116 protein-coding genes, 2 tRNA genes and 1 pseudogene (1 of these 119 cut by a window edge) are annotated in these 113,261 nt (G+C 36.9%); 64 read left to right on the top strand and 55 right to left on the bottom strand.

Annotation, left to right across the window (positions count from 1 at the left end; all coding sequences use genetic code 11):
* On the bottom strand, positions 1-726 hold the 5' portion of the coding sequence (gene thiL, locus ASG31_RS02715; protein ID WP_056027636.1) for a thiamine-phosphate kinase. Its footprint begins 339 nt before the window's first position; 726 of the gene's 1,065 nt are visible here — the first part of the coding sequence; its start codon is at positions 724-726; its stop codon lies off the left edge, out of view.
* 85 nt (positions 727-811) lie between these two features.
* Positions 812-1,306: an acyl-CoA thioesterase gene (locus ASG31_RS02710; protein WP_056027634.1), complete on the bottom strand. Its 495-nt coding sequence runs from the start codon at positions 1,304-1,306 to the stop codon at positions 812-814.
* A 284-nt stretch (positions 1,307-1,590) separates the two neighbouring features.
* On the opposite strand from ASG31_RS02710, the gene ASG31_RS02705 reads away from it, so the two are divergent.
* The 4 genes from ASG31_RS02705 to ASG31_RS02690 are packed head-to-tail and all read left to right on the top strand — an operon-like array spanning position 1,591 to position 4,781.
* The gene (locus tag ASG31_RS02705; protein ID WP_056027633.1) at positions 1,591-2,796 is read left to right on the top strand and encodes an NAD(P)/FAD-dependent oxidoreductase; all 1,206 of its coding nucleotides are present in this window, start codon (positions 1,591-1,593) and stop codon (positions 2,794-2,796) included.
* Between the two features lie 6 nt (positions 2,797-2,802).
* Positions 2,803-3,216, top strand: coding sequence for a hypothetical protein (locus ASG31_RS02700; protein ID WP_056027631.1), 414 nt, complete (start codon positions 2,803-2,805; stop codon positions 3,214-3,216).
* Between the two features lie 12 nt (positions 3,217-3,228).
* Entirely contained in the window at positions 3,229-3,867 is a 639-nt protein-coding gene (locus tag ASG31_RS02695; protein ID WP_056027629.1) for a DUF2306 domain-containing protein, read from the top strand.
* Entirely contained in the window at positions 3,864-4,781 is a 918-nt protein-coding gene (locus ASG31_RS02690; RefSeq protein ID WP_056027627.1) for a YARHG domain-containing protein, read from the top strand. Before ASG31_RS02695 ends, ASG31_RS02690 begins: the two co-directional genes overlap by 4 nt.
* A 249-nt stretch (positions 4,782-5,030) precedes the next feature.
* Here the strand turns inward: ASG31_RS02690 and ASG31_RS02685 are convergent, their stop codons facing one another.
* Entirely contained in the window at positions 5,031-5,417 is a 387-nt protein-coding gene (locus ASG31_RS02685) for a DUF2809 domain-containing protein (protein WP_056028057.1), read from the bottom strand.
* 148 nt (positions 5,418-5,565) lie between these two features.
* On the opposite strand from ASG31_RS02685, the gene ASG31_RS02680 reads away from it, so the two are divergent.
* The 4 genes from ASG31_RS02680 to ASG31_RS02670 all read left to right on the top strand — a co-directional run bounded on the left by ASG31_RS02680 (position 5,566) and on the right by ASG31_RS02670 (position 7,314).
* A complete protein-coding gene (locus ASG31_RS02680; RefSeq protein WP_056027625.1) occupies positions 5,566-6,033 on the top strand; it encodes a hypothetical protein in 468 nt (155 codons plus the stop codon).
* 92 nt (positions 6,034-6,125) lie between these two features.
* Complete coding sequence (locus ASG31_RS02675; RefSeq protein ID WP_056027622.1) at positions 6,126-6,845, top strand: hypothetical protein; 720 nt, start codon at positions 6,126-6,128, stop codon at positions 6,843-6,845.
* Between the two features lie 22 nt (positions 6,846-6,867).
* Positions 6,868-7,020 (top strand): hypothetical protein, encoded by a 153-nt coding sequence (locus ASG31_RS18490; RefSeq protein ID WP_157844430.1) that lies wholly within the window; start codon positions 6,868-6,870, stop codon positions 7,018-7,020.
* Positions 7,021-7,314, top strand: coding sequence for an energy transducer TonB (locus ASG31_RS02670; RefSeq protein ID WP_056027620.1), 294 nt, complete (start codon positions 7,021-7,023; stop codon positions 7,312-7,314).
* Positions 7,315-7,399: 85 nt separating this feature from the next.
* On the opposite strand, the gene mutS is transcribed toward ASG31_RS02670, so the two are convergent.
* Together mutS and ASG31_RS02660 are read right to left on the bottom strand one after the other, a co-directional pair.
* Positions 7,400-9,988 (bottom strand): DNA mismatch repair protein MutS, encoded by a 2,589-nt coding sequence (mutS, locus tag ASG31_RS02665; protein ID WP_056027618.1) that lies wholly within the window; start codon positions 9,986-9,988, stop codon positions 7,400-7,402.
* Between the two features lie 198 nt (positions 9,989-10,186).
* A complete protein-coding gene (locus ASG31_RS02660) occupies positions 10,187-10,480 on the bottom strand; it encodes a hypothetical protein (protein WP_231433706.1) in 294 nt (97 codons plus the stop codon).
* A gap of 180 nt (positions 10,481-10,660) precedes the next feature.
* On the opposite strand from ASG31_RS02660, the gene ASG31_RS02655 reads away from it, so the two are divergent.
* The 11 genes from ASG31_RS02655 to ASG31_RS02605 all read left to right on the top strand — a co-directional run bounded on the left by ASG31_RS02655 (position 10,661) and on the right by ASG31_RS02605 (position 19,596).
* Positions 10,661-11,542: a bestrophin family protein gene (locus ASG31_RS02655; RefSeq protein WP_056027614.1), complete on the top strand. Its 882-nt coding sequence runs from the start codon at positions 10,661-10,663 to the stop codon at positions 11,540-11,542.
* Positions 11,543-11,677: 135 nt separating this feature from the next.
* Positions 11,678-12,205 (top strand): RNA methyltransferase, encoded by a 528-nt coding sequence (locus ASG31_RS02650; protein ID WP_056027612.1) that lies wholly within the window; start codon positions 11,678-11,680, stop codon positions 12,203-12,205.
* 45 nt (positions 12,206-12,250) lie between these two features.
* A complete protein-coding gene (locus tag ASG31_RS02645) occupies positions 12,251-12,685 on the top strand; it encodes a hypothetical protein (RefSeq protein WP_056027610.1) in 435 nt (144 codons plus the stop codon).
* Between the two features lie 252 nt (positions 12,686-12,937).
* A complete protein-coding gene (locus ASG31_RS02640; RefSeq protein ID WP_056027608.1) occupies positions 12,938-13,588 on the top strand; it encodes a CBS domain-containing protein in 651 nt (216 codons plus the stop codon).
* Between the two features lies 1 nt (position 13,589).
* On the top strand, positions 13,590-14,456 hold the full coding sequence (locus ASG31_RS02635; protein WP_056028055.1) for an NAD kinase: 867 nt from the start codon (positions 13,590-13,592) through the stop codon (positions 14,454-14,456).
* 70 nt (positions 14,457-14,526) lie between these two features.
* Positions 14,527-15,597: a class II fructose-bisphosphate aldolase gene (gene fbaA, locus ASG31_RS02630; protein WP_056027606.1), complete on the top strand. Its 1,071-nt coding sequence runs from the start codon at positions 14,527-14,529 to the stop codon at positions 15,595-15,597.
* 85 nt (positions 15,598-15,682) lie between these two features.
* Positions 15,683-16,537, top strand: coding sequence for an acetyl-CoA carboxylase, carboxyltransferase subunit beta (gene accD / locus ASG31_RS02625; RefSeq protein ID WP_056027604.1), 855 nt, complete (start codon positions 15,683-15,685; stop codon positions 16,535-16,537).
* A gap of 144 nt (positions 16,538-16,681) precedes the next feature.
* Positions 16,682-17,194 carry a DUF6973 domain-containing protein gene (locus ASG31_RS02620; RefSeq protein ID WP_056027602.1) on the top strand — a complete coding sequence of 171 codons (513 nt, stop codon included), beginning with the start codon at positions 16,682-16,684 and terminating at the stop codon, positions 17,192-17,194.
* Positions 17,195-17,248: 54 nt separating this feature from the next.
* A complete protein-coding gene (locus tag ASG31_RS02615; protein ID WP_056027600.1) occupies positions 17,249-18,652 on the top strand; it encodes a nucleoside recognition domain-containing protein in 1,404 nt (467 codons plus the stop codon).
* Positions 18,653-19,201, top strand: coding sequence for a hypothetical protein (locus ASG31_RS02610; protein ID WP_056027598.1), 549 nt, complete (start codon positions 18,653-18,655; stop codon positions 19,199-19,201).
* 8 nt (positions 19,202-19,209) lie between these two features.
* Positions 19,210-19,596, top strand: coding sequence for a hypothetical protein (locus ASG31_RS02605; RefSeq protein WP_056027595.1), 387 nt, complete (start codon positions 19,210-19,212; stop codon positions 19,594-19,596).
* A 93-nt stretch (positions 19,597-19,689) separates the two neighbouring features.
* On the opposite strand, the gene ASG31_RS02600 is transcribed toward ASG31_RS02605, so the two are convergent.
* From ASG31_RS02600 to ASG31_RS02585, 4 genes are all read right to left on the bottom strand, one after another.
* Positions 19,690-20,562 carry a hypothetical protein gene (locus tag ASG31_RS02600; protein ID WP_056027593.1) on the bottom strand — a complete coding sequence of 291 codons (873 nt, stop codon included), beginning with the start codon at positions 20,560-20,562 and terminating at the stop codon, positions 19,690-19,692.
* Between the two features lie 111 nt (positions 20,563-20,673).
* Positions 20,674-21,072, bottom strand: coding sequence for an ExbD/TolR family protein (locus ASG31_RS02595; RefSeq protein ID WP_056027591.1), 399 nt, complete (start codon positions 21,070-21,072; stop codon positions 20,674-20,676).
* A gap of 9 nt (positions 21,073-21,081) precedes the next feature.
* Positions 21,082-21,786: a MotA/TolQ/ExbB proton channel family protein gene (locus ASG31_RS02590; protein WP_056027589.1), complete on the bottom strand. Its 705-nt coding sequence runs from the start codon at positions 21,784-21,786 to the stop codon at positions 21,082-21,084.
* Positions 21,787-21,944: 158 nt separating this feature from the next.
* The gene (locus tag ASG31_RS02585; protein ID WP_056027587.1) at positions 21,945-22,406 is read right to left on the bottom strand and encodes a hypothetical protein; all 462 of its coding nucleotides are present in this window, start codon (positions 22,404-22,406) and stop codon (positions 21,945-21,947) included.
* Between the two features lie 163 nt (positions 22,407-22,569).
* Here ASG31_RS02585 and ASG31_RS02580 point away from each other — a divergent pair, with 163 nt between their 5' ends.
* From ASG31_RS02580 to ASG31_RS02570, 3 genes are all read left to right on the top strand, one after another.
* Entirely contained in the window at positions 22,570-24,366 is a 1,797-nt protein-coding gene (locus tag ASG31_RS02580) for a DUF885 domain-containing protein (RefSeq protein WP_056027585.1), read from the top strand.
* Between the two features lie 163 nt (positions 24,367-24,529).
* A complete protein-coding gene (locus ASG31_RS02575) occupies positions 24,530-24,919 on the top strand; it encodes a DUF1398 domain-containing protein (protein WP_056027583.1) in 390 nt (129 codons plus the stop codon).
* Between the two features lie 9 nt (positions 24,920-24,928).
* Positions 24,929-25,489 carry a hypothetical protein gene (locus ASG31_RS02570; RefSeq protein ID WP_056027581.1) on the top strand — a complete coding sequence of 187 codons (561 nt, stop codon included), beginning with the start codon at positions 24,929-24,931 and terminating at the stop codon, positions 25,487-25,489.
* Between the two features lie 59 nt (positions 25,490-25,548).
* On the opposite strand, the gene pepT is transcribed toward ASG31_RS02570, so the two are convergent.
* Positions 25,549-26,796 (bottom strand): peptidase T, encoded by a 1,248-nt coding sequence (pepT, locus tag ASG31_RS02565; RefSeq protein WP_056027579.1) that lies wholly within the window; start codon positions 26,794-26,796, stop codon positions 25,549-25,551.
* Between the two features lie 133 nt (positions 26,797-26,929).
* Positions 26,930-27,148 (bottom strand): hypothetical protein, encoded by a 219-nt coding sequence (locus tag ASG31_RS02560; RefSeq protein WP_056027577.1) that lies wholly within the window; start codon positions 27,146-27,148, stop codon positions 26,930-26,932.
* Between the two features lie 320 nt (positions 27,149-27,468).
* Here ASG31_RS02560 and ASG31_RS02555 point away from each other — a divergent pair, with 320 nt between their 5' ends.
* From ASG31_RS02555 to ASG31_RS02545, 3 genes are read left to right on the top strand one after another with little or no spacing between them, the layout of a single operon-like run.
* On the top strand, positions 27,469-28,317 hold the full coding sequence (locus tag ASG31_RS02555; protein ID WP_056027575.1) for a hydroxymethylglutaryl-CoA lyase: 849 nt from the start codon (positions 27,469-27,471) through the stop codon (positions 28,315-28,317).
* A gap of 3 nt (positions 28,318-28,320) precedes the next feature.
* Positions 28,321-29,349, top strand: a complete 1,029-nt coding sequence (locus ASG31_RS02550) for a tetratricopeptide repeat protein (protein WP_056027573.1) — start codon at positions 28,321-28,323, stop codon at positions 29,347-29,349.
* A gap of 5 nt (positions 29,350-29,354) precedes the next feature.
* Positions 29,355-29,756, top strand: a complete 402-nt coding sequence (locus ASG31_RS02545; protein ID WP_056027571.1) for an OsmC family protein — start codon at positions 29,355-29,357, stop codon at positions 29,754-29,756.
* 230 nt (positions 29,757-29,986) lie between these two features.
* Here the strand turns inward: ASG31_RS02545 and bcp are convergent, their stop codons facing one another.
* The gene (bcp, locus tag ASG31_RS02540; protein WP_056027569.1) at positions 29,987-30,439 is read right to left on the bottom strand and encodes a thioredoxin-dependent thiol peroxidase; all 453 of its coding nucleotides are present in this window, start codon (positions 30,437-30,439) and stop codon (positions 29,987-29,989) included.
* Between the two features lie 32 nt (positions 30,440-30,471).
* On the opposite strand from bcp, the gene ASG31_RS02535 reads away from it, so the two are divergent.
* A complete protein-coding gene (locus tag ASG31_RS02535; RefSeq protein ID WP_056027566.1) occupies positions 30,472-31,092 on the top strand; it encodes an endonuclease III domain-containing protein in 621 nt (206 codons plus the stop codon).
* 18 nt (positions 31,093-31,110) lie between these two features.
* Here ASG31_RS02535 and ASG31_RS02530 read toward each other — a convergent pair whose 3' ends face one another.
* Positions 31,111-31,638, bottom strand: a complete 528-nt coding sequence (locus tag ASG31_RS02530) for a hypothetical protein (RefSeq protein ID WP_056027564.1) — start codon at positions 31,636-31,638, stop codon at positions 31,111-31,113.
* A 227-nt stretch (positions 31,639-31,865) separates the two neighbouring features.
* On the opposite strand from ASG31_RS02530, the gene mnmA reads away from it, so the two are divergent.
* The gene (mnmA, locus tag ASG31_RS02525) at positions 31,866-33,053 is read left to right on the top strand and encodes a tRNA 2-thiouridine(34) synthase MnmA (protein ID WP_056027563.1); all 1,188 of its coding nucleotides are present in this window, start codon (positions 31,866-31,868) and stop codon (positions 33,051-33,053) included.
* A gap of 150 nt (positions 33,054-33,203) precedes the next feature.
* On the opposite strand, the gene ASG31_RS02520 is transcribed toward mnmA, so the two are convergent.
* The gene (locus tag ASG31_RS02520; protein ID WP_231433707.1) at positions 33,204-33,554 is read right to left on the bottom strand and encodes a hypothetical protein; all 351 of its coding nucleotides are present in this window, start codon (positions 33,552-33,554) and stop codon (positions 33,204-33,206) included.
* A gap of 18 nt (positions 33,555-33,572) precedes the next feature.
* Positions 33,573-34,325, bottom strand: coding sequence for a glycine-rich domain-containing protein (locus ASG31_RS02515; RefSeq protein ID WP_056027559.1), 753 nt, complete (start codon positions 34,323-34,325; stop codon positions 33,573-33,575).
* Between the two features lie 114 nt (positions 34,326-34,439).
* Here ASG31_RS02515 and ASG31_RS02510 point away from each other — a divergent pair, with 114 nt between their 5' ends.
* Positions 34,440-35,336, top strand: coding sequence for a hypothetical protein (locus tag ASG31_RS02510; RefSeq protein WP_056027557.1), 897 nt, complete (start codon positions 34,440-34,442; stop codon positions 35,334-35,336).
* Positions 35,337-35,405: 69 nt separating this feature from the next.
* Here the strand turns inward: ASG31_RS02510 and ASG31_RS02505 are convergent, their stop codons facing one another.
* The 8 genes from ASG31_RS02505 to ASG31_RS02470 all read right to left on the bottom strand — a co-directional run bounded on the left by ASG31_RS02505 (position 35,406) and on the right by ASG31_RS02470 (position 42,132).
* On the bottom strand, positions 35,406-36,149 hold the full coding sequence (locus tag ASG31_RS02505) for a LytR/AlgR family response regulator transcription factor (RefSeq protein WP_056027555.1): 744 nt from the start codon (positions 36,147-36,149) through the stop codon (positions 35,406-35,408).
* 54 nt (positions 36,150-36,203) lie between these two features.
* Entirely contained in the window at positions 36,204-36,479 is a 276-nt protein-coding gene (locus ASG31_RS02500; RefSeq protein ID WP_056027554.1) for a 2TM domain-containing protein, read from the bottom strand.
* Positions 36,480-36,512: 33 nt separating this feature from the next.
* On the bottom strand, positions 36,513-36,809 hold the full coding sequence (locus ASG31_RS02495; protein WP_056027552.1) for a 2TM domain-containing protein: 297 nt from the start codon (positions 36,807-36,809) through the stop codon (positions 36,513-36,515).
* Positions 36,810-36,979: 170 nt separating this feature from the next.
* Complete coding sequence (locus ASG31_RS02490; protein WP_056027550.1) at positions 36,980-37,546, bottom strand: methyltransferase family protein; 567 nt, start codon at positions 37,544-37,546, stop codon at positions 36,980-36,982.
* Positions 37,533-37,847 (bottom strand): 2TM domain-containing protein, encoded by a 315-nt coding sequence (locus tag ASG31_RS02485; protein WP_056027549.1) that lies wholly within the window; start codon positions 37,845-37,847, stop codon positions 37,533-37,535. The genes ASG31_RS02490 and ASG31_RS02485 overlap by 14 nt, the downstream gene beginning before the upstream one ends.
* The gene (locus tag ASG31_RS02480) at positions 37,834-39,165 is read right to left on the bottom strand and encodes a 2TM domain-containing protein (protein WP_056027547.1); all 1,332 of its coding nucleotides are present in this window, start codon (positions 39,163-39,165) and stop codon (positions 37,834-37,836) included. Before ASG31_RS02480 ends, ASG31_RS02485 begins: the two co-directional genes overlap by 14 nt.
* A 46-nt stretch (positions 39,166-39,211) precedes the next feature.
* Positions 39,212-39,862 carry a hypothetical protein gene (locus ASG31_RS02475; RefSeq protein WP_056027545.1) on the bottom strand — a complete coding sequence of 217 codons (651 nt, stop codon included), beginning with the start codon at positions 39,860-39,862 and terminating at the stop codon, positions 39,212-39,214.
* 38 nt (positions 39,863-39,900) lie between these two features.
* Positions 39,901-42,132 carry a TonB-dependent receptor gene (locus ASG31_RS02470; RefSeq protein WP_056027543.1) on the bottom strand — a complete coding sequence of 744 codons (2,232 nt, stop codon included), beginning with the start codon at positions 42,130-42,132 and terminating at the stop codon, positions 39,901-39,903.
* A 168-nt stretch (positions 42,133-42,300) separates the two neighbouring features.
* On the opposite strand from ASG31_RS02470, the gene ASG31_RS02465 reads away from it, so the two are divergent.
* Complete coding sequence (locus tag ASG31_RS02465) at positions 42,301-42,804, top strand: superoxide dismutase family protein (protein WP_056027541.1); 504 nt, start codon at positions 42,301-42,303, stop codon at positions 42,802-42,804.
* A 146-nt stretch (positions 42,805-42,950) separates the two neighbouring features.
* On the opposite strand, the gene msrA is transcribed toward ASG31_RS02465, so the two are convergent.
* The 8 genes from msrA to ASG31_RS02425 form a co-directional block, all read right to left on the bottom strand.
* The gene (gene msrA, locus ASG31_RS02460) at positions 42,951-43,502 is read right to left on the bottom strand and encodes a peptide-methionine (S)-S-oxide reductase MsrA (protein WP_056027539.1); all 552 of its coding nucleotides are present in this window, start codon (positions 43,500-43,502) and stop codon (positions 42,951-42,953) included.
* A 503-nt stretch (positions 43,503-44,005) separates the two neighbouring features.
* Positions 44,006-44,971, bottom strand: coding sequence for an ROK family protein (locus tag ASG31_RS02455; protein WP_056027537.1), 966 nt, complete (start codon positions 44,969-44,971; stop codon positions 44,006-44,008).
* An 82-nt stretch (positions 44,972-45,053) separates the two neighbouring features.
* Complete coding sequence (locus ASG31_RS02450) at positions 45,054-46,262, bottom strand: PepSY-associated TM helix domain-containing protein (protein ID WP_056027535.1); 1,209 nt, start codon at positions 46,260-46,262, stop codon at positions 45,054-45,056.
* A gap of 63 nt (positions 46,263-46,325) precedes the next feature.
* Positions 46,326-48,500: a TonB-dependent siderophore receptor gene (locus ASG31_RS02445; RefSeq protein ID WP_056027533.1), complete on the bottom strand. Its 2,175-nt coding sequence runs from the start codon at positions 48,498-48,500 to the stop codon at positions 46,326-46,328.
* Between the two features lie 155 nt (positions 48,501-48,655).
* The gene (secA, locus tag ASG31_RS02440) at positions 48,656-51,730 is read right to left on the bottom strand and encodes a preprotein translocase subunit SecA (RefSeq protein ID WP_056027531.1); all 3,075 of its coding nucleotides are present in this window, start codon (positions 51,728-51,730) and stop codon (positions 48,656-48,658) included.
* An 89-nt stretch (positions 51,731-51,819) separates the two neighbouring features.
* Positions 51,820-52,041: a DUF2795 domain-containing protein gene (locus ASG31_RS02435; protein WP_034709134.1), complete on the bottom strand. Its 222-nt coding sequence runs from the start codon at positions 52,039-52,041 to the stop codon at positions 51,820-51,822.
* Positions 52,042-52,158: 117 nt separating this feature from the next.
* Positions 52,159-53,196: a GDP-mannose 4,6-dehydratase gene (locus ASG31_RS02430; protein ID WP_056028053.1), complete on the bottom strand. Its 1,038-nt coding sequence runs from the start codon at positions 53,194-53,196 to the stop codon at positions 52,159-52,161.
* 14 nt (positions 53,197-53,210) lie between these two features.
* Positions 53,211-54,368, bottom strand: a complete 1,158-nt coding sequence (locus ASG31_RS02425) for a hypothetical protein (protein WP_056027529.1) — start codon at positions 54,366-54,368, stop codon at positions 53,211-53,213.
* 81 nt (positions 54,369-54,449) lie between these two features.
* Between ASG31_RS02425 and ASG31_RS02420 the strand changes: the two genes are divergently transcribed.
* Together ASG31_RS02420 and ASG31_RS02415 are read left to right on the top strand one after the other, a co-directional pair.
* A complete protein-coding gene (locus ASG31_RS02420; RefSeq protein ID WP_056027527.1) occupies positions 54,450-55,244 on the top strand; it encodes a DUF2797 domain-containing protein in 795 nt (264 codons plus the stop codon).
* 84 nt (positions 55,245-55,328) lie between these two features.
* Positions 55,329-57,938 (top strand): hypothetical protein, encoded by a 2,610-nt coding sequence (locus ASG31_RS02415; RefSeq protein ID WP_056027525.1) that lies wholly within the window; start codon positions 55,329-55,331, stop codon positions 57,936-57,938.
* A 28-nt stretch (positions 57,939-57,966) separates the two neighbouring features.
* Here ASG31_RS02415 and ASG31_RS02410 read toward each other — a convergent pair whose 3' ends face one another.
* Positions 57,967-58,320 (bottom strand): hypothetical protein, encoded by a 354-nt coding sequence (locus tag ASG31_RS02410; protein WP_056027522.1) that lies wholly within the window; start codon positions 58,318-58,320, stop codon positions 57,967-57,969.
* Between the two features lie 140 nt (positions 58,321-58,460).
* Between ASG31_RS02410 and ASG31_RS02405 the strand changes: the two genes are divergently transcribed.
* The 3 genes from ASG31_RS02405 (at position 58,461) to ASG31_RS02395 (ending at position 60,516) form a co-directional block, all read left to right on the top strand.
* Complete coding sequence (locus ASG31_RS02405) at positions 58,461-58,652, top strand: hypothetical protein (protein ID WP_056027521.1); 192 nt, start codon at positions 58,461-58,463, stop codon at positions 58,650-58,652.
* A 147-nt stretch (positions 58,653-58,799) separates the two neighbouring features.
* Positions 58,800-59,843 carry a PA0069 family radical SAM protein gene (locus tag ASG31_RS02400; RefSeq protein ID WP_056027519.1) on the top strand — a complete coding sequence of 348 codons (1,044 nt, stop codon included), beginning with the start codon at positions 58,800-58,802 and terminating at the stop codon, positions 59,841-59,843.
* A gap of 70 nt (positions 59,844-59,913) precedes the next feature.
* Complete coding sequence (locus ASG31_RS02395; RefSeq protein WP_056027516.1) at positions 59,914-60,516, top strand: Uma2 family endonuclease; 603 nt, start codon at positions 59,914-59,916, stop codon at positions 60,514-60,516.
* Positions 60,517-60,561: 45 nt separating this feature from the next.
* On the opposite strand, the gene ASG31_RS02390 is transcribed toward ASG31_RS02395, so the two are convergent.
* Both ASG31_RS02390 and ASG31_RS02385 read right to left on the bottom strand, forming a co-directional pair.
* Entirely contained in the window at positions 60,562-61,512 is a 951-nt protein-coding gene (locus tag ASG31_RS02390) for an isopenicillin N synthase family dioxygenase (RefSeq protein WP_056027514.1), read from the bottom strand.
* A gap of 76 nt (positions 61,513-61,588) precedes the next feature.
* On the bottom strand, positions 61,589-62,401 hold the full coding sequence (locus tag ASG31_RS02385; RefSeq protein WP_056027512.1) for a M50 family metallopeptidase: 813 nt from the start codon (positions 62,399-62,401) through the stop codon (positions 61,589-61,591).
* 91 nt (positions 62,402-62,492) lie between these two features.
* On the opposite strand from ASG31_RS02385, the gene menD reads away from it, so the two are divergent.
* From menD to ASG31_RS02360, 5 genes are all read left to right on the top strand, one after another.
* Positions 62,493-64,160 (top strand): 2-succinyl-5-enolpyruvyl-6-hydroxy-3-cyclohexene-1-carboxylic-acid synthase, encoded by a 1,668-nt coding sequence (gene menD / locus ASG31_RS02380; protein WP_056027510.1) that lies wholly within the window; start codon positions 62,493-62,495, stop codon positions 64,158-64,160.
* Between the two features lie 148 nt (positions 64,161-64,308).
* Complete coding sequence (locus tag ASG31_RS02375; RefSeq protein ID WP_056027508.1) at positions 64,309-64,890, top strand: tRNA-(ms[2]io[6]A)-hydroxylase; 582 nt, start codon at positions 64,309-64,311, stop codon at positions 64,888-64,890.
* Positions 64,891-64,902: 12 nt separating this feature from the next.
* Positions 64,903-65,520 (top strand): DUF502 domain-containing protein, encoded by a 618-nt coding sequence (locus ASG31_RS02370; protein ID WP_056027505.1) that lies wholly within the window; start codon positions 64,903-64,905, stop codon positions 65,518-65,520.
* 188 nt (positions 65,521-65,708) lie between these two features.
* Positions 65,709-66,794, top strand: a complete 1,086-nt coding sequence (locus tag ASG31_RS02365; protein ID WP_056027503.1) for an FAD-dependent oxidoreductase — start codon at positions 65,709-65,711, stop codon at positions 66,792-66,794.
* Between the two features lie 3 nt (positions 66,795-66,797).
* A complete protein-coding gene (locus ASG31_RS02360; protein WP_056027501.1) occupies positions 66,798-67,955 on the top strand; it encodes a pyridoxal phosphate-dependent aminotransferase in 1,158 nt (385 codons plus the stop codon).
* A 59-nt stretch (positions 67,956-68,014) separates the two neighbouring features.
* Here the strand turns inward: ASG31_RS02360 and ASG31_RS02355 are convergent, their stop codons facing one another.
* Positions 68,015-69,214 (bottom strand): PQQ-dependent sugar dehydrogenase, encoded by a 1,200-nt coding sequence (locus ASG31_RS02355; protein ID WP_056027499.1) that lies wholly within the window; start codon positions 69,212-69,214, stop codon positions 68,015-68,017.
* Positions 69,215-69,323: 109 nt separating this feature from the next.
* Between ASG31_RS02355 and ASG31_RS02350 the strand changes: the two genes are divergently transcribed.
* The 4 genes from ASG31_RS02350 to uvrB all read left to right on the top strand — a co-directional run bounded on the left by ASG31_RS02350 (position 69,324) and on the right by uvrB (position 74,089).
* Positions 69,324-69,695, top strand: a complete 372-nt coding sequence (locus ASG31_RS02350; RefSeq protein WP_056027498.1) for a BlaI/MecI/CopY family transcriptional regulator — start codon at positions 69,324-69,326, stop codon at positions 69,693-69,695.
* 2 nt (positions 69,696-69,697) lie between these two features.
* Entirely contained in the window at positions 69,698-71,542 is a 1,845-nt protein-coding gene (locus ASG31_RS02345; protein WP_056027496.1) for a M56 family metallopeptidase, read from the top strand.
* 7 nt (positions 71,543-71,549) lie between these two features.
* The gene (locus tag ASG31_RS02340; RefSeq protein WP_056027494.1) at positions 71,550-71,975 is read left to right on the top strand and encodes a hypothetical protein; all 426 of its coding nucleotides are present in this window, start codon (positions 71,550-71,552) and stop codon (positions 71,973-71,975) included.
* Between the two features lie 122 nt (positions 71,976-72,097).
* Positions 72,098-74,089, top strand: a complete 1,992-nt coding sequence (uvrB, locus tag ASG31_RS02335) for an excinuclease ABC subunit UvrB (protein WP_056027492.1) — start codon at positions 72,098-72,100, stop codon at positions 74,087-74,089.
* On the opposite strand, the gene ASG31_RS02330 is transcribed toward uvrB, so the two are convergent.
* Genes ASG31_RS02330 through ASG31_RS02305 form a run of 6 tightly spaced genes read right to left on the bottom strand, consistent with a single transcriptional unit; the run spans position 74,086 to position 78,815 of the window.
* A complete protein-coding gene (locus tag ASG31_RS02330; protein WP_056027490.1) occupies positions 74,086-74,850 on the bottom strand; it encodes a lipopolysaccharide kinase InaA family protein in 765 nt (254 codons plus the stop codon). The genes uvrB and ASG31_RS02330 overlap by 4 nt on opposite strands.
* A 24-nt stretch (positions 74,851-74,874) precedes the next feature.
* Positions 74,875-75,912: a glycosyltransferase family 9 protein gene (locus tag ASG31_RS02325; RefSeq protein WP_056027488.1), complete on the bottom strand. Its 1,038-nt coding sequence runs from the start codon at positions 75,910-75,912 to the stop codon at positions 74,875-74,877.
* A gap of 54 nt (positions 75,913-75,966) precedes the next feature.
* The gene (locus ASG31_RS02320) at positions 75,967-76,176 is read right to left on the bottom strand and encodes a DUF3820 family protein (protein ID WP_056028051.1); all 210 of its coding nucleotides are present in this window, start codon (positions 76,174-76,176) and stop codon (positions 75,967-75,969) included.
* 9 nt (positions 76,177-76,185) lie between these two features.
* Positions 76,186-77,271, bottom strand: coding sequence for an AI-2E family transporter (locus tag ASG31_RS02315; RefSeq protein ID WP_056027486.1), 1,086 nt, complete (start codon positions 77,269-77,271; stop codon positions 76,186-76,188).
* A 15-nt stretch (positions 77,272-77,286) separates the two neighbouring features.
* The gene (locus tag ASG31_RS02310; RefSeq protein WP_056027484.1) at positions 77,287-78,009 is read right to left on the bottom strand and encodes a hypothetical protein; all 723 of its coding nucleotides are present in this window, start codon (positions 78,007-78,009) and stop codon (positions 77,287-77,289) included.
* A gap of 53 nt (positions 78,010-78,062) precedes the next feature.
* Positions 78,063-78,815 carry a hypothetical protein gene (locus ASG31_RS02305; RefSeq protein ID WP_056027482.1) on the bottom strand — a complete coding sequence of 251 codons (753 nt, stop codon included), beginning with the start codon at positions 78,813-78,815 and terminating at the stop codon, positions 78,063-78,065.
* 81 nt (positions 78,816-78,896) lie between these two features.
* On the opposite strand from ASG31_RS02305, the gene ASG31_RS02300 reads away from it, so the two are divergent.
* Positions 78,897-79,841: an aminodeoxychorismate synthase component I gene (locus ASG31_RS02300; RefSeq protein WP_231433708.1), complete on the top strand. Its 945-nt coding sequence runs from the start codon at positions 78,897-78,899 to the stop codon at positions 79,839-79,841.
* A complete protein-coding gene (locus ASG31_RS02295) occupies positions 79,825-80,451 on the top strand; it encodes an aminotransferase class IV (RefSeq protein ID WP_056027480.1) in 627 nt (208 codons plus the stop codon). Before ASG31_RS02300 ends, ASG31_RS02295 begins: the two co-directional genes overlap by 17 nt.
* A gap of 12 nt (positions 80,452-80,463) precedes the next feature.
* Here ASG31_RS02295 and ASG31_RS02290 read toward each other — a convergent pair whose 3' ends face one another.
* Positions 80,464-81,555, bottom strand: coding sequence for an acyltransferase family protein (locus ASG31_RS02290; protein WP_056027478.1), 1,092 nt, complete (start codon positions 81,553-81,555; stop codon positions 80,464-80,466).
* Between the two features lie 232 nt (positions 81,556-81,787).
* Between ASG31_RS02290 and rplU the strand changes: the two are divergent.
* Together rplU and rpmA are read left to right on the top strand one after the other, a co-directional pair.
* Positions 81,788-82,138: pseudogene (gene rplU / locus ASG31_RS02285) on the top strand (50S ribosomal protein L21); the annotation flags it as partial.
* Positions 82,139-82,190: 52 nt separating this feature from the next.
* A complete protein-coding gene (rpmA, locus tag ASG31_RS02280) occupies positions 82,191-82,448 on the top strand; it encodes a 50S ribosomal protein L27 (protein ID WP_034677604.1) in 258 nt (85 codons plus the stop codon).
* A 413-nt stretch (positions 82,449-82,861) separates the two neighbouring features.
* On the opposite strand, the gene ASG31_RS02275 is transcribed toward rpmA, so the two are convergent.
* From ASG31_RS02275 to ASG31_RS02255, 6 genes are all read right to left on the bottom strand, one after another.
* Positions 82,862-85,381 carry a DUF5686 family protein gene (locus ASG31_RS02275; RefSeq protein ID WP_231433709.1) on the bottom strand — a complete coding sequence of 840 codons (2,520 nt, stop codon included), beginning with the start codon at positions 85,379-85,381 and terminating at the stop codon, positions 82,862-82,864.
* Positions 85,382-85,930: 549 nt separating this feature from the next.
* Positions 85,931-86,004: transfer RNA gene (locus ASG31_RS02270), tRNA-Asn, on the bottom strand.
* A gap of 210 nt (positions 86,005-86,214) precedes the next feature.
* The gene (locus ASG31_RS18140) at positions 86,215-86,541 is read right to left on the bottom strand and encodes a GIY-YIG nuclease family protein (protein WP_082504415.1); all 327 of its coding nucleotides are present in this window, start codon (positions 86,539-86,541) and stop codon (positions 86,215-86,217) included.
* Positions 86,542-86,560: 19 nt separating this feature from the next.
* A tRNA-Asn gene (locus tag ASG31_RS02265) sits at positions 86,561-86,634 on the bottom strand.
* 80 nt (positions 86,635-86,714) lie between these two features.
* The gene (rseP, locus tag ASG31_RS02260; protein ID WP_056027474.1) at positions 86,715-88,193 is read right to left on the bottom strand and encodes an RIP metalloprotease RseP; all 1,479 of its coding nucleotides are present in this window, start codon (positions 88,191-88,193) and stop codon (positions 86,715-86,717) included.
* Positions 88,194-88,296: 103 nt separating this feature from the next.
* Positions 88,297-88,737 (bottom strand): DUF6646 family protein, encoded by a 441-nt coding sequence (locus ASG31_RS02255; protein ID WP_056027472.1) that lies wholly within the window; start codon positions 88,735-88,737, stop codon positions 88,297-88,299.
* A 181-nt stretch (positions 88,738-88,918) separates the two neighbouring features.
* Between ASG31_RS02255 and ASG31_RS02250 the strand changes: the two genes are divergently transcribed.
* Positions 88,919-89,671, top strand: coding sequence for a nitrilase-related carbon-nitrogen hydrolase (locus ASG31_RS02250; RefSeq protein WP_056028044.1), 753 nt, complete (start codon positions 88,919-88,921; stop codon positions 89,669-89,671).
* A gap of 180 nt (positions 89,672-89,851) precedes the next feature.
* Here the strand turns inward: ASG31_RS02250 and ASG31_RS02245 are convergent, their stop codons facing one another.
* The 3 genes from ASG31_RS02245 to ASG31_RS02235 are packed head-to-tail and all read right to left on the bottom strand — an operon-like array spanning position 89,852 to position 91,925.
* Positions 89,852-90,151 carry a thioredoxin family protein gene (locus ASG31_RS02245; protein WP_056027470.1) on the bottom strand — a complete coding sequence of 100 codons (300 nt, stop codon included), beginning with the start codon at positions 90,149-90,151 and terminating at the stop codon, positions 89,852-89,854.
* Positions 90,152-90,157: 6 nt separating this feature from the next.
* A complete protein-coding gene (locus tag ASG31_RS02240; RefSeq protein ID WP_157844429.1) occupies positions 90,158-90,463 on the bottom strand; it encodes a rhodanese-like domain-containing protein in 306 nt (101 codons plus the stop codon).
* A 52-nt stretch (positions 90,464-90,515) separates the two neighbouring features.
* Entirely contained in the window at positions 90,516-91,925 is a 1,410-nt protein-coding gene (locus ASG31_RS02235; RefSeq protein ID WP_056027466.1) for an MBL fold metallo-hydrolase, read from the bottom strand.
* Positions 91,926-92,213: 288 nt separating this feature from the next.
* On the opposite strand from ASG31_RS02235, the gene ASG31_RS02230 reads away from it, so the two are divergent.
* From ASG31_RS02230 to ASG31_RS02160, 15 genes are all read left to right on the top strand, one after another.
* Complete coding sequence (locus tag ASG31_RS02230) at positions 92,214-93,740, top strand: helicase HerA-like domain-containing protein (protein ID WP_056027463.1); 1,527 nt, start codon at positions 92,214-92,216, stop codon at positions 93,738-93,740.
* 102 nt (positions 93,741-93,842) lie between these two features.
* Complete coding sequence (locus tag ASG31_RS02225; RefSeq protein WP_056027461.1) at positions 93,843-95,066, top strand: PolC-type DNA polymerase III; 1,224 nt, start codon at positions 93,843-93,845, stop codon at positions 95,064-95,066.
* Between the two features lie 257 nt (positions 95,067-95,323).
* Positions 95,324-96,523 (top strand): diaminopimelate decarboxylase, encoded by a 1,200-nt coding sequence (lysA, locus tag ASG31_RS02220; protein WP_056028042.1) that lies wholly within the window; start codon positions 95,324-95,326, stop codon positions 96,521-96,523.
* Positions 96,524-96,589: 66 nt separating this feature from the next.
* Positions 96,590-97,300: an energy transducer TonB gene (locus ASG31_RS02215; protein ID WP_056027459.1), complete on the top strand. Its 711-nt coding sequence runs from the start codon at positions 96,590-96,592 to the stop codon at positions 97,298-97,300.
* 325 nt (positions 97,301-97,625) lie between these two features.
* A complete protein-coding gene (locus ASG31_RS02210; RefSeq protein ID WP_056027457.1) occupies positions 97,626-99,359 on the top strand; it encodes a thiamine pyrophosphate-dependent enzyme in 1,734 nt (577 codons plus the stop codon).
* Positions 99,359-100,600 (top strand): MFS transporter, encoded by a 1,242-nt coding sequence (locus ASG31_RS02205; RefSeq protein WP_056027455.1) that lies wholly within the window; start codon positions 99,359-99,361, stop codon positions 100,598-100,600. The genes ASG31_RS02210 and ASG31_RS02205 overlap by 1 nt, the downstream gene beginning before the upstream one ends.
* 45 nt (positions 100,601-100,645) lie before the next feature.
* Positions 100,646-101,134: a hypothetical protein gene (locus ASG31_RS02200; protein WP_056027454.1), complete on the top strand. Its 489-nt coding sequence runs from the start codon at positions 100,646-100,648 to the stop codon at positions 101,132-101,134.
* A 132-nt stretch (positions 101,135-101,266) separates the two neighbouring features.
* Positions 101,267-101,995, top strand: coding sequence for a hypothetical protein (locus tag ASG31_RS02195; RefSeq protein ID WP_131725484.1), 729 nt, complete (start codon positions 101,267-101,269; stop codon positions 101,993-101,995).
* Between the two features lie 158 nt (positions 101,996-102,153).
* Entirely contained in the window at positions 102,154-103,587 is a 1,434-nt protein-coding gene (gene miaB / locus ASG31_RS02190; RefSeq protein ID WP_056027450.1) for a tRNA (N6-isopentenyl adenosine(37)-C2)-methylthiotransferase MiaB, read from the top strand.
* 176 nt (positions 103,588-103,763) lie between these two features.
* Positions 103,764-104,861 carry a YhcG family protein gene (locus ASG31_RS02185; protein ID WP_056027448.1) on the top strand — a complete coding sequence of 366 codons (1,098 nt, stop codon included), beginning with the start codon at positions 103,764-103,766 and terminating at the stop codon, positions 104,859-104,861.
* Between the two features lie 8 nt (positions 104,862-104,869).
* Entirely contained in the window at positions 104,870-105,283 is a 414-nt protein-coding gene (locus ASG31_RS02180; protein WP_056027446.1) for a hypothetical protein, read from the top strand.
* A gap of 81 nt (positions 105,284-105,364) precedes the next feature.
* Positions 105,365-106,660 carry a sigma-54 interaction domain-containing protein gene (locus ASG31_RS02175; RefSeq protein WP_056027444.1) on the top strand — a complete coding sequence of 432 codons (1,296 nt, stop codon included), beginning with the start codon at positions 105,365-105,367 and terminating at the stop codon, positions 106,658-106,660.
* 14 nt (positions 106,661-106,674) lie between these two features.
* Positions 106,675-107,364, top strand: a complete 690-nt coding sequence (locus ASG31_RS02170; protein WP_056027443.1) for a hypothetical protein — start codon at positions 106,675-106,677, stop codon at positions 107,362-107,364.
* Between the two features lie 11 nt (positions 107,365-107,375).
* Entirely contained in the window at positions 107,376-107,897 is a 522-nt protein-coding gene (locus tag ASG31_RS02165; protein ID WP_082504413.1) for an LptE family protein, read from the top strand.
* Between the two features lies 1 nt (position 107,898).
* On the top strand, positions 107,899-110,049 hold the full coding sequence (locus ASG31_RS02160; RefSeq protein ID WP_056027439.1) for a hypothetical protein: 2,151 nt from the start codon (positions 107,899-107,901) through the stop codon (positions 110,047-110,049).
* A 35-nt stretch (positions 110,050-110,084) separates the two neighbouring features.
* Here ASG31_RS02160 and ASG31_RS02155 read toward each other — a convergent pair whose 3' ends face one another.
* The 4 genes from ASG31_RS02155 to ASG31_RS02140 form a co-directional block, all read right to left on the bottom strand.
* Positions 110,085-110,696: a DUF4126 domain-containing protein gene (locus ASG31_RS02155; RefSeq protein WP_056027437.1), complete on the bottom strand. Its 612-nt coding sequence runs from the start codon at positions 110,694-110,696 to the stop codon at positions 110,085-110,087.
* Between the two features lie 71 nt (positions 110,697-110,767).
* On the bottom strand, positions 110,768-111,142 hold the full coding sequence (rnpA, locus tag ASG31_RS02150) for a ribonuclease P protein component (RefSeq protein WP_056027436.1): 375 nt from the start codon (positions 111,140-111,142) through the stop codon (positions 110,768-110,770).
* Complete coding sequence (locus ASG31_RS02145; protein WP_056027435.1) at positions 111,129-111,875, bottom strand: ThiF family adenylyltransferase; 747 nt, start codon at positions 111,873-111,875, stop codon at positions 111,129-111,131. Before ASG31_RS02145 ends, rnpA begins: the two co-directional genes overlap by 14 nt.
* Complete coding sequence (locus tag ASG31_RS02140; RefSeq protein WP_056027433.1) at positions 111,868-112,494, bottom strand: TatD family hydrolase; 627 nt, start codon at positions 112,492-112,494, stop codon at positions 111,868-111,870. The genes ASG31_RS02145 and ASG31_RS02140 overlap by 8 nt, the downstream gene beginning before the upstream one ends.
* Before the next feature lie 93 nt (positions 112,495-112,587).
* Between ASG31_RS02140 and ASG31_RS02135 the strand changes: the two genes are divergently transcribed.
* A complete protein-coding gene (locus tag ASG31_RS02135) occupies positions 112,588-113,217 on the top strand; it encodes a TetR/AcrR family transcriptional regulator (protein WP_056027431.1) in 630 nt (209 codons plus the stop codon).
* Positions 113,218-113,261: the final 44 nt, after the last annotated feature.

The following is a 113,261-nucleotide window of genomic DNA, read 5'->3' as shown; positions in this document are numbered from 1 at the left end:
CCCATCAGAAACATCAATCATAGAAGTTGGTTTGATGTCAAGCTGTTTCAAAGTAGCTTTCACATCAGTTCGTGCTTCAGGCTTCAGCTGTCTTTCCAAAATATAATCAAATCCGTCCATTTCAGGCTGCATATTAGGATCAGCAAGGAAAACGGCATGCTCTCTTTCCAGAATCTGAAGTCCCATGTAAGCGCCTCCCAAATCCCCACTTACTACCAAAAGATCATTAGGTTTTGCTCCACTTCTTTTAACAATATTTTCTTCATTTTCAATACCTACAGCCGTAATGCTCATGATTAAACCAGCGTTGGAACTCGTTGTATCTCCGCCAATTAAGTCAACTTTATAATGATTACACGCCGCCTGAATTCCGGAATACAATTCTTCCAGAGCTTCTACCGGAAAACGGTTTGAAACAGCTAATGAAACCAAAATCTGCGCAGGTGTTGCATTCATTGCAGCAATGTCGCTCAGGTTGACAACAACAGCTTTATAACCCAAATGTTTTAACGGAACATATCCAAGATTAAAATGTACTCCTTCCGCCAAAACATCAGTCGTTAAGACCACTTTTTTACCGTGTGGATTGATCACGGCAGCATCATCACCAACGCCGAGTTCCGTAGAATCGTTGACGATCGGGAAAAACTGTGTAAGGTGTTTTATCAACCCAAATTCTCCTAACTTGGAAATGGGCGTTAATTCTGGTTCTTTATCTTCAAACATATCTTTTTATATAATTGATGGTTGATTATTGATAAATGATTTTGAAAACGTTCTACAGTATCAATCATTATTTATCAACGATCATTTATTTATTAAAAATTGCGGGGTCAATATTCTCCGGACGGAAAGGTAGCTTTTTGAAATCTTCTTTCGTCATCAAAATGGTGTCCGAGGTTTTGTATTTATTCATCGCTTCAACTACATCGTCCGGTGGAGTTGTCATTTTTCTGAGCATCGTGTCGATCCAGACTCCGGTGGCTTCTGAGGTTGCACAGTGTGAACCGTCAGGAAGATAAAATTTGTGTACAAAACGGTAAATCGCCGCGTCTTCCGCACATCCGTCGATTTCAAGACTTACAATCACTTTTTGATCGGCAAAAATTTCTTTGAAGAAAGAAAATCTTTCGTGCATGATCACAGGACCAATTCCCCAACGGCTCATTTGGGTAACACCCATTTTTTCTTTTTTCATAAAAGCCATTCTCGTTTGCGCGCAATACTGTACGTAAGATGAGTTAGCAAGGTGTTTATTGGCGTCAAGATCGCTCCAGCGAACTTCAAAAGTATGATAGAAAGTCATTTAAATTTATTTTAAACCACAAAAGTCACAAAGATTAACATCACATAGAGCTAAAATTCAGCTCATAAAAGTTCAAAAAAGGATTGTGCCCGAGCAGTTGATTTATTGTCACAAAATTACTCAAATAAGATGGTTTATAAAAATTGTAGTTTTGCAGAAATAATCCTTTACATAAAGCTTTTAAATTTTTTTGAGAAAACAGAATAAGAAGAACCTTTTTTTGACCTTTTAAAAAAATTAAAAAAACAAATAGCTTTTTTGACTTTTGTGGTCAATTCAAAACTATGAAGCAAATAATCATTATCGGAGGTGGTGCGGCAGGCTTTTTCTGCGCAGCCAATCTTGACGGAAGCAAATATAAAATCACGATTCTAGAGCAGAATTCTGATGTTCTTCAGAAAGTTAAAATCTCGGGCGGTGGTCGCTGCAACGTTACCCATGCCTGTTTTGATCCAAAAGAACTGGTTCAGTTTTATCCACGTGGCAACAAAGAATTGCTGAGTGTTTTCACCAAATTTCAGCCCGGTGATACGATGGATTGGTTTGAAAAACGAAGTATTCCATTAAAGATAGAAAATGACAACCGTGTTTTTCCGGAAAGCAATTCTTCGCAGACAATTATCAACAGTTTTTTAAATGAAATCCAGAAGAAAAATGTAGAGGTAAAAACAAAATGTTCCGTTAAGGAAATTGAAAAGCTGAATGAAAAATATTTGGTTAAAACCAGTTTAGGAGATTTTGAAGCCGATTTTGTGGTGTATTCTACCGGAAGTTCGCCGAAATCTTTAAAGATGATTGAGAATTTAGGGCATAAAATTATTGATCTTGTTCCGTCACTGTTTACTTTTAATATCAAAGATGATTTATTGAAAGACCTTTTGGGAACGAGTTTCGAAATGGCAGAAACTTCAATTCCAAAGCTGAAAACCGAAGAAAGCGGACCACTTTTAATTACACACTGGGGACTCTCGGGGCCAGCGATTTTGAAGATTTCCGCGTGGGAAGCTATCAATCTGGCAAAAGTGAAATATAATTTCGAAATTGAGGTGAATTTTATTTCAAAAGATCTTGATGAGGCAGAGGAATTATTTCTTAATTTTAAACAATCCAATCCGAAGAAAACAATCGGCTCATCAAAAATTTTTGAGGTAACAAACCGTTTCTGGCAGAGAATTCTGGAAGTTTCAAATGTAAATGTTAACAAACAGGTTGCACAAATTTCAGGAAAAGAAATGCAGACTATTATTGACAATTTATGTAAAAAGAAATTCAACGTGACAGGAAAATCCACTTTCAAAGACGAGTTTGTAACCGCCGGAGGTGTTGATTTAAAGGAAATTAACTTTAAAAATATGTCTTCAAAGATTTTGCCTAATTTCTATATCGCCGGAGAAGTTTTAAATATCGACGCCGTGACGGGAGGATTTAATTTTCAGGCGTGCTGGAGTGAAGCATGGCTGATTTCTCATGATTTAAATAATTTAAACTAAAATATTATGATGAACAAAACATGGCAACTTTTATCAATTTTAATGTTTTCATTAGCTTTCTCCCAAGAATCTCAGGTTTCAAAGCCTGAACGGATACTTTCGAAAGACAGCATTTATAAAACAACAGATCAACCTGCCGAATTTCCTGGAGGAATTGGGAAATTTCGTCAGGCATTTGCGCAAAATTTCGATGCAACTGCTTTAAACGGAAAAGGTGAGGTGAATTGCGAACTTACCTTTGTAATTTTAGAGAATGGGAAAGTGGATAATGTAAAGGCTGTTGGAGAAGATGCTGTTTTTAACAGTGAGACGAGAAGGGCTTTTTTGTCGTTAAAAAATACAAAATGGATTCCTGCAAAAATAAATAACGTAGACGTAAAATCTCAATATAAAATGCCTTTAAATATGAGATTTGAGTAGATCTGACCCAAGATGCTTTCCCTTAAAAAAAACATCCCAATCTTTACAAAAACCCTTCTCATCGTCGGTTTTGCATATTTCTTTTGGCTCATGCTGAAAATCACTTTAGAATATGTTCCCCTTAAAACTGATGTAAGTTTCCTGATGATCAAACAGACCGAAGTGGAAGGAAGACCTGAATATCTCTGGTTTTTCTACACTCATGTTTATACCAGCATTTTTGTTTTACTGGCAGGGTTTTTAGCCATTATCAGAATAGATTTCGGCTTAAAAAACTTTCACAGGAACGCCGGAAAAATTTATATTTTTCTGATTCTCTTCCTTGCGGCACCTTCCGGAATTTACATGGGTATTTTTGCCAATGGTGATTTTTTTGCCAAAACATCATTTGTTATTCTGGGCTGTCTGTGGTGGTTTACCACTTGTAAAGCTTATCAGTTAGCCCGACAGAAAAAATTTAAAGAACATAAACAGTGGATGTGGCGGAGTTTTGCCCTTTCAATTTCTGCGCTTACTTTAAGGATCTGGAAAGTAATTATTGTATATTTATTTCACCCAGACCCAATGGATGTTTACGAAGTTGTAGCATGGCTCGGCTGGGTTCCGAATATTATTTTAATCGAATATTTAATCAGAAAAAAACAGATATGAAAATTTTAAAATTATCGCTTCTTGCCTTTTCAGTTGCCATTTTGGTGAGTTGTAAAAAAGAAAAAGAAGCAACAGAAAAACCTAACGACAGTGTTTCAGAAAAGAAAGATTCTGTGGTAATTCCTGAAATTCATAAGGAACTTTATGGCATTTACACAGGCGATTTTTTTGGCAAAGGGAAAATCTTCGACAGCGAAACTCAGGAATCTTATGAAGGGACAGATTATAAAAAGCTGTCGCTGAAAATCAACAGAATTACCAAGGATTCTGTGTACGGGCAAAGCATTGTGAACGGGAACCAAAGGCCTTTCAGAGGTGTTTTCAATGAAGCTGGAAATTCATTTATACTTGATGAGCCGGGCGATGATAAATCCGATGGAAGGTTTGAAATAAAAATCTATAAAGATTCAATGTCGGGAAGCTGGGCGGCATACAAAAAGACGGGCGTAAATATTCCTGTGAAAAATCTAAAGCTGGCAAAGAAAGAATTTGTCTATAATCCCAATTTTATGCTTAATGAAGATTCTGATCTCATCGATTGGGAAAATCCACGGAATTTCAAGGAAAAATATACCGATGATGATGGTAAAACCGAATCCTACACCACTTCAAAAAACAGATTTGCCTCTGATGCCGTTTTCAAAATAAATGCTTCAAAGCAGAAGCTTGCTGAGAAAGATTTGAAAAATCTCAGAAAACTTGATATGGAAATCATTAAAAATGCAGTTTTCGCAAGACACGGTTATGCTTTCAAAAAACCTACCTACAGATACTTTTTTGAGCAGACAGACTGGTATATTCCGGTTTCAAACAATGTGGATAATCAGCTTTCGAAAATGGAAAAAGAAAATGTAACCCTTCTGAACCGCTTCATCAAATATGCCGAAGACAAATATGATCAGTTTGGAAGATAATTGTTTTCAAATCAGATTTTTAAATAAATAAAATCTTTATTCATGGGGAAATTGGGCGATTTTGCAATTTTACTTTTTTTACCGATAGTTATACTTTTTTCAGATATTTTTAGGATTTATCATCACATCAGTTTGGAAAATAAAGGTAATAGAAGACGATTAAGTAAAGAAATATTTAATCTTCTGGCTTTATGGTCTTGTAGGATCCATTGTTGTGGGTGGTGTTTTGATGCTTATGATAACGGTTTTTCAGAATCTCATGGTATTTCTGTTCAGGTAAACCGGAACAAAAAGAAGCAGACATCCGATTGCATAACACAAAATATCAATCCAGGAGAATGAGTTTCCGACGACAATATACATCAGGCTTCCTTTTTGGAAACCTAATTTTTCGGCGATATTAAAATACTGTGCAAACTCTACAATACAGGAAAAAATGAAAATTCCGGATATCAGTCTGATGCTGTTTATTTTTAGAAAAGTTCTTACAAAAGTGTAGAGCAGCATTACCACAATCACATCGCCAAGGTAGGCTCTTATGAAGAAATTGTTTTTAAACACTGTAGCAATTAAAACTTCAATGCCAAAAAGGAGCAGGGTAAGCAAAAGATACTTGAGACTAAATTTAATTTTCATTTCATGTTTATCTACTGCAAACATAAATTATTTGGCAAAATAAAGCCAATTTTGTTGACGGAAATTTCACCAAATATTGGATTAGGCACTTTTTTTGATACTTAAGCGTTATTCTTAAATATTTTAATTTCACACAAAAGTTTTTTGAATGAAAAAATTAATGATGATGGCGATGCTGGCTTCTGTACCCGTGATGATGAGCGCACAGGCTAAGCCAAAAACCGATGCTGAAGTAAAGCCGCAAGGGGCAAAATCTGTAGAAGAACTGCCAGATTATGCAGAGCTTTCAAAAAAGCTGGATTTGAAAGATGTAGTGACAACAGCAGACCAGGAACCGGAATATCCTGGTGGTAAAAAGGCTTATCTCTACAAAGTCTCAGAAAATATGCCGATTATTGACATCAAAAATAAAGAGCAGTTCAGCACTACCATTTACGTGATTGTAGAAAAAGACGGCTACGTACGGAAATACGCTGCCATCAGCAAAAACAAAAAACACGCAGCAGCAGGCGAAGAAGCCGTAAGAAAGGTTTTCGAGCGCTGGAAACCTGCCAAAACAGGGGGTAAACCGGTACGTTATATTTTCTATATTCCCATTGGTTTGAGAAAATGGTAAACTATATATTAAAATCTAATTCGGCTTAAAAATTTTTTAGGCCGATTTTTTTATTGCTGTTTCGAGAATGATTATTTTAGTCTTTTAGAAAAATGAAAAATATTTTACTTTTTTGCACCCTTATCGTTTTCGGATTTACCTGTGGACAGGAAAAAATATTTGGAAACGGAGATCCATTTGAGCAGGCCGATGTGGTGCCTCAATATATAGGAAAATCAAGTTTTAAGAAAGACTTATTTGATAACATAAATTTTTCAAAACTGGCTTCAGACAGAGATTATTTTACTAATGTTGAATTTATCATAGAAAAAGACGGAAGCATGTCTGCCATAAAATCCTCAGGTGATGATAAAGGTTTTAATGCTGAGGTGCTGCGCGCCTTTAAAACCATAAACATCAAATGGAAAGCCGCCGAAAACGAAGGTAAACTGGTAGGATATCATGTAGCAACTTCTGTTTCAAAATCTGTTGTTCCAAGAGGAACTGGTAACCCTGAAAAACTGTTTGGCAGAAAAAAGATGGATACGAAAAAACTGTATCAGACCGTAGAACAGCTGCCTTATTATCCAAAAGGACTGGAAAGTTTTAAGAAACTGATTTTAAATGAGGGAGGGGTTTTTATTGAAGGCTATACTTTTACTGCAGATTTTATCATAGAAACAGACGGCACTTTATCTGATGTGAAAATTTATGGTGATGACCAACGCAAAAATGAAGCGATCAAAGAAGCCGTACAAAAACAGTCGGTAAAATGGTTTCCGGCAAAGGTGGAAGGTCAGAACGTAAGATTCAGATTTCCGGTAAAATTTTAATAATTTTGAAAAACGATTAAAAATGAAAACGATATTTTTTATATTAAGTCTCTCAATCAGCTCTTTTGCTTTCGCGCAGAATACCCCTGATTACAGCCTTGCTGTTCCACCACCATCAACGTCCACGCCACATCTGAAAGCAGACGTAACAAAAATCTACGACAGACCGGATTAAATGCCTGTGTATCCTGGCGGAATAGCGGCTTTCGAAACTCAGATTAAAGAAAATGCTGACATCGAAACTTTTAAAACAGAAGGTGGTGAGAATCTTTTTAAAAGCATTATTTCATTTACCGTTGAAAGAGATGGCAGCATTACGGGTGTAAAAGCTGCGGGTGCAAATGAAGATTTCAACAGAGAGGTGTACAGAGCAACCAGAAGTATCAAAACCAAATGGAAAGCAGGTCAGTATAAAGGTCAAAATGTGAGAAGCAGGGTGCAGATCCCATTGACAATAAGTGTAAAGTAAGTGTGATTTTTGGAAGCTTTATCAATAAAATATTATAATGAGTTGCTATTAATGACTTTCTGACTCTCAAACACTCCAGCTCCAACTACTTTCCAATCATTTTCTTAATAGAATTCAGCTTCATCAAAGCCTCGATGGGTGTCAAAGTATTGATATCAATTTTCGTGAGTTCTTCCCTGATGTTTTCCAGAACCGGATCATCAAGCTGGAAAAAAGAAAGCTGCATGTTTTCTTCGGTCACCCTTTTTACACCTTCTGACGAACTGCCCTGCGAACGGCTTGCTTCAAGGGTTTTCAGGATTTCATTAGCCCGGTTCACTACTTTTGATGGCATTCCTGCGAGTTTCGCCACGTGAATACCAAAGCTGTGCTCACTTCCGCCCTGAACCAGTTTTCTCAAAAAGATAATATTTCCTTTATTTTCCTGAATGGAAACATGGAAATTTTTAACCCGTTCGAAATTCACAGTCATCTCATTCAACTCATGATAATGCGTTGCAAATAAAGTCTTTGCCTGCGTTGGATGTTGATGCAGATATTCCGCAATCGCCCACGCAATGGAAACCCCGTCATAAGTGGAAGTTCCACGACCGATTTCATCCAGTAAAATCAAACTTCGGTCGGAAATATTATTTAAAATATAGGCCGCTTCATTCATTTCCACCATAAAAGTTGATTCTCCGGCAGAAATATTGTCGCTCGCTCCCACTCTTGTGAAGATTTTATCTAAAACTCCGATTTCAGCGTGTTTTGCAGGAACAAAACTTCCGATTTGTGCCATCAGACAGACAATTGCGGTCTGACGGAGAATCGCCGATTTACCCGCCATGTTGGGGCCGGTTACCATGATAATCTGCTGGGAATCTTTATCTAAAAAGATGTCGTTCGGAATGTATTTTTCGCCCAAAGGAAGGGCATTTTCGATAATGGGATGTCTGGCTTCCTTTAAATCAATTTTAAATCCGTCATTCAAAACAGGTTTGGTATAACTTTCAGAAACCGCCAGTTCAGATAGGCCAACAGCAACATCAAGCTGGGCAATGATATTTGAATTTTCCTGAATTCTGTCTATGTAAATCATCGTATCCGAACACACTTTCCGGTACAGCTGATTTTCCAGAACGCTGATTTTTTCTTCAGCACCAAGAATCTGGCTTTCGTATTCTTTCAGTTCTTCAGTAATGTATCGTTCAGCGTTCACAAGCGTTTGCTTTCTGATCCAGTCACTTGGAACTTTATCTTTATGCGTATTTCTTACTTCAATAAAATATCCGAAAACATTATTAAAATCAATTTTAAGGCTTGTAATTCCTGTTCGCTCTACTTCGCGGTGACACATTTCATCCAGAAAACCTCGTCCTTTATTCTGTAAACCTCTTAAATGGTCCAGTTCTTCGGAAATATTTTTTTTGATCACATTTCCTTTGGCGAGATTTACAGGAAGTTCTTCATTCAGATAATTTTCAAGCAATTGAATCAAATCATCCAGAGAATTTAAAGGTTCCAGCCAAGCCAAAACATCTGCGTGAGGATGAAGCAATCTTTTGATTTTCTGAATATTAATCAAACTCTGACGCAGGTAGCCCATTTCTTTTGGGCAGATCTTTTCTGCCGCCAGTTTTCCCATCAATCGGTCTAAATCTGAGATCGCTTTTAATAATTCTGAAATTTCATATTTCAGTTGATCATTTTCGTTTAAAAAATCAATCAACGAAAGTCGACGGCCAATTTCTTCAACAGATTTTAAAGGCAGAATAATTCTTCTTCTCAATAATCTCCCGCCCATTGGTGTGGAAGTTTTATCAATAATATCCAGCAAAGATTTTCCTTTCGGATTGCTTGGATAAACGATTTCCAGATTTCTCAGCGTAAAATGATCCATCATCAGATAATCTTCCTGCGGAATAATCTGAATTTTGGTAATGTGCGCCAGTAATTTATGATGCGTATCTTCAACCAGATAAGCGAAAATCGCTCCTGCAGCGGTAATTGCCAAAGGCAAACCTTCAACTCCAAAACCTTTTAACGAATTGGTTCTGAATTGATTCGTGAGTTTTTCGTAGGCAAAGTTATATTGATACGCCCAATCTTCTAATTTAAAAACATTTCTGTTTTTTAATTGTTCAGGAATCTGTACGCTTCGTTGATAAATGATTTCACTCGGATCAAATGTATTGATGATGTGTAAAATCTTATCTAAATTTCCTTCACTCACCAAAAACTCTCCGGTGGAAACATCGACCAAAGCGATTCCGTATTTTTCTTTTTCTTTGTGAAGAGAAAGCAGGAAATTATTCTTTTTTGAAGTCAGAACCTGATCGTTAAACGTCACTCCGGGCGTTACCAATTCTGTTACGCCACGTTTCACAATTCCTTTTACGGTTTTCGGGTCTTCCAATTGGTCGCAGATTGCCACGCGAATTCCTGCTCTGACCAATTTAGGCAAATAAGAATCCACCGAATGATGCGGAAAACCGGCCAATTCGATATGACCGTCGCCGTTGGCTCTTTTCGTCAAAACAATTCCTAAAATTTGAGAAGTTCTCACGGCATCCTGTCCGAAAGTTTCGTAAAAATCACCCACTCTGAAAAGCAGCAGCGCATCAGGATATTTCGCCTTGATGGTGTTGTACTGCGTCATTAACGGGGTCTCTTTCTTCGTCGCCTTTGCCATTGAGATTTACTTAAATTTGGGATGGTAAAAATAGGAATAAAAAAAGAAGGAGGGAAATGGTGATTTTGGTTTCCCACAGATCATGCAGATCATGATGAGTGATGGAGAATAAAATTAAATATATTCACAGTTTTTCTATGTATTTTCTTTAAAAATAATACATAAATCCGAAACGGAATTATTTATGAATGCTGCAGGCTATTCATTACAGCGAAGGGTGTCGAAATCTACATTTAATTGAGTAGAACCATAATCATCAAATGGAATCCATTTGTAATTTTTAAGTACATAAGCGTTTCCTTTATCCAGTTCTACCCATTCATCAATCCCTTTTGCTGCATTTTTTAAATCTTTTTTTGCAGTAAGACCTAAAGGTGCTGCGTAATTTCTGTTTTTTGTTATGTATCTACACTTTTCAGTTGAAATTAATGCATTGATTTCACTTTGCAAAATAGACTTTGATTTTGTGAGTGTTGGAAGTGTCTTATACATTTTCATAGGTGTGTAAGAACTCTGGCAGCTGAAAAAAGAAATTGAAAATGTGAAAAATAAACTAACGTAAAGTGATTTCATCTTGTTGATTGTTTTTTTTTGACTAAAAATAAAAGCATAACCGAAATTGTAATCTATCCAAAATTATAAAAATTTATCTTTGCACAAGACACACGGCCCATGAGAGTTTACAACACCAAAAATTTCCTGAAAATCCTGATCAGCTTACATAAAAGTGATACGCTGAAAATTTTGTTTCCCACAATGGTTCTGATGGCGGTATACTCTTACGGAATTCAGTATCTGGAAGTGGAATATCTGCATTTGACAGCAAAATCAAAAGTAAGCAACGTAGGTTTGATTCATTCTTTATTAGGATTTGTATTGTCTCTGCTTTTGGTTTTCAGAACAAATACGGCGTATGACAGATGGTGGGAAGGAAGAAAACTTTGGGGAAAACTCGTGAACGATACCAGAAATTTTGCCATCAAAATCAACATTATTCTTACGGAAGACAGAGAATCTGCTGACCAGATTTCAAAATATCTCAAGTTTTTTCCGCATCTTCTGGCAAAACATCTGTCTCAGGAATCTACGAGGCTGGCTTTGGATGAGGATTATTCGGAAATCAAAAGTTCATTAAGAAATCATGGACCCAATGATCTGATAATTCAGCTGACTGAAAAATTATATCAACTTAAAAAAGAAGGGAAAATTTCTGATATTGAAATGTTGTATTTAGACACTCAGATTTCCGGTTTTTTGGATGTCTGTGGCGGTTGTGAAAGAATTAAAAACACACCAATCCCTTATTCTTACTCGTCATTTATTAAGAAATTCATCATTTTGTATGTTTTGGCTCTGCCGATTGCGTACGTGATCAATCTCGGATTATTTATGATTCCGCTGACGGTTTTTGTATATTACGTATTGATGAGTCTGGAATTAATCGCTGAGGAAATCGAAGATCCTTTTAATAATGATGAAAATGATATTCCGATGGAGACGATTGCGCAGAATATTGAGAGAAACGTGCATCAGATCATGGGCTTGCAAAAGTAAATGAATCTGCGGTATACGTGCGAGAATTATTGCTCACAGATCGCACAGGTTTTCAGAATTAAAATTTGAAATAGAATTTAAAATCCATTCAGAAAGAAGAATTCGTAAATACTAATAAGAAATAAACAGATTATTTTGGTCAATAAATTAAAACTGGAAGAACTCAACAGAATTGATGTAGAAACTTTTAAAAAGGTTGATAAAATTCCGTTGGTGGTGGTTTTGGATAATATCAGAAGTATGCATAATGTGGGTGCAACTTTCAGAACGGCAGATGCGTTTTTGGTTCAGAAAATTATTTTATGCGGAATAACTCCTCAGCCGCCGCACCGCGAAATCCACAAAGCGGCTTTGGGTGCAACCGAGAGCGTTGATTGGTCACATGAAGCAGATATTAATGTTACAATTAGTGATTTAAAAAGTCAGGGTTTTGAAGTGGTAGGAATAGAGCAGACCACCAACAGCACGATGATTACTGATTTTACCATTGATAAAACAAAAAAGTACGCCGTTATTTTAGGAAATGAAGTAGAAGGAATCAGCGATGAAGCGCTTCAGAATATTGATTCTTTCATTGAAATTCCGCAACTCGGGACAAAACATTCTTTAAATGTAAGTGTCTGTGGCGGGATCGTGATGTGGGAGTTTGCGAAAGTATTTTAAACCTGTTTTGAGTAAATTAATTTAATCAAGGATAATTTTCATTAAATGAAAAATGCAATAACCATTTTCATTATACTTCTTTTTTTCGTAAGTTTTAGTTCTGCACAAAACAGAACGCCAACTTTATACAAAGGAAGTATTGATGGGAAAATGCCCGTAACGATGTTTATTATCAGTGAGGACAATGAGTGTACAGCAGATTTGCATTATACCGCGATGTATAAATATGATAAATTGAGCAATTGGCTGCAACTTGACGTTACAGAGAATCATACCAATCAATTTGCAATGGTAGAATATCGGTTTACCGGGGTTTTGATTTTGACAAAAGAGGGTAAAAATTTCAACGGATTATGGGTAAGCCCAGATGGAAAAAGGCAGTTTAAAGCCGTTTTCAGAGAGGTTACCATGACAAAAACTGAAAAAGAAAATTATGAAAACAAAATGGATCAGCTCAATTACGAGAATCATGATTGCTGAAAAGCTAATGTAAACTGTTTTGGGACAGACTTTTGAGCCGGGAGTTTAAAAATGATCTAAAAATAAAAAAAACTGCAATTGCCTAAAAGACAGTGCAGTTTGAAATAAATCTAATAAAAAGTAAAAATGAAAGGCGGCAAAGATACGGTTTAAATTTTTACACGCAAATTTTTAATTCACTTTTTTTTATTCCAGCAAAAAAAAACGTGATAAAAGCGAAAGTTTTTATTTTTAATTTTATAAATTAGCACAATGTTTATCAAGGACTACGTCTCAAAAGATTTTCCCTGTTTTTACCTTACCGATTCTGTTGAGTCGGCGAGAGAGATGATAGAAGATTTTGGATACACGCACATTTTCATCAAAAAATCACATCATTTCTACGGAGCTATCGCTAAAGAATTTCTTTACGAAGAAGAAGGTACCTTAAAAAACCTCGAACATCAGATCGAGCGCTTTGCGATTCTGGAAGACAATAATATCATGGACAGCATCAGACTGTTTTACACCTTCAATGCCAACGTGATACCTGTGATCAATAAAAACGAAAAATACCTCGGATACATCTGTTGCGATGATGTTTTTCAGACATTTTCAAAATATCCGCTGTTTTCGGAAACCGGTGCAATTCTTACCGTAGAAACTCCGGCAAGGAAATATTCTATGACGGAAATTGCAAATATTGTTGAAGGCAATAATTCTAAATTCTACGGGGGGTTCATCACTTCTATGTCAGACGAATTTATACAGATTACAATCAAAATCAGCAACGACAATTTATCATCCATTGATGCTACCTTTGAGCGTTACGACTACAGAATCGTAGAAAAATATTATTCTGACGAGAAAACAGATCTTTTCAAAGACCGTCTTGGTTTTTTACAAAAATTTATCGAAATTTAATATGAAGGCAGCCATATATTCTCAGAAAAAAGATCTTGACACTTTTTTATATTTAAGCAAATTTATTTCTGAACTGGAAAGCAGAGGCGTAAAATCTGTTTTGTTTGATGAAATGGCTGAAGCGCTTCAATTTTCAAAAATATTTGAGACTTTTGGCAACAAACAGGATCTTATTGACAGAGAAATTGATCTGTTCTTCACCTTTGGTGGCGACGGAACGATTGTCAATTCACTGACTTTCATAGAAGATCTCGAAATCCCTGTTGTGGGTGTCAACACCGGAAGACTCGGGTTTTTGGCAAGTTTCACCAAAGAAGAAGCCTTCAAAGAATTAGACTCTATTTTGAAAGGTGATGTGAAAACAAGCCGACGATCAGTGATCGAAGTCGTTTCTCCAAAATCTGACGAATTTTTTCCGTATGCTTTAAATGATGTGACGATTTCAAGAAAAGAAACAACATCTATGGTCACGGTAGATTCTTATATCAACAATGAATTTCTTAATGTTTTCTGGGGCGACGGTGTGATTGTTTCTACACCGACAGGTTCTACTGCTTACTCATTAAGCTGTGGAGGACCCATCATTTCTCCAAATAACGAAAACTTTGTCATTACTCCGATTGCGCCACACAATTTAAATGTGCGTCCTTTGGTTGTGAATGATAAAGTGGAAATTAAATTTAAAGTAGAAAGCAGAGTTCCACAATATTCTCTTTCATTGGATTCAAGATTAATTCATATTGAAACCGATAAAGAAATTGTAATTAGAAAGGCAAGTTTCCAACTATTATTGGTGCAGCCAAACAATCTTAGTTTCTACGAAACCATCCGCCAGAAGCTGCTTTGGGGACGCGATAAAAGAAATTAATCATTTCTCAAAAATTATTACCTTTACAAGAATTTTTCAAACATACCCTAATTTTATATAAAAAGTAAACATGAGCAGAATTTTTCCGGCAGGAGTTGCCACAGGTCAGTTAGTTACAGATATTTTTCAGTACGCTAAAGAAAACAAATTTGCATTGCCTGCTGTGAACGTTATCGGTTCCAGCAACGTAAACGCAGTAATGGAAACTGCAGCAAAATTAAACTCACCTGTAATCATTCAGTTTTCTAACGGTGGAGCATCTTTCAACGCTGGAAAAGGACTAAGCAATGACGCTCAGAAATCAGCTATTCTAGGTGGTATCGCTGGAGCAAGACATATTCATACTTTAGCTGAAGCTTACGGAGCGACAGTAATTTTACATACCGATCACGCTGCAAAAAAATTATTGCCCTGGATCGATGGTTTGATGGATGCTAACGAAGAATTCTTCAAACAGACAGGAAAATCGCTTTACTCTTCTCACATGCTTGACCTTTCTGAAGAATCTTTAGAAGAAAACCTTGAGATCTCTGCTGAATATTTCGAAAGAATGGCAAAAATGCAGATGACTTTGGAAGTGGAAATCGGAGTAACAGGAGGTGAAGAAGATGGTGTAGACAATTCTGGCGTTGATAACTCTTTGTTGTACACTCAACCTGAAGATGTAGCTTATACCTATGAAAAATTAAAAGCTGTTTCTGATAACTTCACGATTGCTGCTGCTTTCGGAAATGTTCACGGTGTTTACAAGCCAGGGAACGTAGTTTTAACTCCAAAAATTCTTGATAACTCTCAGAAATTTGTTCAGGAGAAATTCGGAACTGCTGACAAACCGATTAATTTCGTATTTCACGGTGGTTCAGGTTCTACTTTAGAAGAAATCAGAGAAGCGATTGATTATGGTGTAATTAAGATGAACATCGATACCGATCTTCAGTTTGCTTACACAGAAGGAATCAGAGATTATATGGTAAACAACGTAGAATATCTGAAAACTCAAATCGGTAACCCTGAAGGCGAAGAAAAGCCGAACAAAAAATTCTATGACCCAAGAGTTTGGGTAAGAAAAGGAGAAGAAACTTTCTCTAAGAGATTGGTTCAGGCGTTTGAAGATTTAAATAACGTAAATACGCTTAAATAAATTATAATTGATAAAAGATGAGCGATAAGTGATTTTAAGCGCTTTCCTCATCATTTATCATTTATCATACATCAATTATATACTTATGGCATTCGACTGGTTTAAAAGAAAAGCACAAAATATTACCACTTCTACAGACGAGAAAAAAGATGTTCCGAAAGGGCTTTGGCATCAGACTCCGTCAGGAAAAGTAGTGGAACACGACGAGTTAAAGAAAAACAATTATGTTTCTCCTGAAGACGGATTTCATGTAAGAATCGGAAGTGCTGAGTTTTTCAGTATTCTTTTTGACGAAGGAAAATTCACTGAGCTTGATGCGAATGTTGAAAGTATAGACATGCTCAACTTTAAAGACACCAAGTCGTACACCGACCGTCTGAAAGAAGTGAAAGCCAAAACAAAACTTACCGACTCAATCAGAAACGGCACAGGAACCGTAAACGGAACCGAAATGGTGGTTTCGTGTATGGATTTTGCGTTCATTGGAGGATCTTTAGGTTCTGTGATGGGTGAAAAAATCAGAAGAGCGATTGATTACTGTATCGAAAAAAGACTTCCTTACATGATTATTTGTCAGTCTGGAGGAGCAAGAATGCAGGAAGCAACATATTCTCTAATGCAGTTGGCAAAAGTACAGGCGAAACTGGCTCAGCTGTCGGAAGCAGGACTTTTATACATCGCTTATCTTTGCGACCCAACTTTCGGTGGAATTACCGCATCTTTTGCAATGACAGCAGACATCATCATGGCTGAACCAAAAGCATTGATTGGCTTTGCAGGTCCAAGAGTTATCCGTGAAACCATTGGTAGAGATTTACCGGAAGGTTTTCAGACTTCAGAATTTCTGCAGGAAAAAGGTTTCGTAGATTTTATTGTAAAGAGAACCGAAATCAAAGAAGTAGTTTCTAAAACAGTGAATTTATTAGCCGTAAAAGCTTAAAATTTAAACTAAACATCATACAATCTCTCTCAATTCGGGAGAGATTTTTGTTTAAATATCGGTAAGATTTATTGATCTCAATTTTTAATCTGAGCAGCTTAATTTAAAGCCAAAAGCAATTAGCCATTTGCCCAAAGCCAACTTATGAGGACTTTCAAAGTAATTTTCAACACCATAAAAAGCATGAGTTTTAAGAAAATTCTTAAACTCCTATCTGCCGTTTTGCCGCATCCTCTTTTTTCTGTCATGAGTTTTTATGCGACGGTAAAAGCATTTTCAATCGCTCAAAAACTATATCCTAAAACGGCATCTAAAAACGGGGAAGGAAATGCCTTCAGACATTCGTTTTGGTGCTGTTTGATCATGATGTACTGCAGCAAAATTTCCTCGCCCGAAAAAGCATTGAATTTCTGCAAAAAAATTACTGATTTGCACGAAGAACTATTCCCCAACGAACCTTTGGAAACCAAAATGGATCTCCACAACAACAAAATAGGAATGGATTACTTTATGGAACTTTTACCGGGAATTCACCGCCAGTTTTTTGAGAAAAATTTCTTTATTGAAGAACTTCAAAAGAAGACCGCCAACGCCAAGGTTTTGAAAAGTCTGGATGATGATTTTGCAGGCGAGTTGGTTTATCTGGATGAAAAATAATTCAATTTTATCTCGTTAAATTTATTATCTTTTCTAAAAATTAATTTTACATAAATGGTTCTCAGCAGAATTTGGTCGGCTTTTATTATCAGTGCCATCGCAATTGCGAGTATAAAATACATTTCATCAAGCCATTACAAAACCATTTTCAATGATATGGTGGTTGGAAAAGGTGGCGATACAGTACAGGTGGCAACTCAAAATATCAGTGCGCTTTCTCCCGTTGTGAGAGACAGTCTGATGAAAAGAAATAATTTTTCCGAAAACAGAATTCATTACAAAACAGATTCACTAAAGCAAAATGTACAGGTTTACAGAGTTCAGGCAGCAGATGGCGTTATTGGAACTTCTGAAACGGCAGTAAAAATCTGTCTGGGGTTAATTGGAATTATGGCTTTATTCATGGGATTTATGAGTATTGCTGAAAGAGCAGGCGGAATCAATTTGTTAAGCCGTTTAATTCAACCATTTTTTTCACGTCTTTTCCCTGAAATTCCAAAAAACCATCCCGCATTCGGGCACATGCTGATGAATTTCAGCGCCAATCTTTTAGGTTTAGATAATGCAGCAACACCTTTTGGTTTAAAAGCTATGGAAAGTTTGCAAACTTTAAACCCAAATAAAGACACGGCAAGCAATTCACAAATTATGTTCCTTTGTCTTCACGCAGGTGGAATGACGCTGATTCCAGTTTCCATCATAGCTTTGAGAGCTTCTGCAGGTTCGAAAAACCCTACAGATATATTTCTGTACTGCATGATTGCCACTTTTGCGGCCACTTTGGCGGCGATGATTATTGTTTCAATTTATCAGAAAATAAATCTTTTGCAGCCTGTACTTTTGGCGTATGTTGGCGGTATTTCCGTATTGGTTGGACTTCTTGTCTGGTATCTGACGGGTCTGAGCAAAGAAAATTTAGATATTTTCAGTCAGGTTTTAAGTAACGGATTAATCCTTTTCATTTTCCTCGCAATTGTGCTTGGAGCGCTTTATAAAAAAATCAATGTTTTTGACGCTTTCGTGGATGGAGCAAAAGAAGGCTTTACAACAAGTGTGAAAATTATCCCTTATTTGGTGGGGATGTTGATCGCTATTTCACTTTTAAGAACTTCAGGCGTTTTTGAAGTGATTATCGATGGGATGAAATGGGTGGTGAACGCCGCAAACTTAGATGCAAGATTTGTCGACGGACTTCCAACAGCTTTAATCAAACCACTTTCGGGCTCCGGAGCACGAGGAATGATGATGGATACAATGGCAACTTTCGGAGCAGACAGTTTTCAAGGGAAATTGGCAGCGGTTCTTCAGGGAAGTTCAGATACGACGTTTTACGTGATTGCAGTTTACTTTGGAGCCGTAGCTGTAAAGAATACAAGATATACGGTAATTGCTATGCTTTTGGCTGATTTAGTGGGCGTGATTACTGCGATCGGATTGGCGTATTTGTTTTTTGCTTAAATGAAAAGAATAATTATAATCTTAACCTTGTCTTTACTATTGATTGGTTGTAAAAAGGATCAATCAATTACTGAAGTGAATTCTAATGTCACTAAGAACAAAAATCGCAAAGATTATATTGATTTTAAATATGATAAAGTGGTTGCTTTTGCAAGTGTACATCCAATGGATTATTTTGATGGTGATTTTGATAAAGAATTGGATGTAAAAAAATTTAAAGATACCATCAGCAGAAAATTAGATTTAAATCAAATTAAAAAGCTTAATTATATTTTAAGCGGGAATCAAGATGATGATCTTTCAGAGCCGGCTGTATCAGCAGATTGCTTTTATCCTAGACATAACATTATCTTTTTAAAGGAAGAAAAAATAGTTAATTACATTTCGGTTTGCTTTGAATGCAATCAGATTAAAAGTAGCAAACCAACTTCTGCAAAAATGCAAAACTTTGCAGGCTTTTTTAATTCTATCAATTTAAAAATGTTTTACAGCCCAATTGAACATAAAGAATATTATGATTCTCTAAAACTTGTCAACAACAAAAATTAAATTCAATTATGATCACAGATAAAGAATTCACCTTAAGACTCATCCGCCAGCTATCTCAAGCCTTAGAAAAACTGATTTTAGACAAACCCGAAGAAAGTTTAATGCAGAAAGACCTCGATTTCGATTCTTTGATGAAAGATATTTTCAAGTTTGATTTTAAAGAACTTTCGGCAAAATCGAAAGAGGAAGTGATTGAAATCGTAAAAGAAAGACAGGAAAGAGATCACAAAGATTACTACGAAATGCTCGGAAATCTTTTCTATTACAATGGAAAGGTTTTGGCTAACAATGATTTTTTAGACAAAGCGAAAACTTTCTATGAGCTGTATTTACAGACCAGCGGCATTTTTGCGCTTCCGGCTATTAACAGAATCAGCGAGATTGCAGGTAAATAATATCCCGCAAACGAGGGTAAAGATTACTGATAGAAGATTACAGAAACTTCTGATACATGAAAAAAGAACTTGAATAAAGTGCTTTTGGATTTTTTAGAATGTAATATTGTAAGTTCCCGTAGAAGAAACGCTTGATTTCTCGGCTTTCACATATTTTTTAACCCACGCAACCGATGTCTGAACTACACATGGGTCTGAAATTCCACCAGCGCGTTTTGCGGATATAATATTTCCTGCTTTATCCACAGTGTAAGAAATTCTGATAGAGCCGCTGGCCGTGCATTTGTGGCTTGGCTGGGCGCCTCCACGTCCCATTGTTCCGGGAATATAGTTGGTAAGACTTCTGTCAATTCCTATTTTACTGTCTCCATTTCCATCGCCACCCAAAGGATCTCCGGCATTCCCCGGACCTTTTCCATCCCCTTGGTTACCAGATTTGTCGCCTCTACCGGACAAAAATTTACCAAAAATATTTTTTCCCTGACCGTCTCCGTTTCCGGTTTTGCTGTTGGCAGTGACTGCGCCACCTTTGGTTTTACTTTTTACCGTGCTGCTGGCTGGTTTCGTATTGGTTTTTGCATCGTCTTTTCTGGCAACTTTACGGTTGTCGTTTCCGGAAACTGCTTTTTCTTTAACATCCGCTTTTTTCGTTTCAGCCCTCGGTTCTGGCTTTATAACGGTATTGGGTTCTGTATTGCTTTCTGTTGGTTCAGCAACCGTCTCATCAGCTTTCATAGCCTGGCTTCCTTCCTGAGGAGCTGGTTCATCCATTCCTTCACCGTTTCTGTTGTCTCCGAAATTGACCAGCATAGTGGTTACTACCTCGGGTTCTTTTTCTTCGGGCGTAGGTTCAAGTTTATAGATAAAAACAAACAGCAGGATGGCAGACCATATCAGGACAGACAGAATTCCGCTTTTGATCCGGTCTTTATTGTGTTCGCTGTTATCAAGGGTATAACTTTTCATGAGCGGTTGTTTAACTTTAAAAGATGATGTCGAGGTTTAAATAAAATCAGACTTCTTTTTGGATGTCTCCTTTGTTATTTAGTTAAAAGTCAACTTTTTTCAAAGTGTACATTAATTTTCTTTTACAGTGGCGAGGGCGATATTCAGTTTATGTTTTTCTGCGATACTCATTGCAAAAACCACATCTTTGTGCATCGTATTTTCGTCTGCTCTTATGGTAAAAGATTTTCCCTGTCTGGAGTTCAGCAAACTTACAATAGTCTGTTCCAGCTGTTCCCTTGCTACCGGTTTATCGTCTACAAAATAACTTCCTTCGGCATTAATCGTTACCGTAAGAGGGTTTGGCGTATTGTCTGCAGCGGTGTCAGCCTTCGGAAGCTTTACGTCAATGGAGCTTTGGTTGGCCGCCGATGAGGTAATCATAAAGAAAATCAGCATCAGCAGGATAACGTCTGTCATCGCTGCTAAACTGAATTCCGGATTGGCTTTATTTCTTCTTTGAATTTTCATCTTTAGAGATTATAAAGGTTTGTTGATGATATCTAAAAATTCTCCAGACATATTCTGAGCATTCAAAACAAATTTGTCAATTCTCGTTAAAAGAATGTTATAAGCAAAATTAGCAGGAATCGCTACCGCCAAACCAACTGCGGTCTGTCCCAAAGCCGTGTAAATACCTTCAGATAAAGTTTTCGGAGAGAATGAGCCTTCAGCGTGAGACAGATTAAAGAAAGCAATGATCATCCCGATTACCGTTCCCAAAAGTCCGAGCATCGGTGCAATACTTGGTACGACTGCCAAAAGATTCAGGTTTTTTTCCATGTTGGCCACTTCTACCTGAGCCTGAGATTCCATTGCGCTTACAATGTCAGAAACCGGTCTTCCCAGTCTTGAAATTCCTTTTTCTAAAATTCTTGCTTCCGGCGAATTCTGTGTTTTGCAGTAATCCAGAGCAGAATCAATCTTTCCGTTTCGCACAAAATCCTCAATATTGTTCATAAAATTGGAGTCTGTTTTTGAAGTCACTCTTTTGATAAAGAAAAATCTTTCAAAGAAAAGGTAAACAGAAAATATTCCCAGCAAAAGTACGGTGGCCATTACAATTTTGGCAAAAGCCCCTCCGTGAAACATAATGTTCCAAAATGAAAACTCTGCACTTTCAGCAGTTACAACGGGTGTCGCCACCTGTGCAAATAAAACCTGAGTAAGTTCTGTTACAAGCATTAATCTGTATTTTTAGTAGTTTAAACGACAAAAATAAAGGAATATTATCAATTTTAATCTTAAAAAATGCTTAAAATAAGCTTTCGGTACCACAACGGAAAATTTCCCTTCAAAATAGATGAAGAGAAATAATATGTTTTAGCATTAAGTATCTGAATTTAATCTTCGTCTACCTCAATTTCGTCCTGCTTCAGCAGACATTTAAGTCTGAACGGAAGCGGATTGTCTGAGCCAGTATAAAAATCGTCGATTTGCCCTTTCCAGATCAGCTGGAGTTCTCCCGTTTCATCTTTTTCAAAGCACAGCTCATTGTCATAAAGATAAGCATCTTCATCGTCAAAAAGATCTACTTCTGTATAAGATTCTTCATCTGAGTCTGTGATGTTAAATGTCTGATCTTCAATCTCTCCGGATTGTATCGGGAAATCAGAAACCTGCATTGATAACTGAGGAAAATTGTTCTGCAGAGAATCGTCTTCCACATGATCCAAACTGTCGTCTGTGGAGATTTCTACTTCCAAAAAATGCTTCTGATTAAGGTAAACGGCTTTGCAATAAGTATGATTGATATTGTATTTAAGCGTTTCTTCCGGGTGGTAAATTTTTAAAATCCCTTTCATTATTTCTTAGAAAAGATCCGTAATGGTATGAATGTTAATTGTTTTAACAAAGATAGAAAATTGACTGAATGTGAAAAATTTTTTTAAATTATTTTTAAAATTTTAGATATTAAATCTTTTCCTGTAGAATCATTACATTTGTTTTTATATAAAATTCTTAATCATGCGAAATATTGTATTGGGAAGCCTTTTGTGTTTAGGCCTTGCAACTGCTTTTCACTCCTGCCGGAAAACAGATTTGCCGCTTAGCAAAGTAACCCCGAAAAACATAGATTCTATTGCTGCCAACTATTACGAGCAGTATCTGAAGCTCTATCCTTTGGAAGCAACGCAGCAGGGAGACTCCAGATACAATGACCAGTTGCCCATCAATATTGATAAAGATTTTATCTCAGGAGAGGTCGCATTTTACGCATCGGTACAGAAACAGCTGGAAAATGTAGATTACGAAAGCCTTCCCGATGACAAAAAAGTGGTTTATGATGTTCTTGATTTTACTTTAAAAGATAAAATAGGAGCCTACAGTTTCCACCCTGAATATATTCCTTTTACGCAGTTTGGAGGTTTGCCGCTTACGTTTCCTCTTTTGGGAAGCGGTGAAGGAAGCCAGCCTTTTGAGACAGAAAAAGATTACGAAAACTGGCTGAAGAGAATGGAAAAGTTTCCGGTTTGGGCAGATGCAGCAATTCATAATTTTAATGAGGGTATCAATGCTAAAATTGTTTTGCCTAAAAAACTGGTTGTCAAAATGATTCCGCAGATGAGAGCGGAAGAAATTATCACCTCAGATACTGAAAAAAATATTTTCTATGGTCCGCTGAAAAAGTTTCCGAAAGGTTTTTCTGATGAAAAGAAAGCAGAGTTTACAAGACTTTTCCACGAATCTGTGGCGAAAAACATAATCCCGGCTTACACCAGATTAGGAAATTATCTGGAAAAAGAATATTATCCGAAAGCAAGAGATACGGATGGTTACAATAGTTTACCGAACGGAAATTCTATCTATGCATTTTATGCCAAAAGCTGGACGACAACAGATGAAACCCCTGAAGAAATCAACAAAGTTGGTCTGCAGCAGGTTGCCATGCTCCGTGCTGAAATGGAAAAAGTGAAACAGGAAGTGGGATTTACAGGAACGCTTGAAGAATTTATTACCCACGTAAAAAATGATCAGAAAGCAATGCCTTATAAAAGTTCTGATGAGGTTTTAAAAGCCTTTAACGGTATTTTATCCAAGATCACTCCGAAGCTGAAAACCATGTTCAGCGTCACGCCAAAAACAAAATTTGAAATCAGACAAACCGAAAAATTCAGAGAGGCGAGTGCGAGCGCAGAATATATCCAGGGAACTCCGGACGGCAAAAGACCGGGGATTTTCTATATTCCGCTTCCTGATCCATCAAAATTTAATGTCACTTCGGGTATGGAATCGCTTTTTCTGCACGAGGCCATTCCGGGGCATCATTATCAGGTGTCTTTACAGCAGGAAAATACAAATCTGCCTAAATTTATGCGTTTCGGATGGCTGGGTGCTTACGGCGAAGGCTGGGCACATTATTGCGAAACGTTAGGTCCTGAATTTGGGCTTTACACCGATCCTTATCAAAAAATGGGCTATCTGAGTGATCAGATGCTGCGTGCGGTAAGATTAGTGGTTGATACCGGGCTTCACACAGGAAAAATGAGCAGGGAAGAAGCTATAACATATTTTCTGAGCAACATTGCCTACGATGAAGCAGGAGCAACGGCAGAAGTGGAGCGTTATATGGCAATGCCGGGGCAGGCTCTTGGCTATAAAATCGGGTCTTTGAGAATCCGTCAGTTGAGAGAAAAATATGAAAAAGAGTTGGGGCAAAAATTCAGTCTTGCAAAATTTCATGACGAAGTTTTAAGTCAGGGTTGTCTGCCTTTGGATGTTTTAAATAGAAAAATGGCACTTTGGGCCAAAAAACAGAAATAAATATTCCGGATAAGAGAAAAAGGAAAATATAGATCAGGCATTCGATATATTAGAATCAGTGACAGACCTATGAAAATTCCGGACATTTTCACAGAAATATTTTTTAAAATTACGAGCTTTGCCGTCCTTTAGAAAAATCTAAATTTAATTTAAATAAATACAAATGTTTACCGTAGCACAAATTGAAGAAGCTCACAGCAAACTAAAATCAGGCGCAGATTTCCCAAAATACATTCATGAAATTAAAGGTTTCGGGGTGAAAAACTTTATAACCTGGGTAAAAGACAGTCATACAGACTATTTCGGTAAAAATGATTTTCAAACAAAATCACAACCGAAATATGATGATTTGGAAATCAATGAAACAGTTAATGCTGATCATTTTAAAAAGCAGTTAAAAATTCACCAGAAAGGCGGAACAGATTATATGCAGTTCTGCAGAGACTGCGCAGAAAACGGCGTTGAAAAATGGATTGTTGATTTAGATCAGTTTACCTGCATTTATTTTGACAAAGCCGGCAATGAAGTTTTGACGGAGGAAATTCCTCATTAAAATCAAACAATGATGAAATTATTTTTCCTGATTTTTATTTCGCTTGCATTTATGGGTTGTAAAAACAAAAAAGAGAAAGTGATTTCATCCTATGAAAAAGTTGTTGTCGATGAAAATTTAGTTCATAATGACACCATTCAATTGCTTTCAAAATTTCCTGAACTAAGATTATTCAGAAAGGAAAAACTGGAAAGCAAAACCAGAACGGCTTACATCGTTCAGAATTCAGGTCTTTTGAATTTTGGAACCTCTTTTAATAATTATAAATGCAAAGCAACGAAAGCGGAAGACACCATAAATATTTCTTTGAACAATTATGACGGTTATATGGGTAATGGCATTATGGTCAAGGTTTTTGACGGGACTTTTAGAATTCTTGATTATGATCCCAAAACCTTGAAAGGAGAAATAAAATTCATTAGGGCAGTCCCACGATTTGAGTTTTTAAAATTAAATCAAACCCAATATCAAAAATGCGATAGTATTTTTGGTTTTGTCAATTACAGCTGTGTTGTTGATGGCGGAGTTAGCAAATCAATACGAGGATATTTTAAAGCCAGAATTCAATAAAACCAAAAACCCCGACAAGAATAGAATTGTCGGGGTTTCTTATGTTGTAAGTTAAAATATTACGCTTTCACAATATTCACAATCACTTCAGTCGCCTTCATCATGCTTTCCAAAGCCACATATTCATAAGGTCCGTGGAAATTGACTCCGCCGGCAAAAATATTCGGACAAGGCAATCCCATGTAAGATAATTGCGCTCCGTCGGTACCTCCTCTGATGGCTTTGATTTTTGGTTCAATTCCCGCTTCTTTCATTGCTTTTGCTGCCAAATCTACGATGTGCATTTTTCCTTCAAACTGCTGCTTCATATTCCTGTATTGCTCTTTAATTTCTATTTCTGCCGTTCCTTCGCCATGTTTTTGATTAAATTCTGCAATTTTTTCTTCCATGAATTTTTTTCTTGCCTCATATTTTTCTTCATCATGATCACGGATGATGTATTGAAGTTTTGCTTCCGAAATATCAGCAGTTACATCCATTAAGTGATAAAATCCGTCAAAACCTTTCGTTGTAGCCGGAGTCTCATTGGCTGGCAACATTTGAATAAACTCCGCAGCAAGCAAAGCGGCATTCACCATTTTCCCGAATGCATAACCGGGATGCACACTCAACCCGTGGATTTTTACCACTGCACCTGCAGCGTTGAAATTTTCATATTCCAGTTCGCCAACTTCGCCGCCATCCATTGTGTAAGCGAATTCCGCCCCGAATTTGGTAACATCAAATTTATGTGCTCCTCTTCCGATTTCTTCGTCAGGCGTGAATCCAACAGCAATTCTTCCGTGCTTGATTTCCGGATGAGTAATCAGATATTCTGCAGCGGTTACAATTTCCGCGCAACCTGCCTTGTCATCCGCTCCAAGAAGGGTATTTCCGTCAGTGGTTATTAAAGTCTGACCGATGTATTTTTTTAAACTTTCAAATTTTGAAGGCGACAAAGTGAAGTTAGACGTCTGATTTAAAACCAGATCACTTCCGTCATAATTTTCCCAAACCTGAGGTTTCACATTTTCTCCGCTGAAATCCGGCGAAGTGTCGTAATGCGAAATAAAACCGATAGTCGGCTGGCTGTCGTTTTCCAAATTTGATGGAACGTAACCCATGATGTAACCGTGATCGTCAATAGAAACATCTTCAAGACCAATATTTTTCAGTTCCTGAGTGATGTATTTTGCGATGTCCCACTGTCTTTCTGTAGAAGGTGTTGTCTCGCTTTCAGCGTCGCTGGTAGAGTATATTTTTACGTAAGTAAGAAAACGGTTCAGTAATTTTTCTTTCCAAAGTTGATTAAATTCTAGCATACTCATTATTGATTTTAAATTTTCACAAATATACAACGTAAAATCAGGATGCCCGAAAAATGTGTTGAATTATGCTTAAGTGCCAACAAAAAAAGGAAGCAAATTGCCTCCTCTATATTTTAAATCTTATTTAAACTGTTTAGACAGCATAAGCCGCTCTGTTCTGAAAAACGTTAATGACTGCCAGTTTTTCACTGGAAAGATTGTGCATCACTTCTACGGTGAAGGTTGAAAATTCATACAAAGTATATTTCAGGTCTTTCATCATTCTTTCGTTGACGATTTTTCCGTTGTGCAATACCAAATTGCACTGATCCTGATTTTCTAAGTTCTTGAAATCGTAATAGGAAATGTTCATGGCGCAAAGGTTTTAAACGTTTTTCAGTCTATTGCAATTCTTTTACCAAATCGATTTGATTTTAAAATTATTTATTAAAATTTAATCATCAATAATCTTGTTTTGATTTGAATTACTTAAACTAAATCTTATTTAAATGTTAATTGAAGATTTCAGAAATGATTTTAAGTTTAATTTAAAATGGAAAACAGGCGTTTTAATTAAGATGTGCTGATATAAATATGAAGTCTAAATGCTTTTAAATCAATTGATTCTGTGATATTTCGAAATAGACTGTTAAATTATTTAGTTTTATTATATTTGAGAAAATCAAAATAGAAATGTTTCTTACAGAATGTCCGCGCGATGCCATGCAAGGCTGGGGAGAATTTATACCTACTTCCAAAAAGATAGATTACATCAACGCTTTGATGGATGTAGGATTTGATGTGCTCGACTGCCTGAGCTTTGTGTCCCCGAAAGCAATTCCTCAAATGGCTGATTCTGCCGAGGTTGCGGGGAGTATCGATAAATCCCGCTCCAACACAAAAGTTTCCGCTATCATTGGCAATTTTAGGGGAGCCGAAAAAGCTTTAAAACATCAGTCAGTTGATATTTTGGGCTTTCCGTTTTCCATTTCTGAAACTTTTCAGCATCGGAATACCAACAAAAGTCAGGAAGAAGCTTTTACAGATATTGTGAAAATTCTTGAGCTCACAAAATCTGAAAACCGCAGTCTGAATCTTTATTTTTCAATGGCTTTCGGCAATCCGTACGGAGAAATGTGGAAGCTGGAGGATGTGGAATTCTGGGCTAAAAGATTTTCGGAAATAGGTATTGAAAATATTCTTTTGTCGGATACCACGGGTGTTGCGACTACCGAAACCATCAATTTACTTTTTGGTGAAATTCCTCAAAAGTTTGCCGAAATCAACTTTGGAGCTCATTTTCATAACCGTTATGAAGATTCCTACACAAAATTAAAAGCTGCCTACGATCAAGGCTGCAGAAGATTTGATTCTGCAATCAAAGGAATTGGCGGTTGTCCGATGGCAAAAGATGATTTGGTAGGAAATATGCCGACTGAGCAGGTGATTAACTTTATGAGCGTAGAAAAAACACCTCACAAACTGAATTTACTTAATTTTGAAAGTGCTTATAATAAAGCGAAAGATGTTTTTCATTTCTGAGTTATGAATAAGCTATTATTTACTTTTATACTTCTTTTTTCCTGTACAATTTTTGGACAGAAAATTCTGAAGCTTAAAAACGAAGAAAAATTCGACGAAATAATTAAGTTAGAAAATGAGAGTGCTGGTTTAAGTGGTGAGGAGCTTTATTACATGGGATATGCTTTTTTTATGAAGGAAGACGATGTAAAGGCAATTGAATACTATGATAAAGCATTGACAAAGAAATTTGATAATCCAATCGTATATTTCCAGAAAGGATATTCTCAGATGTTTTTAAAACAATATGATAAAGCGCTTGAAAATATAAATGTTGCCATAGAAAAAGCCCCGCTGGCTGAGTTTTATGTGGAGAAGGCAAATATTTTTAAGTATCAGAAAGATGACGTTAATGAAGATCGAACTTATGAACAAGGTCTAAAAAATGCCGATAAGGAAGGGAAATGGTATTTAACTTTAGCAAAAAACGCCGGTAATTTTTATTATGCCTCCAAAAAGGATTATAAAAAGTCTGAAGAAATTTACAGAAACGCTGTAATACTGTTTCCGGAAGAGTATATTCTATATGAAAAGTTGATAAAATCGCTGAATGCAAATAACAAATTTACAGAAGCGAATGAAGTTTTTGAAAAAGTAAAAACACTTTACAATCAAAAAGTTCTGTCGGAAGACTACATGAAGTTTAAAAATATGGCGGTGGATGAGTTTGTCTGGAAAGATCAATACATCAATGTTTTCAAATCTTTTGAGAAACCTAAAAATACGCTTGAAAATCTTTATAAAGTTTATTTAATAGATAAGTCTGGAGAAAAGATTGAAAGAAAATTTAATATTGAAAAAACAATTAAAGTCGAAAAGACCGATCCAGAGTATGTTATTTGTGAAGAAACAAAAGGTGGACATTCTACATATCCTATGGGTTTTAAAGATGATTCATTTACCCTTTCGACATTGAGGGAGCTTATTACAGATGTCCTTGATAAAGAAATAAATCCAGCAGCTTCAGTTAAAATAAATAGTAAATCTAAATAGTAATTATGACTTCAAAAATAACATATTTGGGAGATTTAAGATGTTCCGCAGAACACTTACAATCCGGAACAATCATAGAAAGTGACGCGCCGACAGACAATCACGGGAAAGGAGAAAAGTTTTCTCCAACAGACATGTGTGCGACTTCTCTGGCAGAATGTGCTCTTACAACGATTGCAATTTTAGGTAAAGACAAAGGCATCAACATCGATGGAGCGTACTGCAATCTTGAAAAAGTAATGGCTCCAAATCCACGCAGAATTAGTGAAATTAAATGTGAGTTTATTTTCAAAGATCAGTATTCTGACGAGCAGAAAAAGACTATTGAAGAAATTGCATACAACTGTCCGGTTTCGAAAAGCCTGCATCCGGATTTGAAGCAGACGCTGAGTTTTGTTTACCAGTAGAACAGAAAGTCTAAGTTTTAAGCCTTGTAGTTGTATAATTTGTCAGTGTACTTGTCGGCATTGCAATTTCACCAACTATTTTTGACTATTAAAACGTAATAAAATAATCATTAAAAGTTTATTTGTCATTCCGTAGGAATCCCGACACACTCAAAATTATGCAGTTTAGATTCCTACGGAATGACAAAATTACTGGCTGATTTTTTTATGATTAAATACGGATGATCATATTAGTTCTCCTCCAAAATCTGTTGCGCAGCAGTCTTCGAAGTAACTTTTTCAATAACTCTTGTACAGATTCCCTTTTCATCGAAGATAAAAGTGGTTCTTACAATCCCCATGTACGTTTTTCCGAAAGTTTTCTTTTCCTGCCAAACACCGAATTTCTCGATAATGTAACGGTTTTCATCGGCAATAAGATCGTAAGGAAAGGAAAATTTAGAATGAAAATTTTTCTGCTTTTTTACAGAATCGCCACTGATTCCAAGTAATTGAAAACCTGCTTTTTCCAGTTCAGAATAATTGTCGCTTAAGTTACAGGCCTCAACAGTACAGGTCGGCGTGCTCGCTTGTGGATAGAAGAATATCACCAGTTTCTGACCTTTGAATTTTTCAGAATTAATTGTTTCGCCATCCTGATTTACACTTTCAAATTTTGGTAAAGCGTCTCCGACTTTCAACATATTTTTTAATTTTGCTCAAATTTAAAGTTTAAATGACAAAAAAACAAAGAGCCGCACTCATTCAGCAGGAACTGGAGAAACTTTATCCCGAAGTTCCGATTCCGCTGGATCATACAGATCCTTACACACTGATGGTGGCTGTAGCGCTTTCGGCTCAGACGACTGATAAAAAGGTAAATCAGGTGACGCCTGAACTTTTCGCTGTGGCTGGTACACCGCAGAGAATGGCAAAGCTGGAAGAGTTTCAGATAAAAGAACTGATTAAAGAAATCGGATTATCAAATACCAAAGCCAAAAATCTGAAAAGAATGGCTGAGCTTCTCCTTGTAAACCACAACGGCATCGTTCCTCAGACCTTTGAAGAACTTGAGGCGCTTCCTGGTGTTGGTCATAAAACCGCGTCGGTAGTGATGAGTCAGGCATTTGGTTTTCCGGCATTTCCTGTCGATACACACATTCACCGTTTGATGAATCAGTGGAAACTGACTTCCGGTAAAAATGCTGTAGAAACCGAACGGGATGCAAAAATGCTCTGGAAAGAAGATGTCTGGAACAAACTTCATCTTCAGATTATTTACTACGGACGGGAATATTCGCCTGCGAGAGGGAAGGGCGAGAAAGATTTTCTCACCAAAATGCTCTTCGAAAAATAAAAGCTCCGATTGTTTCAGTTACAAACCGACTACAAAACCGATGTTCGGCATAAGTCCGCTGGCAAAAATGCTGTTGTTTTCCCTGTACAACACATTATACATTACACCAAGCTGCAGGAAAGAGTTGTTGCCGATTCTCTGCAGATATCCGCCACCCAGATAAAGCGCAGTCTCCTGGTCGGACGATTTGTAACCGTAAATTTTATCTTTATAATTAATGAAAAAATGCTGAAGATTTGCTCCTGCATAGAATGATCTTGCGAAATAATAGTTGGCGAAAGGCCCCACTCCAAACATGGTTGACCTATAAAAGTCTGAGGTCTGCCACATCACCGTCCCCGTAATTCCAGCCTCCAGATTTTCTGTTACGCGGTAACCAACTCTGGGTGCTGCCTGAATGTTGAACATAGAATTACTTCCGAAACCAAATCCAATTCCACCTCCGAAAGTCCATCGCCTGGTGCTTTCTGAGTTGTTTCCGATTGCAATCTGCGAGTAAGCAAAAGTGGAAATCAAAACTAAAGTCGCAATAAAAAATTTTCTCATATCATGTAATTTTTAATGTAAACAACAGTCGTTCAAACTTAAATAAAATCACTTCCAGACAGCTGTGGAGGAAAAATTTTATTAAATTTTAAATAATATAAAAACAAGTCCGTAAAGAATATCGTTTTTATCAATCCTTAAAAATATCATTTTTTTTGCGAATGAGATTGTCGTAATTTTGCGGCTCAACTAAGAACTCCCGTTAAGAGTTTCGTAAAATTGAATACATGAAAGTAGTAGTAGGCCTCTCAGGAGGCGTAGATTCGAGTGTTACAGCGTATTTGCTGCAACAGCAAGGGCACGAGGTGGTGGCTCTTTTTATGAGAAACTGGAACGATGCATCGGTTACTTTGGAAGATGAATGTCCGTGGATTGAAGACAGCAATGACGCGCTGATGGTCGCTCAGAAACTTGGAATTCCGTTTCAGGTGATTGATATGAGCGAACTCTACAAAGAAAGAATCGTTGATTATATGTTTGACGAATATCAGAAGGGAAGAACTCCGAATCCTGATGTTTTGTGCAACAGAGAAGTGAAATTCGATGTTTTTATGAAAACTGCGATGTCACTTGGTGCCGATAAAGTAGCAACAGGACATTATGCCAGAGTAGATTCCACCTTTGATGAAAACGGGAATGAGATTTTTCATCTTTTAGCCGGCAAAGACAATAACAAAGATCAGTCGTATTTTTTATGCCAGCTCAGTCAGGATCAGCTTTCTAAAGCCTTATTCCCGATTGGCGAGCTCACAAAGCCTCAGGTTAGAGAAATTGCACGGGAAATGGAATTGGTTACCGCTGATAAAAAAGATTCGCAAGGACTGTGTTTTATCGGAAAGGTAAGTCTGCCTCAGTTTTTGCAGCAGCAATTGGTTCCGAAGGAAGGAGAAATCGTTGAAATTTTTAAAGATTCTCCTTTGTTTTCTGCAGAAACTCCAGCTTTTTCATCTAAAGAGGATGAACTGGAATTTTTAAGCAGAAAAATAAATTATAAAAAAGCCGACGGTAAAGTAATTGGCAAACACCAGGGTGCTCAGTTTTTCACGATCGGACAAAGTAAAGGTCTGGGAATTGGCGGACACAAAGAATCGTGTTTTATCGTTTCGAGGGACATGGAAAACAATATTATTTTCGTGGGAGAAGGTCATAGTTTTCCCGGCTTGCACAAGAAAGCTCTGAAAATTGATAATTCAGAACTGCATTGGGTTCGTGAAGATTTAAGATTGAAAAATGGTGAATCGATGGAAGTGCTAGCTAGATTCCGTTACAGACAGGAGCTTCAGAAAGCTACAATCTATCAGTTTGAAAATGCCTTTTTTATGGAATTTGAAAATCCTCAGTCGGCTATTGCAGAAGGTCAGTTTGCAGCCTGGTATCTGGAGGATGAACTGATTGGAAGTGGAGTGATTTCTTAGAATTAGCAATTAAAATAAACTGGCAATTTTGTGAACTTTTGAGAGACTTTTTTTCAAGATTTTTCTTTTGTCACTTTTGCGGTTAAGAAAAAAAAATAATCCCGAAGCATCTTTGTTTCGGGTTTTTGTTAGTTTAAAATTGAGTGTTGACTACTTCAACTTATGGTTGGGATGAGTTTGAGTAATTATCAGCATTACAATTGTTTCCATTATTAATATGAAGATCAAATATCCAACTGGTTTATTGAGATACAAACCTCTAAACAGTTTTGTAATTCCTAAAGCTATTATTGAAAGCATAAAATATAGCAATACCTTTCGGTTGTTGATTTTCAATCTTTTTCCAATAAAAATCATCAGATAAAAAATCATCAGGATTAATACATAAAACTTCAGAAAATCCGGACCTTTAAGTAAAATGGGATTGAAAGTTTGGTGTGAAACATAAAGCCAAATCCAACTTACAATCACTGAAACGGAATACATTATTAAACTTTTCATTTTGATTTATTTTAGATTTTAGCTTCCGCATCCACCACATCCACCGCCGCCGCAACTGCTTCCACAACTTGAGCCACTGCTGCAACCTGAACTGTTACTGCAACTTGTGCCGCTGCTTCCGCCGTCTGAACTGCCACCGTTGTTTTTGTTCCTGCTTCCTGATTGCGAACTTCCTATGATCATTCCTAAAATGTTCATTCCTATAAATATTCCGATAATCCATCCAAATACTTTGAATAAAACTCCGCCAGAGCCTTCTGAGCAGGAAATCAACAGTAGAAAGACTGAAGCTGCTGAAAGGAACTTAAATTTCTTAAACCAGTTTTTTCTGACGAAGGTTTTTTGGTTTTGATGTTTCCAAATGTCTTCCGGTGCTTCCTGTGAGAAAACTTCATGATAGTTTTCCAGAGTTTCTGAGAACCAGTTCTGATGTTTTGCGTTTTCAGAACTTCCTCCGGTTGAAGGATGGTGATGCAGGCTTCTTTTCAGAATATTCGGGCAGAAATCTTCCCAGTAATTTTGAGTGTAAATGAGATGCATGTGCCAGACTTTGTCCACAGTTTCGCTTGGCGAAGCACCGTAGGGAGATATGCAGCAGAGATAGACAAATTTTTTGTACTCTTCAATTGCTTTTTGGGTAAATTCTGCGCTCCAGTTTTCCTCTTTTGCGAGTTTTTTCGAGAAAGGAAATGTTGCATTCTCAGCGTCTAATGAAAAGCTTTGAATTCTTTGCCAAAGATTTTCGTTTCCAAATACCAATTTTGTTTTCATTTTGTTTCTTTTAATTTTCCTACTCAAATGTCCCTTGATTAAAAAATATAAAAGTCCCACAAAAATCTTTTTTAGATTTAAAAAAATCTTAAATTAGTCTTATAAAATAAATTCATGAAAAAAGAAGACATTGCACACCTTGAGAAACTGATGAATTTCTTAAGCCTTCATTTTTTAAAGAAAAATTCTTGGGAAGATGTGTCTAAAACCGAATGGTCTTACATTGCCGACGAACTTAATGATCTGATCATTGCTGATCAAGAAACTAAAAGCATAAAAAAAAATCCTGAATTATTAGGTTCGAATTATTTATACGAACACCTGATCATCAACAAACTGAAGAAATTTAAGCAAAATGAAAATTCAGTTTTAAGCAAACCAAATCTGGCAAAATTGAGTAAGATTGTCAAAGTTTTGGGCTATTCCAATTACATCGATTTTATTAATTCAAATACAGAATCATTTAATTTTAATGATCTGAGAATTGATATGAATAATGTAAAACAAAACACAGATCTTCTCGACAGACTCGTCGGCTGCTGGTATTCCTACAACAGGAACCTTCCTGAAAACCCTTTGCAGGCGAAGGAAGACAGGATCTGGCGTTCTGCAACAGAAATTTACAAGTCTGAAACTTCAGGCGAATATTTTGTGGAAAGAAGCGGCGGCGACCGGCACAAGTATTTTGGTAAAATCACGGCATATTCCGACTATGTTTTTATTATCATGAACAGCAACACGTTCATCCGACAAAGACATTTTATCTCAAGAATTAAAGACATCAAGGAAAAACTCAAAAATCCAGAATATAAGCTCTATGAATTGCATTTTATAAGTACTTGTATTAGTTTTAATCAGGAGCCGATTGCTCTTTTTGAAATATTTCAGAAAGCGGACAGAAAAAATTTCATTCCCGATTCAATAAGTTTCCCGATTGACAGCGATGAAATTCCTGCCTCAATCATTAAACAACTTGAAGATACAGAAGCGAACAGAATTGATTATAAATAGTGGCGGATGCTGGTGTTGGGTGCTGGGTTGTTGGATGATGGGATGATGAATGTTTGACGGTTCTTTTAATTAACCCACAAGCCAGTCTTTAAAATCCTTTACACGCTCTCTGCTCACGGTAATTTCTTCGTCGGGCTGAAAGTTTAATTCCACTTTATAGTTGGGCGAAGTATGAATATTTTTAATATACTCTGAATTGATGATAAACTGTCTGTTCACACGGAAAAACTTCTGCTCATCAAGAACTTCTGTGAGTTCATCTAAAGTAAAATCCGTTGGGAAATTTCTTTCCTGAGTTTGCAGATAAACAATCTTATTTTCGCTGTAAAAACAGCTGATTTCAGAAGTCTGAACGATTTTTAGATTGTAACCGATTTTAACGAGAATTCTGGAAAGAGTGGATTTGTCTTTTTTGATTAAATCCTTTATTTCATGAGAATTAACGGCGTTACCTGAAGGAATAAACGATCTGAATTTCTCTAAGGCAGCAGACAGATCTTCCTCCATAATCGGTTTCAGAAGATAGTCGATGCTGTTGAGTTTAAAAGCTTTTAAAGTATACTGATCAAAAGCGGTGGTGTAAATCATAAATGCTTTCGTCGGAACTTTTTCAAAAATATCAAACGAAACACCGTCGCCCAAAACAATATCTGAAAAAATAAGCTGGGGATGCTCATTTTCAGAAAACCACTGTACACCTTCTTCCACAGATTCTATTTTGCCCACAATTTCGATATCCGGAAATTCATTGAGCATTCTTTCAATCTTTCTTGCTGCCGGCTTTTCGTCTTCTATGATGAGTGTTCTGATCATGGTTTGATTTTCGTTTTAAATCTGAACTTTAAAATTAATTAAATCTTTCTGTTCTTAAAAATTTATCGGTTTTTTACCTTTATTAATTTCGTTTTGCAGCACTTTTTCTTCCCATTCAGAATTTAAAACAAATAATTTTACAGCTTTTACAGCAATGACAATTCCCCAGATTGTCAGGATAATTGATCCTGTAGAAATGGCTTCAGTAAAATCTCCATATTTAACAAATCTTCTTGTGAAAATAAATAATGCTATGATTCCGAACCACATGCAGTTCTTGTAGAATGATTTCAGTTCTTTTACTCTTTGTTGTGCAGTTTGATATTCCATGATGTTTATTTTTAAATTGTTATTAAATTTTATTTAAAGTGTTTTTGAGCTTCTTTTTTCTCTGTCCATGAGTTCCTGAATCTTTTTCTCTTCCCAGTCTTTTCCGATTCCGAAAGTATTTACAGCGTGTGCAACAATTCCGATACCCCATCCCAACATTGGCCAGTAAAACCATAAATGTTGAGGAGATGTGATCATGTTAATGATAATTAAAAACGGAATAACGATGCAGTATGAAGCAAGATTTCCGTAGAATCCTTTAAGATCTTTTACTCTTTTTGCTGCTTTTTCGTAAGCTAAGTTTTCTTTGTTGTAAGTAAGATTTTCCATGATGTTTTATTTTAAAAATTAATATCTGTTTGTTTTTTGCTGAGACAAATGTAGAACAGAAAACAGCCTCAAATCAACTTAATGTAACCGAATGGTCATTTTTGGCTACTGAACAGCAAAAATCCCGACTCAGACGAATCGGGATAATTTTTTTTAGAAGTAAACTGACTTCAGTAAATGAACGGAATCAGCATTTTCGTTTTCTTTCTGTAGTTGAGATAATCATCTCCGAAAGTTTCTATCAGAGCTTTTTCTTCCACAGCAATCCTAAATCTGAACGCTACAAAGACCGGAATGAAAACGATAAACAGTGAAACCCAGTTATTAAGATACAAACCCAAACCCAAAAATGTGAGTAGAGCAAAACTGTAAGACGGATGTCTCAGAATCTGATAAATACCATCCTGTTTAATTTTATGATCCTGCCGGATGCTGACATCTACCGTAAAGTATTTTCCGAGGCTCCGAATAATCATCCACCGGATAAAAACACCTGTTATAATCAATGCTAAACCGAAAAAGTATATCCATTGCTGATCTGTAATTTTAAATGCTGTTGATTTTGAAACATACACACCGAGAAAAACCGATGGCATAATCACCACCCAAAGGATATTCAGCGTTGAGCTGTCCTTTTTTTCTGCCGTTTCATCAGACTTTAAAATTCTTTTGTAATAGATTTCCGAGGCAAGCCAAACAGTGATGGCTGCATAAAATACAGCGTTAAGAGTTTCCATTTTTATTATTCTTTTCCATCAGTTCTTTTATTTTTTTCTCTTCCCAATTTCTGAAAAAACTGAATCTTGGGAAAAATACAAACAGCGCATGAATCAGAAGCCCGATTCCCCAAAATGTTGCGGTTATGAAATTTTTAAACTGGAAATAACTTTCGCCAGGGTTCAGATTGTTATAATTAATAAATACGATGAGAATATTTACGGCAATGTAGGAAAACAGATGCCCGTAAAATCCACGAAGTCGGTCTACCTGTTTCTTTGCCTGCTGGTATCGGTAATTGTTTGAATTAATTTCTTCCATTTTTTCCGTTTTTCTGTTGGTTCATAATTTCCTGAATCTTTTTTTCCTGCCAGTCATTTCCTATTCCAAATACCTGAAATGCATGTGATGCAACACCAATTCCCCAGCCCAGCATTGGCCACCAGAACCAGAGATACTTACTGTTTGTGTAGAGGTTTACAAATATTAAAAATGGGATGATAACACAGTAAGAAATGAGGTTTCCGTAGAAACTTTTAAGCTCTTTTACTTTTTTTCGGGCTCTTAGGTAGGCTTCGTTTTCGTCGTGCGTTTTTTCGCTTACAATCTTTGGTTTTTCAGCGAGTACAGGTAATTTAATTTTAAAATAATCTTCAGATTTTTCAATGAAGACATTTCTTTTGGTTAAAAGAGCGTAGCGTTGCACGATGTTTGCCAAGCCAATTCCGGCACTTTCTTTCAACTGTTCCCTTGCCTGAAGATTGTTTTCGATGCAAAGACAGTCGTTTTCAGTAAAAACTTTTATCATCAAAGGCTTCGATGAGGTGGCAAAATTATGTTTGATACAGTTTTCCAAAAGTAATTGTAGTGAAAGCGGAACGACAAATTTTCTGAGGTCATTTTCATTGACATTAAATTCAAAATCCACGCTGTCTTCAAATCTTGTTTTCAGTAATTCACAATAGGTTTTAGCGAAATCCAGTTCATCCTGTACCGTCACCAGTTCTTTGTCTTTCTGTTCCAGAACGTATCTGTAAATCTTTGACATTGAGGCAGTAAACTTCTGAGCCTGCCTCGGATTTTCATCTATTAATGAACTTAAAACATTTAAAGAATTAAACAGAAAGTGTGGGTCGAGCTGGTTTTTTAAACTTTCAAACTGGGCGTTGGCAGATTTGGCGATGAGTTTCTGTTCTACCACTTCTTTGCGGGAAGTTTTTTTCAGTTCATCCATAAAGCCTTTCGCATGAAGAAAGGCTGATATCAAGAGCGCAACATTAATCGTAAACCAATTGATAAAATTATACCTTCCACTAAAATACTGCTGAGTGGTTGCCGCCTTTTGAAACACGACAAAATTCATATAGTTGCAGAAGTAAACGAGAATTGTATTCGCAATCAGAATAACGACAATACTGATAATGGCTCTCTTTGTAGTCGCTTCAGACCATGGAAATTTCTTGTTGAGATAGTCATTGATCAAACCATTTCCCGCCCCTAAAAAGAAGGAATACATGAATGAAATGAGCACAGTCAGCAGAAAGTTCTCCAGTGTTTTCTCTTCTGTAAATGCAAAAAAGAAAAACATTGATGTTCCCAGCGAAATCCACGCTAATGTGATAAAATTCTTACGTTTCATAATTATTTTACAAGCTTTAGAAAAGCATTGCGCACAAATTTAAATATTATTTTCCTGCCCCTTGGCTGATGAAGTATTCAGCTTCAGATTTCCCCCAGTTTGGATCTAAAGAAGTTTTAGGTTTAAATGAATTGTATTTTTCCAATGCGGTCTTGAAAAGCTCAATTCCTTTGATCTGGCTTCCACCGTACTGCGCCGGAGTAAAATACATATCTTCAGCCTTTATCAACGTCACTCTTGGGTTTTGAGGGTTTAAACTCTCTGCTTTTTTCAGTGTCTCATCGGCTTTCATACCGAATGTCATGTATCTTTCCATTGGGTTAACAACCATTTTCAGAGAATAAATCATCTTCTGAAGCAGATAAATTTCAGAATTATTGGCGTCGGCAGCCATGGCAAGATCTACATATTTCTGAGCAGTATCGGCCACTGCATCAAGCTGATCCATTTTTCCTTCACGCATCAGAGTTCTTCCTTTCTGAATCTGAGCAAAGGCAGCGTAGTAGTTCGGCAGCCATTTCCCTTTTTCTTTCTCTGCAATTCTTACGAAATCATTCGATAAAGCATGAAGCTCATCCGGAGTTTTTGAGGTTTCGATTTTGGCAGTTTTATCAGCCATCACTTTTTCGTAAGTGGTTTGTGCAAAAGTTATTAAGCTTATTAAACTTAAAGCAAGACTTAAAATTAATTTTTTCATGATTGTAAAATTTTTAAAGTTAAATATAATTGATTTTTTTAAAGATTGTTGTTGATGGCATCCTGCGTTTTATCGACTCCGAAACTGATGAACATTCCTACGAAAACAAAGGTATTCACAGGCGGAACGACGGCTGATCTGAAATTTCCGTTGGACGAAAAATTGTATCCGTAAATATTATTTCTCCCCAAAACATTGGAAATGCTTAAAACAAAAATGGTAAACGCTTTCGAATCTTTTTTCCCGAGGTTTGGAAGATAATTGAAACTTAGATTAAGCGAACTAAAATCTTTTAAACTCCCTTCGTTTCTGATAATATTTTCGCCGTTGCTGCTTACAATATCATAATACGGGCGGCCTTTGGCATAATTAAAAGATAAATTGGTTCCGAATTTCAGTTTTGGGAAAAACCTTTTGGCGACTAAAGCAACGGTGTGTTCCGAAGCGAAATTTGGTCTTAAACTCATCGGATAATTCAGGAAATCTCTTTTTGAATCTAAAAAAGAATAGCTGATCCAATAATCGATGTTTTCAAAGGTCTTCTTGTCTCTGAAAAAGAATTCAACACCTTTCGCAAAGCCATTTCCATTGTTGTTGACTGCAGTCTGTACCGGCTGGGATTGCCCGGGAATACTCGCAATATTCTGAACTTTAACCAGATCATCATACTTTTTATAAAAAGCTTCCAGCCTTAAACTTCTTCCCTCTGTACTTCTCTGAAGCTGAAAAATATAATGTTGTGACTGCTGAAAACCTAGTTTTGCCGCTGAATTGATGTATTTGCTTTCCGGATTCTGATAAAAGATCCCGTAGGCGAGGGAAGTCGTCCATTCTTTTGCCAAACGGTAGGCTAACGCAACCCGGGGAGCAAAGTTGGCGGCTTTGATGAATGAAGAATATTCTCCTCTCGCTCCGATTTTCGCTGAAAACCTGTTGCTGAAACCTAAATCTGTTTCCACAAAAGCCGAAGAAATTAAATCAGAATAATTTTTGTTGATTTCCTGTACAGAAAGTTCTTCGTTAGCATGGTTCAATTCAAAACCACCACGTACAGCGCTTATCCTGTTGATTTTTCTTTCTAAAACAGCTTTAAAATTTAAATAGTTTCCGTCAGTCAGAACTCTCGTTTCATCTGATTTTACAGATTGATTTTCTGTTGCAAAACGAAGGTCTGACCGGTTGAATGAATAAGATGTTCCTAAATTTAAAAGGTATCTGCCAAATTTCTGGCGGTAAGAAAGTGTCTGAAAAGTATTTTTTCCTTTTAAATTAACCAGTGAATGTTCATAATCAGGTTCAAGACTCGGCATTTTCACACCCATGACGTCTGTGCTGAACATGCCGTAATATTTGAGGAAACCACCGGACTTTGTTTTAATTCTAAAATTGGCGTCTCCGTTGAATCCACTTGGTGGTTCGTGAAAATTGGTATTGAAATTAAAGACTTCCTGCATCAGTTTTAAATTGGAATAGCCAGCGCTCGCCCCAAAAGAGTGGGTTTTCTCATCATTTACCCTTTGAAATGAAGCATTTAAGAAAATTGGAGCCTCACCAAAATCGTAAGAAGACTGCTCAGGAAGATCCACACTTTCCAGCATCAAAGCTCCAGAAAGTGCCTGTCCGTACAAAGCCGAATAACCACCGCTTGAAAATATATTTCCTTTAAAAAGTGAAGTGTTGAAGCGGTCCCGTCCTGCAATTCCCGGCACCGAGTTTGAAAAATAATTGTTGATTAAGCTTCCGTCCATAAAAATTTTAGCCTCAGAACTCGTACCGCCACGAATGAAAAGGCCTTCTGTTTCGCCAACTTTCTGTACACCCGGAAGATAATTTAAAGCAGATGAAATCTGTCCGTCTGCTCCTGCTGTTGTGTAAATATCCAATGGAGTAAGCAGTGCCGTTGCCCTGTTTTTGTCGCTCGCCTCAATAGAACCTGCGGTGATGACCACGGCATCGATCTCGCTCACTTGTTCCTTCATATCAACCGACAGTTCAATATTTTGATCTTCTATCTGCAAAGGCTTTTCAGTCTCGATATATTTTGGATGAGAAAACTGTATGATATGACTTCCTTTTTCTGAGGTTTCAAAAGAGAAATTTCCGCTGCTGTCGCTTGTGGTGCCATCGTAAGTGTCTTTCAGCGTAATATTTACCTGAGGAATTCCCTTGTTTTTGTAGCTTATCTTTCCCGAAATCTTAATCTGGGCCGTTGCCGAGGCAAAAATCAGATTTAAACTTAAAATAAGGATGCGAAGGCTGAAAGTTTTCATTGGCTAATAATTTGATGTAAAAATACACAGTTCATCAAAAGCCTTCAATTAAATTATGCTGAACGGTCATTTTTAAACTCCGAACGGTATTTTGATTTGTACTGAAACTTTTATGGTTTTAGATTTTTTTCAGTTTCAAATTATTCAACACTTTAAAATAATAATAAAATGAATTTAAAAACAATTACATTATTGGGTGGTTTTGTCCTGTTTACCGTGTCTTGCGGAGCCAGCAAAACATACGACATTATGCCAAAGAGCGACACTAAAACTGCCGGAACAGTAAGTTTTACGGAAACAAATGGCGAAGTCACTCTGAAAATTAAAGCCAAAAATCTAACACCCGGAATTCACGCGGTACACCTTCACGAGAAAGCCGACTGCTCTGCACCCGATGCCACATCGACCGGCGGACACTGGAATCCTTCAAAAATGGATCACGGAAGATGGGGCGGCGAGCACTTTCACATGGGCGATATCGGAAACCTGACAGCTGATGCCAACGGAAATGCCGAGCTGACGTTTAAAACCGATAAATGGTGTCTCGACTGTGTAGACGAATCTAAAAATATTCTCGGAAAGGGAATGATTATCCACGCCGCAGCGGACGATTTCCAGACTCAGCCAACTGGAAATGCTGGTGGCAGAGTAGGATGTGTGGAAATTAAATAATGAACGTCATTGCGAGGAACAAAGCAATCTCTTCAACATTGTAAGCTTGTTCAACAGATTGCTTCGTCGTTCCTTCTCGCAATGACAAAGTACTGTTAGGAATTATTAAATAAATAAATGCCGGTTGATTGTAACCGGCATTTATTTTAGTTTTCTGTAATTAATCCCAATTCTCCGTAATGTTTTTTAAACTTCTGAATTTTGGGACCTACTACAGCGCTACAATAAGGTTGCGTAGGATTTTCACTGTAATATCCCTGATGATACTGTTCGGCAGGCCAGAATTTTTCTAGAGGTGAAAGTTCTGTAACGTAAGTTCCGTTCCATCTTCCGGATTCTTTAGAAACTTCGATTGCCTTTTCAGCTTTAGCTTTTTCAGCTTCGTCTTTGTAGTAAATCACCGAGCGGTACTGGGTTCCGATGTCGTTGCCCTGTCTGTTGAGCTGCGTAGGGTCGTGAAGGAAGAAAAATACATCCATCAACTGCTCATACGAAATTACATGTGGGTCGTAGGTAAGATGTACCACTTCAGCATGACCGGTTTGTCCGGTGCAGACCTCTTCGTAAGTCGGGTTGTCTTTTTGTCCGCCCGAATATCCTGAAACTGCCGATTCTACACCTTTCAGCATATTGAAACAGCTTTCAACACACCAGAAGCATCCTCCGCCAAAAGTTATTTGTTCAAATTGATTGTCCATTTTTATTGAATCTTATTTAAATTTTAAAAATGCTTTTAAAAGCCTTTCAAAATTAGGAAAAATCTTGCCAAAAGGAATGTGTTTGAGGTTCGATTCGGTAAATAATTAAGATTTAAAATCACCATCAAAAAAATGAGACGTGTAACTTAGGAGATTTAGACGTGTAAATTTAAAAGTTTAGACGTGTAAATTTAAAAGTTTAGACGTGTGAATTTTAGAGGTTTTAATTTAAATCAAAAATTCATGCGGGTGAGTTCAGGAATTCATGCGGATGAATTGAGTAAATCATGCGGGTGAATTGGAAGATTGATGCGGGTGAATTTCTGAATCAATTTGCATGAATTCGAAAATGCTCCATAGGAGCAATATCTGTGTAGAAAAAATAGTCAGTGTTGACGGTGCGTTCCGTAGGAACGCTATCTCTTTTCATTCGATTCATTTGAATTTAAACAAAAAAAAGCATCCCCGAAAGAATGCTTATATGATTTAAATTTATTTAAAAATTATTTCTCCCAAACCAATGCACTTGCGCCTAAAATAGCAGCATCAGCTTCATCAAGTTCAGAGAAGACCAGTCTTACTTTATTTCTGAAAATAGGAAGAAGATTTCTTTCCATGTGAAGTTTTGCAGGTTTTAAAATAAAATCTCCGGCCTTAATCACTCCACCAAACAAAAGAATGGCCTGCGGGGAAGAAAACATTACAAAATTTGCCAACGCCTCACCCAGTTTCTGACCTGTATATCTGAAAACTTCTATCGCAACAGGATCTTCTTTCAAGGCACATTCGTGAACCGTTTTTGAATTGATAGATTCTTCAGGGTACTGATTCAGCATGGAATCCGGAAATTCAGCACGCATTTTCTTTGCCGTGATGGCAATTCCGGTAGCCGAAGCGTAAGATTCGAGACTGCCTTCGGAGCCTGTGCTCCAGTGTTTTCTGCCGCCTGGTTTTACGATGGTGTGACCTAATTCTCCGGCAAAACCATCGCTGCCGTAAATCAAATGTCCGCCGGAAACAATTCCGCTTCCTACACCGGTTCCAAGGGTAATCATGATAAAATCTCTCATGCCTCTTGCGGCACCGTACATCATTTCACCAAGCGCTGCTGCGTTGGCATCGTTGGTCATTTTGCAGGGCTTACCAAATTTTTCGGTCATTAAGTCTGCAAACTGAATCACGCCTTTCCATGGAAGATTGGGAGCTAGCTCAATAGTTCCTCTGTAGTAATTTGCGTTGGGAGCTCCGACACCGATACCTTCAATTCCTGCCTCACAATATTCTTCAATCAAGGGTTGAATCTGCTCGTAAAGCGCATCCACAAACTCTTCAGGTGTGCTGAACTGGTCGGTTGGTAAAGACCCTTTGGTTAAAATCTGACCTCTGTGGTTGACGAGACCAAATTTAGTATTGGTCCCACCGATATCGATACCTAATGCAACCTGTTTTGACAAATCTACTACTGACATTTTCTTATTGTATAATTTCGAGGCAATAAATTTATAAAAAAGATTGTATTAATAATCAGTAAACCTGATTTATTTAAATTCTTTACATCGCTTTTCTGGTCTTCTTTCTTCGTCCCCACCAGATTAAAAAACCTGTCACTGGCAATGAAGCACAGATTAAACTCACAATAAATGCAATGATTTTCGTTGGTAAACCTAAGATTGATCCAACGTGGATATCGTAATTGGCAGCCACAGTTTTTTCACCAAAGTTCTTGTCTTCGTGATTGTAGGTGTGCAATAGTTCGCCTGAATTTTCATCAAAGATCAGACTGCTGTTTTTGTGATAAGAGTAGGAAAGATGCTTCACAAAGACAGAAAAATTCGGGTGCTCGTGATCGTCCATGTGAGGATGTCCGAGATCGATAGCAAAGCCATATGACTCTGGATATTTTGCATGAACTGTCGAAATGACTTTGTCTAAAGTAGTTTCGTTTCTCATCTCAATGGGTGCTTTCGTCGTGATGTTAGAGAAATCAGGATACACAGTGTTTCCACCTGAGAAAATGAAGTAAATCGCTGCCTGAACCACAAAGAAGGCATAAAACAACCCTGTAATCGAGAAAATGAGAGCAAAGATAGAAGCGTAAAAACCTAAGACGTTATGAAGGTCGTAGTTTTTTCTTTTCCAGCTTTTGATGTTTTTCCATTTGAATGAAAATCTCTGTTTTCTTGCGGCTTTGTTTTTTGGCCACCAAAGGATAATCCCTGAAATCAGCATAATGACGAAGATGATTACGGGAATTCCTACGACATATTTTCCCCAGTCCTGCTTCAGTAAAAAACTCCAGTGAATGGTTTTTACAATCTGAAAAAAGCCGTTTTTCTCATCAAATACTTCTAAAACTTTTCCTGTGTATGGATTGACGTAAGCTGATTTGTAGATAGGAAATTCATCAAAATAATTCCATGCCTCGGTGTTGTGCTCGTACCAGTAGAACTGATAAGACATTTTTTTATCAATAGGAATATTGACCCAATGGATTTTGTATTTTTCTCTTACCTGCTCATCCACCATTTTCTCTAAAATACGAATAGGCAATACCTGCTTTTGAGCAATATTTTGCTCATTGTGATAAATGACTTCTTTCCTCGTGAAATTCTCTACTTCATCTTTAAAGACAAACAGAGTTCCGGTGATAGAAACTATAAAAATAATAAGCCCAACCGACATTCCCAGCCAGAGATGCATCTTGCCTGTCCATTTTTTGAATGCGGTGGGTTTCTTTTTATGGTGATGTTTTTTTCTCATGACTTAAAACAAAAAACTATTCCCGAATAATTTCAGGAATAGCGAATTTATAAATTTTTGATTTTAGAACTTGTAAGTAACCGTTCCAAGGGCATTGATGAGTTTTTGTGGGTTTGCAGTAGAATATCCAATCCAGTAGTGTTGGTTGGTAAAGTTGTCAACTTTTACTCCGATTCTGAATTTTTTAGCATCGAAAAAAGCATTCGCATTCAGTACAAAGAATTTAGGAAGGGTAAAAGATGTAACTGTTCCGTCGGTTTCAAGGTTGTTTAGAATTTTATTTTCGTCTGCATAATTTCCACCAATACCAAATCCAAGACCTTTTAAGCTGCCATCCAGAAACTGGTAGCTTGCATTAAAGTTACCTAACCAATGCGAACCGGCTGTGGCAGGTCTAAGGCCAGTTGACAAATCTTCTGTGTCATTGTATGCAAGACCTCCAATTAATGAGAATCCTTTTACTAAATAAGCATTTACTTCAAGCTCAACCCCCTTGCTGTGTATTTCACCAGTTTGGTTTTGAATGGCTCTGTTGTTTGAAGTATATCCGGTAGTTACAAGATAGTTTTTAGCTTTAATATCATAATAACTTACTGTCGCGTTAATCTTTCCGTTAATTAAATTGGTTTTAAAACCTCCTTCAAACTGATTCGCTCTTTCAGGATCAGATAAAGCTATATTTCCGGCTGCATTAAACGTATAGTATCCGTTGCTTTTAAAGCTATTCTGATAATTTCCAAAAACAGAGAATTTATCTTTGGCAATCTCATAAACCAAACCGGCTTTTGGCGACCATGCAGACTGAGTGTATGGATCCGTTGGTACCATGAAAACATCACCTCCTTTAAATTCGTTGCTTTCATATCGGATTCCCACCACCAAATTTAGACCTGTAACAGGGGTAAATACGTTGGACACGTAGCCACTGTAAGTATTGAGATGTGCATTTACATCATAGTTGCCGATGTTTCCTGGATTGCTGTAAAGGTTACCCATTACAGCACCATTGAATCCTGAGTAATCTCCACCATTCGCCGGAACAGGATTAAATCCGCCATCTACAGTAAGGTAAATAAATCTTGATCTGTCTTTAGTTTTTAAGAAATCAAAACCAGCAACCGTTCTGTTTCTCATACCGTTTCCGAAAGTATAATCAAAGTTGAAATTCTGCTGAATCTGAAACCACGATTTTTTACTGTCTCTTGTTCCCTGGTCGTATCTGTTAACAAATACCTGATCTGCCACAACACCGGCAGAAAAGTAAGGACCGAAACCGTCAGAATAACTATGAGAATTATTGATATTCGTAGACGATCTGATATTGTCGTTGATTTTATAATTAATCTGACCGAAGATGTTGTTTACTCTTGCAGTTGTATATAAATCGTCACCTAAATAAGACTGTTTATAATTCAGACCCTTGTTTTCAAGATCCTGCATGTTGTTGATTCCCCCAAGAGATCCTGGACTAAGGTAGAAAAACAGCTGCTCTCCAACAGCTCTCGTGTTGAACATCTCGTATTCTACATTAAACTGCAATTTGTCTGAAGCATTGTAAGTCAATGAAGGTGTGAATGCAAAAAATGAGTTTTTCTGATCTGTTTTTTGAAAAGTACCCTCATTAGTATATGCCGTGTTTATTCTTAACAGGAGTTTTTTGTCTTGCGTAAGCGGAGTGTTGAGGTCAGCCTGTGCTCTGTAGGTATTATAACTTCCTGCCATTAAAGAAACATTTCCTCCGAAAGTTTCGTTAGGTTTTTTTGTAACTCTGTTGATCAGACCGCCGTAAGACGCAACATTACTTCCGTATAATGTTCCCGAAGGACCTTTTAGGACTTCCAGTTTTTCTAAGTTTACTGCGTCAATCGTTGTAGTAACAGGAGATACCAACCCGTTTCTCATAGAGCTGCTGGATACGAATCCTCTTAAAACAACAAATGCACCTCCGTCACCCGCTCTGCTCGTGGCATTCCACATTTTCTGCAAACCAGTTACGTTTCTGTAAGCGTCATCTACAGTGAAGATTGCCTGATTTTCCAAAGCAACTCTGCTTACTGAAGATAAAACCTGAGGATCTTCAATAGCTTTTAAAGGCATTTTGTTTGAGTACTCACTATCCTTTTTAAGTACGGTGTTAATGATTACTTCTTCAATATTTTTGGAGTTGGTTGAATCTTTTTCCTGTGCAAAAGCGAAAACTGTTCCTAGCAGTGACGCACAAATCAATAGCTTATTCATGTAGACTTAATTTTCTGCAAATATATTCTTTTTAATTATTCTAAATAAATTTTGAAATTGATATTTGTCATATTTAAATCACATTTAATATTCAATAAATAACAAAAAAACCGTCTCAAAAGAAACGGTTTTTGTATAAAATGAAATTTATTCTCTTATGCAGGAATTTCTCCTTTATATAAGAATGAGATAATTTCTTTGTTTAATTTATCGATCATTTCGCTGAACAAGTGGAAAGATTCCTGCTTATAGATTACCAACGGATCTTTCTGCTCGTAAACAGCTCCCTGAGAAGATTTTCTCAAATCATCCATTTCACGGAGGTGAAGTTTCCAGTTTTCATCGATGATAGAAAGCGTGATATTCTTTTCGAAATCATTGATCATGGTTTCACATTTAGAATCGTAAGCTTCCTTAAGATCAGTAACGATAGTCATTGTTTTGATACCATCCGTGAACGGAACCTGAATCATTTTAAACATAGAACCCTGATTCTGGAATACATTTTCAATAATCGGGAAAGATTTTTCTTTCAACAGATTCAGTTTCATGTTGTAATCTTCCTGCGCTGCATTGAATAAAGCAGTCGTAAGATCAGCAACCGTTTTCGATTTGAAATCATCCTCAGAAACAGGAGATTCCATTGTGAAAGTTTTGATGATTTCGTACTCAAACTCTTTATAACTTCCGTTTGCTTTTCCTTTCGCTACGATAGAATTGGCAACATCGAAAATCATATTCGTGATGTCATACTTCAGGTGATCACCGAACAATGCGTTCTTTCTTCTTTTGTAGATTACGTCACGCTGTTTGTTCATTACATCATCGTACTCCAATAGTCTTTTTCTGGTTCCGAAGTTGTTTTCTTCAACCTTTTTCTGAGCTCTTTCGATAGATTTTGAGATCATAGAATGCTGAATTACTTCACCTTCCTTGTGACCCATTCTGTCCATCATTTTAGCAATTCTTTCAGAACCGAACAAACGCATTAAGTTGTCTTCCAAAGAAACATAGAATTGCGAACTTCCCGGATCTCCCTGACGTCCCGCTCTACCTCTTAGCTGTCTGTCAACACGTCTTGAATCATGTCTTTCAGTACCGATAATTGCCAAACCGCCTGCTTCTTTTACTTCTTTTGAAAGCTTAATATCCGTTCCACGACCTGCCATGTTGGTTGCAATGGTTACAACTCCCGGCTGACCTGCTCCTGCCACGATTTCTGCTTCCTTTTTGTGAAGCTTCGCATTCAGAACCTGATGTGGAATTTTTCTTAACTGAAGTGCCTTGGAAAGCAACTGAGAAATCTCAACCGACGTTGTTCCAACCAAAACCGGTCTTCCGGCAGCGGTTAATTGTTCAACTTCTTCAATTACAGCATTGTATTTTTCTCTGTTGGTTTTAAAAACCAAATCCTGTTTATCATTTCTCAAAATCGGACGGTTGGTAGGAATTACCACAACGTCTAATTTATAAATCTGCCAAAGCTCACCAGCTTCAGTTTCTGCTGTACCCGTCATCCCCGCAAGTTTATTGTACATACGGAAATAGTTCTGAAGGGTAACTGTTGCAAAAGTTTGCGTTGCAGCTTCAATTTTTACATTTTCTTTAGCTTCAATCGCCTGGTGTAAACCATCTGAATAACGACGGCCTTCCATGATACGACCGGTCTGCTCGTCAACGATTTTTACTTCACCGTCGATTACAACGTACTCATCATCTTTTTCGAACAATGTGTAAGCTTTAAGCAACTGGCTCATCGTGTGAACTCGCTCAGATTTTTCTGCAAAATCTGCAAAAAGTCTTTCTTTAGCTTCAAATTCTTCCTCTTTAGATAAATTTTTAGCTTCAACCTCTGCGATCTCAGTTCCGATATCCGGAAGTACAAAGAAATTGTTATCTGAATTTCCCTGAGACATGTATTCAACACCTTTATCTGTAAGGTCTACCTGATTGTTTTTTTCTTCAATTACGAAGTAAAGATCTTTATCTACAATCGGCATTTCGCGGTTGTTGTCTGCCATGTACTGAGCCTCAGTTTTCTGAAGCAATGCACGGTTTCCGCTTTCTGATAAGAATTTAATCAGCTGTCTGTTTTTTGGAAGCCCCCTGTAAGCCTGAAGCAATTTGAAACCACCTTCTTTAGTATTTCCGGCAGCGATTAATTTTTTAGCTTCGTTAAAAATTGCAGAAACAGTTTTTTTCTGAACTTCCACAATTCTGTCGATAGAAGGTTTAAGAACATCAAATTCCTGTCTGTCACCCTGAGGAACCGGACCGGAAATAATCAAAGGTGTTCTTGCATCATCCACCAAAACTGAATCTACCTCATCCACTATGGCAAAGTTTAATTCTCTCTGAACCAATTCGGAAGGAGAACTTACCATGTTGTCTCTCAAATAATCGAAACCGAATTCGTTATTTGTTCCGTAAGTAATATCTGAATTGTATGCTTTTCTTCTTCCGTCTGAGTTCGGTTGGTGATTATCAATACAGTCGATAGACATTCCGTGGAACTGGTACAAAGGTCCCATCCATGCGGAGTCACGTTTTGCCAAATAATCGTTTACAGTTACCACGTGTACACCTCTTTCTGGAAGAGCATTAAGGAAAATAGGAAGAGTTCCTACCAAAGTTTTACCTTCACCGGTTGCCATTTCGGCAATTTTACCGCTGTGAAGAATTACCCCACCGATAAACTGCACGTCATAATGCACCATATCCCAGTTTACAGGAGTTCCGGCAGCGTCCCAATGGTTTTTCCAAACCGCCTGATCGCCTTGTATTTCTACGAAATCTTTTCCGGCAGCTGCCAACTGTCTGTCCCAGTCTGTAGCTGTCACACGGATTTCTCCGTTCTGAGCCCATCTTCTGGCAGTTTCTTTTACCACTGCAAAAACTTCAGGAAGAATCTGCAGAAGCACTTTCTCTTCAATTTCGTAAGATTCTTTTTTAAGTGTATCAATTTTTGAGAATAGAGCTTCTTTTTCGTCAACGTTTGTTGAGTTTTTGATCAGCTCTTTTGTTTCTTCAACCTGAGCAGTAATTTTGCTGGTTGCAGATTTGATATTTTCTTTAAACTCGGCAGTTTTACCTCTTAAACCATCATCAGACAATTGCTGAATTTCAGGTTCAACAGCTTTGATTTTTGTTACAACTTTTTTTACTTCCTTTAGGTCCTGCGCTTTCTTGTCTCCCAAAAACCCTTTAAGAACTTTGTTTAAAAAACTCATTTATTTAGCTTTTAGCAAATAGCTTATGGCTAATTGCGTTAGTAATTATATAAAAAAGCCAATGACAGAAGCCATCAGCTGTTGCTATCTTAATATTCGTCTTCGTTCCAAAGATAATCCTCGTCTGTAGGATAGTCGCTCCAGATCTCGTCGATAGCATCATAAACTTCGCCTTCGTCTTCGATAGCCTGAAGATTTTCTACCACCTCCATCGGTGCACCAGTTCTGATTGCGTAATCGATCAATTCTGCCTTTGTCATCGGCCAGGGTGCGTCGCTTAGGTATGAAGCTAATTCTAATGTCCAGTACATAATATTTAATTTTTTGCAAAAGTATAAAATTAGGTTATATTATAGCCCTTTTTATACTTGATTTTCAATTCTTTTTGTTAACTTTTTCCGAAAAGCCAAAAAGTAACAGCGTACCTGTCAGCTATTCTGTTCTCGGTTTCTCAAAAACCATTCCACGAAGATTTTTATGCCATTTTGGAAGTTGACGGCAGGTTTGTAAGCCAATAAAGTGGTTGCTTTGGCAATATCTGCATTGGTTTTTGTGACATCACCCGCCTGCATTGGCAGATTTTTTCTGTTTGCAGTCTGTCCCAAGGCATTTTCTAAAGTGGCAACCATTTCATTAAGAGTTATCACTTCGTTTTCACCTAAATTAATAATTTCGTAGATATTGTTGTTGTTTCCCAGATATTCTATTGAGGCCATAATTCCTAGGATGATGTCGTCAATAAAAGTATAATCCCGTGCGGTAGATCCGTCGCCGTAAAAAGGGATTTCCTGATTCTCAGAAATAAGTTTTGTGAATTTATGAATTGCAAGATCGGGGCGTTGTCTCGGACCATAAACAGTGAAAAATCTGAGATGAATCATGTCGATTCCGTAGAGACTGTGATACACATTTCCTAAAATTTCAACGGCTCTTTTTGTCGCAGCGTAGGGCGAAATCGGGCGGTCAACGGCATCGTTTTCAGAAAAAGGTGTTTTTTTGTTGTTACCGTAAACGCTGGATGATGAAGCGCAGACCAATTTTTTAATGCCGTAATCTCTTGCTAGCTCCCAAAGATGCATCGTTCCTTTGATATTGACTTCTTCATAGTCTAAAGGTCTCTCAATTGAAGGTCTTACGCCGGCAAGGGCCGCAAGATGAATAATCAGATCAATATGATTGTTTTGGAAAATCTCCTTTAAGCCATTTTGATTTCTGATGTCAACGTTGTACAGTTGAAAATTTTCAGATTTGGTTTGTTTTATGACAGTTTCAATATCATTTGATTTATCTTCGAAACTGAATGTTGATTCAAGACCTGTAGATTCTAAAGTATTTCTGATTTTAATTTTATAATCATAGAAATCATCAAAATTATCGATGCTGATGACAGAATGTCCGTTTTTCAACAAATTTTCAATTAAGTGGGAACCGATAAATCCGCTTCCGCCGGTAATGAGATAGGTCATTGTGTTCTGTCTAATCATGATTTGGCATCAATAAAATTCTGTTCCTGAGCAGAAAGTAATGTTTTCGTTTCATTAATATCTTTGTCTGGAATGTTTTCTATAAAAGATTTGCTGAGGTCAATTTTCTTTTTCAGACCGCGTTTATTTCCCTCGCTAAATTTTTCGAGTTTAATTTCCTGATAAGCTTTAAAAGGAACTTTCATGGTTTTAGATTCCGAATAGCCTTCGCCCATTACCGTAATCAAAGAAGGAAGATACTGGTTGTTTTTCTTATAAAAATCAAAAAAAACTTCTGCTTTCGTAGTATTGCTGGTGTAGGGTTCTCCGGTTTTAGACACTTTTTCAGATTGAGCATAGTTCTGGTCTATTACTACGTTTAAATTGACTATCGCCTTGTCGTTTTTGTTGTAAGTCAGCAATCCGCTGAATTTTATCTCAAATTTATCGTTTTTCTCACTCTCAAAACTGAGTTTCTGAATGCCGGCATTTTCGTATAACAGGCTTGTTTTTATCTTTAAATCCTTCACAGTATTCAGCATGCCTGCTATCTGATAATTCATATAAAATGTTCCGATAAAGTCTTTGGGAAGCAAATTAGGAACGGATGCGAAAGGATATGACCCGTCAAGCTTTATCGTTTTATAGTATTTAATATCATTTAAACCAATATTAAAAAAACTGTTGGGATCTTTTGACTCTTTGAAATTGTAAAAATTAAATTTTGACCAAACATTTACATCAGCAACCAGAAGATGAGCAATTTTACCGTCAACAAAAGATTTTTGCTTTACTGTTCCGGTATAAAGTGAGGGGTTTGAATAATAAACAGTACTGTAGTTATCAATAATATTACTGAAAATTTTCTTTAAATCAACATTGGTAACCACAACTTCCTTAATCTCTTTGAATAGAGGCTTAAGATATATTTGTGAAGAAACAGAAGAAATTTTTTTCATTCCGTACCATGGTGCAGAAATTTCTAAATTTTTTATTTGTTCGGGAATAAGTACTTTGCCATCTTCGTTGGTGTACAAAACACTGTTTCCGGTAAGTATTTTTGCATTTGCAATCGGTTTTGAATCTGCAGAATCCAGTACAGACACGGTTCTGAAAGATTGTGCTGTAATTTTTGAAACTGAAAAAATCAGGATTAAGAAGAGTAGATTTTTCATACGTGTTTGAAGAATCACAAAATTATAAAAATTAAGTTGATAAAGTATATTTCAGTATTTTTACTTTCAAATTAAAAAACGATGAAGTTTCAGGGGCAAATTTTAAAAATGACGAGTTTTGATGCTCAGCCTATACAATATTATCTCAATCTTTCCGGCGATCTGATTCACATGAACGAACTGTTTGGGAAAGATTTGTCTATAAAACATACAGGTTTTCAATGTGTTAATTGTAATTTAGATAAAGCGATTTACAGGATGGGGTTCTGCAAAAGCTGTTTCTTCGAAAGTCCATACGCAAGCGACACCATTATTCGTCCTGAACTTTCTACAGCGCATTTGGGTGTAGCGGAGCGTGATCTTGATGTTGAAATGCAGATTCAGCTGCAACCGCACACCGTATATTTAGCTTACACTGGCGATGTGAAAGTGGGTGTTACAAGAAATACGCAGATTCCCACACGATGGATTGATCAGGGAGCAACATTTGCGCTGCCGATTGCCCGTACAGAAAACCGTTACGAAGCCGGAATGATAGAAGTTGCTTTGAAAGAACATGTTGCAGATAAAACCAACTGGCGAAAAATGCTTCAGGATGATTTTGAAGATGCTGTTGATTTGGCAGATTTTCAACAAAAAATCAGAGAATATTTCCCTGAAGATTTTCAGAAGTTCTATTCTGAAGGTGAAAATATGTGGAAATTTGATTATCCGTTTTCAAAACCTGAAAAAATAGTTTCGTTCACTTTAGACAAAAAACCGGAGTTCACTGGAAAACTGGTAGGCATTAAAGGACAGTATCTAAGTTTTGAAGGTGGAAATTTTATGAATATGAGAGGGCATGAAGGGTATGTGATTGAATTAGAGATTAATTGAGGCTTCATTATAATTTTTGTTGGTCTGATTTTAGCAAAGACTTTTATTTATCTCAAATAATATTCTTGACTAAAAACTTGTACCATGAAAAAACCTTGGGTCAAAAAGCTTTTCATCGTTTTTGGAATTCTCTTAGGACTGATTTTGGTTGCCAATTTTGCACTCAATATCTGGCTAAAGACCCAACTTCCCGATTACATTAAAAATAATACCGCCTACAAAGTTTCTTACAAAAAACTCGATGTAGACCTTGGTTCGGGAAATATTTTTGCTTCAGAGATCAAGATTCAGTCTAAAAATCCCAACAACACGCAGCTGCTAGGTCTTGATGGCACGGTTGATACGATTAAAATCAGCCGTTTCGGAATTTTTGATGCGGTATTCAATAAAAAAATCAGTTCTTCAGATGTATTTTTGGCGGGCCCGAATTTGAATGTCACTTTGTCTGATGCGGTCGATAAAAAGACAGGGAAGAAAAAAAATCCGGTTTCCTTTGAAAATATCAGAATCAGAAACGGGAAAATTACTGTTTTTAAACCCACAAAAGAAAAGTTTTTAAGCGTTCAGGATTTAGATTTAACAGTAGAAAATCTTGAAACAACAGAAGATGTTGTAGAAGATAAATTACCCGTGGTGTTCGACAGTTACAGCATTCGCGGTGAGAATTTCTTCTTTCAGCCCAACAAAATTTACCTGCTTACCATTGCGAAGATAAACACGAAAGACGGGCAGATGTCTGTAGAAAATTTTAATCTGAAACCTTTGATGGGTTTTGAAGATTTTAAAAAGAATTTTCCCAAACAGAAGCAACTTTTGGATTTTGCCATTCCGCAGATGAATTTTAAGGATATTGCTTTAAAAAAAAATAAAGTTTCGCTTTCCGGTGCTCATTTCATCAATCCGCGTTTTTTGGTTTATACCAACAACGCTGTAGCTTCAATAAAAGAAAAAAAGCCGTTCAATTTTGATATGGATATGAAAGGTTTAGAGATAAGCAACGCGTCTACACAGATTGTAAAACCAGACGGAACAGACCTTCTGCTGGCAAACAAACTAAATCTTTCGGTTAATGATCTTGTTTTTAATAAGGAAACGTCGTCGGAGGTAATTCCTGTGCATTACAAAGATTTTAAATTTGAAGGAGAAGATGTTTTGCTGGCTGCGAATGATCGGATTCATTTTAAAAATATTAATATCAATCCTAAAAATGGCGCGTTCAATGAAATTTCAGTTTCAAATCCGAACAGTAAAACGGATTTAAAACTTAAAAAAATTACCTTCAACATCAATGATTGGAAAATCGCAGACAAAAAACTCAATCTGGATGTAAAAGATGTCATTGTGGATGGAGTTGACGGCATTTACATTCCTTCAGCAGCCGAAAAAGAGGTGAAGAAAAAGCAAAATTTTGCAGGCATTAAGTTTCCTGTAACTGTCAGAAATATTAAGCTAAAAAATTCAAATTTTACTTTAGATAAAGATAATCAGCCATTGTCATTTAACCAGCTGAATGTGACAGTCAGCAATCTTGAAATTGCTCCGAAGTCAGACAATTCAGGTCTTGCCTTTAAAGTAAAAGATTACAGACTTGCCTCATCCGGTTTTTCCTATAAAACAAAATTCTATCTGATGACGGTAGGAAATTTAAACTTTACTAAAAACAAGACAGTCATCAATAATTTTGCAATGAAACCGCTGGTTTCCAGAGCTCAGTTCATCAAAATGATTCCTGTAGAAAGTGATTTGTATGATTTGAGATTCGCACAGATTTCAGCCAGCGGAAATTGGGATTTATTTTCAGAAAATAAATCGATTCATGCCAATTCTATCACTATTTTAAATGCCAATGCCAATATTTTCCGAAGCAAAGTTCCGGCAGATGATCCGAAAATAAAACCTTTGTATTCAAAAATGCTGAGGTCTATTAAAATCCCAATGTTTGTAGATCATTTTTATCTTAAAAACTCTTATCTGGAATATGAAGAAGATACCAAAAAGAGCGACGGACCGGGAAAACTGACTTTCAATAACTTCAATATGCACGTTCAGAATCTGAATTCTGCCAAAATGAAAGGCAAGCCTACGGAGGTAAAAATTAAAATAGACTGCTCGTTTTTAAACGCTTCGCCACTTTCTGTCAACTGGAATTTTAATACGGCAGATCAAAGCGACCGTTTCAGAATTGCGGGACGTGCAACGGGAATTCCCGCTTCATCGCTGAATGCGTTTATTGTTCCTTATATGAATGTTTCTGCAACAGGCACCATTCAGGAAATGCTGTTTGATTTCACGGGTAATCCCAAAGGTTTGGAAGGAAGTTTTAAACTGAAGCATCAGGATTTGAAAATTGCTCTTCTGGATAAGCAAACCAAAGAAAAGAAGGGGCTTTTGAGTGCTGTGGCAAATGTTTTCATTAAAAGTACCTCAGAAAAATTCCCGGAATCGGTAGAAGTGGAAGGTGTTGAGCGTGACCCTACAAAATCATTTTTCAATATGTTCTGGAAAGGCATTGAAGATGGGCTGAAGAAAACACTCATCGGCGAAACTTTGGCTAAAACTACAGAAACAGTAAAGGATGTAACAAAATCTGTGAAGGAAGATGTAAAATCTCAACCGAAAAAAGAAGAGCCTGTGAAGAAAAAAGGTTTTATGAAAGGTGTTTTTAAGAAAAATGAAAAATCCGAAACTAAGTAATCAGTTTCGGATTGGTTTATAAAGTTTATTAGTCCAGATTGTACTCCTCACTTTCTTCCACCGGAATATCTCTTAAGAATTTATCAAATCTGTCTCCGGGATAATTGCTTTCGGCACCGTAGGAATCTAAAATAAATCCGATGTTCTGGTCGTGATCTTTCACCACATAAAGTACGGCGCTGTCTGCGGGATTGCTGTCACCTTCAAAACGGTATGTTCTTAAAATGGTGAGATTGGCAGGTTCATACGTTCTTTCAGAATTATCAAGCTTCATATTTCCCTCTTCGTCCATTCTGTATTCACGGTGAATTCCTCTTTCTCCTAATCGGGTCATTACCTGGCTCAGGGTTGTCATTTGGTCGCCTGTATCTTTGTTTTCCATAATACTATTTTGAGTTTCAAACTACAATTATCAAACCACAAAATCCATTAATAAAAAAGTAATCTTTAACAAAATTTATTATTGGCAGAGTTTCAAAAGGTACATTATTTGCTTTCGTCTAAAACAAAAAATTTCATAGTATGAAAAAAGAAGCAGGAATTTTACTTGCAGGAAGTATTGGCTTACTGGCAGCGCTCAGTTTTATTGGAATTAAAAAAATCTTAGCAAAAAAACAAAAGAAATACGAAGATTATTATGGTGACTATCACAGGCATCATGATAAGAAAGATGCCGATGAGGAGCATGGGATTGAATATTTTGCTTTGAAATAACCACCGCAGAAGTAGTATACAATTATATTTTGTCTTACAATTTCCGGCATTTCCAAAAATTTTTGGTGTGCCGGATTTTTTTGTGGAAAACTTTGGTCTTAAAACTCATTACTTTATGCGATTTCAGCATTAATTTTACCAAACGAAATGGGAAACGAAAACATCATAAAAGGTCAGGGAGCACAGCGAAACGTCAATAACCGTTTCGACAGATATACTTTTGAGCCTGATGATGAAGATCTTGAAAACGTAAAAACCACCTACACGGAAGTCTTCCCAAAGACCATAGTCAACCAGGTAAAAAGTGCCGATTTACCGATGGAATATTCCATGAATCCTTATCAGGGCTGCGAGCACGGATGTACTTACTGTTTCGCCAGACCCACCCACGAATATTGGGGATATAGCGCAGGCATTGATTTCGAAAGAAAAATCATGGTGAAGAAAAATGCTCCTGAACTTTTAGAAAAGTTTTTCAGAAAAAGAGGATATCAGCCATTGCCCATTTTACTTTCCGGCAATACCGATTGCTATCAGCCTGCTGAAAGACAGTTTGAAATCACAAGAAAATTATTGCAGGTTTGTCTCGACTACAGACATCCGGTAAATATTCTTACCAAAAACGCTTTGGTTCTGCGGGATTTGGATATTTTAAAACCAATGGCAGAAAAGAATCTGGTTTCTGTTTCCCTGAGCATTCCCACTATCAACGAAGATTTACGTCGAAAGATGGAGCCCCGAACCAGCTCCGCAAAAAACAAATTGAAAGCTATAGAAATTCTGGCTCAAAACGATATTCTTACTCACGTGATGGTCGCACCGATTATTCCGGGGTTGAACAGTGATGAACCGTTGGGGATTTTAAAAGCCATTTCTGAAGCTGGAGCACAAAGTTTCGGCTATACTTTGGTAAGATTGAATGATTCTGTAGAACCCGTTTTCGTTAAATGGATTGAAGATGCTTTTCCAGACCGGGCACAGAAAGTTTTAAATTTAATCAGATCAATGCGCGGCGGAAAACTGGGTGAAAAGAAATATTTTGACAGACAGAAAGGCGAGGGAAATATCGCAGAAATGATTCACAATACCTTTAAAATAGGCAGAAAGAAGTTTTTTGACGGCAAGGAGTTTCCGAAACTTTCCACGGATGGTTTTACGGGAATGAAGGAGCAGCAGTTGAGATTGTTTTGAGATTGGTGAAATCAATTAATCCAAAATCTCGGAAAAGAAAATTTCGTATTTTTGAAAAGAAAATATTGTTATGGATAATTATATTACAGATATCAGCTTATTGGATTTGAATAAAACATATTCATACGCAGATTATTTGCATTGGAAATTTAAAGAAAGAGTAGAGCTGATTAAAGGTAAAATTCTGAAGATGAGTCCTTCTCCAAATCTCGTTCATCAAACGGTTTCTAAAAATATAAACATTATTCTTCATCAATATTTGAATGGTAAAACCTGTCAGTATTTTTATGCTCCGGCAGATGTTGTTTTGGCTGACAAAAAGAAATCTGTGCAGGAAAATAAAGATATTTTTACAGTGGTGCAGCCAGATCTTTTTGTGGTTTGTGATCTGCAAAAAATTGCTGATGGCAAAAAATGTGTAGGTGCGCCCGATCTCGTGATTGAAATTCTTTCTCCGGGAAATTCTCAAAAAGAAATGGATACAAAATTTGATCTCTATCAAGAAGCAGGAGTTTTAGAATATTGGTTAGTGTATCCGGAAGAAAGATCAATTAATATCTTTGTACTTCAGGATGGCAAATATATCGGGTTGAAACCTTTCTCGGATGGTCAGTTACTTACATCAACGCTTTTTCCGGATTTGAGTGTAGAAACAAGTGAAGTCTTTCGCTAAAAATCAGCTAAATAAAAAACCGAACTAAAAAGTTCGGTTTCAAAATTATTTTTTAATTAATCCCAATTCAATTAATCGTTCGTGTAAAAACTCTCCGGCGGTTGTATCTTCATACAGTTTAGGATTGTTTTCGTCTACACAGTTTTCTAAAGCACTCAGCGACATTTCGCTCACCGGATGCATAAAGAAAGGGATGGAATATCTTGAAGTTCCCCACAATTCTCTTGGCGGATTGACCACTCTGTGGATTGTAGATTTCAGCTTATTGTTGGTATGTCTTGAAAGCATATCTCCAACGTTGATCATCAGTTCGTCTGGTTCTGCAATTGCGTCGATCCATTCTCCTTTATGATTTTGCACCTGAAGTCCTTTTCCCTGAGAACCCATCAAAAGCGTGATAAGGTTGATGTCTCCATGAGCAGCAGCTCTTACCGCATCATCCGGCTCCTGAGTGATTGGCGGGTAATGGATAGGTCTTAAAATAGAATTTCCTTCTGCAATTTTATCATCAAAATAAAACTCATCAAGGCCGAGATATAAAGCCAAGGCTCTCAAAACATATTTTCCTGTTTTTTCAAGCATCTGGTAAGCCTCTTTACCAACTTCATTGAATTGTGGAAGCTCGTCTACGATGACATTGTCAGGATATTCGCTTTTGTATTTAGAATCATCCGAAACATACTGCCCGAAATGCCAAAATTCTTTCAAATCTCCCTTTTTAAATCCTTTCGCAGTTTCTTTTCCGAAACCAACATAACCTCTCTGTCCGCCGATGCCGGGGATTTCGTACTTTTGTTTGGTTTCTGTGGGAAGTTCAAAGAAGTTCTTTACTTCTCCATAAAGATTGTCTACGAGTTGATCATCAAGGAAATGTCCTTTTAAGGCGACAAAACCAATTTCTTCGTAAGCTTTTCCGATTTCATTTACAAATTTCTGTTTGCGTTCCGGGTTGTCCGAAAGGAAATCACGCAGGTCTACACTAGGTATTTTATCCATTTTATAGAAATTTTACGTGGGGCTAATTTACTGTTTTTAGATTTATCTTAAATTAAAAATTAGGCTTTTTGCAACATTAATAATGAATATAAAAAATAATTATAATAACAGCCGAAACAGAGAATAAACCCACAATGTTTTTCAATTTGAAATTAAATACTTTACCCCTTTTTGATTCTATAAGTGAAATAATAAAATTTCCTACACTGAAACCAGGGAATGGTAACAGGTTTAAAAGACCTATAACAATACAGCAAAACGGCAAGAATGATATTTGAAATGAAAAATTTTTAGAAACACCACCAATTCCGCCTACTTTTTTATAGTCATTTTTTGGAATAATAAAGCCATAGGCTTCTTTAATATTGTTTTGGTAATTTTTTAAAACTTTTCCGAAGCTGAATTTTTCCTGTGTTTGTTTTATTTCTTGAGCATTCTTTTCTTCGGGAGTCGGTTTGAATATATCTTTTATTGGTGTTCCTTCTGATTGAAGAATCTTCGCTACATCAGTGTAGGTTATTTTTAGTTCTTTGAAAGTGCCATTTCTTTTAATTTTAATCTCAGAATTAGAATTCATTAAAATGTCCACATTGATTTTTCGAATGTCTTTTACTGGCTGATTGTTCACTGAGATAATTTTATCTTCATTTTTAAATCCTAACTGTTGCATGGTTTGATTAAATTCTAAACCATATATTGCGTCTTTGTTATCAATGTAATGAGCTTTTGGAGATAGTAAATGAATTAAAAAAAGTACTAAAAATGCTATGAAAAAATCAAAAACCAATCCCGATAATTTCAAAATATGATTATTGTGTTTTACTTTGGATACAAGCCACTTTGGGAGGCAATTTCCTAAAATATGAAGTAAAATTGCGATTATTATCATTGTATTGTGTCTTGTGAAATTTTTTGTTTGAATTTTATCATTACAATGTACAAAAGTTTAGCAAACCAATAAAAACAATTAATTTTGCTTTATGAAAAAATATTCTTCTAAACGCAGTGTGCAGATTCTTGCACATCTTCTTCAGCAGTACGGAATTTCAGATATTATCATTTCGCCGGGATCGAGAAACGCTCCTTTGGCGATTCATTTTTCTGAAATTGACCGCTTCAACTGTTTCTCGATTGTTGATGAAAGAAGTGCCGCGTTTGTAGGAATGGGAATGGCGATGACCGAGAAAAAACCCGTGGTGATCACCTGTACAAGTGGTTCGGCTGCTGCCAATTATTATCCTGCGGTAACGGAAGCTTTTTATTCAAATACGCCTTTACTGATTTTAACGGCTGACCGTCCGACAGATTATACCGATATTTTTGACGGACAGACCATTCGCCAGAATAATCTTTTTCATCAGCATTCTTACGGGGATTTTCAGCTTCTTGAAGATTCCAAAGACGATGCAGAAAATTTGAATTCCGAAACAATCAAGAAAGCCATCGAACTTTGTTTTGAAAAAAGAGGTCCGGTTCATATTAATATTCCTTTGGAAGAACCTTTGTACGAACTGGTTTCAGAATTGCCAACTTTTCCTTCCGTAGAGCATACGATCCGCCAGAGAGAGTATGAAATGCCATCCAATCTCACTGCCGACTGGAATACGTCGCAGCGAATTATGATTTTGGTGGGAACGAGAGACTACAGCGCCGAACTTGAAAATCAACTGACTCAACTGGTGAAAAACCATACGGTTGTCGTTTTGTGCGAAACAAATTCCAATCTTTATCACGAAAAGTTTTTTAAACATATCGACAGATACATTACCGGATTTACAGAAGAAGATTACAGACAATATGCTCCCGATCTTTTGATTACCGTAGGGCAGAATGTTGTTTCAAAAAGGGTAAAACAGTTTTTAAGAAGCGCGCATCCAAAACAGCACTGGCACCTGGATGAGGTTTGGCAACCCGACACTTATTTTGCTCTGACGCAGAAAATTGAGGTTAAGCCTGAACTGTTCTTTGCAAAACTTTTGAATTTTGCAACACTCGAGCCGAAACCTTTTTACAATCTTTGGGATGTTTTAAGGGATAAAAAAGATTTGAAACACGAGCAGTTTCTTAATTTGGCTGAGTATTCAGATTTTTATTTTTTCAACAAAGTTTCGCACAGCGTGCCGGAGAATTACAACATACATTTCAGCAATTCTTCAGCGATTCGTTATGCCCAGCTGTTTGATTTCGGAAAGAGGAGGATCTACTGCAACCGCGGTACGAGCGGCATCGACGGAAGTACTTCCACAGCAATGGGCTTTGCCATTAAAAATGAAAAACCAACGCTTCTGCTTACCGGAGATCTGAGTTTCATGTACGATGTTAATGGCCTTTGGAACCAGTATATTCCGCCATTTACGAGAATTATAATTTTCAACAACGGGGAAGGGAATATCTTTAAAATCATTCCGGGACCGGGCAATGCCAACTCGAATACGGTGGATGAGTTTATCGCCACAAAACACCACAAAAATGTAGAGTTTTTAGCCAAACACTTCGGATTCTCATACACGAAAGTAGAAGATGAAATGACGCTTGACCGTGTGATGGAGAACTTCTTTAAAGCTGACATCCAGCCCAAAATTCTGGAAGTAGTGACTGCGGGGAAAAGCAACGCAGAGATTTTGAAGACGTATTTTAAATCTTTGTAGTTGACCTAATATTTAATAATACAGGAATTTACCGTTTATAGGCAGAATATTTAAAATATAATCTGAGACTTTTCAAAAATTTATCCAGCAAAATAAAATTCCTTATCTTATCTCAAATTATTTTAAATTTACCAAAATTTTTTAAGTCATGTTTAAGCTGAAACTTCCTACCGACCCACGGTGGGCAAATATTGCAGAGGGAAACCTTCAGGAAATTTTGACCGATCATGCATGGTGTGAGCAGAAGGCCGCTACCAACGCTATCGGGCTGATCACGATGTTGCCGGAAAGACCAGATATTGTGACAGAACTTTTAAAGATTGCACAGGAAGAGCTTGAACATTTTGGGCAGGTTTTGGAGATTATTAAAAGCCGCGGCTACACTTTCGGACGCACAAGAAAAGATGATTATGTGAACGAACTGGTCAATTTTATTCAGAAAGGTGGTCACAGAGATACTTTAATTGTTGATAAAATGCTTTTTGCAGCGATGATTGAAGCAAGAAGCTGCGAGCGTTTTAAGGTGTTAACCGAAAATATCAAAGACGAAGAACTGAAAATATTTTACAGAGACCTGATGATTTCAGAAGCCAATCATTACACCACATTTATTGGTTTTGCAAGGGAACTGGGAGATCCAGGCCAGGTAAATGCCCGCTGGGAAGAGTGGCTGGAATACGAAGCTAAAATAATAAAATCTTACGGAAACAAAGAAAGCATCCACGGATAACAGAATAAAAATTTGAAAAAACCGACTTTTGAAACCCTAACCAATATTTTCCTGAAAAACTTTTTTCAGGGATTGATTATTATTGGTCCCATTGGGTTAACGATTTACGTCATCTGGTCGGTAATCACGTCTATTGACAATATTATTCCTTCGGTGGCGAGGCAGATTCCTGGGCTGGTCTTCATATCGGTGCTTTTTTTTACATCTTTACTCGGTTACTTAGGAAATAAGTTTGTAGTAGGAAGGTTTTTTGTTGATTCCATAGACAGACTTTTAGAGAAAATCCCCGGTATCAAACATATTTATTCGCCAACGAAAGATGTGATGTCTTCATTTGTGGGTGATAAAAAGAAATTCAGCGATCCGGTTTGGGTAAAAACCAATGAAAATCCGGAAATCTGGAGAATAGGCTTTTTAACTCAAAGAGAAATGGAGGTCGTACAAAAAGAAAATTTTGTTGCCGTCTATCTTCCCCATTCTTACGCCATTTCGGGCTGGGTGATCGTCACTGAAGAAAAAAACATCAAACCCGTAGTGGGGATGAGTGCAGCTACAGCAATGAAATTTGCCGTGAGTGGTGGTGTGGCAGGTTTTCACTCTGATGACAATGTTTTTAAGGCTCCGGAATAGTCTTATTCATTCTATCAAAATATCTTTCTGATATTAGTTTTTTTATTGAAATTATTTTAATTCAATAAAAATTTTTCTCCAAAAATCACAAAGTCTCCAAAGCGAAATTATTTGTTTAAAATAAATGATTTACAGCAATTTAGAATTTAATTTAAATAAAAACTAACTATACAATAAAATCAAAAAAGATGAGCAAAGTTGCAATCATTGGAGCCGGAGTTTCCGGTTTGAGCATGGCAAATTATCTTGAAAAAAATAATATTGACTATCATCTCTACGAAAGACGCACACAGAATGACCTCAAAGGTCACGGTTTTATCCTTCCAAAAGAGGGAATTGAGTTTCTCTCAAACATCATCAACATCGAAGAGCTTTATAAAAGAGGAAGTTTTCTTAAAAAATACATTCACTACAATCAGGCAGGCGAAATCATGTCTGAAAAAGAACTGGATGATGTTTTTGTGGTTTCCAGAAGTGCTTTGATTGAAATTCTGGCAAACGAAATTCCATCAGATAAAATTTCCTACAAAACAACCATCGGACTGACAGGTTTTGAAAGCGGAAAAGCACAGATTGAAATTGATGAAAACAACACAATAGAAGCTGATATCGTAGTCGCGTCAGACGGCTCGCGGAGCAGAATCAGAAGAAAAATATTTCAGGACGAAACCATGAATGCTGTTCTGGAAAACGAAGTGGTAAATATCATTGAAGACGAGGAACTTGCAAGCCAGATTGAAAGTAATTTCCTCAAATTTCACCACGAAAAAGGAGGTTTGACTTTCGGAGTATTAAAACTTTCTTCAACGAAAATCCTTTGGTATTGCCAGTTTGACATCACCAAATACTTCATCAGCGAAGATTATGATGCCGAATCTATAAAACAGTTTATGCTTGATAATTTTGGCGACTGGAATGAACTTTTAACATCAATTATTGAAAGATCAAGCTACGAAAATGCACACATCTGGCGCGTTTACGAACTGGAAAAACTGAATCCGTTCTACCATCAGAACGTAGTATTTATAGGTGATTCTGCTCATCCGCTGATTCCTTTTACAAGTCAGGGAGTAACTTCTGCACTGAAAGATTCTTTCACTTTGACCAATCTTTTAAAGGAAGGTAACAACCTTGAAGAAATCTTCAGAAAATATGAAGAAGAAAGAAGACCTGAAATTGACATTCACATCAACAACGGCAGAATTTTATTGAACCAGTTTCTTTTACCACTGAGCGAGCAGCCCAAAAATACTTTACCCATTTCATACAAATAAGCAATGTTTACAAACAACGATATCAACTTCGAAGCCCTGAAACGAAAGGCCTACAACGGCAGATGGGCAACTCTGGAAGACGGAATTATTCCTTTAACGGCAGCAGATCCAGACTTCAGAATGTCGCCTGTGATAGAGCAGGGAATTATTGAATATATAAAAGATGGATATTTAAGTTACGGTCCTTTTTCAGGTTTGCCCGAGTTTAGAAAAAGTGTTTCCGAACATTTTAACAGCGGCAAAAACGGAAATTTCACTCATGAAAATGTTCTGGCTGTCAACAGTGCGGCGATGGGAATGTACATGGTGGCCAACTATGTTTTGAATCCTGGTGATGAAGCCATTATTTTTGATCCGGTAGATTTTTTATTCAAGAAAACCGTTGATGCTGTAGGTGGAAATATAAAACTCTGTGCAGTAGATTCTAAAACCGGAGACATTGATCTTGAAATGTTGGTTTCTTTGATTGATCCTAAAACCAAAATGATCAGCATCTGCAACCCGCACAATCCGGTTGGTCGCGTTTATTCTAAAGAAATTCTGATTAAAATTTCCGAAATCGCCGCGGCGCACGACCTTTGGGTAATGAGCGACGAAATCTGGAGCGATATTGTTTACGATAAAAAAGAATTCAACACTTATTCATCCGTTTCTGAAGCAGCAAAAAAGAAAAGTTTCACCGTTTTCGGTTTCTCAAAATCTTTTGGAATTGCAGGTTTAAGAATTGGTGCTGTTTTGTGCAACGATCAGGATCTTTTGGATGATTTTACAGAAAAATCTCAGTTTAATTCAACGATTGAAGGGGTTTCAACTTTATCTCAGATTGCCGCAAGTGTTGCGATTGATAAAGCTAAACCGTGGTTTAATGACTTCCTTTCTCATCTTCAAAGCAACAGAGATTTCGCTTATAGTAAACTGAAAAACTCAGGAATTTTAACCCCAAACTTACCTGAAGCTACTTTCGTTATTTTCCCAAAAATAGAAAACGGAATGTCGAGTGATGAATTTGCCCAACACGTTTTAACACAAGGCAAAGTCGCTATTGTTCCAGGCTCGGAACGTTGGTTTGGCAAAGGTGCGGAAGGACATGTGAGAATTTGTTTTTCAACTTCGCAGGAGATTTTGGAAGAAGGTTTGAACAGAATAGTTAATAGTTTTTAAAATAAATTAAAATATGGCTGAATCAACAGATTCAGCCATATTTTTTATCTGATTGCAATCTATTTCTTCGATATCTTATACAATTTTCCACTATCGGTCACTCCATAAAGATTTCCATCCATACCACTCAAGACATCTCTGAATCTTTCTTTCTGATCTAAAAGCAGACGCTCTTCACCTACCACTTTGTTATCCTTCAAAACAATTCTGTTGATGTGCTGTCCGCTCAGACATCCGATGAAGAGGTTGTTTTTCCATTCTTCAATATTTCCGGTGTAGAAAGTTACGCCACTTGGCGAAACTACAGGATCCCAGTAATAAACAGGCTGTTCAGTTCCTGCTTTTTGGGTTGTTCCGTTGTTGATTTTATCGCCGTTGTATTCAATTCCATACGTTACATCGCCCCAGCCGTAATTTTTTCCGGGCTGGATGAGATTGATTTCGTCGCCACCTCTCGGTCCCATTTCAATATCCCACAGTTGTCCTTTTTCATCCAAAGCCAAACCCTGAGGACTGCGGATTCCGAATGCGTAGATTTCTGGTTTGTAACCGGCTTTTCCAATAAATGGATTTCCCTCGGCAGGTTTTCCGTCTTTGGTAATTTTTAGAATTTTACCTAAATAATTATCTGTTTTCTGAGCATAAACTCTGGTTTCTTTATCTGATCTTTCTCCGGTGCTCACAAATAAATTTCCGTCTTTGTCAAACTGAAGACGGCTACCGTAATGTTTATCGCCATCGTAAGTTGGTGTTGCTCTGAAGATGACTTTTACTTCAGAAATATTTTTGAGGTCTGCAGATAATTTTCCTTTGGCAACCGCAGTGTGATTTCCATCTTCATAAGGTTCAGAAAAACAGAAATAAATCATCTGATTTGTTTTAAAATCCGGATCTAAAGCTACATCAAGCATTCCGCCCTGACCTTTATCATCCACTTTTGGGAAACCTTCGATTTTGGAAACTGTTTTTCCGTCCGCCGAAACTACGTTGATGAATCCTGATTTTTCGGTAATTAAAAACCGACCGTCAGGAAGATTGATGATTCCCCATGGTTTTCCGAGTGAGGTATTGAGAATTTCTACGTTGTAAGGTGTAGTGGTTTTTACGGGAGCTATCCGTGTTTGGCCTGCGAAAGCCGGTTTATAATTCGTGTTTGCTTTTTCTTCTTTTGCCGATGGTTCGCTGGGTTTGCCCTTTCCCTGGCACGAAACGATAGTGGTAGCAGAAGCTAACAAAATGGGTAATAGAATCTTATTCATAATTAATTTTTAAAGTGTAGTCTGGTAAAGACGAAAAATAATGCCATAAAAATTTGTTCAATTAAAATTTTACTCTACATTTGTAGAACAAAATATAAACTTGTAGAATATGAATGAAATAAAACTGACTGATTCCGAGAAAACATTGATGGAAATTCTCTGGGAAAAAGAGAAAGCTTTTATGAAAGAAATTCTTGAAGCTTATGACACTCCGAAACCTGCTACAACAACTGTAGCAACACTTTTGAAAAGAATGCAGAACAAAGATCTGGTGGGCTTTACGCTGTACGGAAACTCAAGACAATATTTTCCGAAAGTGGCAAAAAGCGATTACTTTAAGGATGAAATGACCACTATGATTGAGCGCTTTTTCAATTCATCAGTTACACAGTTTGCTTCATTCTTTACGTCAAATTCCAAACTGACGCAGAAAGATTTGAAGGAACTCCGGGACATCATTGATCAACAGATAAAAAAATAATTATGGAATCTTTAGTTTTAAAAATCATAATCTGCTCAGGAATTTTACTCGGATTGTACCATTGGTTTTTGTCGAAAGAGAAGACTTTTGTTTTTAATCGTTTTTATCTGATTTTTTCGGTTGTTTTTTCGCTTATCATTCCGTTTGTGACTATTGAACTGCCGGAATTCAATGAAGAGAAACCAACCTTACTGATCGAACAGGAAATATCTCAACAGATTTTAACAGGACAAATTCTTGAAGAAAAAAGCTTTGATTTTACTGAAATTCTTTTGGTTATTTATTGTCTTATTGCTTTAATTTTCCTGTTTAAATTTATTTTTTCAGTTTTAAAAATTAAAAATTTAAAGGGAAGAAAAATAATTTATAAGAGCAGAAACGTTGTCTTTCTAAAGCAGGATCTCGCACCATTCAGCTTTTGGAATACGATTTATATTTCAGAAAAGTCATTCAAAAGTTCTGGTATTGATGAACGTGTTTTTCTGCACGAAGACATTCATATTCGACAAAAACATTCGCTCGATCTTATTTTTATTGAAATTCTAAAATCTATTCTGTGGCTCAATCCGATTTTTTACTTCTACAAAAATGCGATGGTCAACAACCACGAATTTCTCGCTGACGAAAGAGTAATCACCAAAAACACTGACATTAAAAACTACCAGGAACTGATTTTACAGGAAGTTTTGAAGCAACAAAATCTTTCTCTGACCCATCAGTTTAATTTTAACAATACTAAAAAACGATTTATTATGATGACAAAACAAAATTCAAAATTTGCTAAGGCAAAAAAATTCTTGTCGATTCCCGTATTTGCAATTGCGGTGTTTGTATTTGCTGAGAAAGTTTATGGAAGTAATATTGGTGATCTCAAAAATGATTACGGAATCAAAAGTAATGCAACAAAACCATCACTAAACCATTCGGAGGCTTACAAAGAATTTATTAAAATAATCGAAAGATATGAACCCTTAATAAAGAATCGGGATCATGAAAAATTTACTAAAGAAGTTCCTCGGGAAGTGCAGGTGAAGCTGGCTGACTTATTTGATAATTTTAATTCTACAGATTTAATCCAGGCGCCGATTTGGGTGAAATATACAGAAATCAACAGAGAAGTACCAACCGCAAATCAAATAAAGAAATTTATGAGTTCCCGCTATAACATAGAAATTGACGGGAAATTGGTTGAAAATAAAGTCCTGAAAAATTATAAAAACACAGATTTTTATCATATATATATTTTAAAGGTTATTCCCACAAATCCTGATTATGGAAAATATGATTATGGAGTAGTTTTATACACAAAAGCATTTGCAAAAAAATATAACGCTGCAAAAAATATTACTGTATCATTCAAAGTTGATATGGCAGAATATAAACAATGGGTGAAGAACGACACCATTTCGCCTAAAAAAAATAAAGATGCAAAAGTTTCTCAACCGAAAAAAGAGAAAATAACAAAGACAATTGTTGAAGATTTTTCGGAGACCAAAACTATCCCACCACCTCCACCTCCTTCGGCAAATTTTGTGCAGGCAGATTTTCCGGGAGGAATACATGATTTAAGAGTAAAGATTGCAGAAAACTTTGATTCGTCACTTTTCGATAAAAAGACAGGAATTATTTCAACATCAATATTTATTTCAGTTGACGAGAATGGTAAGACCACAGATGTAATGGCAGATGGCGAAGATACAGCATTCAATACTGAAGCTGTACGGACTGTAAAATTGGCAACAAACACTAAAGTCTGGAAACCAGCCAAAGATAATGGCAAAAATGTAAAAACTGTTTTTAAACTACCTTTGAAAATGCAGTTCGCCAAAAACTCACCTGCAAAATAACATCTGTATGAAATCGTACGCCTTTCTTATAATTCTAAGCTTACTGTTCTACAGCTGCTCCGGAAATCACTTCAGTAATTACTCAAAATACAATACAAAAGCCTATTGCTACGAAGACCAGCAGTATCTCTGCATGAGTAATGACAGTTTGAAATTGAAATACGTGAGTTTTGGAGGTTTCAAATTTGCCTCAAATGAAGTAGATTTTAAAAAATTAAATAAGAAAAAACCGAAATTCAAAAATATTCTTTTCTACGGCGACGACAGATACATTAACACAGAATATTACGTTTTGATTGATAATAAAAAAAGAAAGAAAGGCTTTGTTTACAGCGACAGCATCATTGGAAAAAATCATCTTACTATCGCTGTCAGTGATTCCTGCCATGAATCAAATAAAAAATTTCTTCTGAAAGGTTTGAGAAATTTATGATTTTTAAAGCGTTTTGATTTTTTTCGGGACGCTTTTTTTATTGACGGCGCATGTTGAAAGCAAATTGTAAATTATGACCTCCGCCCTATTCTCCTCAAACATTTATTTCCTAAATTTGTTCTATGCAATTCAAACTTCAATCAGAATATAAACCTACAGGAGATCAGCCTACAGCAATAGAGAAACTGACAGGTGGCGTTGAAATCGGTGAAAAATATCAGACGCTTCTAGGAGTTACCGGTTCTGGTAAAACGTTTACCGTTGCCAATGTTGTGAATAATGTTCAGCGACCAACCCTTGTTTTGGCACATAACAAAACTTTGGCAGCCCAGCTTTTCATGGAGTTTAAAGAATTCTTCCCGGAAAATGCTGTTGAATATTTTGTGAGCTACTATGATTACTATCAACCGGAAGCTTACATTGCAAGCTCAGGAACTTACATTGAGAAAGATTTGAGCATCAACGAAGAAGTTGAAAAACTGCGACTTTCTGCGATTGCCAGTTTGCTTTCCGGGAGAAGAGATATTTTGATTGTTGCCTCAGTATCATGTATTTACGGTGTCGGGAACCCTTCTGAATTTCATAAATCTTTAATTTCATTACAGATCGGAGAGAAAACAACCAGAACCGCACTTTTGCATGCATTGGTTAATGCATTGTATTCCAGAACATTAGGAGACTTTAAAAGGGGGACGTTCAGAGTGAAAGGGGATGTGATTGATGTGTATCCGGCGTATGCTGATAATGGAATCAGAATTCAGTTTTTTGGTGATGAAATTGAGAAAATTCAGAGTTTTGATCCTGTTTCGGGAAACGTAACGTCTAATTTTGAAACGATTCAGATTTATCCCGCCAATCTTTTTGTAACCACAAAAGACACTCTGAACGGTGCGATTAGAGAGATTCAGGATGATCTGGTGAAGCAGGTAGATTTTTTCTCGACGATTGAAAAACCTTTGGAAGCCAAAAGACTTCAGGAAAGAACAGAACTCGATCTTGAAATGATTAAAGAATTAGGCTACTGCTCAGGGATTGAGAACTACTCCCGTTATCTGGACGGTAGAATTCCAGGTTCCAGACCCTTCTGTCTGCTGGACTATTTCCCGAAAGATTTTCTGATGGTGATTGACGAAAGCCACGTTACCGTTCCGCAGGTTCATGCCATGTACGGTGGCGACAGAAGCCGTAAAGAGGCACTGGTAGATTATGGTTTCCGACTTCCCGCTGCAATGGATAACCGACCGTTAAAGTTTGAAGAATTTGAAGCGATTCAAAATCAGGTTATTTATGTTTCGGCTACTCCGGCAGACTATGAATTAGAGAAAACCGGTGGAGAATATATTGAACAGATTATCCGTCCTACAGGACTTTTAGATCCGATTATTGAAGTACGGCCATCCATTAATCAGATTGATGATCTGATGGAGGAAATCAACAAAAGGGCGGAAATTGATGAAAGAACTCTGGTCACCACTTTAACCAAAAAGATGGCGGAAGAACTGACCAAGTATTTCACAAAATTCGGGATCAGAACAAGATATATTCACTCAGATGTAGAAACTCTGGAGCGTATTCAGATTATGCATGACCTTCGTGTAGGACTTTTCGATGTACTGATTGGTGTAAATTTATTGAGAGAAGGTTTAGATTTGCCTGAAGTTTCTTTAGTTGCTATTCTGGATGCTGATAAAGAAGGAATGCTGCGAAGCCGAAGATCGATGATTCAAACCGTGGGTCGTGCTGCGAGAAACATTAACGGAAGAGCCATTATGTATGCCGATAAAATCACCAAATCGATGCAGGCAACTTTGGATGAAACCGAGTACCGCCGTGCAAAACAGATCGCATATAATCAGGAACACGGTAAAGTTCCTACCGCTTTAAATAAAAAGATTTCTGAAAATCTGGTGGGAAGAAGCAAAGATTTCCCTGACGAAAAATATACTCAGAAAGAAATCACCCAGAAAGTGGCTGAGACAAAAGCCAGTTATTCTACCGAAGATGTGGCAAAAATTGTTTCACAGAAACAGAAAGAAATGGAAGCTGCTGCGAAGAATTTAGACTTCATCAAAGCTGCAAAACTGCGTGATGAAATTGAGGCTTTAAAAAACTAACGTTTTGGGAGTAAAAATTTGTAAAACTTCAGAATTTTTTTCATTTTCCTTTTGCGGACCATTTTGTTGATTGCTCCCGTAATTTTGCTGTAACAGTATTCTGGAGACGAATCTGAAAGTTTTGCGTACTCGTCACTAATTACTCTAATAACCTGATTGTCTGAAGTTAAGCGTGCAAAATTATTAAGCCTTTTGTCTAAATTCATTTCAGAGTGAAAGCTCATACGGTTAAGGTCAACCATATAAAAATGGCTGGCGTTGTTCTCTTTTTTAATAATAAAATTTCCCGGAGCATTATCCCGGAATTCAAAACCATGATTATGAAGCCTGAACATCAGGTCTGCATACTCACGGATTACGTTTTCACGATCCGGAAAATTATGATTTACAATAACTTCCATCAAGGTAGGGGATTCTTCCAGCTGTCTGCTGATGTAATAGCTTGAAGTGAGACCCCAAAGATCAAAATTTTCTATGTAGGCTACAGGTTCCGGTGTATGGAAGCCTTTTTGTAACAGCATCTGAGCGTATTCAAAAGAGCGCTTTGCTTTCGATTTTCTGTAATATTTATAGACGTGTCTGTTGACAACATTATGCTGTTTAAAAGATTTGAAATTAAATTTTTCCCCATCTATATCAATCACTTTTACCACATTTCTGCTTCCGGGACCAATGAGTATTCCTTCGTTTTTAAAATTATTTAAAATACGGGCAACTTTCGTTTCAAGACGCTGAAAACCTTCGGCATAAAAACTCTTCATAAAGACACGTTTATTTGGTTTGTATTAAAGAATTTCCTTTAGGAAACCAATAATTTCGTCGGTAGAACGCTCATTGGTATTTACAGAAAAACTTCCTTTATTGTAAGGTTTATAAACTTCCTCTTCGGTAACCATAAAAAGGCCAACGGTAGGAGTATTAACAGCACTTGCCAAATGCATCACACCATTATCTGCAGCTATAAAAACTTCGCAATTGGTAATAAAACCGCCCATTTCGCGGATGTCTTTGCTGTAAAAAGAGGGTGCTCTGAAATTAATTTTAGAAATATTTTCTACCGGTAAAAGTTCTACAATATTATAATTTGGAAAAGCATTTTTGAGCTTTTCGTAGAAGGCGTTCCACCATTCTTCAGAATAGCATTTTGCTCCTGTGGCGTTTGTGAAAAGACAGATTGATTTTTTGTCATTTTTCACAAGATCCTGCAGTTTTCTTTTGCCTTCCTCAATTTCTTTCTGATCCAGTTTGATATCCAAGTCAGGAATCTTTGCGGTAAATCTGTTGATGCCTAAGTTTGTAAGAAAATTTCTGAGGCTGTAGATGGAGTTTTTTGCGGCATGGCGGTAGTCTGAAAATTTAGACTGAAGTTCTGCAGTTGTCTCTCCAAAAACTTTGTACTCTCCCCTTGCCGTAGAAGTAGATAATTTTCCGGATGAAGAGCCGTAGCTTGCGTTGATTACAAGATCATATTTTCTGCTTTTAAGCGTAGCCCAGCCTTTTACATACTGCAACAGGCTGCTGAAAGGTTTTTTAGGAAGCTGAATAATCCGGTCTATGTTTCTGTAATTTTTGTAAATGATGGGCGTAATGCCACCCTTCACAAAAAGATCTATTTTGGCATTGGGAAAAGTTTCGCTCACTTCCTGTACCAGTGGGGATAATAACAACAAATTTCCAAGCCTGTGATTAGGTCTGGAAATCAGTATTTTTTTTATCGTAATATTTTTCTGTACAAATGCTCCAGCCTGAGATTTTCCTACATTTTTGGTAAGACCTCTCATTAGAGACCGTCTGGCAGCGTTTACTTTTTTTGATACTTTCATTGAGGCTAAAAAAAATATTCTGCAAAGGTCGGAAATAATTGTGAACGAATCTAATTAATTCCTCAGCGGTCTCAGCAATTCTGTTAAACCATTGATCTTGATCTCATAAACTGTAGACAGCTGCATCCCGAGTTTTCCGGCGGGCATCCCTTTTTTGTGCATCCATTCGAGATAATTGACGGGAATATCTGCCAGTACAGTTCCTTTGTATTTTCCAAACGGCATTTTTACCACACATATTTCCTGAAGTATTTCAGGTCTCAGTCCTTCCATTTAAACTATTAAATCAATTTTGTTTTCAAGCTCCTGATCTTTATCCGGCATCACGATTTCTTTGCTGTCGTCGTCAGAAAATTCATTTCTGTAAACCTGTATCAAAAGTAAAGTAAGTGACACCATAATCGGCCCGAATATCAAACCCATAAATCCGAAAAGATTCATTCCCATGATAATTCCAAAAACGGTATTCAGCGGATGGATGTCTTCTAATTTTTTAAGCAGTGTAAATCTCAAAAGATTATCCGTAATTCCTACAATGATTGCGCAGTATGCCAGTAATCCTAAACCGGCTCCTGTATTCCCTTCCGCAATCATAAAAATTACGATGGGAAGATAAATAATGGCCGCACCTACCACCGGAATCATCGATGCTGCCGCCGTCAGAGCAAATAAAAGTACCGGACTTGGCGCTCCGAATATGATATATCCAATTAACGCCACAATGCCCTGTCCCAAAGCAACTACAGGTATTCCTATGGCATTCGCCATGATCAGTTTACGCATTTTTTCGCCAATCAAAGAAACATTTGATCTTTTGAGAGGTGCTGATGAGGCTAAAATTCTTTCGAACAACCTTGGTCTGTCAAACATAAAGTATAGGATAAAATACATTGAGAATATAATCGTCAGTGTATTGAAAGTGCCACTGAGTGCAGATGTAGAAAATTTTCCTGCCGCCCCTTTCAGCTTGGTCATATTTTCTTTACTTAGCAGGTCTATATTGGTTTTGGCATATACAAAATCATGAATTTTATCAACGAAAACATTAAATTTCTCCATGTAAGCCTGTGCGTTGCCAAGTTTATCAATCAAAAGATCGGCAATGAAATAAACCGGAAGAACAATGACAATGAGACTTGCCACAATGAGAGTGATGGAAGCGGCCCAGGGTTTCCATTTCCGTTCTTCCTGCAGATAAAAATTGTATTTTCTGCACACCACGTAAATGGTGATTGCACCTAAAACAGAGGGAATAAAAAGGGCAAGATGAAAACAAATTAAAGCAACCATGATGAGAATGATTGCCAATAAAAAAAACTGTTTAATCTTTACTTCACTAATTTGTTGATCTTTATTCATGGCTTTTAATTTTAATTAAAGCTGCCTTGGTTTCCCACAATACGCACAGTAAGCAGAATACATGACAACATAGATGAAGGGAATAGTAAAAATTATACCAATGCAACAAAGTATAAGTCCGGAGATGCTTAAAAGACCGCCCAAAATGCCCACTCCCAGAAAAACGCCGTAATCCTGTTTGGCTATATTAAAGGCCTTGCCTATTGCATCTGTTGCAGATAAATTTTCAAATAAAAGCATCGGAAGTCCCAGAATAAACAGCGGAAAAACAAATAAAAACGGAAAACCGCACATCGCCAGAGAAATGTAGAAAATAATGGTGGTAATCAACCCGTAAAGCAGTGTCTGTGCAAGATTCTGGCGGTACCCTATAAATATATCGGTGAACTCAATCTGTTGTTTGTTGTTAAATTTATTGGTAACATAAATCAACCCTAAATAGAGTGGAGTAAGTACAATATTCAGCAAACCGGTAGATGAATAATAAAATCTGACGTTAGAATTTCTCCAGAGCATTCCTTCAGCGTCATCCAGATCCCTGAAACTTTCGGCATGGCTCCATACACTGAAGCCTGTAAGTATCTGCAGCAGATAATCTGCTATGAATGTAATAATCATAATTACAAAGCCGTACAGAAAAACGCCTTTGTACATTTCGAAAGCGTGCGAAATAATAGATCCTGCGTTCCTTTCGGGATTTTTTCCCTGTTGGTCAAATTCGTCAAATTGAGAAGTCATTCATTAAATTTTTATGGTTAATCAAATATAATTTATTTTAACCACAAAAAATATTAAACTCTTTCTTCTTCTTTTATATTTTGTTCCAAAACGTTTTTGTAAAGTGCGTAAATCATAGCATTCCAGAACGGAAAAGTGAAAAGAAAGCCTATAAAAAACAACAGAAATCCTGCATAAGAGAAAATCAGAGCAACAAAAATACAGATCAGGATTTCCAGAAAATTAGTTTTCAGAGCCTTCCAGCCGATTGCAATGATTTCCATAATTCTTTTGTTTTCAAAAAACATCAGTGGCGCAGCAAAAATGGTGATCATTACCCAAAAAACAGGTAGAATTAAAGTTCTTCCGATAATGGTATACAGGAAAATCCAGAAAATGTAAAAGCTGAGAAATTTAAAAAAATTAATGCCGATATATCCCGCAAACAAATCATTCAAACCCACTTCTTCATTCAAATCCATCTTCTTATAAATCTGGTAAAAGCCGATATTTAAAGGGTAAAGAAAGATTCTCACCGCCATCATTCCGAAGATAAAATACTGAAATCCTTCAGTATCTGCAATAGTTGCAATTTCCGTCTGAAAATCTTCCAAACCGCTCTGTCCCTCCTGTTGATATTCTGAAAACGCAGTCTGAAAACTTTCGATAACTTCATATTTTACTCCAAGATAATAAAATACAGATAGATAAATCCCGAAATAAATAATCGAGAACATCAGCTGTAGGCCAAAAGTTTTACTCCAGTAGGAGAAAGCCTGTTTTAAAATAAGGTCGATTCCCGCTTTTTGGGGATATTGTTGTTGCATTATGAAAAAATTTATGCAAAAGTAAACATCAATAACTACTTTTGCGGAATGTTTTTGGCAAATCATCCAAATTTTAAAAGAATGGACGAGCTTTCGCAAAAGAAAGTTCCGTTTTTTTTCATGACTGATTTTCTCTGCAAACAGGTTTTGGTTTTTACTGAAAAAGAACTTGAAAATTCGGGTTTATTGATTGATTTTCAAATATTTTCAAATGCTGGGGCAAAGGATGAATTTAAAAAAATAATTACTTTAAAAACCTTTCCGGAAAGCTTAGAATCTTTTAAAAAAGGTTTTGATGAGGTACAGAATAATTTAAAATCAGGAAACTCTTATTTAACCAATTATACCAGAAAAACAGAAATAGAAACCAATCTTACTTTAGAGGAAATTTTCTGTCATTCTCAGGCTAAATATAAAGTGTTATTTAAAGATTTTTTCGTATTTTTTTCTCCTGAAACTTTCGTCAGAATACAGGGTGACAGGATATTCACTTATCCGATGAAAGGTACTATTGATGCGTCTTTGGATAATGCCGCGGAAGTTTTGAAGAATGATCCTAAAGAGAAAGCCGAGCATTACACCGTTGTGGATCTTTTAAGAAATGATTTAAGCATGGTTGCTGATGATGTGAAGGTGAATAAATTTCAGTTTATTGATTTTTTAAAGACCAAACAGAAAGATCTTTATGCCATGAGTTCCGAAATTTCGGGAACGGTAAAACCTGAATTCAGAGGTAAAACAGGAAGTTTATTAGAGAAAATTCTTCCGGCAGGTTCAATTTTAGGAGCACCAAAACCCAGAACACTGGAAATTATTCTGGAAGCAGAAGGTTTTGACAGAGGCTTTTACACAGGAGTCTGCGGCTGGTTTGATGGTGAAAATCTCGACAGCTGCGTGATGATCCGTTTTATAGAAAAAGAAAACGGTAAACTTTTTTTTAAAAGTGGTGGCGGAATTACCCACATGAGCAAATTAGAAGATGAGTACGAAGAAATGAAAAACAAAATCTATGTCCCAATTCATTGAAAGCATAAAAGTAGAAGACCAGAAAATTTTTCTTGCAGATCTTCATCAAAAACGCATTAACGAAACTTTTTCTCATTTCGGGAAGAGTGATTCTGTTGATCTGCAGAAGATTTTTAAACATCTGGAACACGATGAGGACGGGTTGTACAAACTGCGTCTGGTTTATGATTTAGACAAAAAAATCCGCACACAGATGATTCCGTATGCGATTCCTGAGATTCACAGTTTTCAGCTTGTGGAAAATAACAGTTATGATTATTCTTTCAAATTTGAAGACCGTAAGGAACTTGAGCGAATGAAAATGAAGTCTAAATCTGAAGAAATCATCATCGTAAAAAACAATCACATCACAGATACCTCTTTTTCTAATCTTCTGTTTAAAAAAGGAAAAGACTGGTTCACTCCAAACACATATCTTTTAAATGGTGTTCAGCGCCAGCATCTGCTTAAAACAAAAAAGATAAAAGAAACCGAAATTACGTTGCAGAATATCAGGGAGTTTTCTCATTTTCAAATGATTAACGCTCTGAACGACTTTGATGACATGTTTATTTATCCCATCGAGAAAATTGTAAATCTTCCGGGAAATGAAGATTATTTAGATTTGTAAAACGCAAAGTTTTTACCTCTCAGCAGTCTTCATTCTTAAAAATTGAAGTATCTTCCATCCCAAAGCATCAAATTTCTTTAATCCGATAGAAATAATAAATGCTAAAAAAACATTTAAAACATAAATGATGATCATCAAAAGCCACCAGGGCATGGTTTCTTTCATGGGCACGACCAAAAAATAAATTAAAGAAGAACTGATTCCCTGTCCGAAATAAAAGAAAATGGCGTTTTTACCGATGTAAGTGACGAAGTTTTCCTTTGTGATTTTTAGTCTGTTGTAAAAAACAAAAAGTGTCGTCAGTGAAAACAGTGACCAAATAATATAAGGAGTTCTGGGTGGGAATTTCTGTTTGTTTATTTTGAAGAAAATTTCATTCCCATAATAAAGGAACATCCAAACTAAGGCTGCGGCTACCACTCCGTAGAGAGCGGGAATTATCTTTGCAGGGATTTTTTTGCCTTTCATTCTGTTGGCAACAAGGAAAACGGTCATGTAAAAAGCAACGTATCCCACCTGTCCTTCCGGATAAATTTCAGGGAAAAGATTGAAAATTACGGTCAGGGCGATACAGATTCCTATAAACCAATTGACGTGTTTCGGGAAAAATCTTAAAATTAATACACCGAAAACCGTTAAGATATAATAGACTTTCAGATACCAGAAACTTCCCATCACGACGGGAAATGTATCGGCATTGGTGTAGGAATGCAGATACCAGTTTCCTAAATTTTGCCATTGCGGAACTGTTGAAATGCTTGTTGCAGCGTATCTTGTTCCGAAAGTAGAGTAGAAGCTCTGCAGCCATTCGAGGGAAAAAAAGGTGAGTCCGAAAATTTTAAAGAAATAATCTGAAAAGAAAAGCAACGTCACAAAAATCATGTAAGTGATCTGTAATTTCAGGAGTCTGTAGAATGTTTTTTCAATGTTTGACCCGGATGTAATTCCACTTAATGCATAAAATAAGGCCACATCAAACACGAGGGAGAATACTCTCACTTCCGGCTGTATATAAAACTGTCCTGACCAGAAAGCGGTGTGGATAAAAATAATGGAAAGCGTGGCTAAGCCTTTGGCAAAATCGATGTAAAGATCTCTGTTCATCTTATTGTGGAATATTTCTCAAAAGTACAAATTTCTGTAAAGTATAGATTATTATTTTCTGAGACGTATGGTAAAGAAGCGAACGGCAGATCATTCTTCAACTGTTTGCTGTAAATATCTGTCTTCACAGAATATCATTTGCATAAAAAACAGAAAATTTAGTCAAGCCCTATTGTTAATCAATAAATAATCAGTACATTTGCACCTCGAATTAACTAAAAATTTATAAACAATGTTTGCAATTGTAGAAATAGCAGGGCTTCAATATAAAGTTGAGCAAGACCAGAGACTGTTTGTAAACCGTTTAGCAGGAGACAAAGGAGGAAAAGTATCTTTCGATAAAGTACTTCTTACTGTAAACGGAGCAATCACCGTAGGCGCCCCAGCTGTAAGCGGAATCACTGTAGAAGCAGAGATCCTTGATCACGTAAAAGCTGATAAAGTAATCGTTTTCAAAAAGAAAAGAAGAAAAGGTTATCAGGTAAAGAACGGTCACAGACAGTCATTAACTCAGATCAAAATCACTGGTATTACAGGATTTGACGGAGCTAAAAAAGAAACTAAAGCGAAAAAAGCTCCTAAGACTGAGGAAGCTGGCGCAGAATAATTGTTTAACCAAAAAACCATAAAATAAAATGGCACACAAGAAAGGAGTCGGTAGTTCCAAGAACGGTAGAGAATCTCATTCTAAAAGATTAGGTGTAAAGATTTTCGGTGGACAAGACGCTATTGCTGGTAACATCATCATCAGACAGAGAGGTACTCAACATCACCCAGGTGAAAACGTTGGTATGGGTAAAGATCACACTTTGCACGCTCTTGTAGACGGTAAAGTAGTTTTCAGAAAGAAAGCAAACAACAGATCTTACGTATCTATTGAGCCGAACGCATAATTTAATTTAGCGTTTTATAAATACAATCCTCAGCATTTTTGTTGAGGATTTTTTTGTGCTTGAAAATTATTAGGTGCTTAATTAAGCCTTTAATATCTGTCTTCGCAGAAAGAATATTTCAATAATTCCAATAAGCCACAAAACAGGAAACTTACATAATAGGTACAAAAGATTAAATCCATCAACAACCTGAAATTTTTGATTAATGTTGCGAAGTTCTATCTCGTTTGAAATTAAAGGCATGAGAAAATAGAAAAACAAAGCCTTTAAAAATTGTGGTTAGTTTTATCTTAATATTTTTAGAATAAATATAATAATTAATTATTATGAGCAGAGATAAAAATAAAATGTCATAATAGGTAAAATATGTGAAAGGTTCAGCCGGCTCATTAAAGAAAAACGTACTGCGTAATTTAAAAATAGAACTGAAAACCAGCTTTAATGCCAAATTTGGAGGCATCCGGACGGTCAAGGTAATTTCCTCTCCAGTTGAAGTCTACACGGATGATTCTGATGTTTCCGAAGCCGATGTTTTCGATACCGAATCCGTATTCATAGTAAATCTGCTGGTCGGGAGCAGAATATTTTAAATTATCAACATTGATATTTTTGGAAGCGTCACTTAAAGTTCCGTAAGCTCCTCTGATGAAGGCAACTTCTCTAAGTTTTAATTTCTTAATTAACGGAATAAAAGAAAGAATTTTTCCGTTAAAATGATGCTCAATATGAAGAGTAGAGTAGGTGTCTGCCACAAATTCATAGTAATTCAACTGAGCAAAAGTATTGGGTACCAAACCATAACTCTGGTTAGCCGGGATAATATTCTGCAAAGCCAACGGCACCGTGTCGAAGTTTTTCCCTGCCTCAAAATTCAGAAAAGTTTTCCCCCAGCTCCCGATCAGCATTGGTTTATAAAACATAAACTGCAGTTTGTTGTAGTTGAAATCTGCGTTAAACAAACCTTCAATTCCCCGTGTGTATTTCAGAACAATAGTTGGCGCTAAAGTGCTGTGTTCGTATCTGTCGACTCCGGTTTGGGAGAATTTTGCTCCAGGTCTTGCGATTAAACTGATGGTCACACGCGAGTCGTTGACGGTTTTTCTTAAATCACCATTTCTGTAATACATCAAGTTGAAATCTGCAGGATTTGCTGATTTTATGCTCTGCATGGTTCCGTCAAATCTCACCTGAAAGTTTTTCCAGGGTTCAATAGAAGTGAAGAAGCTGGTTTGGATCACAGAGCTCAAAGATGCGTTTTCGCCACGTGCAAATACTGTTGAGGATGCAAACGAACGGGATAAAATGCCGTCTTCTGTTGTAAGCTGCACCCCAAGCTGTGTAATATCTCTTTTGGTTCCGCCGCCAATCATAAAACGGTTAACGCGGTTAAACATATATCGTCCTTCCACACCATATTTGAATTGCTGATCTTTAAAACCGTATGCATTATAAAATTCAACTCTCCACGGATCATTTTGCGTAAAATAGGTTCTTGCCCCTATTCTTATTCTGTCTCCTTCCACTTCATTTTTCCCGTAAATAGAGGTGATAGGACCTAAATCTACGCCTTTCGTCACATTGTAATACCTTGAAGCCAAAGTTTCGTAAATCTTTACAATACGGTTGAATTTTGGAGTCTGCTGAAGCTTGTCCAGCATTTCATAAACCCCTTTCTCTTGTTTCGAAAGAGAATCTGGTCTTGCATTGGTCCAGAACTCGTCGCTCTTCTCTACAAAATTATCATCATATTCTTCCTTTTTGCGGGTGAAAATTTCATCAGCAAGAGGTTGATTAAACTGATACGCAGAATAGTCTACAGAACGTTTTGCAATTAAGCTTTTAGAGTTTTTCTTTTTAGCAAAAGGGGTAAGCTCAATCTGTGTGATTACCTTCTTAGGAAGAAAAGTTTCCTCATCAGGATTGGTATATTCCAGTTCCGTTGCAATTGAGTTTATAAAATTGACGCTCATTTTGTTCGTCGATTTCAAGGTTGCCGATACCACGGCGTACGTTTCAGTATCAATGTAAAGATAGCCCTGAAAAGCCAAAACGTCTTTTCTGCGGGGTTCGTATCGTATTCTGTACGCTTTGCTGCCACTTATCCTAACGGTGTCATTAAGCTGATAGTCGTAAGTGCTGAACCCATCAGTTCCTACGGGACTTGGAAATCCTATGTCAAAGTAGTTTAAAGTATTGTCGTAAATATTAATTTCCCGGTAGAGGTTTTTTGCCGTAATTGCTACTACCTGATTATCCTGAAATCCGGAAGTTTTCTGTGCGGTGAGAAGTTTTTTGGTTTTTTTTGTGGGGCGGTTTACACCATAATTTTCGTAAAAAGATTCGTTGAGAAAAACTGGAAGAGCCATTGTTCCGTTGGCAGTGGAATCGGCGTAATCAAAGATAAAATCAAGTTTATTAAAAACCTTGCGGTTCATAAATGCGCTGTCGATATTATTCGCATCAAACTGAATTTTTTCGTACTCTTTGTAAGTGTAGCTGTCAAACTTTTCCAGGCCGTTGTTTCGTTTTCTTTTCCAGACCTCCTGCATAATGGCGTATGCCGGATTTTCTTTCTTGTTTTTGTATTTTGTTTTACTGTTTTGAATGACCACCTCTGCGATAGAGCTTTCTTTTTCCGGAGAAAGTTTAATCTGAAGATTATTTTCAACAGATGTAATTTCATAGGAGGCGTAATTCTTTCGCTCAAATCTGATTTTGTATATTACCGAATCCGAAGTTACTGTAAACTGAGAACTGGAGGTAGTGAATACAGGTGCATTTTTATCATTTATAAAAATACTTACTCCGCTGAGATCTTTATTGGTTTTAGCATCTGTAATTTTTCCTGAAACGGAAGTTTGTGCAAAGAAAGAGCCTGTGGTAAAGAGGGAAAATAAAAAAAGAAAATATTTATAAATCTGTGTAGACATCATTTGATTCATCAAGCATTTAGCGTAAACAAAAAGCGTGCTGTAAATTACTTAAACTAAAATATTTCAACAGCTTTTGTTTCTGATTATTAAGGTGCAAATGTAACGAAAAAAACAGTCTCGATATTGTGTGGTGGTGAAAGTTTATTATGTTTGAAACAGCAACGACTGTTTTGGGTACAAATCACTAATATTTTCTTAAGAAAATTCGTAAACTTTAATGGTTGATTTTTTTTGCTTTGTTCCAAATTTTGGTATTGATCCCATTCTTCTTATGCAGATTGTATGAACTTTTTGCTTAGTCCTCAAGTTTTAATATTGATCCCAGTTCAGATGAAAAAACAGAAAAGTATAAAAACCGAAAAAGACTCACATTTCTGTAAGTCTTTTTTGCTCCTCCTGCTGATCCCGCACGTGCGGGCGACTTTCTGATTTATCCCGAAAGTTTGGGACTCTAACCAACTGAGCAGGATTTTTGGGAAATACAGTTCAGATGAAAAAACAGAAAAGTATAAAAACCGAAAAAGACTCACATTTCTGTAAGTCTTTTTGCTCCTCCTGCTGGGCTCGAACCAGCGACCCTCTGATTAACAGTCAGATGCTCTAACCAACTGAGCTAAGGAGGAATGTTCCTCTTTTAAGGTGGTGCAAATATAATATGAAAAATGATAGCTCACAAGTTTTTTCTTCGTATTAATGGCTGTATCCAGCTATCTTTTTATATTTCAGCGGATTAATTTTGTATTTAAACTTTAAATTGGGCACCAAAAAAGACTCACATTTCTGGAAGTCTTTTGCTCCTCCTGCTGGTCCCGCACTTTCGGGAGACCCTCTGATTAATCCCGAAGATTCTGGACTCTAACCAACTGAGCTGAAAAGTCTGTTGGTTTATAGTTTTCATCGCAAAGCATTTTTAAAAGGTTTCTTGATTTCTGTTTTTTAATAAATTTCTCGATCTTTATTGCCTTTGATTTCTCTGCTGAAACCTCGAAAAGAGCTGCCATTTTCCAGGGCCTGAATTTTTTGGTAAAAGTATTAAAGTTCTCCTGATGATTATGTTTCAGGAGTCTTTCTCCTGGATGCTCAGTGTATCCAATGTAAAATTGGTTTGCAGATTCAGAATATAGAATATAAATGTAATACATAAAAAAAACCGCAATCATTTTTTGACTGCGGTTTTTGCTCCTCCTGCTGGGCTCGAACCAGCGACCCTCTGATTAACAGTCAGATGCTCTAACCAACTGAGCTAAGGAGGAATGTCCTTATTTTTAAGTGGTGCAAATATAGGACAGATATTTAAACCACGCAAGTTTTTATTTTAAATTTTTAAAATATTTTAAAAGCCTCCTGTTATCATTTTAAAGATATCACTTCCGAAAATCAGTAACATCAATCCTAAAAGGAAGATAACACCCACCATCTGTGCATTTTCTAAAATTTTCTGAGGAACTGGTTTCCCAACAATCATTTCATATAAGGTGAAAATTACGTGACCACCATCTAATCCCGGAATTGGAATTAAGTTTAAGAATGCCAGCCAAACCGAGAACATTGCGGTAAAGCTCCAGAACCAAGTCCAGTCGATTGACAGGCTTCCGTCTTTTGCCTTCTCTACCTGCATTTTATTGATGATTGCCAGCGGGCCGCCTACTTTTTTATATCCCTGAACTTTAGCATTAAAAATCAGTTTAAACTGCTTCACCTGATACGTTAAACTCTCAATACTTCTTGTAAAACCTCTTCCGATAGACTGTGCGAATGTGAAGTGTTTTGTTTCATAGAATTTGCGAATTTGTTTATAAGATGAAACGCCTAATGTTCCTTCTTTAGAAACACCCAAAACTAATGGCTGAATTGTTCCTGCTCTTAAAACATCAACATTGATATTTTTCCCTGTATTTTTTGTTACAACACCAGCTAATTCATCATAATAGTTAATTTTCTGATTATTAACAGAAACAACTTGGTCGCCAATTTTTAATCCTGCTTCTTCGGTTTTAGGATTTACAATCGAATCAATCACCGCAGGAAATCTTGGAGTAAGAAAAGCTCTTGGATTAGGATCTTTAAAAGCCATTGCTTTACCATCATCATTCGTTGGGAAAGTAACTTCTTTTCCATCTCTCAGAACCGTAATTTCGTCGCTTAAGAGTACGTCAAGTGCCAGTTTATCAAGGTCATTCTGAGTTTTACCGTCTACTTTTAAGATTTTATCTCCATCCTGAAAGCCCATTGCTTTTGCAACAGTAGTGTAATTCATCGGAGCGTCAACCTTTGCCGTATCGAAAGTGGTTTCCCCATTAAAAAATGAAAGACTTCCAAAAATGATCCACGCCAGAAAGAAGTTTACCGTAACACCACCCAGCATAATAATTAATCTCTGCCAAGCCGGTTTTGCTCTGAATTCCCATGGTTTTGCAGGCTGTTTTAGCATTTCGGTATCCATGCTTTCGTCTACCATACCGGCAATTTTTACATAACCACCGAAAGGAAGCCATCCGATTCCGTATTTTACGCCTTCATGCTTTCTCCAGTCGCTGTCTGGAAGTATAGAAGTGTCAATAGGCTGCAGAACTTTTTTACCGTCAATTTCAACCTCGTTTTCTGTGGGTTGATTTTTAGAGAAAAATTTATATTGCCATTTTCCATGGATTTTCTTCATTGCGAAGATGGAAAAATAAGGATCGAAGAACAGAAAGAATTTGTCAACTTTCGTCTTGAACCATTTTGCCGGTAAAAAGTGACCAAGCTCGTGAAGAATTACTAAAATTGAGATGCTTAATATAAATTGAAAGATCTTGATTGCTAATTCCATTAATTGTTTTTAAATTATAATTTGCAAAGGTAACAATTATCAAAAGGATGCCAAATAAAAAGCCTCCCGAAATGAGAAGCTTTGTCAGATCATAAAGTCTTGTCTAGAAATTAAATGAGACACCAATACTGCCATTGTTGCCGACTTCCGCAAATACACCGATGTTCTGAGTGAAAAAGTATCTCGCGCCAATGTGAGCACCAATTCCGAATTCTTTGTGAAGTACACCAACGTTTACACCCGGATAAATATCCAGCTTCTCCGGTAGTTCAAGGGTTTTATTCAAATGAAAATTCACTCTCCCGAAGGCAAAAAAACGGTTATCGCTGTCGTTGTCTTTAAAATTTTCAAAATAGATGTTAAGGCCTGCTCCCACAGAGATTAAATCATTAAGGCCATAATCGTAAGTGCCTGCCACACCTGTTCCATAGCCCCAGACAGCCAAACCTGCATTCACCTTCTGGTCACCACTGCCAGTGTAGGCTTGAGCATTTACAGCAAGTCCGGTGAGTAAAAAAGTCATCATCAAAAACAGTTTCTTCATTGTTATATTTTTTTAAGTTAAATAAAATTGTTTCGCAGCAAAAATAAAACCGGTTTAAATCTAAAAAACGTAATTTTAAAGACTTTATTGGATTGCGTCTGAAATCACTATCATTTGCAGCTACTGATGAATGGAAACCACACAGCCAATGTGTATAGCTTATAAACAACAACAATCACCTATGAAAATTACGGGATTAAACTTAAATATAGTCTGGAAAAATAAAAACGAAAATTTTCGTCTCATCGAAAATCAACTGCAGAATGAAAATGCGGACCTTTTTCTCTTGCCCGAAATGTTTTCTACAGGTTTTTGTATGGATGCCGCTGAAGTTACAGATAAAAATGAGGAATCTCTTGAGTTTTTAAAGAGAATTTCGAGAGAAAAAAATGCTGCTTTTTGCGGAAGCTCTCCCGTTGATGTGGACGGAAAATTTTACAATAGAATGTATTTTGTAAAGCCTGATTCTGAGGTTGTTTACTATGATAAAAGACATTTATTTTCATTTTCGGGTGAAGATCAGGTATACACGCCGGGATATCACCGGGTGATAGTAGAATATCATGGAATCCGTTTTCTGCTACAGGTTTGCTATGATTTGAGATTTCCCGTTTTTGCCAGAAATAATGATGATTACGATGCGGTTTTATACGTTGCCAACTGGCCTGAAAAAAGAGTAGAAGCTTGGAAACATTTACTCAAAGCCCGGGCTATTGAAAATTTATCTTACGTTTTTGGATTAAACAGGATCGGGACTGATGGAAATGATCTTTTTTATCAGGAAAGTTCGCACTGCTTTTTTGCTGATGGGAAAGAAGTTGCGGAAAAAAAGGGAAATTTAGTAACCGCAGATTTAAATTTAGATGAACTGAAAGATTTCAGAAATCATTTTCAGTTTTTGAATGACAGAGATGATTTTGAAATAAAGCTTTAATTCATTCTCTCCCGGATTTCACAGATTTTTGTCAGTACAAATTCACAAATTTGATTTAAGAAGTTTTAATGCAAAAACTTGTACATTAAGAAATCTCTTCGATATCTTGAGAGTTCATCTGTGCAAATCCGTACAATCTGGTGAATAACTTATATTCTTAACCTTAACCTAAGCCTCAACCTAAATATACTGCTCCAAAAGCTGCGTCAGACGGTTCACATCATGCACACCGCTTTCCTTGTATAATAATTCTCCTTTTTTGAAAACAGCCAAAGTAGGGACTCCGCGCACGCCATACTGGGAGGCGATTGCAGGATACTGATCAACATCAATTTTTACAATTCTCGCTCCTTCGCCCACTTTTTCTTTCACAGTCGTTAAAACCGATGACTGCACTTTACAGGGCTGACACCATGTTGCGAAAAAATCGATGAGTACAGGTCTTTCTGATTCTATAAGTTCCTGAAATTTTTGTGACATTTCGATTTAATTTTTAAGATTTTGAATTGCTTTTACATTTTTTAAAGTGGTGCCGTCATAAACTTCCACTCCGTTTTTTCTTAACACTTTCACAGCTTCATCGGCCTGAATTCCTTTGTTGCAAAAAACAACAACTTTTTTGCCAAGTAATTCGGGGCTTCTGTCTGCGATTTCAGCTAAAGGAATATTAACCGCATTTTTTGCAGATGCCTCCTTAAACTGTTCAGGTATTCTTACGTCAACAATCGTCACATCTGAACTGTTAACAACTTCGATAATATTATTTTTCTGATCGGCGATAACAGATTTCATTTGACATGAAAACAAAAAAGCGGCTGAACAAAACAGATATAAGAATTTCATTTTACAATGTTTTAGACTCACAGACAAAATCCGAAACCGGAAGTTTTTCTGTTTTTTTTATGCCATTAAAACCACCTTCAATTTCAGTAAAGTTTCTGATTCCGTGAGAGTTGAGGATGCTTGCTGCAATCATGCTTCTATAACCTCCGGCGCAGTGTAAAAAGAAATGTTCAGAATCATCTATTGTAGAAACCCAGTCGCTAATCGTATCTAAAGGTCTGCTGTAAGCGTTATCAATATGTTCGGCAGAATATTCCCCGATTTTTCTTACGTCAATTACTTTAGAGTTTTCATTAAACTGTTCAGCAAATTCAGCTGGAGAAATTCTTTTTACCTCGTCAATTTCTTTCGCAGAATTTTTCCATGCCTGAAATCCTCCTTTCAGATATCCTAAAACATGATCAAATCCAACTCTGCTTAATCTTGTGATTACTTCTTCTTCGGTTCCTTCATCGGAAACCAACAGCAGAGGATGTTTCACGTCAACAATAAGACTTCCCACCCATGGTGCAAAATCGCCTTTCAAACCTATATTAATTGAATTTGGAATAAATCCTTTGTGGAAATCTGCAGGGCTCCGGGTATCCAGAATTAAAGCTCCGGTTTCTTCGGCAAAACTTTCAAAATCTTCCACCGAAACCGGGTTTAAACCTTTTGTCATCACATCATCAAGACTGTCGTAACCGCCTTTGTTCATGGCAACATTCATCCCGAAATATTTCGGTGGGGCAGTTAATCCATCCAAAACTTCTTTGATGAAAGATTCTTTGTCCGGTTGATTTAAAGCATAATTGGTTTTTCTCTGATTCCCGAGAATATCAACCGTTTCTTTCTGCATATTTTTCCCACAGGCAGAGCCTGCACCATGAGCCGGATAAACCGTAATGCTGTCGTCTAAAGGCAATATTTTTGAGTGAAGACTGTCGTATAAAATCCCTGCAAGATCTTTCTGAGTTAAACTTCCTGATTTCTGAGCCAGATCTGGTCTTCCCACATCGCCGAGAAATAAAGTGTCTCCAGTAAAAATAGCAGTCTCAGCGCCGTTTTCGTCAATCAGAAGGTAAGTTGTACTTTCCATGGTGTGACCGGGCGTATGAAGTGCTTTAATTTTAATGTCACCCACCTCAAAAATCTGATTATCCTGTGCGATAATTGCTTCAAATTCAGGCTGTGCCGTAGGTCCGTAAACGATTGGGGCATCCGTTTTTTTGCTTAAATCCAAATGACCGGATACAAAATCTGCATGAAAATGAGTTTCAAATATATATTTTAAAGTGACGTTGTCTTTCTCAAGGCGGTCCAGATAAGGTTTAACTTCTCTGAGGGGGTCAATAATTGCTGCTTCGCTTCCCGAAACGATGTAATAAGCGCCCTGTGCGAGACATCCGGTATATATCTGTTCAATTTTCATTGATTCCTGTTTAAAATGATTATAAAGATACAAAGTAAGGAATTAATTATAAAGAAATGATAATTCAGATTGATAGTTTCTTTCAATTTTAAAATTCTCAGATTTTAAAAATCATCGGAAGTGCTTAAAATTCAGATTATAAGTAGTTTTTAAAAGTTGATTAAAATGGTAGACTGTTTTATATCATATTCCGTTATATTCGTTTTTGCGATAGTTTATTATGAATTTCATAAAAACTAAATGGGATATTTTACAAAAAACTTTATCTTTAGATGTTAAAAAAATCAAATGGCAGACAAGACACAATTTGTTGAAGAACTGAGTTCGAGATACACTCCAAAAGGAGAACATATTATTCTAGGAAAAGGAATGCTGGATGGCGAAGTAGTTACAGAAGTGAACGTCACAATTCCTTTAAAAACCATTAACCGCCACGGTTTAATTGCTGGTGCTACCGGAACCGGAAAGACAAAAACGCTTCAGGTTTTCGCAGAACAGCTTTCTCATAAAGGAATTCCATCATTGGTTTTAGATATTAAGGGCGACTTTTCGGGAATTGCTGCGGCAGGACAAATGAATTCGATTATAGAAGAACGCTATGCAAAAACGCAGCTTCCGTACAATCCGCAAGCTTTTCCGGTGGAATTAATGAGTATTTCTGGAGAAAAAGGTGTTAAATTAAGAGCTACCGTTACCGAATTTGGACCTGTTTTATTATCAAAAATTTTAGAATTAAATGATACTCAACAAAGTATCATGTCCATCGTTTTTAAATATTGCGACGACAAAGGTTTGCCTTTAATTGATTTAAATGATTTAAAAAAAGTTTTACAATACGTAACAGATAATCCACAAGGTAAAGCTGAATTGTCAGCTAATTACGGCTCAATCGCTCCAGCTTCGTTAGGCGCAATTTTAAGGTCGATTGTTGCACTGGAACAACAAGGAGCTGCTGATTTTTTCGGAGAATTGAGTTTTGATGTTCACGATTTGCTTGAAACGAGAGATGGAAAAGGCGTTGTCAATATTTTAAGAGTTGCAGATATTCAAAATAAACCGCAGCTTTTTTCAACATTTATGCTTTCGCTTTTTGCTGAAATTTATATGACTTTCCCTGAAGAAGGTGACAGTGGAAAACCTAAATTGGTTCTTTTCATCGATGAAGCCCATTTGATTTTTGATGAATCTTCCAAAGCTTTGGTTTCACAAATTGAAACGATGGTGAAATTAATTCGTTCTAAAGGAGTAGGAATTTATTTTATCACTCAAATTCCTGGTGATGTTCCTGAAAATGTGCTTTCTCAATTAGGTTTAAAAATTCAGCATGCGCTGAGAGGTTTTACCGCAAAAGATAAAAAAGAAATTTCTAAAGCAGTAGAAAATTATCCTACCACCGAATTTTACAACGCTTCAGAATTAATTCAGAACCTGGGAATAGGGGAAGCTTTTGTTACGGCTTTGGATGAAAAGGGAATCCCAACACCTTTGGTTCACACGTATTTAATTTCACCTGAATCCAGAATGGATGTTTTAAATGATGCGGAAGTTTCAGATTTAACCTCAAGATCAGCCTTAGCTTCAAAATATGAAAAAGCAGTAGACAGTGAATCTGCCTACGAAATTTTAGTGAACAGAATGGAACATGCGGTGGAAAATTCAGCTCCAACGCAGAAAACAAAACCGGTAAAAGAAGAGCCGGGAATGTTTGAGCAGGTCATGAAAAGCAGTGCTGGAAGAACTTTCGCCAATACGCTGATGCGCGAAGGTGCAAAAGCCATTTTAGGAATGCTGGGATTGGGAAGGAGAAGAAGATAGTCTTCAGATTTTAGATTCTTATCTCTAATTTCATTAATTTAGCCGAATTGCCTTTTGACAATGAGCTCAAGGTATTAAAATTCAAGTTTAAGTCAGGATATAATGTATTCAATTATTGATATAGAGAGCAATGGTGCAGGTTTTAGGAAAGAATGCATTATCGATATCGCCATTTTTAAATATGACGGTCATAAAATCGTGGACCAGTTTATTTCGCTTGTCAATCCCGAAAGTGATATTACTCCTTTTGTGCAGAAACTCACGAATATCAGTCCGAAAATGGTGAAAACCGCTCCAAAATTTCACGAACTGGCAAAAAGAGTAGTGGAAATTACAGAAGGTACTACTTTGGTAGGTCATAATATTGATTTTGATTACAGAATGCTTCGCCAGTCGTTTCAGAGACTTGGGTATGAATTTAAAATCAATACTTTAGATACAATTCCTTTAGCTAAAAAACTGATTCCGGATGAAGTAAGTTATTCTCTTCAGAAGCTCGTAAAATCTCTGGGCATTCCTATCATCAATGCACACCGTGCGGAAGGTGATGCGAGAGCAACTTTAGAATTATTCAAACTTCTGGTTTCAAAAGATACCGAAAATGAAATTATTCAAAAGCAGCATGAAGAGACCAATGCCAAGTCTTACATTAATAAAATCAAGCTGCTTACTCAGGATTTGCCCAGCGACAGAGGTTTTGTTTATTTTCAGGACGGCAGCGGAAGAATTATTTTTTCTGACCACGCGCAGGATATCAATAAATTTTCCAAGAAAATTTTTAATTCCAAAATAAAAAAATACGAGCAGATACAGAAGGATGTAGAGCAGATTCATTTTGAACTTACAGGAAACGATATTATCGCAAAACTGATTCAGAATTCTAAAAACATCAGAAAAAAAGATATTTTAGCCTACGGTCTGTACTTCAGAAACAATCACTATCTGGTAGAAAAAACAAAACTGAATAAAGTTGAAAAGCCCATTCTCAAATTTAAATCCTACACTCAGGGTGCAAAAGCTATTACTTTTTTGGCTACACAACCGGAATTTGAGTTTGCAGAAGTTCTTCAGAATAAAATAGATTTTAAAAAGAGAAATGAACTTTGGCTGGGCTCAGGCAGAAAATTAGGTGAAAAAATGTTTATCATCATTGAAAACGGAAAGGTTGTTTCTTACGGTTTTTATGAACTTTTCACCCAGATTCAGACTTTAAGCAAAATCTCGAAGCTCAAGATTGACACCTGTTATCAGTCTGCAGATTTGATTAATGATCTTCAGATTGCTCTAATAAAAGGCGATTTTGAAACTTTACCTTTGCCGAAATAAGCAGAAATTATAAAATCAGGTATATTTAATGAAGAGGAAAATGATTTTCGATTTCAATTTCTCAAAATAAATAGTACTTTTGCAAAAGAATAAAAAATAGCAATGCAGAATTTTAAACATAAACAAACCGGAAAAAAGGGAGCTGTAAAGTTTTCAAAGGTTTGGAATACCTAAAAGAGTTGTGTTGCAAAAAAATAATTGTAATGGCAGACTCTTTTCACGAAGGTTCTGCCTTTTTTTATGTTAAATTTAAAAATATGAATTCAAAAGAATTACTGAAGATCGCCAATGAATTTGGCACACCGGTGTATGTTTACGATGCAGAATCGATTAAAATTCAATACGAAAAACTTACCTCTTCTTTTTTAAAACACACCAAGTTTTTTTATGCCGCAAAGGCTTTGACCAATATTAACATCTTAAAATATGTCAAAAACCTGGGTGCTTCTTTGGATTGCGTATCAATAAATGAAGTAAAATTAGGCCTGAAAGCAGGTTTCCCGAAAGAAAAAATCCTCTTCACACCAAACTGTGTGGATTTGGCAGAAATTGAGGAAGCGATGACTTTCGGAGTTCACATCAACATCGATAACATCTCTATTCTTGAGCAATTTGGAAATAAATACGGAAATACTTATCCTATTCTAGTGAGAATCAACCCGCACATTTTTGCGGGCGGAAATTACAAGATTTCTACAGGTCACATCGATTCTAAATTCGGTATTTCAATTCATCAGGTTCGCCATATTGAACGAGTGATGAAGTCTACAAATCTTAATGTGGAAGGGCTTCACATGCATACCGGAAGTGAAATTAAAGATCCGGATGTTTTCCTTCAGGCTCTCGAAATTATGCTGGAATTATCAGAACATTTCCCAAATTTGAAATATCTGGATATGGGAAGCGGCTTTAAAATCCCTTACCAGGACAGCGAAGAGGAAACGGATGTGAAAACTTTGGGTAAAAAAGTGGAAAAAGTAATTTCAGAATTTTCGAAATCTACTGGAAAGAAATTCGAACTTTGGTTTGAACCGGGAAAATTTTTAGTTGGAAAAAGTGGCTATTTATTGGTAAAAGCGAACGTAATCAAACAAACTACAGCGACAGTTTTCGTAGGTGTAAATTCTGGATTTAATCATTTGATCCGTCCGATGTTCTACGATTCTTATCATCAGATTGAAAATTTATCCAATCCAAAAGGTGCGGAGAGAATTTATACTGTAGTTGGAAATATCTGTGAAACGGATACTTTTGCTTGGGACAGAAAACTGAATGAAGTGAGAGAAGGTGATGTTTTGGCTTTCCATAATGCCGGAGCTTATGGTTTTGAGATGAGCTCGAACTTTAATTCACGGCTGAAGCCAGCTGAAGTTCTTTTCTTGGATGGAAAGGCGCATTTGATTAGAAAAAGAGATGAATTTGAAGATCTCTTGAGAAATCAGATTGAAATATTATAATTCTGTTAAATATTAAAACACCAAAATATAAAATTTGATTTTTTTTTAAATTTGAAAAAAATACAGATGAAAAAAATAGTGTTGTTTTTTGTTTTGACCAGTGGCTTTTTTAACGCACAGATTTTAGAAAGATATCCAAAAGATCAGGAAGATTATCACGGTGGAAATATACAGTTCTACAAGGATTTTCATAGAGTTTTAGTAGAAAAAAAACTTAAACCCTGTGAGGATAAAAACGAAATGTTTTCTTTTAAATTGGTTGTTTATCCGGATAATACCATAAAATATGTGAAGGAAGAAAATGAAGAGGCTTTGGAGAAAAACAAATGTACTCACGATCTTTCGAGAGAAGTTGCAAAACATCTGAAAGGTTGGAAGCCGGCTGAAGTTAACGGGCAGAAAATGGCGTCACAAACCAGTTTTTGGATAATTCCTGATGAGCTGTTCGGCGAATTGACGGAAGGTTATGATCCTGCAAAGGATTATAAAATGCCGGAATATGAAGGCGGAATAAATACTTTCAGGAAGAAAGTGGCGAAAAGTGTTGACTTGTCGAGATTTAAATTTAAAAGTACAGTCAGGATTCAGGTAAAATTCATTATTAATGCAAATGGGGAAATGAGTGATATAAAACTTGAAGAGTCATCAGGGTTGAACGAATTTGATGATATGATCATAAAAAGTGTAGCTCAGATTAAAAATAAATGGACTCCCGCAAATATTCATGGAAGACCTGTCAGAAGTCATTTCAGATTGCCGCTTACAATCAGTCTTTAATTATTTTAAAAAGAAAATCTTGTGATTTAAGTTGTAAAGAATTGATTTACCTTAATGTTATTAAAATTTGTACAGCCGGTGGGACTTACATTAATCCGATTAAGTTTTTGGCTAAAAAATATTTAAAATAAACCAAAACGACTCCGCAAGCAATTGCGGAGTTTTTTTTGCTATGAAGTAAACAGAAAATAAAAGTTTCTTTATTGCTTCATTGAGAAACTTTAAATTGCTAAATTTGATTTTTATTTTTCCCAATCGTCAGAAGCGGTAAAAATTGATTTCAAATTCTATTTTCAAAGTAGAAACTAATCTAAACATCATAATTATGGCTAAAAATATTGCAGAGCAGATTGTAGAAATGCTCGAAAGTGCCAATGTCAAAAGAATATACGCTGTAACCGGCGACAGTTTAAATCATTTAAATATTGCTGTGAAAAAAAGCAGCATCGAATGGATTCATGTCAGGCATGAAGAAGTCGGAGCCTACGCGGCGGCGGCTGAAGCAGAACTCGATGGTTTTGCCGTGTGTGCCGGAAGCTGCGGTCCAGGTCACGTTCACTTAATTAATGGAGTATACGAAGCACACAGATCACACGTTCCGATGCTGGTGATCGCGTCCACCATTCCAAGTAATGAAATGGGAATGGATTATTTTCAGGAAACCAATACGATTAAATTATTTGATGACTGCAGCTATTATAATCAGATGATTACCAGACCTGAACAGGTTCAGAGAACTTTGCAGACGGCGATTCAGCATGCGATTTCCAAAAAAGGTGTTGCTGTGATCGGGCTTCCGGGCGACGTTTCTGAATTGGATGCGGAAGAAGCACCGACTTCCAGTCAGATTTTTAAAACCAATCCTGTGATTCGTCCATCAGATGAAGAAATGAATCATTTGGCGGGTTTAATTAATGACAGTAAAAAAGTTACCATTTACTGTGGAATCGGAGCTGAAAAATCCAATGTTGAGGTTGTAGAATTAGCTAAATTTTTAAAAGCTCCCGTTGGATATTCTTTCAGAGGTAAAATGTCTATTCAGCCAAACAATCCAAATGAAGTCGGCCTGACCGGACTTTTAGGTTTACCGTCAGCGTATCACGCCATGCACGAAGCGGATCTCGTTCTGTTGTTGGGAACCGATTTTCCGTACGAAAAATTTATGCCCGTAAAAAATAAAATCATTCAGATCGACGAAAGTCCTGAAAGATTGGGCAGAAGAGCAAAGCTGGAATTAGGCCTTACAGGTGATGTAAAAGAAACAATTAAGGCTCTGCTTCCTTTATTAATAGAGAAAACAGATGTCAATTTCCTGAATCAGCAACTGGAATTTTATGAAAAAGTAAAAGAACATCAGTTGACGTACGTGAAAGAATTTGGAACAGAAGATAATATTCAACCTGAATATGTTGCCCATACTTTGGATCAGCTGGCAAAAAATGATGCGATTTTTACGGTTGATACTGGAATGTGCTGTGTTTGGGGAGCAAGATTTATTACAGGAACCGGCGAACGGAAAATGCTTGGTTCTTTTAATCACGGATCAATGGCGAATGCAATGCCGATGGCGATTGGGGCCTCTTTGGCTTATCCCGGACGACAGGTAATTGCGATGTGTGGTGACGGCGGTTTGTCTATGCTTTTGGGCGATATGGCAACCATTTTCCAGTATAAACTACCGGTGAAACTGATTGTTTTCAATAACAGAAGTTTAGGAATGGTAAAACTTGAAATGGAAGTTGGCGGAATGCCCGATAACGAAACCGATATGATCAATCCTGATTTTGCAATGATTGCACAGGCGATGGGCTATCCGGGAAGAAACGTCCGTAAACCTGAAGAAGTGGCAGGTGCGATTACAGAATGTTTAAACCATGATGGGCCTTATCTTCTTAATATTTTCACCAATCCAAACGCACTGGCTTTACCTCCGAAAATCGAACTGGAGCAGGTTTTGGGTATGACTAAATCTATGGCGCAGCTGATGCTGGGTGGGAAAATGCAGGAAGCTTTAGATACAGTAAAAACAAACTATAAACACCTCAAAGAATTATTGTAATGAGTGGTTCTCTGAAGAAATTTTATGTGATTGCCTGGGTTTTTGGGCTTGTTTTTTATTTTCTTGATTACATCATCAGATCATCTCCGGGGGTAATGCTGCCCCAACTTTCAGATCACTTTGATACCAGTAATATAGATTTGATCTGGATGATTGGAACGTATTATTACACCTATTCCACATGCAGTTTGATTGCAGGTGTAGCTCTTGATAAGTTTGGTGGCAAAAAATCTCTTTTTGCAGGAACTTTTATTTTAGGAATCGGAGCTCTGTTGTTCTTGATTTCCAGTCAGTTTGCAGGGGTTTCCGGAAGGCTTTTGCAGGGCGCGGGCTGTGCATTTGCATTTCCAGGATGTGTTTATCTGGCAAGCAAAGGTTTTTCATCTGAATCATTAGCTACTGCCATCGGTTTCACCCAGTGTATTGGAATGTTAGGCGGAGCGTCAGGACAATTTCTAGTGGGGCCTTGGGTAGAATCAGGGATGGAAATCAGCACTTTTTGGTTGTGGACCGGAATTTTTACCGTGGCAACAGCATTCGCACTCTACTTTGTAACTCCTAGAGAAAATTCAGATAAAGAAATTGATAATCATTCTAAAAAATTAGGCTATTTTGAAACCTATAAAATCGTGTTTAAAAATCCTCAATCATGGCTTTGTGGCCTCATTTCAGGATTATTATTCGCTCCAACAACAATTTTTGCCATGACTTGGGCGGTGGCATTTTTCCAAAAAGATAAACAGTTTGCTTTTCACGATGCGGCAATAACCAGTGGAATGGTTGCTTTTGGTTGGGTTTTCGGCTGTCCGTTATTAGGATTTATTACCGATAAAATAGGTCGCAGAAAACCGGTTTTAATTGGCGGAGCGGTCTTAATGATATTAAGTTTGCTACAATTGATTTTCCTGCCGGAACTGTTTCCTGCAAAAATCAGTATGTTTATTTTAGGAATTGGCTCCGGTGCTGCGATGATTCCCTACTCGGTTATTAAAGAAGCAAATCCTGATTATGTGAAGGGAAGTTCTACGGGAGCAATTAATTTTATCACCTTCGGGGTAACCACATTGTTGAGCCCCGTTTTCAGCAGTTTTTTCGGTAAAAGTTTAGGACGTGCAGCTTCCGGAGAGTTACATTTCCAGAATTCAGTTTTGTTCTGGATTGGCGGAATTGCTCTTGCAGTTTTAATTTCACTGATGCTGAAAGAAACGGGAACAAAGAGTTTGAAAATATCAGAATCCTAAAAAGTTTTGGCTTAATTTTTAATATATTTTCTTAAAATCAGATTTATGAAAACAGCAGCATTGTTTATCGGGCTACTCTTAGCAAACTTCTCTTTTGCACAGCAATATGATATTGAAGATCAGGAAAGCAATGTAATTATTGCAGAAACCAATAAAAACATCCTTAAAATCACCATCAATGATCCGCTTCAGGTAGCTGTGAAAAACTGTAAAGATTTTAAAGCCGCCAACGTAACCGGAGGTGTTCATGCCTACACAGAAACTTTAAGAAGATACATGTTTAATTATCTCAATTCAGAATTTTATGTTTTAAATGGTGATTTCACCTTTACACTCACCATAAATGAAATGGGTAAAATCACAAAAATTGAAGGAAGCCCAAAAGTAAATAACAGCGAAGTTTTTTTTGACGACATGAAATTTATTATGAGAAGAATAAAAAACGTCTGGACTCCGGCAACTTGTGACGCAAAACCCGTAACAAGCGAGATTAAAATCAAAATGAATTTTAACTCTGTAGCGACGGATGTTTAACTTGTTTAAAATCCAGTTTAGCAATTTTAATTTTATTGCTAATTCAAAATCCGTTTATTTTTATAACCCTATTAATTGAATTATAATTACTACTTTCGCAGGAGCCCTTTATAAGTTCGGGCTTTTTTTTCGATGATGAAATTATTTGCGACTGCAGTTTTATTTTTTACAACGCTGATGAACGCTCAGGTTTTGTATGATTATCCACAGAATCAGGATTTTTATGAAGGTGGGAAGTCATCATTTTTCACCGACTTGGTATTTGCTGCGCAGAAAAGCGGTTTAAAAGCTTGTGATAAAACAGAGGCGCTTTTCATGAGGTTTGTAATTTATCCCGATAAATCATTAAAATATGTTGCTGATGATGATAAAGTGGCAGTTGAAAACAATAAATGCCTTAAACAAAAGGTCTTGTCGTTAGTTAAAACGCTTGACAAATTTAAACCTGCTGAAGTTGATAAGCAGAAAGTCCCAGCTATATTTTATACGGTTTTTACAGACGATATGCTTGTGAAAGGCTCTGTAATTAGAGAAGATTTTGCCATGCCTGTTTATATTCACAAAGAAAAGGAAGCAGGTATTGAAAAATTTAGGGAGAACTTCGCTAAGTGTTTTGATAATGTTGGATTTCGACCAGTGGGAGGTGATTATTCTTTCAGACTGAATTTTGATGTAAATGCCAATGGAGAGGTAGGTTTTTTTTATATTGATAATATGTCAAACTCTGCAGATTTTAACAAAATGGTGATCAAGTGCGCTGCAAATACTAAAAAATCTTACTGGAAAGCTGGTACCTATAAAGGAGTGAAAGTAAAGCAGCTATTTAGAATGCCTCTTAAGTTTACGGCAATTAATCACTAAACAACGCTCTGTTTAACCAGATTTCTCTCCTGCCATTCTGTCACAATATTTTGTATCTTTGCAAACTGAATTGATTTGACAAATGATGTTCGCAATTTGAAATTGCGCCGCAGTTCGAATCTCAAATCTCAAATTTCAAATCTCAAATTATAAAGACCGTGCAGGAAAAATATATAGACGAAACGAAACAGGGCGAGGCATTTGCCATTGCAGAAAAAACCGGAAATTCTAAAAAACTGTTTTTAGAAAGTTACGGCTGCCAGATGAATTTCTCAGATTCTGAAATTGTTGCGTCAATTCTTAACGAACAGGGTTACAATACCACTTTAAAAGTAGAAGAAGCAGATTTGATTCTGCTGAATACCTGCTCCATTCGTGAAAAGGCTGAGCAAACGGTGAGAATGCGTCTTGCACAGTTCAAAAACCTTAAAAAAGAACGTCCGAATATGACCGTTGGCGTTCTGGGATGCATGGCTGAAAGGCTTAAAACTAAATTTTTAGAGGAAGAGCAATTGGTTGATCTTGTTGTTGGTCCCGATGCCTACAGAGATTTACCCAATCTTTTAAAAGAAACAGAAGACGGAAGAGACGCAATAAACGTTATTCTTTCAAAAGAAGAAACGTATGCAGATATCAATCCCGTCCGTTTAGGCGGAAATGGCGTTACTGCTTTCGTAACCATTACGAGAGGTTGCGATAATATGTGTACTTTCTGCGTTGTTCCGTTTACAAGAGGGCGCGAGAGAAGCCGTGATCCGCATTCCATCATTGAAGAGTGTAAGAGTTTGTGGGAAAATGGCTACAAAGAAATCACTTTGCTGGGTCAAAACGTAGACTCCTACCTTTGGTATGGTGGTGGGCCTAAAAAAGATTTCACAAAAGCATCAGAAATGCAGAAAGCTACCGCAGTTAATTTCTCTCAGCTCCTGGATTCTGTGGCAAAAGCAGTTCCTCAGATGAGAATCAGATTTTCAACATCCAATCCTCAGGATATGGATCTGGAGGTTTTCAGAATGATTGCAAAGCACGACAACATCTGTAAGTATGTGCATCTACCCGTTCAAAGCGGAAGCAACAGAATGCTGGAAGCCATGAACAGACAGCACACCCGCGAAGAATATTTAGAATTAATCAGAAAAGCAAAAGAGATTGTTCCTGATATATCATTTTCTCAGGATATGATCATTGGTTTCTGCAACGAGACTGAAGAGGACCATCAGGATACTTTAAGCCTTATGAGAGAAGTAGAATATGATTACGGCTATATGTTTTCCTACTCAGAGAGACCGGGAACGCCGGCTCACAAAAAGATGGAAGACAACATTCCGGCAGATGTTAAACAGAGGCGTCTGGCAGAAGTGATTGCTTTACAGGGCGAGCTTTCAAGAAAAAGAATGGAAGGTTATGTAGGACGTGTACACGAAGTTTTAATAGAAGGAATTTCAAAGAAAAACAAAAACCAGTGGAAGGGAAGAAATTCTCAGAATGCAGTTTGCGTTTTTGATATGCAGGAAGGCCAGAAATTGGGCGACATTGTGTCTGTTTTTGTTCATGGGAATACGCAGGGTACGCTTTTGGGGGAAACTGTTTAAAATCATTTGGGCAGCTGTTTCCGTCCTCCGTTCCCGCTTTTTTGCCAGCCAGGTTCTTAGTTTATTGAAGGTTACCTCCCCGCAAAAAGAGCTCCACTCAGGCCGGGCTGCGAGAGATTCGATGTCATCAGAAGTTTTTTATTACAGATAAAATTAGCCTCTTTCGGGCATATAAAATGAAAGATTTAGAAAATATTCAGCTTTTTAACAATATTTCTGCATTACTCGATAGTGCCAGAAAGAAAGCTGCTGCCGTTGTAAATCAAACCATGGTTCTTACCTATTTCGACATAGGCAGAATGATTGTACAGGATGAACAGAACGGTGAACACCGTGCAGAATACGGAAAAGCTGTACTCGCCGAATTATCTTTGCATCTTACTGAAAAATTTGGAAAAGGATTTTCTGCTTCCAATCTTCAACAGATGAAGCAATTTTATTTATCGTATTCAATTTCACAGACACTGTCTGTGAAATTAGAAAATAAAAGTTCTTCAAGAGTGATGACAAAATCTCAAAACTTAATTGGTCAGACACTGTCCGACGTTTCTCAAATTCATCAGGCACAGTATGTTAATTTCAATCTTTCATGGTCGCACTATTTGAAACTGATGCGCATAAAAGATATCAATGAAAGAAAATTCTACGAAATCGAGAGTTTCAAAAACAACTGGAGTTTAAGAGAATTGCAAAGACAATACGATTCTGCTTTATATACAAGATTATCTTTAAGTAAAAATAAAGATGAAATTCAAAAACTCTCTGAGAAAGGGCAAATAGTAGAGAATCCCAGAGATCTCATCAAAGATCCTTATGTTTTGGAGTTTCTAGGCTTGTCTGAAAAGACAAATTATTCTGAAAGCGATTTGGAGTCGGAATTAATAGATAAATTAGAGCATTTCCTTTTAGAATTATGCACAGGATTTACATTTGTTGCAAGACAAAACAGAATAACATTTGATGACAGACATTTTAAAATAGATTTGGTTTTTTACAACCGAATTTTAAAATGTTTTGTTTTAATTGATCTGAAAATTGGAGAATTAAAACATCAGGACATAGGGCAAATGCAGATGTACGTCAATTATTTCGACAGAGAAAAACGCATAGAAGGCGAAAATAAAACTATTGGAATTATACTTTGTCAGGACAAAAGTGAAGCATTGGTTGAATATACTTTGCCGGAAAATAATGATCAGATTTTTGCCAGCAAATATCTCACGGTTTTACCCAGCAAAGAAGATTTAATTAAAATTTTAGAACAAAATCAATAAACAGGACAATGGAAAAATTTCAAAAGTATTGCCTTAGTGTTTTATTGGTGATAATCAGCAGTAATATTTCTGCACAGGTAAGCAACGGAACTATAAAAAGCGAAGATTGCACACAGCTGTATGAAATGTACAGTCAGTATTTGAATTCGAAAGCATGTAACGCTTTAGAAAAGAAAGTTTTAAATATCAATGCAAAAAGGAGACTTTCTATCAATGATAAAAAGAATGCAGCTGACATTTTAGGATATAAAAATCAGCATGTTCTTTATCCTGAATTTGAAAATAGGTTTTCTACACAAGAAAAGCATCATCAGGTTTTAATAAATTTTTTCAATAAAAATAAATATTTTGCTGAGGTTTTAGACTTGGAAATTAAGGTTTCAAAGATTAGAAATAAAGATTATCTGGATGTAATTGGTTAATATTTAGTCAAATTATTTTCAAACTAATCAATCGTTTACGTAAGAAAAGTAAACGGAATTTTCAATCAAAAATCTAAAAAAATGGCAGAATTGCAATCTATAAAAGCCCGCTTCGGCATCATCGGAAATTTTCCCGCACTCAACCGGGCTTTAGAAAAATCTATACAGGTGGCACCTACCGATATTTCCGTTCTGGTTATCGGGGAAAGTGGTGTGGGAAAAGAATTTATCCCTAAAATCATTCATTCAGAATCTAAAAGAAAACACCAGCCTTACATCGTTGTGAACTGTGGTGCAATACCCGAAGGAACAATTGATTCTGAACTTTTCGGGCACGAAAAAGGTGCGTTTACCGGAGCTACAGCAACAAGAAAAGGATATTTTGAAGTGGCAGACGGCGGAACAATTTTCCTGGATGAGGTGGGTGAGTTGCCGGTTCAGACACAGGTTCGTCTGTTGAGAGTTTTAGAAAGCGGTGAATTTATGAAAGTAGGCTCGTCGCAGGTTCAGAAAACCAACGTGAGAATTGTGGCAGCTACCAATGTGAATATGATGAAAGCCATTCAGGACGGAAGGTTTCGGGAAGATTTATTTTACCGTTTAAATACCGTTCAGATTGATATGCCTGCTTTGCGCGAAAGAAAAGGAGACGTTCACCTGCTGTTCAGAAAATTTGCTATTGATTTTGCCGAAAAATACAGAATGCCGGAGTTGGAACTGGATCCCAGTGCTGTAAACTACGTAGAAAACTACAGTTTTCCGGGAAATGTGAGACAGTTGCGGAATTTGGTGGAACAGATGACGGTTGTAGAGCGTGAAAGAATTGTAACGATGGCAAAACTTGCAGAATACATCCCAATGGATGCTCATTTACCAATGGTAGTGAACCAGACCGGCGGACAGAAACAGACAGATTTTGGTAACGAAAGAGAAATGATGTACAAGATTCTCTTTGATATGCGAAGCGATATTAATGATTTAAAATCCTTAACTTCGGAACTGATAAAAAATCGGGGGACGGCAGATTTGAGCAATCAGGAGAAAAGTTTAATCAACAGGATTTATACTCCTGAAGCTGCACCTCAGACAGCAAGCCCCAATTCTTTACTGTATTTTGAAAATAACAGCATTCCGAATGGTCAAAACATTCAGAATCCTACCATAATCTCTAATTCTGATGATTCTTATGAAGATTTTGAAGATATTGAAATTGAAGAAAACAAACCCGAATCTCTCTCTCTGCAAAACAATGAGAAAGATTTAATAGTAAAGGCTCTTGAAAAGCACAACGGCAGAAGAAACCGCGCAGCAGACGAATTGGGAATTTCGCAGAGAACTTTGTACAGAAAAATAAAACAATATAACTTAGAAGAATAACAAATTATTAAAATATGAATGCACAAGCTGTAAATTTTAAGCTGGGAGATTACCTGAGCAAAGGTTTTGAATTATTAAAAAAAGATTACGGAAGTATTCTGGGAGGCTTTCTGGTAATGTTACTGATGTCTTTTATCCCATTCTGCGGTTATCTGGCGATGGGGAATTTCTATAAATTTCTTAGAAACAGATCAAAAGGTATTCCTGCTAGTGCTGGTGACATCTTCAATTTTGATGACTTCATGCCTTATTTTGTTATACAGCTGATTCTAACGGCAGGTATTGTGGCACTTTATATTCCGATAATTGTTATGATTCCTGCGGCGTCCTATATGGATCCTGAAATGGGACGCACGGGATTGCCTGTCTTCTTCTATCTGTATATGATGGTGTTTTATGTAGCACTATTCTTTATTATCGTTAAAGCATTTTACTTACCTGCCTTGATTTCACTCAAAGGAATTAAAGATATTAAGACTGCATGGAAAATGTCTATGGCGATGACCAAAAACAATTTTTTCAATATTCTTTTGTTTGTAATTGTTGCAGGAATTATCGGTTCGCTGGGAATAATCGCCTGCGGTATCGGGCTTATTTTAACCATGCCTTTCGCTTACGTTACCAATTATTTTGCTTACGAAGACGCTCTCCAGCAAATTGGTAATGACGAGATTTCCGAAATCGGAATCAAAGAAAAATTTTAAATTTTAATGAAATGAATTCTCTTAGAAATCTATTTTTACTATTCATATCTGTGAGCATGCTGAATTCCTGCTACAGTTTCACGGGTTCATCGCTCAAAGACGAAAAAACAGTGCAGATCAACGAGTTTCCGAACAATGCTCCGTTGGTTAATCCTACACTTTCGCAACAGTTTTCCACAGATATTCAGAACAGATTTTTACAGAGAACTACGTTAAAAGGAACAAAATCAAACCCGGATATTTTAATTGAAGGCGAGATTACAGATTACTCAATTACGCCTACCAACATCAGCTCAAATACACAGCAGACATCGGCAGGAACGATTCAGGAATCACAGAATAAACTTACGATTACCATCAAGGTGCACTATGAAAACAAGCTGCATCCCGATTTAAGTTTCGACAGGACGTATATGGACGAAGCTGCGTTCAACAGCAGTCTTTCGCAGGCAGACATCGAGGCTTCACAGGTAAGATTGGTAACAGACAGAATTATCAATAAGATTTTTAATGACATTGTAGCAAACTGGTAAGATGAAAATTAGAGTTTTAGAGCTTTTAAAAGAGCCCAAAAATATTCAGAAAGACGATCTTCAGGTTCTGAAAGATCAGATACAGGAATTCCCATATCTTCAGACTGTACGTGCTTTGCATCTGTATGGCGTGCATCTTTATGATTCTGAAAATTACCAAAAAGAGCTTTCAAAAACTGCCGCGTACACCACAGACAAAAAAAATCTGTATCATCTCATCAATGGCACTATTGAAACCAAACAGATAAAAATTAATTTGCCAAAAGCCACCCCAGCCATTGAAGACAAAAAACCTTTTCCGGCATATGTACCCAAAAACGGTGGTTTCCCACTGAGGCGTCCCGAAGAAAAGCCCGAAACAGAAGCTCAAACAGAAGAATCTCCCTACACCGCAATTCAGCCTTTGCCGGAACTTTCTAACCAAACCGTTGAAGTGGAAGGGCAGAGAAACCGAATTCTTTTTGAAGGAGAAGAAAACTTCCTTAACGAAGAAAATAAAGTTAAAATTGATCTGGAATCCAGCATGGAATCTGGAAATCTGGTTACTGAAAAACTTAGTCCGGCTCCCGAAGTTCAAATGGATACAGCTGAAGTAAAACCTGAAATCAACGAACTTGTTGCTGAAATAGAAGATTTTACCTCGCAAAAAGCAAATGCAGAGTCCGATGAAGTTTCAGTTTCAGAGGAGATTGAAATTCCGTCCGAAGAATCAGAAAATGAAGAGAACTTTCTTCCAGAAGCTGAAGTGGATGCCGTAGAAGAAGTTCCGATAAACTTTAACGAATCTGAAATCAGAGTTTCACCCGAAAGCAATTTGGAGGAAGCTGTTGAAGCTGTTGTTGAAGATCAGGCGATCAGTTTTCAGGAAATTGCACCTTTTGAAACTGAAATGCAGCTTGAAACAAAAGATCTAGAAACGGAAGAAGTTTTACATCAAAATGAAGATCAGAATCAGACAGATTTCACCTCAGAAACCATAATTTCAGAAGATAAAATTGAGTTTGAAAATGAAAAACAAAAAGTTGAAGACGATTCTCAGTTAAGTTTCCACGGTACAGAATCTTTTCTTCCCGAAGTGAAGATTGAATCTCATACACCGGTTCAAAAAGAAAATGTGGTACAGAATTCTCCGGCCAAAAATAAATATGAAGAGGAAATGCGCCGTCTGATTGAGCAGGTGGAGCAGAAGATGAAAGAGGCTAAAAAAGCAGCTCCATCCAACGAAAAAATTCCCGATAATGAAGAAAAAAAGGGAGTTGACAGTGAGATAAGTTTTGCCGAAACCCAATCTTTTGAAATGGGTACACCAAAAACGGACGCGAATGAAAAACAGGAAACCGTTCCTGTACCTAAGGAAATTTTAGATGAAAAAGAAAATTCAGATGAGGCTCAGAAAGTTGAAAACGAGGAAGAATCTTTACCTTCATCTGGCTGGAAACCAATGTCTTTTGAAGCCAATGCTTTAGATTCTGCGATAGGTAAAAAGCAGGTAATTGCAGAAGATAAGTCTGATAAAAACCAGGAACCAGCAGTTGAAGAACGCAAAGCCGAAACTTCTGAAGTTGAAAAACCTGTCGCAGAAGAAGTAAAAACAGAAGAGCAGACAAGTGTTGAGGTTAAGGAAAGTTCTGAGGTAGAAAGTGAAGAAAAAGAAGAGCCAACCGAAGCTTTCAACGTTTCATTTTTCGGAAACAGCATTTCTTCATTTATAAAATCAAATCAGCAAAGCGAACCGGAGGTACAGCCTGAGGCGATTTTAACACCGAAAATTAAGCCCGATCAGCGGGAAATTCCTTCAATTTTAGACAGCAACGTTCCCGGGTTTATAAACACGTGGCAAAGCTGGCTGAAAATTGACCGGACGGAAGAAATTCAAAAGGAAAAAATTGAAATCAAGGAAAAAGCTATAGAAACTTTTCTCGAAAACAATCCTAAAATCAGTCAGCTCAAAGAAGAAGTGAGTTTTGTGGTAAAAGAAAAGAATGATGACATCTCGCACCTGATGACAGAGACGCTGGCAAGACTTTACACAGAACAGAAACTGTATTCTAAAGCAATTCAGGCGTACCAGATTTTAATTGGAAAACATCCTGACAGGAAATCATATTTTGAAGAGAAAATTCAGGAAGTCAAAGACATCAGAGGCAGATAATTACAGAAAAACAGATCATTTCCGATCTGTTTTTTTTATTCCATTTCAGGATTTGTTTTATTTTTAGCCAAAAACTTTTTCATCAGTTTTTTTCCTCCAATTACAATCACCACAAGTAAAATAATACTTAAAACGAAGGCGATAACCGGTGCAAGCATCGAAACAATCGTCATAAATCCTGCGCCTGCAGTTTCGGTGCTGCCAACAATAAAATTCCCCGTTCCCGCCGTGGTTGCCGTTGAGGCTGCCCTTAACCCTGCAAACCCCGAGCTGATGGTGGCTGCCGTTCCTCCGCCTGCAATGATGGCCAGTGCCCACTGCGGAAATGTCCCCAAATCTGCAAACTGAGTGGCAAACAGAACAGATCCGGCCACTGTTGAAAGAGGGATGGCTGCAGAATCCAAAAGATTGTCTACAAATGGCAGATAGTAGGCAAGAATCTCTGCAACTGTGGCAATGCCAGTCATAATCAGGGTGGGAAGCCCCGCAAGCCATTCAAAACTTTCATTCATAGGAATCCAGCCTAAATAGGAAGATAAACTTACGGCAAAAAGCGGCAGAAAAACCCTGAAACCAGTGGCGGCAGCGAGACCGATGCCAAAAAAAGCACTTGCGATATACGGAAAGTAAGGTATGTTATCCAGCATTTTATTTTCAGATTTGTGAAGTTTAAAAATAGTGAAAATTTTATTGCATTCTCTGAAAATTTTCCGGCATTTTATTTTTTGCGCTGTGCCTGGCAGAGTTTTACAAACTGTTCTTCAACTTCCCTGTAACCAACGGCTTTTTCTGAGGATGCCCAAAACAGCATCGCATGAGACAAGTCGCCGAAAGTTTCTTTATAAAGATCTTTATTTAAACGGAAACACTCGCGCAGAAGTCTCTTGAAACGGTTTCTGTCTGTGGCTTTTTTAAAATATCTTTTAGAAACAGACACCCCGAATTTTAATTCAGAAATGGGATGTGTTTCTTTGTTTTTCAGAATGATGATTCTCATATTTCCGAAAGTCCGCCATTTACCTTTCTCAAAAAGTAAATTGATGTTGTTTTTACCTTTCAGCTTTTCCACCTTTGGATAATTAAATTTCTCCATCAGCAGAATCTACTTTTTTCACTAAATAATTAATCACTTCAGAAGCGGCATAAAGCCCGAAAATTGCCGGCATAAAACTGATTGTACCGTAGAAAGATTTTTTATAGTTGCTGCCGTCCGTCATTTTCAGGCTGTCTTCATCCTGAATTTCATCAGAGAAAACACATCGGATTCCTTTGTCAATCTTAACCTGTTTAAGTCTTTTTCTGATCTGTCTTGCCAAATGACAGTGTTGCGTTTTGCTGATATCGCGCACCATTACTTTGGAAGGGTCAATTTTTCCTCCGGCTCCCATACAGCTTACCACCTTTATTTTTCTGCGCTTGGCGGCGATGATTAAAGCTAACTTTGGCGTAATACTGTCAATACAATCCAGCACATAATCAAAGTTCTTTCCTTCAAAAACTTCATCCATGCGTTCAGGATTCAGAAATTCATTAATTCTTACAAGATTAAGTTTTGGGTTGATGTCTAAAAGTCTGTCGCCCACAAGGTCTACTTTATGTTTTCCAATGGTAGAATGTAATGCAGGTAACTGTCTGTTAATGTTTGTGATATCTACGGTGTCGCCATCTGCGATGGTCATATTTCCCACTCCGGATCTGGCCAGGAATTCTGCAGCAAATGAACCTACGCCACCCAGCCCCACAACGAGAACGTTGGCGTTACGAAGTGTTTCCAAACCTGTTTCTTTGATGAGAAGTTCTGTTCTTTCCAGCCAGTTTTTATCCATTTTTTATTGTATCTAAATTTGTAGAGATCTGATCCTGAAGATCTTCAACAGAAATATTTTTAATTTCCGAAACTTTGTGATAAAGCTCTTCGATATTAAAGTCTGCATCGTCAGTTTCCAAAAATATTTTATCTAAAGGCGTCTCCTGTAAAGTATTCTGCAAAGATAGATTATACAAAACCGGTTTTCCAAAACTCAGGTAGAAATTATTTGAAAGGAGACTGTCTGCAACTGCTTGTTTTTTATTAAAACCGTGCAAAATCATCGGCAATTCAGATTTTTTTTTGAAAGGAATCAGCTCAGAGAATCTTTTCACACAATGTATTATTAAAGGTTTTTTAAATTCATTTGCAATATTGATCTGCTCCAGAAAAACTTTATTCTGAATTTCAACATTCGCTGTAACCGTAGAATCCAGACCACATTCACCAATCGCAAAACAGTTTTCGGTAATGCTGTTTTTCAGCCAGTCAATTTGTCTTGTAAAATTATTTTCATTGATATCTTTCGGATGAATTCCTGCTGAAAAAAGAGTGTCAGGAACTTTTTTGTAAAGCTCAAGATTGTATATTCCATTATTGATATTAAGTTTGTGATGATGAAAATCAAAGTAAGACATATTCAAAAATAATCAATTTATGTTTTAAATTCTCAAACGGCTGTTTACAGTTTTTGTTAAAAATTTCTTAACTTTAAGGCCAAGTCAGTTTCTATGAAGAAAAAATTTACGGAAAAACAAATTCATATTTTAGATATTGCTGAAGAACTTATTGCTAAAAAAGGGTATGAAGGTACTTCTGTGAGGGATATCTGCTCAAAAGCCAATATCAATGTTGCTATGATTTCGTATTACTTCGGCTCCAAAGAAAAAATGATGTCTTATCTTTATCAGTACCGCGTTTTGAAAACAAGAGAGAATTTTTCTGAATTTGCAGACACCATAAAAGATGGCAAGCCGGAAATGCAGATGAAAGAGATGGTAAAATTTATCATTGCACAGCTGTTTAAATATAATTACTTTCACGGCTTTGTAACTCAGGAGCTCAGACATTCTGATCTGGTGAAAAATGAACTGCTCGACTGCTACCAGCTGTTTGTAAGAAAAATTGATGAGGTTACAAAAAAAGGTGTGGCTTCAGGAGTTTTTACATTTGCTCCCAAACCTGAAGATCTTTTGACGGTCATTATTGGTGCTGCACTTTTTGTAATCAGAAATAAAAACTTTTACGAAATCTACGTTCCCCACAAAGATTCTGAATCTTACGACAGAGAGGCCGAAAAAAAGGTAAGAGTAAATACTTTAATGTCTGTTTTTGCAGTTTTGGGATACGCTACAGACTAATTTTACGTTAAATAATCATAAAAAAAAGTCTTTTGCAAAAAAAG

The sequence above is a fragment of the Chryseobacterium sp. Leaf404 genome (genome assembly GCF_001424145.1).
Lineage (GTDB): Bacteria > Bacteroidota > Bacteroidia > Flavobacteriales > Weeksellaceae > Chryseobacterium.
The sequence above is the reverse complement of the archived record's forward strand: the minus strand, read 5'-3'. Positions and strand labels throughout refer to the sequence as shown.

What these genes read in the sequence shown, in the direction of transcription:
- ASG31_RS02700 (WP_056027631.1), top strand. Translation starts at nt 2,803, where the DNA reads ATGATGAACAAAACATGGCAACTTTTATCAATTTTAATGTTTTCATTA.
- ASG31_RS02600 (WP_056027593.1), bottom strand. Translation starts at nt 20,562, where the DNA reads ATGAAAAGTTATACCCTTGATAACAGCGAACACAATAAAGACCGGATC.
- ASG31_RS02450 (WP_056027535.1), bottom strand. Translation starts at nt 46,262, where the DNA reads ATGAGAAAAAAACATCACCATAAAAAGAAACCCACCGCATTCAAAAAA.
- ASG31_RS02610 (WP_056027598.1), top strand. Translation starts at nt 18,653, where the DNA reads ATGAAAAGAATAATTATAATCTTAACCTTGTCTTTACTATTGATTGGT.
- ASG31_RS02585 (WP_056027587.1), bottom strand. Translation starts at nt 22,406, where the DNA reads ATGAAAGGGATTTTAAAAATTTACCACCCGGAAGAAACGCTTAAATAC.
- msrA (WP_056027539.1), bottom strand. Translation starts at nt 43,502, where the DNA reads ATGGACAATCAATTTGAACAAATAACTTTTGGCGGAGGATGCTTCTGG.
- mutS (WP_056027618.1), bottom strand. Translation starts at nt 9,988, where the DNA reads ATGGCAAAGGCGACGAAGAAAGAGACCCCGTTAATGACGCAGTACAAC.
- ASG31_RS02465 (WP_056027541.1), top strand. Translation starts at nt 42,301, where the DNA reads ATGAATTTAAAAACAATTACATTATTGGGTGGTTTTGTCCTGTTTACC.
- rpmA (WP_034677604.1), top strand. Translation starts at nt 82,191, where the DNA reads ATGGCACACAAGAAAGGAGTCGGTAGTTCCAAGAACGGTAGAGAATCT.
- ASG31_RS02605 (WP_056027595.1), top strand. Translation starts at nt 19,210, where the DNA reads ATGATCACAGATAAAGAATTCACCTTAAGACTCATCCGCCAGCTATCT.
- ASG31_RS02400 (WP_056027519.1), top strand. Translation starts at nt 58,800, where the DNA reads ATGGGAAACGAAAACATCATAAAAGGTCAGGGAGCACAGCGAAACGTC.
- ASG31_RS02680 (WP_056027625.1), top strand. Translation starts at nt 5,566, where the DNA reads ATGAAAAAATTAATGATGATGGCGATGCTGGCTTCTGTACCCGTGATG.
- ASG31_RS02445 (WP_056027533.1), bottom strand. Translation starts at nt 48,500, where the DNA reads ATGAATAAGCTATTGATTTGTGCGTCACTGCTAGGAACAGTTTTCGCT.
- lysA (WP_056028042.1), top strand. Translation starts at nt 95,324, where the DNA reads ATGAATTCAAAAGAATTACTGAAGATCGCCAATGAATTTGGCACACCG.
- ASG31_RS02365 (WP_056027503.1), top strand. Translation starts at nt 65,709, where the DNA reads ATGAGCAAAGTTGCAATCATTGGAGCCGGAGTTTCCGGTTTGAGCATG.
- ASG31_RS02560 (WP_056027577.1), bottom strand. Translation starts at nt 27,148, where the DNA reads ATGAACATTTCCTATTACGATTTCAAGAACTTAGAAAATCAGGATCAG.
- ASG31_RS02210 (WP_056027457.1), top strand. Translation starts at nt 97,626, where the DNA reads ATGGCTAAAAATATTGCAGAGCAGATTGTAGAAATGCTCGAAAGTGCC.
- ASG31_RS02305 (WP_056027482.1), bottom strand. Translation starts at nt 78,815, where the DNA reads ATGCAACAACAATATCCCCAAAAAGCGGGAATCGACCTTATTTTAAAA.
- ASG31_RS02195 (WP_131725484.1), top strand. Translation starts at nt 101,267, where the DNA reads ATGATGAAATTATTTGCGACTGCAGTTTTATTTTTTACAACGCTGATG.
- ASG31_RS02395 (WP_056027516.1), top strand. Translation starts at nt 59,914, where the DNA reads ATGGATAATTATATTACAGATATCAGCTTATTGGATTTGAATAAAACA.
- ASG31_RS18490 (WP_157844430.1), top strand. Translation starts at nt 6,868, where the DNA reads ATGAAAACGATATTTTTTATATTAAGTCTCTCAATCAGCTCTTTTGCT.
- ASG31_RS02180 (WP_056027446.1), top strand. Translation starts at nt 104,870, where the DNA reads ATGGAAAAATTTCAAAAGTATTGCCTTAGTGTTTTATTGGTGATAATC.
- ASG31_RS02140 (WP_056027433.1), bottom strand. Translation starts at nt 112,494, where the DNA reads ATGTCTTACTTTGATTTTCATCATCACAAACTTAATATCAATAATGGA.
- ASG31_RS02160 (WP_056027439.1), top strand. Translation starts at nt 107,899, where the DNA reads ATGAAAATTAGAGTTTTAGAGCTTTTAAAAGAGCCCAAAAATATTCAG.
- ASG31_RS02580 (WP_056027585.1), top strand. Translation starts at nt 22,570, where the DNA reads ATGCGAAATATTGTATTGGGAAGCCTTTTGTGTTTAGGCCTTGCAACT.
- ASG31_RS02420 (WP_056027527.1), top strand. Translation starts at nt 54,450, where the DNA reads ATGAAGTTTCAGGGGCAAATTTTAAAAATGACGAGTTTTGATGCTCAG.
- ASG31_RS02240 (WP_157844429.1), bottom strand. Translation starts at nt 90,463, where the DNA reads ATGAAATCTGTTATCGCCGATCAGAAAAATAATATTATCGAAGTTGTT.
- ASG31_RS02205 (WP_056027455.1), top strand. Translation starts at nt 99,359, where the DNA reads ATGAGTGGTTCTCTGAAGAAATTTTATGTGATTGCCTGGGTTTTTGGG.
- ASG31_RS02310 (WP_056027484.1), bottom strand. Translation starts at nt 78,009, where the DNA reads ATGACTTCTCAATTTGACGAATTTGACCAACAGGGAAAAAATCCCGAA.
- ASG31_RS02570 (WP_056027581.1), top strand. Translation starts at nt 24,929, where the DNA reads ATGATGAAATTATTTTTCCTGATTTTTATTTCGCTTGCATTTATGGGT.
- ASG31_RS02145 (WP_056027435.1), bottom strand. Translation starts at nt 111,875, where the DNA reads ATGGATAAAAACTGGCTGGAAAGAACAGAACTTCTCATCAAAGAAACA.
- ASG31_RS02390 (WP_056027514.1), bottom strand. Translation starts at nt 61,512, where the DNA reads ATGGATAAAATACCTAGTGTAGACCTGCGTGATTTCCTTTCGGACAAC.
- rnpA (WP_056027436.1), bottom strand. Translation starts at nt 111,142, where the DNA reads ATGGAGAAATTTAATTATCCAAAGGTGGAAAAGCTGAAAGGTAAAAAC.
- accD (WP_056027604.1), top strand. Translation starts at nt 15,683, where the DNA reads ATGGCATTCGACTGGTTTAAAAGAAAAGCACAAAATATTACCACTTCT.
- ASG31_RS02135 (WP_056027431.1), top strand. Translation starts at nt 112,588, where the DNA reads ATGAAGAAAAAATTTACGGAAAAACAAATTCATATTTTAGATATTGCT.
- mnmA (WP_056027563.1), top strand. Translation starts at nt 31,866, where the DNA reads ATGAAAGTAGTAGTAGGCCTCTCAGGAGGCGTAGATTCGAGTGTTACA.
- ASG31_RS02675 (WP_056027622.1), top strand. Translation starts at nt 6,126, where the DNA reads ATGAAAAATATTTTACTTTTTTGCACCCTTATCGTTTTCGGATTTACC.
- ASG31_RS02535 (WP_056027566.1), top strand. Translation starts at nt 30,472, where the DNA reads ATGACAAAAAAACAAAGAGCCGCACTCATTCAGCAGGAACTGGAGAAA.
- uvrB (WP_056027492.1), top strand. Translation starts at nt 72,098, where the DNA reads ATGCAATTCAAACTTCAATCAGAATATAAACCTACAGGAGATCAGCCT.
- ASG31_RS18140 (WP_082504415.1), bottom strand. Translation starts at nt 86,541, where the DNA reads ATGATTGCGGTTTTTTTTATGTATTACATTTATATTCTATATTCTGAA.
- ASG31_RS02620 (WP_056027602.1), top strand. Translation starts at nt 16,682, where the DNA reads ATGAGGACTTTCAAAGTAATTTTCAACACCATAAAAAGCATGAGTTTT.
- ASG31_RS02480 (WP_056027547.1), bottom strand. Translation starts at nt 39,165, where the DNA reads ATGAAACGTAAGAATTTTATCACATTAGCGTGGATTTCGCTGGGAACA.
- ASG31_RS02225 (WP_056027461.1), top strand. Translation starts at nt 93,843, where the DNA reads ATGTATTCAATTATTGATATAGAGAGCAATGGTGCAGGTTTTAGGAAA.
- ASG31_RS02355 (WP_056027499.1), bottom strand. Translation starts at nt 69,214, where the DNA reads ATGAATAAGATTCTATTACCCATTTTGTTAGCTTCTGCTACCACTATC.
- bcp (WP_056027569.1), bottom strand. Translation starts at nt 30,439, where the DNA reads ATGTTGAAAGTCGGAGACGCTTTACCAAAATTTGAAAGTGTAAATCAG.
- ASG31_RS02230 (WP_056027463.1), top strand. Translation starts at nt 92,214, where the DNA reads ATGGCAGACAAGACACAATTTGTTGAAGAACTGAGTTCGAGATACACT.
- ASG31_RS02405 (WP_056027521.1), top strand. Translation starts at nt 58,461, where the DNA reads ATGAAAAAAGAAGCAGGAATTTTACTTGCAGGAAGTATTGGCTTACTG.
- pepT (WP_056027579.1), bottom strand. Translation starts at nt 26,796, where the DNA reads ATGAGTATGCTAGAATTTAATCAACTTTGGAAAGAAAAATTACTGAAC.
- ASG31_RS02455 (WP_056027537.1), bottom strand. Translation starts at nt 44,971, where the DNA reads ATGTCAGTAGTAGATTTGTCAAAACAGGTTGCATTAGGTATCGATATC.
- ASG31_RS02500 (WP_056027554.1), bottom strand. Translation starts at nt 36,479, where the DNA reads ATGGAATATCAAACTGCACAACAAAGAGTAAAAGAACTGAAATCATTC.
- ASG31_RS02655 (WP_056027614.1), top strand. Translation starts at nt 10,661, where the DNA reads ATGAGAGTTTACAACACCAAAAATTTCCTGAAAATCCTGATCAGCTTA.
- ASG31_RS02660 (WP_231433706.1), bottom strand. Translation starts at nt 10,480, where the DNA reads ATGTATAAGACACTTCCAACACTCACAAAATCAAAGTCTATTTTGCAA.
- ASG31_RS02555 (WP_056027575.1), top strand. Translation starts at nt 27,469, where the DNA reads ATGTTTCTTACAGAATGTCCGCGCGATGCCATGCAAGGCTGGGGAGAA.
- menD (WP_056027510.1), top strand. Translation starts at nt 62,493, where the DNA reads ATGAAAAAATATTCTTCTAAACGCAGTGTGCAGATTCTTGCACATCTT.
- ASG31_RS02635 (WP_056028055.1), top strand. Translation starts at nt 13,590, where the DNA reads ATGAAGGCAGCCATATATTCTCAGAAAAAAGATCTTGACACTTTTTTA.
- ASG31_RS02710 (WP_056027634.1), bottom strand. Translation starts at nt 1,306, where the DNA reads ATGACTTTCTATCATACTTTTGAAGTTCGCTGGAGCGATCTTGACGCC.
- ASG31_RS02375 (WP_056027508.1), top strand. Translation starts at nt 64,309, where the DNA reads ATGTTTAAGCTGAAACTTCCTACCGACCCACGGTGGGCAAATATTGCA.
- ASG31_RS02475 (WP_056027545.1), bottom strand. Translation starts at nt 39,862, where the DNA reads ATGAAAAAATTAATTTTAAGTCTTGCTTTAAGTTTAATAAGCTTAATA.
- ASG31_RS02530 (WP_056027564.1), bottom strand. Translation starts at nt 31,638, where the DNA reads ATGAGAAAATTTTTTATTGCGACTTTAGTTTTGATTTCCACTTTTGCT.
- ASG31_RS02485 (WP_056027549.1), bottom strand. Translation starts at nt 37,847, where the DNA reads ATGGAAGAAATTAATTCAAACAATTACCGATACCAGCAGGCAAAGAAA.
- ASG31_RS02200 (WP_056027454.1), top strand. Translation starts at nt 100,646, where the DNA reads ATGAAAACAGCAGCATTGTTTATCGGGCTACTCTTAGCAAACTTCTCT.
- ASG31_RS02235 (WP_056027466.1), bottom strand. Translation starts at nt 91,925, where the DNA reads ATGAAAATTGAACAGATATATACCGGATGTCTCGCACAGGGCGCTTAT.
- ASG31_RS02595 (WP_056027591.1), bottom strand. Translation starts at nt 21,072, where the DNA reads ATGAAAATTCAAAGAAGAAATAAAGCCAATCCGGAATTCAGTTTAGCA.
- ASG31_RS02385 (WP_056027512.1), bottom strand. Translation starts at nt 62,401, where the DNA reads ATGATAATAATCGCAATTTTACTTCATATTTTAGGAAATTGCCTCCCA.
- rseP (WP_056027474.1), bottom strand. Translation starts at nt 88,193, where the DNA reads ATGGAATTAGCAATCAAGATCTTTCAATTTATATTAAGCATCTCAATT.
- ASG31_RS02165 (WP_082504413.1), top strand. Translation starts at nt 107,376, where the DNA reads ATGAATTCTCTTAGAAATCTATTTTTACTATTCATATCTGTGAGCATG.
- ASG31_RS02670 (WP_056027620.1), top strand. Translation starts at nt 7,021, where the DNA reads ATGCCTGTGTATCCTGGCGGAATAGCGGCTTTCGAAACTCAGATTAAA.
- ASG31_RS02490 (WP_056027550.1), bottom strand. Translation starts at nt 37,546, where the DNA reads ATGGAAACTCTTAACGCTGTATTTTATGCAGCCATCACTGTTTGGCTT.
- ASG31_RS02170 (WP_056027443.1), top strand. Translation starts at nt 106,675, where the DNA reads ATGAATGCACAAGCTGTAAATTTTAAGCTGGGAGATTACCTGAGCAAA.
- ASG31_RS02340 (WP_056027494.1), top strand. Translation starts at nt 71,550, where the DNA reads ATGAAATCGTACGCCTTTCTTATAATTCTAAGCTTACTGTTCTACAGC.
- ASG31_RS02550 (WP_056027573.1), top strand. Translation starts at nt 28,321, where the DNA reads ATGAATAAGCTATTATTTACTTTTATACTTCTTTTTTCCTGTACAATT.
- ASG31_RS02515 (WP_056027559.1), bottom strand. Translation starts at nt 34,325, where the DNA reads ATGAAAACAAAATTGGTATTTGGAAACGAAAATCTTTGGCAAAGAATT.
- ASG31_RS02435 (WP_034709134.1), bottom strand. Translation starts at nt 52,041, where the DNA reads ATGTACTGGACATTAGAATTAGCTTCATACCTAAGCGACGCACCCTGG.
- ASG31_RS02575 (WP_056027583.1), top strand. Translation starts at nt 24,530, where the DNA reads ATGTTTACCGTAGCACAAATTGAAGAAGCTCACAGCAAACTAAAATCA.
- ASG31_RS02590 (WP_056027589.1), bottom strand. Translation starts at nt 21,786, where the DNA reads ATGCTTGTAACAGAACTTACTCAGGTTTTATTTGCACAGGTGGCGACA.
- ASG31_RS02425 (WP_056027529.1), bottom strand. Translation starts at nt 54,368, where the DNA reads ATGAAAAATCTACTCTTCTTAATCCTGATTTTTTCAGTTTCAAAAATT.
- ASG31_RS02245 (WP_056027470.1), bottom strand. Translation starts at nt 90,151, where the DNA reads ATGTCACAAAAATTTCAGGAACTTATAGAATCAGAAAGACCTGTACTC.
- ASG31_RS02295 (WP_056027480.1), top strand. Translation starts at nt 79,825, where the DNA reads ATGTCCCAATTCATTGAAAGCATAAAAGTAGAAGACCAGAAAATTTTT.
- ASG31_RS02640 (WP_056027608.1), top strand. Translation starts at nt 12,938, where the DNA reads ATGTTTATCAAGGACTACGTCTCAAAAGATTTTCCCTGTTTTTACCTT.
- ASG31_RS02645 (WP_056027610.1), top strand. Translation starts at nt 12,251, where the DNA reads ATGAAAAATGCAATAACCATTTTCATTATACTTCTTTTTTTCGTAAGT.
- ASG31_RS02290 (WP_056027478.1), bottom strand. Translation starts at nt 81,555, where the DNA reads ATGAACAGAGATCTTTACATCGATTTTGCCAAAGGCTTAGCCACGCTT.
- ASG31_RS02615 (WP_056027600.1), top strand. Translation starts at nt 17,249, where the DNA reads ATGGTTCTCAGCAGAATTTGGTCGGCTTTTATTATCAGTGCCATCGCA.
- ASG31_RS02300 (WP_231433708.1), top strand. Translation starts at nt 78,897, where the DNA reads ATGGACGAGCTTTCGCAAAAGAAAGTTCCGTTTTTTTTCATGACTGAT.
- ASG31_RS02520 (WP_231433707.1), bottom strand. Translation starts at nt 33,554, where the DNA reads ATGAAAAGTTTAATAATGTATTCCGTTTCAGTGATTGTAAGTTGGATT.
- ASG31_RS02430 (WP_056028053.1), bottom strand. Translation starts at nt 53,196, where the DNA reads ATGACCTATCTCATTACCGGCGGAAGCGGATTTATCGGTTCCCACTTA.
- ASG31_RS02315 (WP_056027486.1), bottom strand. Translation starts at nt 77,271, where the DNA reads ATGAATAAAGATCAACAAATTAGTGAAGTAAAGATTAAACAGTTTTTT.
- ASG31_RS02360 (WP_056027501.1), top strand. Translation starts at nt 66,798, where the DNA reads ATGTTTACAAACAACGATATCAACTTCGAAGCCCTGAAACGAAAGGCC.
- ASG31_RS02695 (WP_056027629.1), top strand. Translation starts at nt 3,229, where the DNA reads ATGCTTTCCCTTAAAAAAAACATCCCAATCTTTACAAAAACCCTTCTC.
- ASG31_RS02215 (WP_056027459.1), top strand. Translation starts at nt 96,590, where the DNA reads ATGAAAAAAATAGTGTTGTTTTTTGTTTTGACCAGTGGCTTTTTTAAC.
- ASG31_RS02175 (WP_056027444.1), top strand. Translation starts at nt 105,365, where the DNA reads ATGGCAGAATTGCAATCTATAAAAGCCCGCTTCGGCATCATCGGAAAT.
- ASG31_RS02690 (WP_056027627.1), top strand. Translation starts at nt 3,864, where the DNA reads ATGAAAATTTTAAAATTATCGCTTCTTGCCTTTTCAGTTGCCATTTTG.
- ASG31_RS02350 (WP_056027498.1), top strand. Translation starts at nt 69,324, where the DNA reads ATGAATGAAATAAAACTGACTGATTCCGAGAAAACATTGATGGAAATT.
- ASG31_RS02155 (WP_056027437.1), bottom strand. Translation starts at nt 110,696, where the DNA reads ATGCTGGATAACATACCTTACTTTCCGTATATCGCAAGTGCTTTTTTT.
- ASG31_RS02545 (WP_056027571.1), top strand. Translation starts at nt 29,355, where the DNA reads ATGACTTCAAAAATAACATATTTGGGAGATTTAAGATGTTCCGCAGAA.
- ASG31_RS02410 (WP_056027522.1), bottom strand. Translation starts at nt 58,320, where the DNA reads ATGGAAAACAAAGATACAGGCGACCAAATGACAACCCTGAGCCAGGTA.
- ASG31_RS02325 (WP_056027488.1), bottom strand. Translation starts at nt 75,912, where the DNA reads ATGAAAGTATCAAAAAAAGTAAACGCTGCCAGACGGTCTCTAATGAGA.
- ASG31_RS02510 (WP_056027557.1), top strand. Translation starts at nt 34,440, where the DNA reads ATGAAAAAAGAAGACATTGCACACCTTGAGAAACTGATGAATTTCTTA.
- ASG31_RS02345 (WP_056027496.1), top strand. Translation starts at nt 69,698, where the DNA reads ATGGAATCTTTAGTTTTAAAAATCATAATCTGCTCAGGAATTTTACTC.
- ASG31_RS02505 (WP_056027555.1), bottom strand. Translation starts at nt 36,149, where the DNA reads ATGATCAGAACACTCATCATAGAAGACGAAAAGCCGGCAGCAAGAAAG.
- ASG31_RS02330 (WP_056027490.1), bottom strand. Translation starts at nt 74,850, where the DNA reads ATGAAGAGTTTTTATGCCGAAGGTTTTCAGCGTCTTGAAACGAAAGTT.
- ASG31_RS02685 (WP_056028057.1), bottom strand. Translation starts at nt 5,417, where the DNA reads ATGAAAATTAAATTTAGTCTCAAGTATCTTTTGCTTACCCTGCTCCTT.
- ASG31_RS02275 (WP_231433709.1), bottom strand. Translation starts at nt 85,381, where the DNA reads ATGATGTCTACACAGATTTATAAATATTTTCTTTTTTTATTTTCCCTC.
- ASG31_RS02185 (WP_056027448.1), top strand. Translation starts at nt 103,764, where the DNA reads ATGAAAGATTTAGAAAATATTCAGCTTTTTAACAATATTTCTGCATTA.
- ASG31_RS02415 (WP_056027525.1), top strand. Translation starts at nt 55,329, where the DNA reads ATGAAAAAACCTTGGGTCAAAAAGCTTTTCATCGTTTTTGGAATTCTC.
- ASG31_RS02470 (WP_056027543.1), bottom strand. Translation starts at nt 42,132, where the DNA reads ATGAAAACTTTCAGCCTTCGCATCCTTATTTTAAGTTTAAATCTGATT.
- ASG31_RS02250 (WP_056028044.1), top strand. Translation starts at nt 88,919, where the DNA reads ATGAAAATTACGGGATTAAACTTAAATATAGTCTGGAAAAATAAAAAC.
- ASG31_RS02705 (WP_056027633.1), top strand. Translation starts at nt 1,591, where the DNA reads ATGAAGCAAATAATCATTATCGGAGGTGGTGCGGCAGGCTTTTTCTGC.
- secA (WP_056027531.1), bottom strand. Translation starts at nt 51,730, where the DNA reads ATGAGTTTTTTAAACAAAGTTCTTAAAGGGTTTTTGGGAGACAAGAAA.
- ASG31_RS02255 (WP_056027472.1), bottom strand. Translation starts at nt 88,737, where the DNA reads ATGAAGAAACTGTTTTTGATGATGACTTTTTTACTCACCGGACTTGCT.
- ASG31_RS02495 (WP_056027552.1), bottom strand. Translation starts at nt 36,809, where the DNA reads ATGGAAAATCTTACTTACAACAAAGAAAACTTAGCTTACGAAAAAGCA.
- fbaA (WP_056027606.1), top strand. Translation starts at nt 14,527, where the DNA reads ATGAGCAGAATTTTTCCGGCAGGAGTTGCCACAGGTCAGTTAGTTACA.